Here is a 108,807-nt window from a genome sequence, read left to right as displayed (position 1 = left end):
TTCAGGTACAGCTCGACGGTGTCGACGTTGGCGTAGGCCCAGACCTCGACGGTGTCGCCCTCACGGTGGTTCCAGGTCGCCGGCAGCAGGTGGACCATCGGCTCGTCCGTCCACTGGCTGCGGAAGAGGTGGTACATGTCCTTGGGGAACCCGGCCGTGTCGACCGCGCCGAAGAACGAGGCCTTCACCGGGAAGACGTCGTACGGCGTGGGCTCCCCGAGGTAGTCGATGCCGGACCACAGGAACTGCCCGGCGAACCACTTGCGGTCGCGGTCCTTCTTGTGGCCGTACTCGCCGCTCATCGTCCAGGAGGCGAGGTTGTTGTCGTAGGAGGAGGTGGCCCGACCGCCCGGCGTGTGGTTCTCACCGGTGTTCAGGTGCTCGGGCTCCTGGTAGGTGCCGCGCGTGGAGGTCTCGGAGGACGACTCGGACTCGAAGAGGAACAGGTGCGGATAGGCCGCGTGCAGGTCGTCCACCGACTTGGCGGTGTTGTAGTTGAGGCCGAGCCCGTCCAGCCTGGCCAGCATCAGGTCGGCCGCCGAGCCCTTGGCGGGCAGCCGGCGGTACTTGTCGGAGCCGATGACCAGCGGGCGGGTGGCGTCGGCGGCGCGGACGGCGTCGATGATCCGGTCGGCCATGGCGAGTCCGGCGGTGGCGGTGGAGTCGGGGATCTCGTTGCCGATGGACCACATGACGACGGCGGGCGAGTTGCGGGCCGCGAGCACCATCTCGGTGGCGTCCTTCTCGCACCACTCGTCGAAGAACCGGCCGTAGTCGTAGCGGTTCTTGCCGGTGCGCCAGCAGTCGAAGGCCTCGACCAGCATGACGATGCCCAGTTCCTCGCAGACCTCGATCATCTCGGGCGAGGGCGGGTTGTGCGCGGTGCGAAGGGCGTTGACTCCCATCGACTTCATGAGCGTCATCTGGCGGCGGATCGCGTCGACGCTGACGGCGGCGCCGAGCGCGCCGAGGTCGTGGTGCAGGTCGACGCCCTTGATCTTGGCGTACTCGCCGTTGAGGTGGAAGCCCTCCTCCGGGTCGACGTGGAAGGTGCGGATGCCGAAGGGCGTGCGGTACGTGTCGACGGTGCGCCCGCCGACGCGCAGTTCGGTGTGCAGGGTGTAGCGGTGCGGGCTCGCGAAGTCCCACAGCCGCGGGCGCCGGACGGTGAGTTCGTGGGTCCCGGCCGCCGCGTCGGCGACGTCCACCGTGGAGGCGGCGCGGGCCACGGTGTGTCCGTCGGCGTCCTTCACGGTCGAGCGGACCTCCACCTCGCACGCGGTGCCCGAGGCGTTGACCACCGACGTCTCCACCCGGACGACGGCGCTGTCCTCGCCGACCCGGGGCGTGGTGATGTACGTGCCCCAGCGCCGTACGTGCACCGGCTCGGTGACGACGAGGCGGGCCTCGCGGTAGATGCCGCTGCCCGAGTACCAGCGGCTGCTGGGCAGTCGGTTGCGCACCTGGACCGCGAGGACGTTCTCGGTGCGGCCGTCGGTGTGCACCAGGTCGGTGAGGTCGAGGGCGAAACCGGTGTAGCCGTAGGGGTGGTGACCCACCTCCCGGCCGTTGCAGTGGACGCGGGCGTCCATGTAGACGCCGTCGAACTCCACCGATATCCGCTTCCCCGCGCACTCGCGCGGCAGCGTGAAGGCGAGGCGGTACCAGCCGAGGCCGCCCGGCAGGAAGCCGGTGCCGCTGGTGGTGCCGTGCTCGGTGGTGGGCGTCTGCTCGATGCTCCAGTCGTGCGGGACGGCGACCTCGCGCCAGGCCGAGTCGTCGTGGGCGGGATCGGCGGCGTCCGCGGCGTCCTCGGCCGCCCCGTCGGGGTCGACCAGCCGGAAGCGCCAGCCGTCGCGCAGGGCGACCGTGCCGCGGCCCGCGGAGCCGCCGGTCGCGTCGGCGGCCCACGCCGACGGGGCGGCGAACGCCATTCCGGCCGCCGGGGTGGCGGCGGAGGCGATCAGGACCGATCTACGCGTGACCGTCATGGCGGGTCTCCCTCATCTTTCCCTCACCGGGACTCATCAGGCCAGGCCTCAGCAGGACTCATCAGAACTCATCGAGGCACAGCAGAACTCAGAAGTACTCACAACTGATCGCGAACAAACAGATTCTGACGTCGAGCCCCGCGCGCCCGTCAAGGGCACGGAAAGCACTTTCTGCCCGGCGCCGCCCGGACCGCCCCGGTCGGGGGCGCGGCGGCCCGGCCCGATGCGCCCGGTGGGTTCGGGTCCGCGCGGGGCCCGGACCCACTAGGCTGGGAAGAAGGTGACGCGCTGATCACTGTGAGTGTGCGCAATGGAGTGGCGACGATGAGTCCGGTCAACCCGTTCGACGATGCCGCCACGGCCCGCGCCGTCGTCGACGGCTCCGGCACCCTGCGCGAGTGGAACGAGGGCGCCCGCCTGCTCCTCGGCCACCCGGCCGCCGACGTCGTCGGACGCCCCGCCGCCGACCTGCTCGCGCACCGCGGTGACGGCACACCTCCCCGGCACGACGACGACCGCTGGAGCGGCACCCTGGCACTGCGGCACCGCGACGGGCACACCGTGTCGGTGTGGGTGCTCGCGCACCGCCGGCCGGAGGAGGACGGCGCCTCCGCCACGTGGCTCGCCGTCACCCCGCTGGAATCCGGTCCCGAACCGGAGGACGACCCCCTGGTCAGAGCGGCTCTGACCCAGTCGCCCTGCGCCATGATGGTCTTCGACGACCGGCTCCTGCTGCGCGGGGCCAACGACGCCATGGCGCGGCTGATCGGTCTGCCGCCGGACCGGGTGCGCGGCCTGCGGGCCACCGACTTCAGCGGCCGGCCCCAGAACGCGGAGCTGGAACGGCTGATGCGGCGCGTGCTCGCCACCGGCCGCCGGCACGACATGCAGAGCCGCTTCAAGGCCGACGGCGAGAGCCGCGCCCACGCGTGGAACGCCCGGATCGCACCGCTCACCGACCCCGACGGCCGGGTGTGCGGGGTGTGTGTGAGCGTCCACGACTTCACGGAGCAGCACCGCGCCCGGGAGCGGCTGCAACTGGTCAACGAGGCCAGTGTCCGCATCGGCACCACCCTCGACGTCACCCGTACGGCGCAGGAACTGGCCGACGTGTGCGTGCCCGCGCTCGCCGACTTCGTCAGCGTCGACCTGCTGGATCCGCGGGACCACGGCGGGGAGCCCGCCGCCGTGGCCGAGCCGCCGTTCGACCTGCGCCGCACGGCACACCAGTCGGTCACGGAGGAATGCCCGCAGTCCGTGTCCGAGCTCGGCCGCCTGGACGTCTACCCCGCCGGGTCGCCCCAGGCCGAGTGCCTGCTCTCGGGGCAGGCGATCGTGGCCTCGGTGGCCTACGGCGATCTCGAACGCTGGCTGCGGTGGGACCCCGAGCGCCTGCGCCGGGTGGCGGAGTACGGCATCCACTCCACGATGTCGGTGCCCCTGCAGGCCCGCGGCACCACCCTCGGCGTCGCCGTCTTCACCCGCTTCCGGCGGCCCGACCCCTTCACCCACGACGACGTGCTGCTGGCCGAGGAGGTCAGCGCGCGCGCCGCCGTCTGCATCGACAACGCCCGCCGCTACTCGCGCGAGCGCGAGGCCACCCTGACCCTGCAGCGCAGCCTGCTGCCCCGGTGGCTGCCGCCCACGGCCGCGGTGCAGGCGGCCTCCCGCTACCTTCCGGCGGCCCGTTCGGGCGTCGGCGGCGACTGGTTCGACGTCATCCCGCTGTCCGGGATGCGCGTCGCCATGGTCGCCGGGGACGTCGTCGGGCACGGCATCCCGGCCTCGGCCACCATGGGCCGGCTGCGCACCGCCGTGCGCACCCTCGCGGACATCGACCTGACGCCGGAGGAACTGCTCACCCACCTCGACGACCTGGTGGTACGGCTGTCCGAGGAGTCCGGCGACGACCGGGCGGGCGAGGTCGGCGCGACGTGCCTGTACGTGGTCTACGACCCGGTGTCGCGGCACTGCTCCATGGCCCGCGCCGGACACCCGGCGCCCGTGCTGGTCCCGCCGGACGGACCGCCCGAGCAGGTCCGGCTCCCCTCCGGACCGCCCCTGGGCGTGGGCGGGCTGCCGTTCGAGTCGGCCGAGATGGAGCTGCGTGAGGGCAGCGTGCTGGCCCTCTACACCGACGGCCTGGTCGAGAGCCGGGAGCGGGACACCGACGCGGGCCAGGCGCTGCTGCGCGAGGCGCTCGCCGCCCCCGCCGACTCCCTGGACGCCGCCTGCGACCGGGTTCTGGCCACCCTCCTCCCCTCGGGCAACGCCGCCGACGACGTGGCCCTGCTGCTGGCGCGGACCCGGGGGCTGCCCGCCGGTCAGGTCGCCACCTGGGACATCCCCGCCGACCCGGCCCTGGTCGCGCCGGTGCGCAAGCAGGTCCTCGACCGGCTCGCCGACTGGGGCCTGATGGAGGCCACCTTCACCGCCGAGCTGGTCGTGAGCGAGCTGGTCACCAACGCCATCCGGTACGGCTCCCCGCCGATCCGGCTCCGGCTGATCCACGACACGGCCACGCTGATCTGCGAGGTCTCCGACACCAGTCACACCGCGCCGCATCTGCGCCGGGCCAGGACCTGGGACGAGGGCGGGCGCGGTCTGCTGCTGGTGGCCCAGCTCACCCAGCGCTGGGGCAGCCGGCACACGGCCGAGGGCAAGACCATCTGGGCCGAACTGGGGCTGCTCGACGACGCGGAGTGAGCGGGCGTGGGCGCCCCCGCGCGCACCTCGCTGCGGCGCCCGGCTTCACCACCCCGCTTCCGCATGCCACCTTCCGCGCCCAGTGCGCCCCCTCGTTTCCCGGGGCCCGCGGCGGGACACTCGACAGGACGGAGCACCCGGTTCCGGTCCGAAAGGGGCCGGGTGCGGGATCCTGACGGGAGTGTGGAGTAGCGATGGCTGACACGTCCCAGCCGGTGCGCCGGGCGGCCCTGTTCGCGAGCGGGGTCGCGTTGCTCGGTCTGCTGACCGCCTGCGGCAGCGAGAGCGCCACGTCGAGCGGCACGCCGGAGCTCGGCTCCGTGCCGCCGCCCGGCTCCGCCCGCAGCAGCAGCGCGGAGCCGGGCGCCGGTACCGCGGCGCCCGACGACACCACCACGGCGGCCGGTGCCGTGCCCAGCGGCACGGCGGGCTCGGCCTCCGCCTCGGCCCGTACCGACGGCCGCTGCCACACCGGTGAACTGCGGGCCTCGGTGGGCCGCGTGGACCCGGGGGCGGGCCAGCGCAACTTCCCCGTCGTGCTGACCAACACCTCCGGCCGCACCTGCACGGTGCACGGCTATCCCGGCGCCGCCTTCGTGGACGCCTCCGGCAAGCAGCTCGGCCCGGATCCCGAGCGCGCCCCCGGCTCCCCCCGGACGGTGACGCTGGCGCCGGGCAGCAGCGCGTGGGCCGGGCTGTCGTTCTCCAGCCCGCAGATCAGCGGCGCCCGTACGACCACTCCGACCACGCTGCTCGTCACCCCGCCGGACGAGCGGGAGCCCCTGAAGGTGCGGTGGACGGCCGGTGAGGTGCCGGTCGGCGGCAACGCGTCGTCGGTGTCCCTGACCGCCCTGGAGGCGGGCACCGGCCCCTGAGGCACCGGCGCCCCGCCGTACCGGTCCCCCGCTCAGTGACCGGCGATCGGGTGCGGGGCGTAGGGGCGCTCCAGTTCCTCGATCTCCTTCTCACCGAGCGTCAGTTCCACCGCCGCCACGGCGTCCTGGAGGTGCCCCGGCCTGGAGGCGCCGACGACGGGGGCCGTCACGGTGTCCTGGTGCAGCAGCCAGGCCAGGGCCACCTGGGCGCGCGGGACGCCGCGCTCGGCGGCGATGCGGGTGACGGCCTCGACCACGGCCCGGTCGCCCTCCTGGTAGAGGGTGCTGCCGAAGTCGTCGGTGGCGCTGCGCCCGGTGGCGGTGTCCCAGTCGCGGGTGAGGCGGCCGCGGGCGAGCGGGCTCCAGGGCAGCACTCCGACGCCCTGGTCCGCGCAGAGGGGGAGCATCTCGCGCTCCTCCTCGCGGTAGACGAGGTTGTAGTGGTTCTGCATGGACACGAATCTGGTCCAGCCGTGCCGCTCGGCGGTGTACTGCATCTTGGAGAACTGCCAGGCGTACATCGAACTGGCCCCGATGTAGCGGACCTTGCCCGCCTTCACCAGGTCGTGCAGCGCCTCCATCGTCTCCTCGACCGGGGTGTGCGGGTCGAAGCGGTGGATCTGGTAGAGGTCGACGTAGTCGGTGCCCAGGCGCCGCAGACTGTGATCGATCTCGGTCATGACCGCCTTGCGGGACAGTCCCCCGCCGTTGGGTCCGGGCCGCATTCGTCCGTGCACCTTGGTCGCGAGCACGATGTCGTCCCGGCGGGCGAAGTCGGCCAGCGCCCTGCCGACGATCTCCTCGCTGGTGCCGTCGGAGTAGACGTTGGCCGTGTCGAAGAAGGTGATCCCGGCCTCCAGCGCCTGACGGATCAGCGGGCGCGAGGCCTCCTCGTCGAGGGTCCACTCGTGCGTGCCGCGGTCGGGAACGCCGTAGGTCATGCAGCCCAGGCAGATCCGCGACACGTCCAGGCCCGTCGAACCGAGCTTCACATACTGCATCGTTGCCGCTCCTGTCTTCGCCGGTCATCGGTACGAGGGCGAGCGTACGTCCTCGGGCGGGCGCGGACTCCGTGCGGGTCAGCGCCGTTCGACCAGGTCCAGCGCCCGTTCCCAGCCGAACTCCGGACGCCTGCCGTCCTCCCCCGGGTCCCCGGTGTACCGGTCGCCGAAGCGCACGCCCATGCCCCGCAGCCGGGCCAGGCTCTCCCGGTAGGCGGGGTGGGAGGCCAGCGCGTCGGCGACGCACGGCAGGACGGCCAGGGGGACGCCCAGACCGGACGCCTCGCACAGGGTGGCCACGGCGAGGGTGTCGGCAAGGCCCGCGGCCCACTTGTTGATCGTGTTGAAGGTCGCGGGCGCGACCACGACGGCGTCGGGCGCCGGGAAGGGCCGCGGATCGTCCGGTGTGCGCCAGGCCGAGCGGACCGGGCGGCCGGTGCGGTCCTCGACGGCTGCCACGTCGAAGAAGCCGCCCATGGCGACCGGTGTCGCCACGACCCCGACCTCCCAGCCGCGTTCCCGCGCCGCGTCGATCAGCCCGTCCACGCCGTCGGCCACGCCCGCGGCGCAGACGACGACGTAGAGGAAGGGCCGTGCGGTCCTGTCGCTCCCCGCGTGTTCGCTCATCCCCGAGACCCTAGTGGGCGGCCTCCGGACGCGGGCGGGCGCGGGTGCGGGGCTCAGCCCACCCGTTCCGACACGGTGATCGCGCCCACGGGACAGGCACGGGCCGCCTCCCGTACCAGCGCGCTGCCGCCGCCGTCCTCCCGGCCGGGCCGGAGCGTGCCGCAGCCGTCGTCGTCCTGGGTGAAGACGTCGGGGGCGGTCAGGGCGCACTGTCCCGCGCCGATGCAGGTGTCCTTGTCGATGCCGATCCGCATGTCCGCACACTCCTACCAGGTCACGGGGAGTTCCAGCATCCCCTGGACGGTGTCGCCGGGCTTGAAGGGGATCTCGTCCGCCGGGGCGGCCAGGCGCAGCGTGGGCAGCCGCTCGAAGAGGGCGTGCAGGGCGATCTCCAGTTCGGCGCGGGCCAGGTTCTGGCCGAGGCACTGGTGGATGCCGAACCCGAAGGCGACGTGGTGGCGGGCGGGACGGTGCCAGTCGAGGGCGTCCGGGTCGGGGTAGACGGACTCGTCGCGGTTGATGACCGAGGTCGAGAAGACGACCCCCTCGCCGGCCCGGATGATCTGCCCGTCCACCTCGATGTCCTCGACGGCCATGCGCAGCAGCCCGTCCGCGATCGACAGGACCCGCATCAGCTCCTCCACGGCGTCGGGCAGCAGCCCGGGCTCCGCACGCAGTTCGGCCAGCCTGCCGGGGTTGGTCAGGAGGGTGTAGGTGCCCAGCGAGATCATGTTGGCGGTGGTCTCGTGGCCCGCGACCAGCAGGATCACCGCGAAGGCGACGAGCTGTTCGCGGTCGGTCCTCCCCTCGTTCCGCTGCCTCCGCACCAGGTCGTCCAGCAGGCCGTCGCCGGGCTCCCTCCGCTTGCGGTCGATCAGCTCCCCCAGGTACGCCTCCAGCCGGTCCCGGGCGTCGACGGTGTCGGCGGGCAGCGGGCCGCGCAGCAGCCGGCGGGACTGTTCCTCGAAGAACTCGTGGTCGGCGTAGGGCACCCCGAGCAGTGCGCAGATCACCATTGAGGGCACGGGCAGCGCGAAGGCCGACACCAGATCGGCGGGCGGGCCCCCCGCGATCATCGTGTCGAGCCGTTCGCCGACGATCCGCCGGATGTGCGGGCGCAGAGCGGCGGCGCGCCGCAAGGTGAACTCGGGGAGCACCATTCTGCGTTGGGTTCGGTGTTCGGGGTCGTCGACACCGACCAGGGCGGCCTTGCGACCGCGTACGCCCGCCAGGCGCGCCGACGTGACGGGGAAGCCGTCGCGGGAGCGGTCGCTCGACAGGCGCTGGTCGGCCAGCAGCCGGCGGGCGGCGGTGTGCCCCGTCACCAGCCAGGCCTGGCGGCCGTCGAAGAGGGTGACCCGGGTCAGCGGCCGGGTGGCGCGCAGCGGGGCGTAGGCGGCGGGCGGGTGGTAGGGACAGGTCCGGTCCTGCGGGAAGGCGACGGGGGCCGCCGGGGTCCGGTCCGCCGGGGCCGGGTCAGTCGCGGGGGTGGCCGTCGTCGTATCGGTGTCCGTCGTCTTGCCGGTGTCGGTGTCCGTCATGGAAGACCTCGCAGACGAAGAGTGCGTCCTGCCGATCTTCATTAGATGCCTCAGGCATCTATGGAGCGACGGCAAGTTCGGCCAGATCGCCGGCGGCGGCAGAGTGGCCGGGGACCACCGGCCGGGGACGGCGGGAACCCCGCCGCACCGCTCGCACCGGCGGCGCGAGTGGCGCGATCGGGACCTCCGGCGCCCCCGGGCGCGCCCGGGAACTGGCCGAGCGGCACGGTGTGCGGGACGGCGGCCGGAGCGATGCCGTCCGGATGTTCTCGCGACCACAGGGGTACGAGGGGCAGGATGCGGTAAGGATGCTCAAGCGCCGGTCGTCGGTGCCCACCCGGCCGGCCTCACGCCACGACGAATACGGACGGACACACATGCCTCTTGACGGCGAGTACGAACCCAGCCCCACGCAGTGGGTGCGCGAACAGGTCGAGCTGTACGAGAGCTCGGGCGGCACCAAGGGCACGACCCTGCGGGACACCGGCCTGCCCGTGATCGTGCTGACCACCCGGGGCGCGCGGAGCGGCAAGCTGCGCAAGACGCCGCTGATGCGCGTCGAGCACGAGGGCCGCTACGCCGCGGTCGCCTCCCTGGGCGGGGCGCCCAAGCACCCGGTCTGGTACTTCAACGTGCTCGCCGATCCCCACGTGGAGCTCCAGGACGGGCCGGTGAAGCGGGACATGACGGCCCGTGAGGTCACGGGCGCGGAGAAGGCGCAGTGGTGGGAGCGCGCCGTCGCGGCGTTCCCGTCGTACGCGGACTACCAGGAGAAGACGGACCGGGAGATCCCGGTCTTCGTCCTGGAGCCGGCCGACGCGGGCTGAACCGGGCGCGCGAAGGTTTCCCGGATCGGCGTGCATGGAGCGGCGGGTGCCGGGAAGACGTCGTTCAGGCCCCGCCGCGTTCCCCCGTCGCGGCGGGGCCTTCCGCCGTCGTCGCGGCGGGGCTTCCCGCCGCCTCCCGCGCGGGCCGGTCCGTGACGTCGAGGAAGACCTGCCGGGCCTCGGGGACGGTGCGCCTGATCGACCTCTTGATGCGCACGGCGACCTCCTCCACCTGTTCGCTGTCCAGGCCCGGCACGAGGTCGACGCGTGCGGCCACCAGGGTGGAGTCGAGGCCGGTCTTCATGGTGAACAGCGCCTCGACGCTGTCGATCTCCGGCTGGGCCGCCAGCAGCGCCCGGATCCGTCCGCTGGCCTCGGGGTCGGCCGCCTCGCCGATGAGCTGGTCGCGGGCCTCGCGGCCCAGCCGGTAGGCCACGTGGACGAGCAGTGCGCCGATGGCGAGCGAGGCGCAGGCCTCCCACACCACCTGCCCGGTGACCATGTGCAGCGCCATGCCGGCCATGGCGAGGGTGACGCCGAGCACCGCGGTGCCGTCCTCGGCGACGACCGTGCGCAGCGCCGGGTCCCGCAGCCCCTCGGCGAGCCCGCCCTGGCCGCGTACCTGGTGCAGGGCCCGCAGCAGGGAGCCGCCCTCCGCGAGCAGGGCGATGCCGAGCACGATCAGCCCGGCCACGTAGCCGCCGAGGCTCTCGTCCGCCCCGTCGCGCAGGGCCTCGGCGCCCTGGAAGAAGGAGAAGCAGCCGCCCATGACGAAGATGCCGACGGCCGCGAGCAGCGACCAGAAGAAGCGTTCCTTGCCGTAGCCGAAGGGGTGCTTGCGGTCGGCGGGGCGGCGGCTGCGGCGCAGTGCGGCGAGGAGGAAGATCTCGTTCATGCTGTCCGCGACGGAGTGTGCCGCCTCCGACAGCAGCGCGGGCGACCCCGCGACGAACCCGCCGACGGCCTTGGCCACCGCGATCACCAGGTTGGCCGCGAGGGCCACGAGCACGGTGACGCGTGTCCTGCGGTCGGCCCTGCGGCCCCGCTCCTCTTCTCCTGCTGTCCCGCTCACGAAGCCCCGACTGCCCCGGCCGGCGCGGCTCACACCCGCCTTGCGGGTGGCCGCCCGTGCCGACGGGCGAAAACGGGGAACGCCTACACAGGGGCACAGGAACGACGGGGAGCGCCCGCACACAGACACAGGACGGCGGAAGGGCAGGGCCATGAGCGGTGACGACGGCACCCCGGGCAACAGCGGCTACGGGAAGAAGGCGTTCAAACGGTCCCGCAGCCATTTCGCGGACCGGATCACGGCGGACGGCCGGGACGGCTGGCCGGTGGAGGCCGGCCGCTACCGGCTGGTGGTGAGCCGCGCCTGTCCGTGGGCGAGCCGGGCCCTGGTGTCCCGGCGGCTGCTCGGTCTGGAGGACGCCCTGTCCCTGGCGGTCGCCGACCCGGTCCAGGACGACCGGAGCTGGCGGTTCACGCTCGACCCGGACGGCCGGGACCCCGTCCTCGGCATCCGCTACCTCAGCGAGGCCTACGACCGGCGGGAGACCGGCTACCCGGGCGGGGTGAGCGTACCGGCGGTCGTGGACGTGCCCAGCGGGGCACTCGTCACCAACGACTACCAGCAGATCACCCTCGACCTCGCGACCGAGTGGACCGCCCTGCACCGGCCGGGCGCGCCCGACCTGTATCCGCAGGCCCTGCGCGACGAGATCGACGAGGTGATGGCCGGGGTCTACGAGGACGTCAACAACGGGGTGTACCGGGCGGGTTTCGCCACCGGCCAGGAGGAGTACGAGGCCGCGTGCGCCGGGGTGTTCCGGCGGCTGGAGCAACTGACGCCCCGGCTGGAGCGGCAGCGCTACCTGGTCGGCGACACGATCACGGAGGCGGACATCCGGCTGTTCACTACGCTGGTCCGCTTCGACGCGGTCTACCACGGTCACTTCAAGTGCAACCGCTGGAAGCTGACGGAGAACCCGGTGCTGTGGGGGTACGCCCGCGACCTGTTCCAGACGCCGGGATTCGGGGACACGGTCGACTTCGACCACATCAAACGCCACTACTACCAGGTGCACACCGGCATCAATCCGACGCGCATCGTCCCCCTCGGCCCGGACCTGGCCGGCTGGCTGACGCCCCACCACCGGCAGGAGCTGGGCGGCCGTCCGTTCGGCGACGGCACCCCGCCGGGGCCGGTCCCGGCCGACGAGGAGGTACCGGTGCGCGGCAGGCCCTGACCGCGACGCGCACGACCGTCCGACGCGCACGACCGATCGGCGCACACGAGGCCGCACACGAGTCCGCACACGAGTCCGCACACGAGGACAAGGAGAGATTCCCATGGCGAAGAAGGCGAAGAAGAAGCAGAAGCTGCCCCTCGCCTACAAGCCCGTCGGGTTCGCGCTCGGCTGGCTGGGCGGCACGCTGGCCGGGATGACGTTCCAGAAGACCTGGAAGCTGCTCCGGCACGAGGACGACGCACCCGACGCCCTGGACCCGGACCGCGGATGGGGCGAGATCCTGCTGGCCGCGGCGATCCAGGGCGCCATCTTCGCCGCGGTGCGCAGCGCCGTGGACCGCACGGGCGCCAAGGCCATCCAGCGCTCCACGGGGACCTGGCCGGTCGCCGGCAAGGGCGGCCGGGACTGATCCGGCGGACGGGTGCTATCCCTGCTTGGGTGCCGTGGGCGCGAGGGCGTGGCGGAGGGTGAAGGAGTGGCCGGCCGGGTCGGAGAAGCCGCGCTCCTCGTGCGGGCCGACCGGGTCCTTCGCCTCCACCGGGCGTCCGCCGAGCCCCACGATCGCGCGCTCGGCCTCGTCCAGGTCCGCCACCACGAAGTCCAGGTGGACCTGGAGGGAGTTCTCCGGGCGGGGCCAGCTCGGCGGGGTGGCGTTCACGTCCCGCCGGAAGGCCATGCGGAAGCCGCCCGGGCCCTCGATCTCGATCCGGTTGGCGCTCACGTCACTCTCCTGCGCGCCCAGCAGGCCCTTGTAGAACTCGGCGAGCCGCTCGGGTTCGGCGCAGTCGAGCACCACGACGCCCGCGTTGACCAGTGCCATGTCTCCTCCGAAGGTTCCGGGCGTGGGACGCCGTGCCCCGTGCCCCCTGCCTTGCGCATATCCCCGCCCGGCCGAATCAGTCGGCGAACGCCCCGCCCGGCCCTCACCCGTCGGGGGCACCCGGCTCACGGTGCCGGGCGGCGCGGGGAATGGCACGATCACGTCGGAGGTTGCCAACCGTGTCCCCCGTCCCCTCCCTGAGTTGCGAGGTCCCGATGAACACCATGCGCGCAGTAGGCCAGGACGTCCTCGGCGGTCCCGAGGTCCTGAAGGAGGTGCGGCTGGAGCGCCCCGAGCCGCGTCCCAACGAGGTGCTGGTACGGGTGCGTGCCGCCGGGGTGAATCCGACCGACTGGAAGCACCGGGCGAACGGCGGCTTCCTCGGCGAGCCTCCCTTCGTGCTGGGCTGGGACGTGTCGGGCGTGGTGGAGTCGGTGGGGATCGGCGTGGCGGCGTTCCGGCCCGGCGACGAGGTCTTCGGCATGCTGTCCTATCCCTTCGGCCACGGTTCCCACGCGGAGTACGTCACCGCTCCGGCGCGCGTGTTCACCCACAAGCCGGCCGGGATCGACCACGTCCAGGCGGGCGCGCTCCCGCTGGTGTCGCTGACGGCGTGGCAGGCCCTGGTGGAGCGGGCGGACGTACAGCCGGGGCAGAGGGTGCTCGTCCATGCGGCGGCCGGCGGGGTGGGCCACGCGGCGGTGCAGATCGCCAAGGCCCGGGGCGCCCACGTGATCGGTACGGCCAGCGCGGGCAAGCACGCCTTCCTGCGCTCGCTGGGTGCGGACGAGACGGTGGACTACCGGGAGACGGACTTCGCCGAGGCGGTGAAGGACGTCGACGTCGTCCTGGACACGATCGGCGGCGACACGTCCCTGCGGTCCCTGCGCGTGCTGCGGCCGGGCGGGGTGGTGGTGTCGATCCTGCCGGTCGGGTCGGACGAGTTCTTCGAGGAGGCCGGCCGGCTGGGCGTCCGGGCGGTGCGGATGCTGGTCGACGCGGACCGGGCGGACATGAAGGAGATCGCCCGTCTGGCCGAGTCGGGGAAGCTGCGGGCCGAGATCGCGGGGACGTTTCCGCTGGCGGAGGCCGCGCGGGCGCACACGCAGGGTGAGACGGGCCGTACGACGGGCAAGCTCGTCCTCGTGATCGACTGAGATTCCGACGACATATGTCAATCGAACATGCTCAAACTCGCTCGATGAGGGTAACTTTCCGCGCCAAGTGGGTAGTTGAGCCCCCGGAAGCAGGCCCTGAGCGGCCGGGACAGGCTGGAGGCAAGGTTCGTGCGGCAGGAATCGGCGTCGCCCACCCGGCACCTCCGTGTGCGCCGGCACCAGGGGCACACGGTGCTGGAGTTCCGGGGTGAGATCGACATCGCCTCGGCGGCGGAGATCGCCCCGCACCTGGACCGGGAGACACGGCGCCCCGGCGCCCGGGTGGTCCTGGACCTCGGCGGCATCGAGTTCTTCGACTGCTCCGGGCTGCGCCTGCTGTACCGGGCCCGCAGCCAGGTACTGGAACAGGGCGGGCAGCTCCACCTGGTGTGCGCCCACCCGCTGACCCTGCGCATGCTGCGGATCACCGGCCTGGGGCGGCTGCTGCCCCCGTGGCCGACCCTGGACGAGGCCGTCGGCGTCAGCCCGCCGGCCGGGCGTCGAACAGGGCGCTGACCGACTCGCCGTTGTGGATGCGGCGCACCGCCTCGGCCAGCGCCGGGGCGATGGACAGGACCCGCAGCTTGTCCGGGCGGTCGTCCACCGGCACCGGCACGGTGTTGGTGCACACGATCTCCAGCACGTCCGGCTGCTCGCCGAGCCGGCCCAGCGCACCGGCCGCGAACAGTCCGTGCGTACAGGCGAGGCGGATGGTGCGCGGGCCCGCCTCGCGCAGCCGGTCGAGCAGTTCCAGCACCGTGCTCCCCTTGGCGATCTCGTCGTCCAGCACGATGACGTCCCGCCCCGCCACCTCCCCGATCACCGAGCTGATGCTGACCCGGTCGTCGGCGTAGCGCTGCTTCGCACCGGCCGCCACCTGGGCGCCGAGCATCCGGGCGAACGCCGCGGCCTCCTTGGCGTTGCCCAGGTCCGGCGAGACGACGGTGGCGCGGGAGAGGTCGTACTGCCGGAAGTGCGCGGCGAGTTCGCGCAGGGCGTGCAGGTGGTCGACCGGGACGGAGAAGAAGCCGTGCACCTGGGGCGAGTGCAGGGTCATGGCGAGGACCCGGCTCGTGCCCGCCGCCACCAGCAGGTCGGCCACCAGGCGCCCGCCCAGGGAGATGCGCGGGGCGTCCTTCTTGTCGGAGCGGGCGTAGGAGTAGTGCGGCATGACCACGGTGATGCGTCCCGCCGACGCCCCGCGGGCCGCGTCGCACATCAGCAGCAGCTCGACGAGGTGCTCCTGGACCGGCTTGACCAGCGGCTGGACGAGGAACACGTCCCGCTGCCGGCAGTTGGCCATGAGCTGCACCTCGAGGCAGTCGTTGGCGAACCGGCTGACCCGGGTGGGGCTGAGCGGCACGCCCAGGTGGGCGCAGACCTCCTCGGCCAGCTCGGGGTGGGCACTACCGCTGAACACGGCGATGTCTCGCACGGACCGCTCCTCGCGTGATCCTGTCCGGCCGGAAGCCCCAGCTTACGGAAATCCGGTTGCACCGCGCCCGTCCACCAGGCCATCGAGGAGACGGTCCACGCCACGCTGCCGGACGGGCCCGCCGGAGTCCCGGTCACCGACTGCCGGGTGACGCTGACCCGCTCCGGCTACAGCGCGCCGCTCAGCACCGCCGCCGACTTCCGCGGGCTGACGCCCATCGTGCTGCGCCGCGCCCTCGCCCGGGCGGGGACCGTCCTGTACGAGCCGTACCTGGCCTTCGAGGCGGAGATCCCTGCGGACGCGCCGGCGGCCGTGACGGCCCTGCTGGGCTCACTGGGCGCGGGGTTCACCGGTACGACGGGCGGCGACCCGGCGTGGATCGTCACCGGCGAGCTGCCGGCCCGGCGGGCCCGGGAGGCCGAGCTGCGGCTGCCGGGGATCACGCGCGGGGAGGCGGTCTGGTCCTCGCGTCCGGCCGCCGACCGGCCGGTCGTGCCGGGACGCTGAGCCGCCGCCCGCCCCGCGCACCCCGCGCACCCCGCGCACCCCGCGCACCCCGCGCGTCCACGGTGTCCCGCTCTCCGCGTCGGGCGTCAACTCGCCTGTCTGGCCGGGGAGATGGCGGGCATCCGGGTCAGTAGGAAGGAGGGCCCTCGCCATGACGACTCCCGTCAGGAAGCCCACCCATTCCGTCGAGAGCCCCGCGCGGCGCATGCCCGGCTGGGCGAAGGCGCTGACCGCGCTGGTGCTGGTGCTCGTCGTGCTCTTCGCGGGGCTGCGGCTCAGTGTCCTGCCGGGGCTGAAGGACCTCTTCGGGTCCGAGACCCGGGACCGTTCGGGTCCCGCGCTGCTCGAGTCCGTCCAGGACCTCAGCCGTTACGAGGCCGCGTCCGGCAACTTCCAGGTCGTCGTGGACCTGGAGAAGGACGCCAAATTCCTGCCGGACGCGATCCGCGGCACCCGCACCCTGTACGTCGGGGCCGGCACCGTCGACGCCTACGTCGACCTCGGGAAGGTGGGCGAGGACGACGTGAGGGTCGACGAGGACCGGACGTCGGCCACGCTGCGGCTGCCGCACGCCGCGCTGGGCGAGCCGGCCCTCGACCCCGACCGCTCCTACGCCGTCTCCAAGCAGCGCGGTCTGCTCGACCGGCTCGGCGACCTGTTCTCCGACAACCCGAACAGCGAGCAGGCCGTGCGCAAGCTCGCCGCCCGGCACATCGGCGACGCCGCGCAGGACAGTGGGCTGAGGGCCCGCGCCGAGAGCAACACCACCGCCATGCTCCGGGGTCTGCTGACGTCCCTCGGCTTCGAGGAGGTCCGGGTGACGTACGGGACCTGAGGCCCGCGCGTGGGCACCGTCCGTCACCCGGACAGGACCGCCGGGAGCGCCAGCACCCCCAGCACGGTGGTGCCCACCAGCAGCCACGCCACGTAGTCGCCGATGTGCCCGGACTGCAGCCTGCGCAGCGGCAGTGCCCGGCCCGGCACGGCGAGCCGCCCCGGCCGGGCCACGGCGACGGCGGCCAGGGCCACGGCCAGGAGGCTGGAGAGCAGGCCGAGGCCCACGCCCAGGGGCGTCCAGTGCACGGAGGTGTGGACCAGACCGGCCGTGGTGGCCCCGCTCACGGCACGGGCCACCGCGGTGCCGAAGCCGGGGACGGCACCGGCGGCGAGGGCCCCGGCGAGCAGCAGGGCCGGGACCGCCGTCATGGTGTCGGGGACCCGGGCCATTCGCCGCCCGCTCTCGGGCTCCTCCCCCGAGCCGGTCGTCTCGTACGCGTCCTCGGCACCCTCCCCGCCCGCCTCCCGCGGAGTCGGGCCCAGGCCCAGGAAGACCCTTGCCGCGACGCGCAGTACGGCCGCCGCGGTCACGGCACTCGTCAGGACGTAGAGCACCGTGAACGGGCCGCCCGCCGCCTCCTCGGCGAACGACTTGCCGAGCGCCGTGCCGAACGGCGGCAGTCCGGCGAGGCCCAGCGCGCCGGCGACGACCATCACGGCGACGCCGCGCAGCGGGCGGGCGCGTCCGTGCAGGACGTGTTCGTCGACGCTGCCGTACCGGTCCAGGAGGATGCCCGCGCAGGCGAACAGCGCGGCCTTCACCCCGGCGTGTCCGACGACGTACAGCGCGACGCCGTCGTCGCCCTCGGGCGTGAGGGTGCCGAGACCGATCAGGAACAGGCCGGTGTGGGCGATCGTCGAGTACGCGAGGAGCCGCTTGATGTGCCGCTGGTGCCAGCACATCACCGCACCGGTCACCGCCGTCGCCGCGCCCAGCACCGTCAGGACCCGCTCCGCGTCGGCGGCGGGCAGGCCGCCGGGGCCGGAGAAGACGGTGTCGTAGACGCGCCAGACGCCGAAGACGCCCAGCTCGACCATGACGCCGGACAGCAGCATGCACACCGGGGTGGGGGCGACCGCGTGTGCGTCCGGCAGCCAGAACTGGAAGGGCACCGCCGCCGCCTTGACCAGCAGCCCGGTCAGGACGAGGACGAACCCGGCCAGCACCAGCGCGTCGGGCGGCCCGTGGGCGTCGAGCGCGTCGCCGATGCGTGCCAGGGCGAGTTCGCCGGTACGGGCGTAGAGCAGGGCGATGCCCATCAGCAGCGCGTAGGCGCCCAGCGAGTTGACCACGGCGAAGGCGAGCGCGCCCTGCACGGCCCGGGCCTCCTCGACGCGGTGTCCGGTCAGGGCGTAGGCGACGACGCTCATCAGCTCGAACCAGACGAAGGCGTTGAACAGGTCGCCGGCGATCGCGAAGCCGCACATGCCCGCCTGGAAGACCAGCACGAGCGCCGGGAAGGCCCCGGCGTGGCCGTGCGGCGGCTCGTCGAGGGAGCGCCGGGAGTAGGCGAGGGCGGCGAGGGTGAGCACGCAGACGAGCGCGGCCATGCCGAGGCCGGGGCCGTCGCCGGTCAGGAGGATGCCGACGCTGTGTCCTGCCACGGGCTCCCAGCCGCCCGCCCATTCGGTCAGCGGCGGCGAGGAGTGCGCCAGCAGGAGGAGGGCGAGCGCCGCGCTGCCGGCCGAGACCGCGCAGGCGGCGCCGTCCGCGACGGTGCGGGGCAGGTGCCGGCCCGTGGCGGCGAGCAGGGCGGCGCCGAGCAGCGGTACGGCGACGAGGAGGGGCAGCAGGTGGTGCATCAGCCGCGCAGCTCGCTCAGCTCGTCGGGGTCCACGGTGCCGTGCCGCTTGGCGACCTGCACGACCAGGGCGAGCAGGAGGGCGGTGACGGTGGCGCCGACGACGACGTCGGTCAGGGCGAGGGCCTGGACGACGGGGTCCACCACCGGCCGGGAGCCCGGCGTGACGTCGGAGAAGACCGGCGCGGTGCCCCCGTCGCGGTAGCCGACGGCCAGCAGCAGGACGTAGGTGGCGGCCTGGCACACGGACAGGCAGCCGACGGCGTGGATGAGGTCGCGGCTGGTGGCCAGGCCGTAGCAGCCGGCCAGGAAGACCCAGACGGCCACCAGGTAGGGCAGTACGTGTGTCAGGGCGGTCATGGCGCTCTCACTTCCCGCGCTTGCCGGAGTCGTCGTGGTCCCCGCCGTCCGCGGCGTTCCCGCCGGTCTTGCCGCCCCCGTCGTGCTCGGCGTGCTCGTCGTGCTCGCCCTCGTCCACGATCTCCACGGCCTGGTCCAGGAAACCCGCGAGCAGCACGACGACCGCGCAGGCCACCTCCATGCCGATCGCGGCGTTCAGCAGCGGGACGGTGCCCGCGGAGGCGAGCGTGTTGAACGTGCCGTACGGCAGCAGGGTGTTGGCGAGGAAGGCGGAGCCCGCGAGCAGGGCGGCGAGGCCGGTGACGAGGTAGGAGGAGGCGGCGAGCGCGTCGGCCGCCTCGTAGGGGGCGAGGGGCCGCAGGCGTTCGAGGGCCCGGTAGTCGGCGCCCAGGTACAGCAGGTGCAGGGCCGTGGCGGCGACGACACCGCCCTGGAAGCCGCCGCCGGGGCTGACCTGGCCGTGGGCGATGACGTACAGGCCGGTCAGCAGGGCCACGGGCAGGACGAGCAGGGCGTAGCGCCGCACGGGCCGGGAGACGGCGGCCGGTTCCGGGCGGGCCCGGTGCTCGTCGCGGGTCTGGCGCAGCAGGACCACGCTGCCGAGGACCGCCGCGAACAGGATGCTCATCTCACCGAGCGTGTCGAAGGCCCGCTGGTCGAAGGTGACGGAGGAGACGGTGTTGGCGGTGTGCCGACTCAGGGCCGCCTCGACGGCCCGGTCGCCGTAGGGGTGCCGGTCGCCGCCGAAGCCGGGCAGCCGCAGACAGGCGGCCACGAGCAGCGCGGCGAGTCCGGCGCCGCCCACGGCCACCAGCCACAGCCGCATGCGTGAGCTCACGGACCGTCTCCCCCCGCGCTCCGCCCGCGCTCGGCACGCCGGCCGCGCCGCTTCGCCTTGCGGACCGTCAGCAGCAGCAACAGCGGCGTCAGGGCGGAGCCCACCGCCAGTTGCGACAGGCCGACGTCGGGCGCCTGGAGCACGGTGAAGAGCACGGCGAGGACGACGCCGAGGACGGCCAGGACCAGGGACTGGCGCACGGGGTCGCGGACGGCCACCGCCGCCGTGGCGGCCACGGCGACCAGCAGCAGCGCGACGACGATCACGGTCTCAGTCACCGCGGCCCTCCTGCATGCCGCCGGCGAGCGCCCGGGAGGCGATCAGGTTGCCGCCGACCAGCAGCACCCCGATCACCAGCAGCTTGACCAGGGCCCTGCCCGGCCCGGTGGCCACGGCGACCGCCCCCACGACCGCGGCGCCGAGGGCCGCGGCCGTCCAGGTCGGGCCGCGGGCGTGCGGCGGGTCGTCGGCCAGTTCGTCGGCGAGCAGCCGGGCGAACACGAGCGTGCCGACCGGGCCGAGGACGGCGAGCACCAGGGCGAGGTCGACGTACGCGGGGCGGCCGTATCCCTGGGCGAGCAGGAGGAGGACCGGGCAGGCCAGGGCGGTGCAGAGGTTCTGGGCGGTGGCGCGGCGGCGCAGGGGCCCGCCCGCCACGCCCCACAGGGTGGCGCCGACTCCGGTGACGAGGACGAGGACGGCGGCGAGGATCCAGCCGTTCACCGCCCGCTCACCGCCCGCCGCGCGCCGCGCGCCACGAACGCCGTCAGCGCCGACGCCCCGGCGCCCACGGCGAGTTCCAGGGGATCGACGGTGCTGATGAGGACCAGCCAGAGCGCCGCGAGCGGGACCCACCACGCGGCCACCTCGGCCAGGGCGAGGAGTGTCCTACGGCCCTTCACACGCCACCTCCACGGCCTTTGACGGCCCCTTACCGGCAGGGCAGTCCGGCGCTTCGCATCCCGCATGCCCGGCATGCCGCTGTTGTCGCGGTTCGTTCCGGCTTCGCCGCCATCCAAGCACCGCGTGGGGGACGGCCGACGGCGGCGCGCGGTGGCACCACCGGCCGGAGTGCCCCGGCCGGGCGGGCGGAAACCGGGAGCGGGAACGCCGCACGGCGGGCCGGGACAGGAACGCGGGCCCGCCGGGCCGCGCGCCGGGCATCCTCGGCGGTTCGGCGGGTAACCGCCCTACCACGCGGGGAAGTTGACGACTGGAGGACCGACATGGCTCGTGCCGCCTCAGGGCTGCGGCTGTGGCCGCGCCCCCGCGCCGCCAAGACGCGGGAGACCGAGACGCGGCCTCACGAACGGCACGCGCTCGCCTGGCCGTTGCGGCTGCTGGCGACGGCGTGCGCGTTCGTCTTCATGGTGGCGTTCGCGGTGGTGCTGGCGCGGCTGACCCTGCACCCCTCCCCCGCCTCCGAGGCTCTCGTGCACAGCAACCTGCGCCCCGGGCGCTCCCTGAAGGCCTATCTGGACCAGCCCGCGCTGCGCGACGCCGTCAAGCAGATCGGCGGGAACATCCTGCTCGGCGTGCCGTTCGGTGTGCTGGTGCCGGTCGTCGCCCCGCGCACGCGCGGCGTGCTGCGCGTCCTGCTGCTGACGGCGGGCGTGATGCTGCTGGTGGAGCTGGCGCAGGGCGCCCTGGTCACCGGGCGGGCCTTCGACGTCGACGACGTCATCCTCAACACGGTGGGGGCGCTGGCCGGTTACCTGCTCCTCGGCCGGCGGATGAGCCGCGCGGTGCACGCGCGGCGGGCACGCACGTGAGACCGGGACATCCGGTACCGCGACGCCGGGGGTCCCCGCGCACCGCGTGCGGGGCGGCCCGGTGCCGTCCTAGTGCGCGGTCCAGGTGAACTTGTCCCCGCCCACCCAGCGGACGACTGCCGGGTCGTCCAGGTCGTGCACGGTGATGCCGTAGGCGGCGGCCGCCTCCAGCACGTCGGTGACGGTCCTGGCCTCGCCGACCACCTGGCCGTCGATCTCCACGATCCGGAACGGAGGCGGACCCGCCTGCACCCCGAAGACGAGGATCCGCGGATTACCGATGTGCGGGCTGTCGATCTCGGTCATGCATCGAGGGTAGGCCGGAACCCGGGGAAGGGAGGAACCGGGCGGGGCCCGCGGGCACCCGGTTCGTGGTGCGGGTCCCGGCGCCCTGGGGAACCCTGGACGTGCCGGTGAAGGCCGGCGGGAGGGCCGGCCGAGGTGGGACGAGGAGGCGGCGATGGACCCCGTCGAGGCGCTGGAGCGGATCGCGTTCCTCCTGGAGCGGGCCCAGGCACCGACGTACCGCGTCCGTGCGTTCCGCACCGCGGCGGGCGTGCTCGGCGGGCTCCCGGCCGCCGAGCTGCGCGAGCGGGCGGGGTCGCTGGAGTCGCTCAAGGGGGTCGGGCCCAGGACCGCGCAGGTGGCGCGCGAGGCGCTGGACGGGCAGGTGCCCGGCTACCTCGCGAAACTGGAGGACGAGGCGGACACTCCGCTCACCCGGGGCGGCGAGGGACTGCGGGCGCTGCTGCGCGGCGACTGCCATCTGCACTCGGACTGGTCCGACGGTGGCAGCCCGGTCGAGGAGATGGGCCGGACGGCCGCGGCGCTCGGACACGAGTGGGCCGCCCTGACCGACCACTCGCCGCGGCTGACGGTGGCCCGCGGGCTCTCCCCCGCGCGGCTGCGCGAGCAGCTCGACGTGGTGGCGGAGCTCAACGAGACCTGGGCCCCCTTCCGCCTGCTGACCGCCATCGAGTGCGACATCCTCGACGACGGCTCGCTCGACCAGGAGCCGGAGCTGCTGGAGCGGCTCGACGTGGTGGTCGTGTCCGTGCACTCCAAGCTGCGCATGGACGCCCGCTCGATGACCCGCCGGATGGTCACCGCCGTCCGTGACCCGCACGCCGACGTCCTCGGGCACTGCACCGGCCGGCTGCTGACCGGGCGGGGGCGGCCGGAGTCGGAGTTCGACGCCGACGAGGTGTTCGCCGCCTGTGCGGAGTCCGGTACGGCCGTGGAGATCAACAGCCGTCCGGAGCGGCTCGACCCGCCCCGGCGGCTGCTGCGCCGGGCGGTGGCGGCCGGGGTGCTGTTCTCGGTCGACACCGACGCGCACGCGCCCGGACAGCTCGACTGGCAGATCCACGGGTGCGCGCGGGCCGAGGAGTGCGGGGTGCCTCCGGAGCGCGTGGTCACCACGTGGTCCCTGGAGGAGCTGCTGGCCTGGACGCGCGAGGGCCGTACGCCGGCCGGAGTGGCGCGGCGCTGACGTGGTACCCGGTCCCCGATCCACGCTCCACGGACGGGAAAGGGACAGTGCATGCAACGGGCGGCCGTGTTCGACGTCGACGGGACCCTCGTCGACACCAATCACCTGCACGTGACCACCTGGTGGGAGGCGTTCCGGCAGGCGGGCCACCAGGTGCCGATGCACGCGGTGCACCGGGCGGTGGGGCTCGCCTCCACCGACCTGATCGCCCACCTGCTGGGCGAGGACCGGGACACCGGCCAGGACGCCGCGCTGAGCGCCGCCCACAAGGCGCTGTACGGCCAGTACTTCGACCGGCTGCCCGCGCTCCCGGGCGCCGGGGACCTGCTGCGCCGCCTCGCCGGTGACGGCTGGACGGTGGTCCTCGCCACCTCCGCGGGCGGCTCGGAGCTGGGCGCGCTGCGGCGCGCGATCGACGCGGACGACGCCATCGCCGCCACCGCCGGCGCCGACGACGTGGACGCGGGCAAGCCGGCGCCGGAGCCGGTCGAGCACGCGCTGGAACTGGCCGGGGTGCCGGCCGAGCGGGCCGTGTTCGTCGGCGACACCGTGTGGGACATGCGCGCGGGCAGCCGGGCCGGGGTGCGCTGCGTGGGCGTCCTGTGCGGCGGTCTGCCCCGCGCCGATCTGGAGGAGGCGGGCGCCCGGGAGGTGTACGCCGACCCGGCCGGCCTGCTGGCCTCCCTCGACGAGAGCCCGTTCGCATGAGCCGCAGGTCCCCGGCGCGGACGGCCGGGCCCGCATGACCGCTTTGTTCCACGATCTCCGGGAAGCACTCCGGGGCAGGCGGCCCCTGGCCGCCGTGTGGTGGGAGGCGTGTGCCGTCGGACGGGCCGTCCGGGCCGCATGGCGGGGGCCCGGACGCGAGCGCGACCTGATCGTGCAGTCGCTGAAGGCCGCGGGCGCGGCGCTGATCGCCTGGGCCGTGGCCGGACTCTGGATGGACGACCCCATGGCGCTGATGGCGCCCTGGGTGGCACTGGTGCTCGTGCAGGCCACCGTGTACAGCTCGGTGCGGCAGGCCGGGCAGCAGTTCACGGCGATCTGTGCCGGGGCGCTGGTGGCGTCGGCGGCCCAGGCGATCACCGACGACAACACGGGTGCGCTGGCGCTGTCCCTGCCGCTGCTGATGCTGGTGGCGAACTGGTCCCGGTTCGGCCGGCAGGGCATCTACGCGGCCACCACGGCGGTGTTCGTCCTGGCCTCCGGCACACCGGTGTCCGCCGTCGCGGTCGGCCACCGGGTGGGGCAGGCGGCGCTGGGCGCGGTCGTCGGCGTGGCCGTCAACGCGCTGGTGCTGCCGCCGATCCACCTGAGGGACGTGCGGGAGAACCTCGCGGCGCTGGCCCGGGAGGCGGGCGACCTGCTGTGCACCGTCGCCGGCGGCCTGCGGGAGGAGCAGTGGGACGCGCAGAGCGCGGCCGGCTGGTCCGACGGCGCCGCCCGGCTCGAACGGCGCCTGGAGGCGTTGTACTCGGCCCGGTCGTGGAGCCGGGAGAGCCTGCGCCTGACCTCGGGCCCGCTGCGGCTGCTGCGCCGCGGCCCCACGGTGGCACCGCCGGAGGACGAGGACCGGCGGTGGAGCCGCGTCACCGCGAACGTCGGCGCCCTGACCCGGACGCTGGCCGTGGCCGCCGACGAGCACCGGACACCCGCGCCGCCCCAGGGGCAGGTCCTGGACCTGTACGCGCGCCTGCTGCGGCTGATCGGCGACGCCTGCCACGCCGAGGCGCACCGGCTGGTGGGCGAGCGGGCCGACGGCGACACGGAGGCGGCCACCGAGGAGACGATGGAGGAACTGCACCGGCGGCTGCAGGAAGGGCTGCGGGAGCACGCCGGGCAGGAGGCCGCACGGACCGCCGTCCTCGGCACGCTGCTCCTGCAGGCGGAGAACCTGTGGGCCGAGCTCGTGCCGGAGGCGGACAAGACCGCCGACCCGCACGAGCAGTGACGCACATCACCCCAAACCACGACAGACGGTGGAACACCGGCAGGCGGTTCTCCGTTGAAGAGACCGTGGGTACGGATGGAACAGTGTCCCCGGGCCTCACCTATTGCCCACAGGGACGATCGTTCGGCTGAAGCCCTGTGGAGCCCCCCGCCGAGAGGCGACCGCCATCCGTATCCGCCCAAGAGCCGCCCCGGCCGTGATTCCCCCGTCGCGGTCGGGGCTTCCCCTTGCGCGCCCTCCTCTCTCCGGCGCTTCCCTTCCCGCGCGCGTGCCTTTCCCCCGGTACGGGTACCCGGTGCTCTCCGTACGGGCCGGGCGGCCGAGAGGAGCACAGGGTGAGCAGCGCAACGGGCAGCAGGATCGTCGTCACCGGCGCCACGGGCAACGTGGGCACCAGCGTGGTGCGGCTCCTTTCCGAGGACCCGGAGGTGGGGTCCGTCCTGGGGCTGGCCCGGCGGGTCCCCGCGTGGTCGCCCGCGAAGACGGAGTGGGCCGCGGTCGACCTCGCCTCGGAGCAGACCGACCTGACCGGCCATTTCACCGGCGCGGACGCCGTGATCCATCTCGCCTGGGCCTTCCAGCCGACGCACGATCCGGCGACGACCTGGCGCACGAACGTGCTCGGTTCGCTCCGGGTCTTCGAGGCGGTGGCCACGGCCGGGGTGCCGGCGGTGGTGCACGCCTCGTCGGTCGGCGCGTACTCGCCGGGGCCGAAGAACCACGCCGTGGACGAGTCGTGGCCGACGCACGGCTGGCCGGACGCCGCGTACTGCCGGGAGAAGGCCTATCTGGAACGGGCCCTGGACGTCTTCGAACGCGACCACCCGGGGATCCGGGTGGTGCGGATGCGGCCCGCCTTCCTGTTCAAGCGGGAGTCGGCGAGCGAGCAGCGCCGGATCTTCGGCGGCCGGTTCCTGCCGGGCCCGGCGGCACGTCCCGAGCTGCTGCCCTTCCTGCCGGATGTCCCCGGCCTGCGCGTGCAGGCGCTGCACACCGACGACGCGGCGCACGCCTACCGGCTGGCGGCCCGCTCCGAGGACGCCCGGGGCGCGTTCAACCTCGCGGCCGACCCGCCGGTGGACGCCGGGCTGCTGGGCGAGCTGACCGGGGCGCGTCCCGTGCGGCTGCCGCGCACCGCGGCCCGCTCGGCGATCGCCGCCGCCTGGGGGCTGCGGCTGCTGCCCGCCTCGCCGCACCTGTTCGACGCGGTCCTGCGGCTGCCGCTCATGGACTGCACGCGGGCACGGGTGGAACTGGGCTGGCACGCGACGCGTACGGCGACCGAGGTGCTGGAGGAGTTCCTGCGGGGGCTCCGGCAGGGCGCGGGGGCGGACACGGAGCCGATGCGCGGACGGAAGGTCGGCTGAGGACGGGGCCCTCCTCGGGCCCCCACCGTCCTCGGGCCCGCGCCGGCGCCGGCCGATCGGCCTGTTCGCTCGGCCGCCTGGTCAGTCGCCTCGTTCAGCCGCCTCGTTCAGAGGGGTCGTTCAGAGGCGTCGTTCAGACGGGTCGTTGAGCCGCTTGGTTCAGCCGACTCTTGCGTCAGCCGCCTCGTTCAGCCGGAGGACTCGTCGGGCACCGGGTGTTCGGGGTGGACGGCGCCCGAGTGCGGTGCGCCCCGCCGGCCCGTGCCCGCCTCGTCCGTGTCGGGCACGTCGGTGTCGGGCACGTCGGTGTCGGGCACGTCGGTCGCGGGCCCGGTCTCCGCGTCGCCGGCGGCTTCCTCGTCGTCCTCGGGCCGGTCCTTCCCCAAGCCCTGACGGTGCTCGCGCTGCTCGCGGGTGGGCGAGGCGGCCTCCCACGGGTCCTCGTGGTCCCCGGCCTGCTGGTCCGGCATGTCGCGCGGAACGGGGGCACCGTTCTCCCCCGGCCCTTCGTGGCGGTGGTCGGACACGGCGCGCTCCTTCCCGTGGTTCTCCGTTCGCCCGAGGCCGCCCGTCACGCGTCCGACGGCCGTCGGAGCGGCGTCGGGTACCTCCCCCGCGACCGGGGAAACCTCGGCGCGGCGCCCGCTCCGCGAAATTCGTTGGCGACCCGCCCCGTGGGCTATTTACGCTAGGCGTAAACCTAGAACCCCTAGGTCACACCTAGGACACCTTTCTTCGAACCAAGGAGAGGCTCCCATGAGAGCACTCGACGAGCGGACCGTCCGCGCCTCCTTCATCAACTGCTCGAAGGGCGAGGCCAAGCGCCTGACCGTGCCCCGCGACCTCGACGAGCGGCCGTGGGACGACCTCGACTTCTTCGGCTGGCGGGATCCCGGGGCGCCCGACCGCAGCTACCTGGTCGCCGAGCACGACGGCCGCCTCACCGGTGTGGCGCTGCGGTTCCAGCAGTCCCGGGGCGGCTTCTTCCAGCGCAGCATGTGCGGGCTGTGCCTGACCACCCATCCCCGGGGCGGGGTGTCGCTGATGACGGCGCGCAGGGCGGGGGCTGCCGGACGCGAGGGCAACTCGGTCGGCCTGTACATGTGCACCGATCTGGCGTGCTCCCTCTACCTGCGGGGCAAGAAGGTGCCGGAGAGCGGCGGGCGGTTCGAGGAGAGCCTCACCCTGGAGGAACAGATCGCCCGTACGCTGGGCAATCTGTCCGCGTTCGTGGCCAAGGTGACCGGCTGACCCGTCCGGCGGCGCCCGGCGCGTGAGAGGGGCCCGGCCGCCCGCCTCCGGCTACCGTCCTGATCGGACACGTTCGAGGCGCCTGCGGAAGGGAACAGCCCGAGGATGCGGGATGTGCTGGAGGCCGCGAGGACGGCTCTGCGTCGGGTGAAGTGGCTGAAGGACCCTGTGGTCGTGCAGGCCCTGCGCTCCGCCGCCGCGGCTTCGATCGCCTACGTCATCGCGGTCCGGCTGACGCCCGACAAGTCGGCGGCGCCGCTCACCGCGCCCCTGACCGCCCTGCTGGTGGTGCAGGTCACCCTGTACGCCACGCTGAAGATGAGCTTCCGCCGGGTCAACGCGGTGGTCGCCGGTGTCCTGGTCGCCATCGCCTTCAGCCAGCTGGTGGGGCTGAGCTGGTGGAGCCTGGCGCTGATCATCGTGGCGGCGCTGGGCGTCGGGCACCTGGTGCGCGCCGAGGAGTTCACCGCCGAGGTGGCGATCAGCGCGATGCTCGTGCTCGGCGTGACCTCGCACGGGAGCCTGGCGTGGGCACGGGTGGTGGAGACGCTGATCGGGGCGATCGTCGGCCTCGTCTTCAACCTGATCCTCGCGCCCCCGGTGTGGGTGGAGCAGGCCGGCGAGTCCGTCGTGGGGCTGGCCCGGCAGGTGCGCCAACTAATGCTGCGCATGGGCGAGGAGGCCGCCGGCAGCACACCGTTCCACGAGGCGGCGGCCCGGCTGCACGAGGCACGCCGGCTCGACCACGACATCGGCGAGGTGGACGAGGACCTGCGCCAGGCCGAGGACAGCCTGCGGCTCAACCCCCGGGTGCGCGAGGGGCTGCTGCACCGGGTCGTGCTGCGCACCGGCCTGGACACCCTGGAGATCTGCACGGTGGTCATGCGGGTCCTCGCGCGCAGCTTCACCGACCTGGCCAAGGAGCGGGAACCGGAGCCCCTGTTCGCGCCGGAGACGGGTGCCGCCGTCCAGCAGCTCCTGTCCGAGATCGCCGACGCCGTGGTGAGCTTCTCGGTCCTGGTCACCAGCAGCGTGAGCGAGAACGCCGAGTCAGCGGAGGAGCGGCTGACCGCCGAGCTGCGCCAGGCCGCCGCCACCCGGGACAGGCTGGCCGACCTGCTGCTGGAGGAGGTCCGGCGGGACGCGAGACAGTGGCAGCTGCGGGGCGCGGTGCTCACCGAGGTGAACCGGATCATCGACGAGATGGACACCGAGCACCGCTCCCGCCGGCTCCTGGAGGAGCTGGACCGCCACACGCGCGAGCAGCGCGAACGCATGCCGCGGCTGACCCGCCTGCGGGACCGGGCGCGGGCCGCGCTGCGCCGGCGGAACCGCGGCACCACCGCCCGGCGTTCCTCCTGAGGGACGAGGAAGAGTTCACGGCGGATGAGGGGGCGTTCGGATGACCGACACCAGTGTGCGGATCGACGGGAACCGGCTGTCGTTGCCGGGCGGTGCGACGGTGCGTTTCGTCCGCACCCTGCGGCTGCCCGAGACGGGGACGCATCCGCTGCCGCCGGGGCTCGGCGAGTTCCCGCTCCGCCGGGTCGCCGACTACGCCGACACCGTGCCCGAGCAGTGGCGTGCGCGCGGCGGAGTGATGCTGCCGGTGTACCTGCGTGAGGCCATGTGGCTGAGTTTCGCGGGCACGAGGGAGCCCGCCGCCCTCCAGGTGGGAGCGGGCAAGGTGTGCGCGGTCTCGGGCAGGCCGTGGAGCGACCGGCTGTCGCGCGATCCGCAGAACTACGTGGTCCTGCCCCGCCAGCCCTGGCTGGACGGCATCAACTCCGGGACGGGCACGGTCCGTCAGTTCGTGGCGGTGCCGCTCGGCATGGGTGCGACCGTCGAGGGCCAGGTCACCGGCGAGGAGGTCTGGGGAGGCGTCCAGTTGCAGGCGTTCACCCTGACTCCCGCCGCGTTGCTGCGCTGGCGCGAGGAGGAGCGGCGCCGCAGGGAGCCGGCACGCCGGGGAGCCCTTTCGGCCGGGGCCCTCGGAGCCCCCGCGCCCGCGTCGGCCCCCGCCGCCCCGGGGGCGGCCCCGGGCTACGGCGGGGCGGTGCGGCGCCGGTCCGCACCCGCGATGGGGCTCGGCGCCGGCGGCTCGATGCGCCAGGAGGTCTACCGCGACGAACGGCCGCTGACGGACTGGGCGGAGCAGCCGGCCGGCCGGGTCTTCGTGCACCTGGTGACGCCGCCGGAGTGGCGCCGCATCACCGGCGAGGCACCGCCGCCCTCCCCGGTGGACCGGGCCGCGTACACCCGGGCCGGGCTGCCCTGGTACGACTACTACGACCAGGACGCCCAGGACCTGGCCCCCGCCGGGCCGCTCCAGGACGTCAAGCCGGTCGGGGAGTGGATCGGCGACGACCACGAGCCGTGGCAGGCGCCCGCGCCCCACCAGGTCCAGCCCCTCAAGGACGCCCCGGGCCACCCGGTGCAGGACGGGAACTGGTAGCGGCGGACGCCGGTCCGCCGGATTCCTCCCGGACCGCAACGGCCGGACCGCCACGGCCGGACCGCCACGGTCCTCGCGTCGGGGCCGGGCGGCGGCGCGGCGGGCGGGCCGCGGAAGGCGACGGGAGAGCCGCTCGCCCTCACCCGTCGCCGTCTGCGCGCTGCCGCTGCAGGGCCCGGGGGCGCAAGGCGGATCCCGCCTGCGCGAGCAGCACGTGCACCCGCTCGGTGAGCTGCGCGATCTCGTCGGCGGGCGCGTGGAAGGGCAGGCGTACGTCGCCGTGGTCGCGGACGCGTTCGATGCGCAGGGTCAGTCCGTGCCGGTCCACGGCGAGCGGCCGCACCCGGACCGCTCCGTGCAGGCTGTCCGGGTCCACGAGCCGGGTCAGCCGCTGGACGGCGTCGTCGTGGCAGTCGGCGAGGTGGGTCAGCAGCCGCGCCTCGGCCAGGGCCAGCGGGTCGGGCGCGGCGGCGGTGAACTCGTCGACGTCGACCGCCACGGCCCCGGACGGCCGCCGCAGCACCACGCGGGTGGGACGGAAGGCCAGGTGCCCGTCCTCCACGGCCATCCATCCGGCCAGCCAGAGCCGGGCCCTGATCCGGCCCCGTACCGGGACGGGCGCCACGTCGGCGAACTCCAGCACGGCGGACGGCTCCCCGCGGGGCGCGCACACGGCCGCCGCGAGCAGGCCGCTGTCCTCTGGCACGTGCAGGAGCACCCGGCCGTCGTCGGCCACGGTGTGCGCGCCGACGAACTCCTCGCGGCCGCCCTCCGCGGTCACCGCGCAGGACCAGGCGGCGGCGAGCACGGACCGGGCCCGTTCCGCCGCGGCCGGCGCGGCCGTCCAGGCGTGGCTGTCACCCATCCCAACCTCCGTTCGGCAATTCATTAGGTAAGGCTCACCTAACTTAGCGGAGTTCGGGGAGTGCGCCAACCACGACGCGTGGTCCGGCAGCGCGCCCTCAGCGCGCGATGGCTCCCAGCAGCGCCCGTGCGCACAGGTCGCGGACCTGCTCACGGGCAAGCTCCGGGTCCCGCAGCCACTCCAGGCAGACCGCGGTGGTGAAGGCCAGCCACCCGCGCACCGCCAGCCGTACGTCGCCGCGCTCCTCGAAGGCCGGGCCGAACTCCGGGTCGGCGGCCAGGGCGGCGAGGATCTGCCGCTCCTGCGCCGCGAGCGCCTTCTGGTACACGCGGCGCACCGCCCGGTCGCCGGCCGCGTCGGCGCGGTGGAAGGCGCGGTAGCCGTGGGCGTGGGCCCGGACGTACTCCAGGTACGCGTCGAGGCCCGCGGTGAGCTGCTCGCGGACCGGGACGCCGGGCACGGCCGCCGTCATCCGCAGCATGCGCGCGCTCTCCCGCTCGACGACCGCGGCGAAGAAGTCCCGCTTGTTCGGGAAGTAGTGGTAGAGCAGCCCGCGGGAGACCCCGGCGATCTCGGCGACCTGCTCGATCCAGACCTCGTCGTAGGGACTGTCCGAGAAGAGCCGCGCGCCCACCGAGAGCAACTGCTCCCTGCGCTCGGCGGTGCCGAGCCGGCGGCGGGTGCGTGCGCCCTGGTTCGCGGCCATGCCCGCACCTTACTTGACGCCGGTTCAACAACGGGACGAGACTGGGCGCGTTATTGAATCCATGTACAACACACCCGCCCCGGCTCGTGCAACACGCCGCTGTGTCAAGGGAGATCGCGTCATGGCCCGGACTGCGAGGACAACGGCCCCGGACGGACTGCCCAAGGGCTTCCGCAGCGCCGAGCAGGGCTGGCCCGCACTGCACCGCATCCCGCACCCCCCGTACCGGCTGCCCCTGCTCGGAGACGTGGTGGGGGCGAGCAGGAGCACCCCCATGCAGGACTCCCTGCGCTACGCGCGCAGGCTGGGGCCGATATTCCGGCGGCGGGCCTTCGGCAAGGAGTTCGTGTTCGTGTGGGGCGGGTCGCTCGCCGCCGATCTGGCGGACGAGACGCGGTTCGCCAAGCACGTGGGCCTGGGCGTGGCCAACCTGCGGCCGGTCGCCGGGGACGGGCTGTTCACGGCGTACAACCACGAGCCCAACTGGCAGCTCGCCCACGACGTGCTGGCGCCCGGGTTCAGCCGCGAGGCCATGGCCGGGTACCACGTGATGATGCTGGACGTCGCCGCGCGGCTCACCGGCCACTGGGACCGGGCCGAGGCGTCGGGGCGGGCGGTGGACGTGCCCGGCGACATGACCAAGCTGACGCTGGAGACCATCGCGCGCACCGGTTTCGGGCACGACTTCGGCTCGTTCGAACGTTCCCGTCCCCACCCCTTCGTCACCGCGATGGTGGGCACGCTCGGCTACGCGCAGCGCCTGAACACGGTGCCCGCGCCGCTCGCCCCCTGGCTGCTGCGCGACGCGACCCGCCGCAACGCCGCCGACATCGCCCACCTCAACCGCACGGTCGACGACCTCGTACGGGACCGCAGGGCCGGCGGCGGGGGCGGTGACGGCGACCTGCTCGACCGGATGCTGGAGACGGCCCACCCGCAGACCGGTGAGCGGCTGTCCGCGCAGAACGTGCGCCGCCAGGTCATCACCTTCCTGGTCGCCGGGCACGAGACCACCTCGGGCGCGCTCTCCTTCGCCCTGCACTACCTCGCCCAGCATCCCGAGGTCGCGGCCCGGGCGCGCGCCGAGGTGGACCGCGTGTGGGGCGACACCGAACGGCCCGGCTACGACCAAGTGGCCAAGCTGCGTTACGTGCGCCGGGTGCTCGACGAGTCGCTGCGGCTGTGGCCGACCGCGCCCGGTTTCGCGCGGGAGGCACGGGAGGACACGGTGCTCGGCGGCACGCATCCGATGCGGCGCGGGGCCTGGGCGCTGGTGCTCACCGGCATGCTGCACCGCGATCCACAGGTCTGGGGGCCGGACGCGGAGCGCTTCGACCCGGACCGCTTCGACGCGAAGGCCGTGCGGTCGCGCGCCCCGCACACCTACAAGCCGTTCGGGACGGGGGCACGGGCGTGCATCGGGCGGCAGTTCGCGCTGCACGAGGCCACGCTGGTCCTCGGACTGCTCCTGCGCCGCTACGCACTGCGGCCGGACCCCGGCTACCGGCTGCGGGTGACCGAGCGGCTGACGCTGATGCCCCAGGGACTGCGTCTCCACCTGGACCGGCGGACCCCGCCGCCGTCGGCCCCGGGGCCGGCGGCCGACGCCGGGCAGGCGCGGGAGGAAGGCGACCGGAACGGCGTGTCAGCGCCCCGCTGTCCAGTGCACCGGGCGGGTGACTGAGTCCGGCAGCCGGGTTCCGGGGCCGCCCCGGGCCGCGTTGACCTGGAGCTGGGTCAGGAAGAGGGCGCCCGTCAGGTCCGCGTCGCTCAGGTCGGCGTCGCGCAGGTCCGCACCGATCAGGTCGGCGCCCCGCAGGTCGGCGCCGGTGAGGTCGGCGGCGATGAGGTAGGCCCCGCGCAGGTCGGCGCCCGCGAGGTCGGCGCCCTTCAGGCGGGCACCCATCAGGTCGGCGTTGCGGCGGTTCTTCTTCCGGCCGCGGGTGCCCGACCGGGCCAGCTCGCTGGTGCGCAGCAGGAGCGCGTTGACGTGCTGCCGGTGCGGCCCCACGTCGAGGGCGGCCAGTTCCTCGGGGGTGCCCCCGGCGAGGCGTTCGGTCTCGTCGAGGGCCCGGCGCAGGTCGGCGTGGACCGGGCGGGCGGCGGGCAGGGCCAGTGCCTCGGTCAGGTACCGGAGCAGCTCGTGCAGGTGGCGGACGACCGGGAACACCTCGAACATGCGGCGCCCGTGCTCCGGCGGGCGGCCGCGCCAGTCCTCGCCCGCGAAGGTGACCTGCGACACCCGCTGCCCGGCGCCGAAGCAGTCGTAGACCGTGCAGCCGGTGAAGCCGCGTTCCCGCAGCGTCGCGTGGATGCCGCACCGGTGGTCGGTGCGCAGGTTGGCGCAGGGAGTGCCGGCGTCCTTGTCGAGCGCGAAGTCCGCCGAGCGGGCGAACGGCAGGGCCACGCAGCACAGGCCGAAGCAGCTCCCGCAGTCGCCGCGCAGGTCCTCGGGGGCCGGGAGGCCCGCCCGGTCCGCCGTGTGTTCTCGCATGGCGTCGAGGATACGGGCCCCGGCGCGCGGACCCGGGGGCGGTCCCGCGCGCGGTCAGACCTCCAGCGCGGACAGGTCGAGCCGGGCCAGCCGCTCCGGGTCGGACAGGATGTACAGACCCGTGATGAGGCCGTCGGCGACGGTGACGCAGGTGACCGACCGCGGTTGCCCCCCGGAGACGGCGACGGTGCCGACCGCCCCGTTGACCAGGACGACGCGGGCGAGCCCGGCCAGATGGCGGAAGTGGAACGCCCCGGTGGCGACCGTCCGTGCTCCCCGCACCACCTTCGACGCCGCCACGCCCCGGGCGAGGGCGCCGGCGTCGGCCCGCAGCACCACGTCCGGGTGGAGGACGGCCACCAGGGCCTCGAAGTCACCGGCGCGGCTCGCGGCCAGGAACGCCTCGACCGCCTGGCGCTGGCGGCCGAGGTCCGGTTCGGCGGCGGGGGTCGCCTCGCGCACCCGGCGGCGGGCCCGACTGGCGAGCTGTCTGGTCGCGGCCGGGCTGCGCTCGACGACCGGTGCGATGTCGTCGAAGGGGACGGCGAACATGTCGTGCAGGACGAACGCCAGCCGCTCGGCCGGCTCCAGGGTCTCCAGGACGACCAGCAGGGCGATGCCCACCGAGTCGGTGTGCAGGGCCTCCTGCTCCGGGTCGGTCCGGGGCAGGGCACTCACCACGGGGTCCGGCACGAAGGTGTCGAAACCCTCGGACATGGGCTCCTCGCGGCGGGCGGTGCGCGAGCGCAGCAGGTCCAGGCAGATCCGGCCGGTCACGGTGGTCAGCCAGGCGCCGAGGTTGTCGACACCGTCCCCGCCCGCGCGGTCGAGCCGCAGCCACGCCTCCTGAACGGCGTCCTCGGCCTCGGCCAGGGAGCCGAGCATGCGGTAGGCCACCGCCTTGAGCTGTCCGCGGTGCTCCTCGAAGCGCTCCGCCAGACGCTGCTGTCCCCGCACGTCCCGTTCCCCCCGCACGTCCCGCGTCCCCCGCACGTCCCGCTCCCCCGTCGTCATGCCGCTACCGTCCGAAGAGTTCGAAGGTCACCGCCGGCTTCCCGCCGAACCGCTCCCCCGCGGCCCGCGTGAAGCCGGTGAGGAAGCCGCGCACGTACGTCTCCGGGTCCTGATCGGTCAGCACCTCGATGTACGTGCGGTGTTCCAGCAGCGAGCGCACCGCGCGCTCGAAGCCCGGGGCGGCGTCCACGGCGTGGGTGGGCGAGGAGGAGCCGGCGACCGCGACCCAGCGGACCCCGTTCCACGGTTCGAGGCCCTGCTCGGTCAGCTCCGGGAAGATCCACCGGTTGCCCGCGTCGGCCGCCGCGTCGAGCGTGGCACGGCCGACGGCGACGTGGTCCGGGGTGTTCCAGGCGACGCCGCCCCAGGTGTCCCGGTGGTTGAGGGTGACGACCAGCTCGGGCCGGTGCCGGCGGATCGCGGCGGCGATGTCACGGCGCAGCGCGCTGCCGTACTCGACGACACCGTCGCGGTGGCCGAGGAACTCCACCTCGCTCACCCCGACGACGGCGGCGCTCGCCCGCTGCTCCCGCTCCCGCAGCGGCGCGCACTCCTCGGGCGCCAGCGTGTCGATGCCCGCCTCGCCCCGGGTCGCGAGCACGTAGGCGACGTCGCGGCCCTCGTCGGTCCAGGCCGCGATCGCCGCCGAGCAGCCGTACTCCAGGTCGTCGGGGTGGGCCACGACGGCGAGGGCGCGGCGCCAGTCCCCCGGCATGGGCTCCAGTTGCGTGGGCGTCGGCTGCGTCATGCCCCGCACACTAACCCGCCCCGCCGGCGTCCCACCGGGATTTCAGACCTCGTCGCGGGCGAGCGCCAGCAGCCGGTCCAGGACCCGCGGGCCGCCGGTCCGCACGCCGTCGTGCTCGAACTCGTCGGTCACCCAGGTGCGCAGGCCCCGGACCGCGCGGGCGGTGGTCAGCGCGTGGGCGGTGTCGACGTACATGTCGTCGTGGTAGACGGCCGCGGCGGCCGGCACCTCGTTGGCGGCGAGGCGGGCGGCGTCGTACAGCGGGGTCCAGTCGGTGCGGGCGGCGAGCAGGTCCGCCGTCTCGCGCAGCGGGCGCAGGGCCGGGTCGCAGTCGAACATCCAGGGGTGGATGGTCTCACCGGTGAAGAGCAGCGGTTCGTCGCCCGCGAGGGACTTGGCCGCGTCGAAGCGCGGGAACTCGGCGCGGACCCGCTCGGCGGACCAGGCGGTGGGGCGCGCGTCCTGGCCGTAGATGGCCTCGTGGACGAGGGCGTACAGCGGGCGGCCCGCGTACGACAGCAGGCCCTGGGCCTGTTCCTGGAAGGCGTCGGACAGCTCGTGCCCGCCGGGGGTGCGGACGAAGGCGTCCTCCAGGAGGAAGTGCAGCTGGTGGCTGCCCTCGCCGCTGCCGAGCATGATGCCCAGCGACTGGAAGGCCTCCACGGTGAGGCGGTAGCCGTTGGGCAGGACCACGTCGTGGGTGAGGAGGTGGTCGGCGATGCGGCGGGCGCGCTCGACGTCCTGCGGGTAGCGGGCGTAGTGCGCGGCGACCTTGCGCTCGACGCGGGGGTAGGCGGCCCGGTAGACGTCGTCGGCGTGGGCGTCGAGGGAGGGCAGGCCGCCGGTGATCAGCGCGGTGTCCAGGCCCTCGGGGGCCAGCGAGAGGTAGGTGACGGTGCAGAAGCCGCCGAAGCTCTGGCCGAGCACGGTCCAGGGGGCGCCGCCGGTGACCTGGGGGCGGATGGCCTCGCAGTCCCGGACGATGGAGTCGGCTCGGAAGTGGGCGAGGTAGTCGGCCTGCTCGGCGGGGCCGCCGCGCAGCGGGAGGGTCTGGCGGTTGGCGGGGGTGGAGGCGCCGGTGCCGCGCTGGTCCAGGAGCAGGACGCGGTACTCCTCCAGGGCGCGGCCGAACCAGGCGGGGCGGCCGACGAAACGGTTCGCCTTGCCGCCGGGGCCGCCCTGGAGGTAGAGCAGCCACGGCAGGTTCTTGTCCGCCTTGTCGCTCGCGACGGCCTCGCGGGCGTACAGCTCGATCGTCTCCCCGGTGGGGTCGGCGTGGTCGAGGGGCACGGTGAAACGGCGGTCGGTGAGGACGACGCCTGGCTGGCGGTAGCTGACGCTCAACGGGGCTCCCGGGGCGGACGGACGCGACGGCCGATTCTTTCGGCCGTGTCCCAGTTCAGCACACGGTCCTGCGGCCGCCGACCCCCGGGATCATGAAATCGTGCCGAAGGGCCCGCTGAACGGCCGGTCAGCGGGCGGCGAGGCTGGAGCGCCGCACCACCAGTTCCGGCTGGAGCACGACCCGCCGGTGGGGGTGGGTCCCGTCCGCGCCCTCCAGCTCGGTCTCCTCCAGGAGCAGCTCGGCGGCCATGGCGCCCATGGTGACGGCGGGCTGGCGCACGGAGGTGAGCGGCACGGCCGCGGCGGCGGCGAACTCGATGTCGTCGTAGCCCACGATCGCGAGGTCGTCGGGGACGCCGACCCCGGCGGCGTACATGGCCTGCAGGACGCCGAGGGCGAGCAGGTCGTTGGCGCAGAAGACGGCGGTGGGGCGCTCGGCGAGGCCCAGGAGGCGGGCGCCGGCGTCGCGGCCGGCGGCGACGTCGAGGCGCTCGGTGGGCAGTTCCCGCAGCGCGTCGGGGCCGAGTCCGGCCTCGGCGAGCGCGGCGAGGGCGCCGGTGCGGCGGTCGCGGACCTGGTTGAGGCCGGGCGGGCCGCTGACGTAGGCGATGGAGCGGTGTCCGGCGTCCACGAGGTGGCGCACGGCCAGCGCCCCGCCGGCGACGTCGTCGACGGAGACCGAGCACTCGGTGGTGCCCTCGGCGACCCGGTCGACGAGCACGAAGGGGATGTGGTGGCGCCGGAAGCTCTCGATGGTGCGGCCGGTGGCGTCGGCGGGGGTGAGCAGGACGCCGCGGACCCGCTGCTCGGCGAAGAGCGAGAGGTACTCGGCCTCCTCGGACGGGTTCTGGGCGCTGTTGCAGACCATCACGCCGAGCCCGGCCTCGCGGGCGGCCCGCTCGGCGCCGCGTGCGACGTCGACGAAGAAGGGGTTGCCCATGTCCAGGACGAGCAGCCCCATGATCCGGCTGCGGCCCGCGCGCAGCTGGCGGGCGGACTCGCTGCGGACGTAGCCCAGCCGCTCGATCGCGGACAGCACACGCGCGCGGGTCTCGGTCGCGACGGTGTCGGGGCGGTTGATGACGTTGGAGACCGTGCCCACGGAAACTCCGGCGGCGCGGGCGACATCCTTGATACCCACGGAATGGGCCATCGGGCAGGGACCTCCGAGGTCGGGGTGGATGTGGGGGGCGGCCGCAGGACCTTCACACAGTACCCGGGCCGCCCCGGAGGGCCCCCGTCAGGCGAGGTGGAACACCTCGGTCAGCGGCTTCATCGCCTCGTCGGGGCGGGCCCCGTCCAGGGACTCGAAGAGCGGGCCCATCTCCGCCTGCCAGCGTGCGTTGACCTCGGTGGCCTCCATGCCGGCCCGGGCGGCGGCGAAGTCCTCGGTCTCCAGGTAGCCGACGAGCAGGCCGTCGTCACGCAGGAAGAGCGAGTAGTTGTGCCAGCCGGTGGCGGAGAGCGCCTCGCACATCTCCGGCCACACGGCGGCGTGGCGTTCGCGGTACTCCGCGATGCGGTCCTGGCGGACCTTGAGCAGGAAACAGACACGCTGCATGAAGTACCGCTCCCGTGCGCAGGTGGGGACTAGAAGTTGAACTGGTCGACGTTGTCGGCGGTGAAGACGGTCGGCTTGCCGAGGTTGATCACGCCGTCCTTGCCGATGGTGTACTCGCCCATGGCGCCGGCCGTGAAGGTCTCGCCCTCCTTGCCGGTGATCTGCCCGGAGGCCAGGGCGACGGCGGTGCGCGCGGCCAGCTCGCCGAGCTTGGCCGGGTCCCACAGCTCGAACGCCTCGACGGTGCCGTTCTTGACGTACTTGCGCATGTCGTTGGGGGTGCCGAGGCCGGTCAGCTTGACCTTGCCCTTGTACTTGGAGCCGGACAGGTACTGGGCGGCGGCCTTGATGCCGACGGTGGTCGGGGAGATGATCCCCTTCAGGTTCGGGTGCTCCTGGAGCAGGCCCTGGGTCTGCTGGAAGGACTTCTGGGCGTCGTCGTCGCCGTAGGCGACCTTGACCAGCTTGACGTCCTTGTACTTCGGGTCCTTCAGCTCGTCCTTCATGATCTCGATCCAGGCGTTCTGGTTCGTCGCGGTCTGCGCGGCGGACAGGATCGCGATCTCGCCCTTGTTGCCGATCTGCTCGGCCATCTGCTGCACCTGGGTGCGGCCGATGTCGTCGGCGGAGGCCTGGGAGATGAAGGCGTTGCGGCAGTCGGGGTTGGTGTCCGAGTCGTAGGTGACGATCTTGATGTCGTTCTTCATGGCCTGCTTGAGCGCGGTGCACAGCGCGCCCGGGTCCTGTGCGGAGACGGCCATGGCGTCGACCTGCTGCTGGGTGAGCGTGTTGACGTAGGAGACCTGGCCGGCGGTGTCGGTGCCGCTGGAGGTGCCGACCTCCTTGTAGCTGGAGCCCAGCTCCTTGAGGGCCTTCTCGCCGCCCTTGTCGGCGACGGTGAAGTAGGGGTTGTTGACCTGCTTGGGCAGGAAGCCGACGGTCAGCCCCTTCTTCGTCTCGGCGTTCGGGTCGGCCTTGCCCGCCGCGGCGGCCTTGCCGCCCTCGTCCTTGACGTCCTCCTTCGTGGTGCCGCCGCAGGCGGTGGCCGCCAGGGCGAGGGAGGTGACGGCGGCGAGGGCCGCGCAGGTGCGGCGGATGGACGACTTGCGCATGGTGGGTTCCTTCTGAGGGTGGACGAGCCGGTGACGGGGTTACGGGGTGGGGGCGGGCGCCTTGGACGGGGGCGCCGTGGCGGCCCTGCGTCCGGCCCTCGCGAGGGAGAGCTGCCGTGCGACCCGGGGGCCGAGCACGGACAGGACGAGCAGGACGCCGGTGACGACGATCTGGGACTGGGCGGAGACGTCCTGGAGGCTCATCACGTTCTGCAGCGCGCCGAGCAGGAACACGCCCGCGATCGCCCCGCCGAGGGTGCCCTTGCCGCCGTCGAAGTCGATGCCGCCCAGCAGGACGGCGGCGACGACGGACAGTTCCAGTCCGGTCGCGTTGTCGTAGCGGGCGCTGGCGTAGTGCAGGGCCCAGAAGACACCGGTGAGGGACGACATCAGGCCGGTCAGCGTGAACAGGACCAGCTTCTGCCGCTTGACCCGGATGCCGGCGAAGCGGGCGGCCTCCTCGCTGGCCCCGATGGCGAACAGCGCCCGGCCGAACGGCATGGCGTGCAGGGCGAGGACGGCGAGGGCCAGCAGCACGAGGAAGGGCAGGAAGGCGTACGGGACGAAGGTGCCCTCGATGTGTCCGGCAGCGAAGTCCAGGTACTGCGCGGGGAAGTCGGTCACCGCGTCGGAGCCGAGCACGATCTGCGCGATGCCGCGGTAGGCGGCCATGGTGCCGATGGTGACGGCGAGGGAGGGCAGCCCGAGCCGGGTGACCAGCAGTCCGTTGACCAGACCGCAGACCACGCCGAGCAGCAGGCAGATCGGGATGATCGTCTCGATGGTCATGCCCTGGTTCCACAGGGCGCCCATCACCGCGCCGGACAGGCCCGCGGTGGAGGCGACCGACAGGTCGATCTCGCCGGAGACGACCAGCAGGGTCATCGGCAGGGCGATGAGCGCGATCGGCAGGGTGTTGCCGATGAGGAAGGACAGGTTGAGGGAGTTGCCGAAGCCGTCGACGAAGCCGAAGGAGAGCAGCAGGACGACCACGAGGAGGGCGCCCACCACGGTGTCCCAGCGGACGGCGCGCGTCAGGGAGGTGTCAGCCATGGCGGGCGTTCCTCTTCTTCAGGGCGTCGGCCACGCGCAGGGCGACGATCCGGTCGACGGCGATGGCCAGGATGAGCAGGATGCCGTTGATGGCCAGCACCCACACGGAGCTGACGCCGAGGGCGGGCAGCACGCTGTTGATGGAGGTCAGCAGCAGCGCGCCGAGGGCCGCGCCGTAGACGCTGCCGGAGCCGCCGGTGAAGACGACGCCGCCGACCACCACGGCGCTGACGACGGTCAGTTCGTAGCCGTTGCCGGTGCCGGAGTCGACGTTGCCGAACCGGGCGAGGTAGAGGGCGCCGGCCAGTCCGGCGAGGGCGCCGCAGAAGGTGTAGGCGGCCAGGATCCGCTTGCGCACGGGGATGCCGGCCAGCCGGGCGGCCTCGGGGTTGGAGCCGAGCGCGTACAGCTCGCGTCCGCTGCCGAACTGCTTGAGATAGTACGCCGTGGCGACGAGCACCGCCAGCGCGATCAGTGCCAGCCAGGGCACGGCGGAGATGCCGCCGGAGCCGAAGTCGACGAAGCCGCCGGGCAGGTCGGCCGCGGTGATCTGCCGGGAGCCGACCCAGATGGAGTCGATGCCGCGGATGATGTAGAGGGTGCCGAGGGTGACCACCAGGGCGGGCACCTGGCCGAGGCTGACCAGCAGGCCGTTGAGGAGCCCGAAGCCGACGCCCATGAGCACGGCGAGCACGACGGCCACGACGGGGTTGCCGCCGTCCTGGAGGTAGACGCCGGCGGCGAAGGCGCTGATGCCGAGGGTGGAACCGACGGACAGGTCCACGTTGCGGGTGATGACGACCAGGGACTGCCCGGTGGCGACCAGGACCAGGATGGTCGCGTTGAGCAGCAGGTCCTTGATGCCCTGCTCGGACAGGAACTCGCTGTTGCCGGCCTGGGTGAGGGCGATCATCACCAGGAAGACGAGCAGGATGGCCAGTTCGCGCATCTTGAAGATGCGGTCCACCAGCCGGGTGGCGCCGGCCCCCGGCACGTCGGCCGCGGGGGCCTTCTCGGGTGCGGTGACCGTCATGCGGCGGCCCTCCCCGTGGCTGCGGCCATCACGGTCTCCTCGGTGGCGTCGGTGCGGGCTATCTCGGCGGTCAGGCGCCCCTCGTGCATCACCAGGACGCGGTCGGCCATGCCGAGGACCTCGGGCAGGTCGGAGGAGATCATCAGGACGGCCACGCCGTCGGCGGCAAGCCGGCTCAGCAGCCGGTGCACCTCGGCCTTGGTGCCGACGTCGATGCCGCGGGTAGGCTCGTCGACGATCAGCACCTTGGGGCCGGTGGCCAGCCACTTGGCCAGGACGACCTTCTGCTGGTTGCCGCCGGAGAGGGTCGCGACGGTGTCGGCGATGCGGGCGTACTTGACCTGGAGCTTGACCGCCCAGTCCAGGGAACGGCTGCGCTCGGCGCCGCGGTCCACGAGACCGGCCCGCACGGTCGTGCGCAGGCCGGTGAGGCCGATGTTGCGCTCGATGGACATGTCCATCACCAGACCCTGGGCGCGGCGGTCCTCCGGGACGAGGGCGAGACCGGCGGCCATCGCGGTGGAGGGGGCGCCGTTGACGAGCGGCTTCCCGTCGATCTCGACCTCCCCGGCGTCCCAGCGGTCGACGCCGAAGACGGCGCGGGCGACCTCGGTGCGTCCGGCGCCGACCAGTCCGGCCAGCGCGACGATCTCGCCGCGCCGCACCTCGAAGGAGACGTCGGTGAAGACGCCCTCGCGGGTCAGCCTGCGTACGCTGAGGGCGGTCTCGCCGGGCGCGACCTCCTGCTTGGGGTACAGCTCGTCGAGGTCGCGGCCGACCATGCGGCGCACCAGGTCGTCCTCGGTCATGCCCTCCAGGGGTTCGCTGGCGATCCAGGCGCCGTCGCGCAGGGTGGTGACCCGCGTGCAGATGCCGAAGATCTCCTCCAGGCGGTGGGAGATGAACAGCACCGCGGCGCCCTGGTCGCGCAGGGTGCGCACCACGCCGAAGAGGCGGGCCACCTCGCTGCCGGTGAGGGCGGCGGTGGGCTCGTCCATGATCAGCACGCGGGCGTCGAAGGAGAGCGCCTTGGCGATCTCGACGATCTGCTGGTCCGCGATGGACAGTCCGCGCGCGGGCCGGTCGGGGTCGAGTTCGACGCCGAGGCGCAGCATCAGGTCGGCGGTGGCGGCCCGGGTGGCCTTGTGGTCGATGCGGCCGAGGGCGCGGCGCGGCTGGCGGCCCATGAAGATGTTCTCGGCGATCGACAGGTCGGGAAAGAGGGTGGGCTCCTGGTAGATCACGGCGATGCCGGCGTCGCGGGCGTCGCCGGGGCCGTGGAAGACGACCGGTGCGCCGTCGAGCAGCACCTGGCCGGCGTCCGGCCGGTGCACTCCGGCCAGCGTCTTGATGAGGGTCGACTTTCCGGCGCCGTTCTCGCCGGCGAGGGCGTGCACCTCGCCGGGGAACAGCTCCAGGGAGACGTCCCGCAGCGCACGGACCGCGCCGAAGGACTTGGAGACGTCCCTGAGCGCCAGGACCGGGGCCGAACCCGTGTCGGACGGGTGGGTCATTTGGGGGCTCCTCGACGACGCCGGCGGGACGGCCCTCACGGCGTCGTGAAAGGTTTCAACTCGGTTGCCGGGGACGTTAGGCAGCGAGGGTATGTCACGTCAATGGTTCCGGGTCGAAAAAATTTCGATCTCCAAAGGTCACGACGGAGTCACGGAGTGCCGGAGCCGTGCGAAGGGTTGACACCCCTTCATGGGGCTCATAACTTCGCGTTCTGAATCGTTTCATCCACGGTCGTGCTCACAGCGGGCCACGACCCGATGCCACAGGAGCGCCGAAGTGACCGAGCTCGCCGCGGTGAAGGCCGCGCTCAAGACCCAGTCCGTCGAGACGCCGTCGTGGGCGTACGGCAACTCGGGCACCCGCTTCAAGGTGTTCGCCCAGGCCGGCGTTCCGCGCGACCCGTTCGAGAAGCTGGACGACGCGGCGAAGGTGCACGAGTTCACCGGCGTGGCCCCGACCGTGGCCCTGCACATCCCCTGGGACCGGGTCGAGGACTACGGCGCGCTGGCGGCGCACGCCGAGAAGCGGGGCGTGCGGATCGGCGCGATCAACTCCAACACCTTCCAGGACGACGACTACAAGCTGGGCAGCATCTGCCACCCCGACGCCGCGGTGCGCCGCAAGGCCGTCGACCACCTGCTGGAGTGCGTCGACATCATGGACGCAACCGGGTCGCGCGACCTGAAACTGTGGTTCGCCGACGGCACCAACTACCCCGGGCAGGACGACATCCGCTCCCGGCAGGACCGACTCGCCGAAGGGCTGGCCGAGGTGTACGAGCGGCTCGGCGAGGGGCAGCGGATGCTCCTGGAGTACAAGCTCTTCGAGCCGGCGTTCTACACGACCGACGTGCCGGACTGGGGCACCGCGTACGCCCACTGCCTGAAGCTGGGCGAGAAGGCGCAGGTCGTGGTCGACACCGGGCACCACGCCCCCGGCACCAACATCGAGTTCATCGTGGCGACGCTGCTGCGGGAGGGGAAGCTCGGCGGGTTCGACTTCAACTCGCGCTTCTACGCGGACGACGACCTGATGGTCGGGGCGGCCGACCCGTTCCAGCTGTTCCGCATCATGTACGAGGTGGTGCGCGGGGGCGGGTTCACGTCCGACGTGGCGTTCATGCTCGACCAGTGCCACAACATCGAGGCGAAGATCCCGGCGATCATCCGGTCCGTGATGAACGTGCAGGAGGCCACGGCCAAGGCGCTGCTGGTCGACGCTTCGGCCCTGGCCGAGGCGCAGGCCGCCGGGGACGTCCTGGAGGCGAACGCGGTGTTGATGGACGCGTACAACTCGGACGTGCGTCCGCTTCTCCGGGAGGTGCGGGAGGAGTCGGGGCTGGACCCCGAGCCCATGAAGGCGTACCGGGCGTCCGGTTGGGCCGAGAGGGTCGTGGCCGAGCGGGTGGGCGGCGAGCAGGCCGGGTGGGGGGCGTAGGCGTCTGCCGGTTTTCCGTTGTCCGCGGACCGCGGACCGCACGTGGCTGGTCGCGCCCACGCGGCGAAGCCGCACATGAGTACCGCCCCACGCCCCTCGCAGGGGCGCATCGCCGCCCTCGATCGAAAAGGCTCCGTCATGACATCCCACCCCGAGGCCTCCGCCCTCCTCGCCCGTTCCCATCGGCTCGGCGCCGATCCGCGCAACACCAACTACGCCGGCGGCAACGCGTCCGCCAAGGGCACCGCGACCGATCCCGTCACCGGGGGTGATGTGGAGCTGATGTGGGTCAAGGGGTCCGGCGGGGACCTCGGGACGCTCACCGAGGCGGGACTCGCGGTGCTGCGGCTGGACCGGATGCGGGCGCTCAAGGACGTCTACCCGGGCGTCGGGCGCGAGGACGAGATGGTCGCCGCCTTCGACTACTGCCTGCACGGCAAGGGCGGTGCCGCGCCCTCGATCGACACGGCGATGCACGGGCTGGTCGAGGCCGCCCACGTGGACCACCTGCACCCGGACTCCGGGATCGCGCTGGCCTGTGCGGCGGACGGCGAGAAGCTGACCGCCGAGTGCTTCGGGGACACCGTGGTGTGGGTGCCGTGGCGGCGGCCCGGGTTCCAGCTCGGGCTGGACATCGCGGCCGTCAAGGAGGCCAACCCGCAGGCGATCGGCTGCGTCCTCGGCGGGCACGGCATCACCGCCTGGGGCGACACCTCCGAGGAGTGCGAGCGCCATTCGCTGCACATCATCCGTACCGCCGAGGACTTCCTGGCCGAGCGCGGCAAGGCCGAGCCGTTCGGTCCGGTGATCGAGGGGTACGCGGCCCTGCCCGAGGCCGAGCGCCGGGAGCGGGCGGCGGCGCTGGCACCGTACGTCCGTGGTCTGGCGTCCCGGGACCGGGCGCAGGTCGGGCACTTCACGGACGCGGACGTCGTCCTCGACTTCCTCGCGCGCGCCGAGCACCCGCGGCTCGCCGCGCTCGGCACCTCCTGCCCGGACCACTTCCTGCGGACGAAGGTGCGCCCGCTGGTCCTGGACGTGGCGCCGACGGCGCCGCTGGACGAGGCCGTCGCCCGGCTCAAGGAGCTGCACGCGGCCTACCGCGAGGAGTACGCCGCCTACTACGAGCGGCACGCCGAGCCGGACTCCCCCGCCATGCGCGGCGCGGACCCGGCGATCGTGCTGGTGCCGGGCGTGGGCATGTTCAGCTTCGGCAAGGACAAGCAGACCGCGCGCGTGGCCGGCGAGTTCTACGTCAACGCGATCAACGTGATGCGCGGCGCGGAGGCGGTGTCGACGTACGCGCCGATCGAGGAGTCGGAGAAGTTCCGCATCGAGTACTGGGCGCTGGAGGAGGCCAAGCTCCAGCGGATGCCGAAGCCAAAGCCGCTGGCCACCCGCGTCGCGCTCGTCACCGGCGCGGGCAGCGGGATCGGCAGGGCGATCGCGCGCCGGCTGGTCGACGAGGGCGCGTGCGTCGTCGTCGCCGACCTGAACGCCGAGAACGCGGCCGAGGTCGCCGAAGAGCTGGGCGGGGACGACAAGGCCGTCGCCGTGACCGTCGACGTCACCTCCGAGGAACAGATCGCCGACGCCTTCAAGGCGGCCGTGCTCGCCTTCGGCGGGGTCGACCTGGTGGTCAACAACGCGGGCATCTCCGTCTCCAAGCCGCTCCTGGAGACCACGGCGAAGGACTGGGACCTCCAGCACGACATCATGGCCCGGGGCTCCTTCCTCGTCTCGCGCGAGGCGGCCCGGGTGATGACGGCGCAGGAGCTGGGCGGCGACATCGTCTACATCGCGTCGAAGAACGCCGTGTTCGCCGGTCCGAACAACATCGCCTACTCCGCCACCAAGGCCGACCAGGCCCACCAGGTGCGCCTGCTCGCCGCCGAGCTGGGCGAGCACGGCATCCGGGTCAACGGCGTCAACCCCGACGGCGTGGTGCGCGGTTCCGGGATCTTCGCGGGCGGCTGGGGCGCCCAGCGCGCCGCCGTGTACGGGGTGCCGGAGGAGAAGCTGGGCGAGTTCTACGCCCAGCGGACGCTGCTCAAGCGCGAGGTGCTGCCCGAGCACGTCGCGAACGCCGTGTTCGCGCTGACCGGGGGCGACCTGACCCACACCACCGGCCTGCACGTCCCGGTCGACGCCGGCGTCGCCGCCGCGTTCCTGCGATGAGGACCGGGGACTCCGGGTCGTACGCGGCGGTCGACCTCGGCGCGTCCAGCGGGCGCGTCATGGTCGGCCGCGTCGGCCCCGACCGGCTGGAGCTGACCGAGGCGCACCGCTTCCCGAACCGGCCCGTCCGCACGCCCGAGGGGCTGCGCTGGGACGTCCTCGCGCTGTACGCCGGTGTGCTGGACGGGCTGCGGGCGGCCGGGCCGGTGGACTCGGTGGGCGTGGACAGCTGGGCCGTCGACTACGGCCTCCTGGACGCGGACGGGGCGCTGCTCGGCAACCCCGTGCACTACCGGGACGCCCGCACCGAGGGCGTCCCCGAGCAGGTGTGGGCCTCGCTGCCCGCCGGGGAGCTGTACGCGGCGACCGGGCTGCAGTACGCGCCCTTCAACACCCTGTACCAGCTCGTCGCCGCCCGGGACACGGCCCAGTTCGCGGCGGCCCGGCGGCTGTTGCTCGTCCCGGACCTGCTGACGTACTGGCTGACCGGCGAGCAGGGCACGGAGCTGACCAACGCCTCCACCACCCAGCTCGTCGACCCCCGCACCCGGGACTGGTCGCGCGAGGTGGCGGACCGGCTGGGGATCGACCTCGGCCTGTTCGCGCCGCTGCGCAGGCCCGGTGACGCGGCGGGACTGTTGCGGCCCGAGGTGCTGGAGGAGACGGGGCTGACGGGTCCGGTGCCGGTGACGGCGGTCGGTTCGCACGACACCGCCTCCGCGGTGGCCGCCGTTCCGGCCGTGGACGAGCGGTTCGCCTACATCTGCACCGGCACCTGGTCGCTGGCCGGCCTGGAACTGACCGCACCGGTGCTGACGGAGGAGAGCCGGGCCGCCAACTTCACCAACGAACTCGGTCTGGACGGCACCGTCCGCTACCTGCGCAACATCATGGGTCTGTGGCTGCTCCAGGAGTGCGTACGCGCCTGGGGCGACCCGGACCTCGGCGGGCTGCTCGCTCAGGCGGCGCGGGTGCCGGCGCTGCGGTCGGTGGTCGACGCGGGGGACGCGGCCTTCCTGGCGCCCGGGCGGATGCCGGAGCGGATCGCCGCGGCCTGTCGCGACTCGGGGCAGCCGGTGCCCGGGACGCCCGCCGAGGTGACCCGGTGCATCCTCGACTCGCTGGCGCTGGCCCACCGCAGGGCCGTGGCGGACGCCCAGCGGCTGGCCGGGCACCCCGTCGACGTGGTGCACGTGGTCGGCGGCGGCACCCGCAACGCGCTGCTGTGCCAGTTGACCGCCGACGCCTGCGGGCTGCCGGTGGTGGCGGGGCCGACCGAGGCCGCCGCGCTGGGCAACGTCCTGGTGCAGGCCCGCGCCCAGGGTCTGGTCGGCGACCTCGGCGGGATGCGCCGGCTGCTGGCCCGCACCCAGTCGCCGGCCCGCTACGAACCGCGCGGCGACACGGCGCGCTGGCGGGCGGCCGAGGCCCGACTCGCCGACCGGTGAACCGGGGCTCCCCACAGTCCGATCGGCCGACTAGCCTGCACTCATCATTCATCCGACGACCGAGCCACAAGGAGCCGCGATGCGTGTCGCTCTGTTCCTGACCTGCGTCAACGACACGCTCTATCCGGACACCGGCCGCGCCGTGGTGAGGCTGCTCACCCGCCTCGGCGTCGAGGTCGACTTCCCGACGGCCCAGACGTGTTGCGGGCAGGCGCACTACAACACCGGTTACCGGCACGAGGCCGAGCCGCTGGCCCGGCGCTTCGCCGACGTCTTCGCGGGCTACGAGGCGATCGTGACGCCCTCGGGCTCCTGCGGCGCGATGGTGCGGGAGCTGTACCCGCGCATGGGCGAGCGGGCGCGGGCGGAAGGGCGTGGGGACACGCTCGCGGCCGTGCTGGCGCCGGTGGTGCCGAAGACGTACGAGCTGACGGAGTTCCTCGTGGACGTGCTCGGGGTGACCGACGTGGGGGCGTACTACCCGCACACGGTGACGTACCACCCGACCTGCCACGGGCTGCGCAGCCTCGGCCTGGGCGACCGGCCGCGGCGGCTGCTGGAGGCGGTGAAGGGGCTGGAACTGGTGGAACTGCCGGGCGCCGAGGAGTGCTGCGGCTTCGGCGGCACCTTCGCCGTGAAGAACTCCGACGTGTCGGCGGCGATGGGCGCGGACAAGGTGCGCAACGCCGAGTCCACCGGCGCGGACGTGCTGTGCGCGGCCGACAACTCCTGTCTGATGCACATCGGCGGCACCATGGCCCGGCTGCGCACGGGCATGCGGCCGGTGCACATCGCGGAGATCCTGGCGAGCACCGAGGAGGCGGTGGCCGCATGAGCGGGACCTTCGTCGGGATGCCGGCCTTTCCGCGGGCGGCGCGGGAGGCGGTGCGCGACACGACGCTGCGCGGCAACCTCCGCCACGCCACCCGCACCATCCGGGACAAGCGGGCCCGCGCGGTCGCCGAACTGGACGACTGGGCGGCGCTGCGCGAGGCCGGGAAGCAGATCAAGGACCACACACTGCGCCACCTCGACCGGTACCTGGTGCAGGTGGAGGAGGCGGTCACGGCCGCCGGCGGCACGGTGCACTGGGCCGCCGACGCGGACGAGGCGAACGAGATCGTCGCCCGGCTGGTCGAGGAGACCGGCGAGTCGGAGGTGGTCAAGGTCAAGTCGATGGCGACGCAGGAGATCGCCCTCAACGAGGCCCTGGAGGCGCGGGGCGTCCACGCCTACGAGACCGATCTCGCCGAACTCATCGTGCAGTTGGGCAAGGACCGGCCCTCGCACATCCTGGTGCCCGCCATCCACCGCAACCGGGGCGAGATCCGGGACATCTTCCGCTCCGAGATGAGCGAGTGGGGCCGTCCCGCGCCCGAGAACCTGACGGACACGCCCGCCGAACTGGCGGAGGCGGCCCGGCTGCACCTGCGGGAGAAGTTCCTGCGGGCCAAGGTCGGTATCTCCGGAGCCAACTTCGTCGTCGCCGAGACCGGCACGCTGGTGGTCGTGGAGTCGGAGGGCAACGGGCGGATGTGCCTGACCCTGCCCGAGACGCTGATCTCGGTCGTCGGCATCGAGAAGATCGTGCCGAGGTGGCAGGACCTGGAGGTCTTCCTGCAGACCCTCCCCCGCTCCTCGACGGCCGAGCGGATGAACCCGTACACGTCCATGTGGACCGGCACCACCGACGAGGACGGCCCGCGCACCTTCCACCTGGTCCTGCTGGACAACGGACGCACCGACACCCTCGCGGACGAGGTCGGCCGCCAGGCGCTGCGCTGCATCCGCTGCTCGGCCTGCCTGAACGTCTGCCCGGTGTACGAGCGGGCCGGCGGCCACGCCTACGGCTCGGTCTACCCGGGGCCGATCGGCGCCATCCTCAGTCCCCAGCTGCGGGGCACCGGCAGTGAGATCGACGCCTCGCTGCCGTACGCGTCCTCGCTGTGCGGGGCCTGCTACGAGGTGTGCCCGGTCGCCATCGACATCCCCGAGGTGCTGGTGCACCTGCGCGAGCGGGTGGTGCAGGGCGGCCCGGCCGTCCGGGGCGGCAACCGGGTGGTGCTCAAGCCCGCCAAGGGGCACGCCGCCGAGCGGGCGGCGATGCGGGCGGCGCAGTGGGCGTTCACCCGCCCGGGCGCGCTGCGGGCCGGGCAGCGCCTGGCCTCGCGCACCCGGCGCCTGCATCCGCGCACGCTGCCCGGTCCCGGGCGGGCGTGGAGCGGCAGCCGGGACCTGCCGGCGGTGCCCGCGGAGCCGTTCCGGGACTGGTGGCAGCGCACGCGCGGCGGAAAGGACGGGGCGAAGTGAGCAGCAGGGAACGCGTTCTGGGGCGGGTACGGCGGGCGCTGGCGGACGTGCCGGCCGACGCACGGCCCTACGAGGAGGCCGTCGCCCGGGACTATCTGCGCGAGCACGGGCAGCGGTCCGTCGCGGAGACGGTGGACCTGCTCGCCGAGAACCTGGCGGACTACCGGGCGATCGTGCACCGGTGCGCGGAGGAGGAGCTGCCCGGGCTGCTCGCCCGTCTCCTGTCCGCGCACGGGTCGCGGACCGTGGTGGTGCCGCCGGGGCTGCCGGCGCAGTGGACGGCGGCCGCCGACGTGACCCTGGTCCAGGACCTGGCGGCGAGCACGGCTCCGGAACTCGACGAGGTCGACAGTGTGGTCACCGGCTGCGCCGTGGCCGTCGCCGAGACCGGCACGATCGTCCTGGACGGCTCCCCCGACCAGGGCCGCCGCCGCATCACCCTGGTCCCTGACCATCACGTCTGCGTCGTGCGCGTGCCGGACCAGGTGGTCCCGTCGGTCCCCCGGGCCCTCGAACGCCTCGACCCGGCCCGCCCGTTGACGTGGATCTCCGGACCGTCGGCGACCAGCGACATCGAACTGGACCGGGTCGAGGGGGTGCACGGGCCCCGCACCCTGGAAGTGGTGCTGCTGGGCGGCTCGTAGCACCGCCGGGGTGTCGCTGAGTACACCCCGGGATACGGGCTCTGCGCCCCGTGTGGCCCAGGCCCGCGCTCCGTAGCGTCTTCCACGAGGCACCGCACCGGGCGGGCCGTACGGAAGGTGATGACGATGTTTCGTTCCGGAGCGCGGGACACGCGGCGACCGGGCCCCGCCCCCGAGGCCCTCCGGCTCGTCAAGGTGAGGCGGACCTACGGCTCGGCGGAGAACGCCGTGACCGCGCTGGACGGGGTGACCCTGAGCCTGGCGCGCGGCACGTTCACGGCGGTGATGGGGCCGTCGGGCTCGGGCAAGTCGACGCTGCTGCAGTGCGCGGCGGGCCTCGACCGGCCGGACGGCGGCATCGTGTGCGTGGACGGCAAGGAGCTGACGGGTGGCGGCGAGGCGGAACTGACGAGGTTCCGGCGCGGCCGGGTCGGGTTCGTGTTCCAGCAGTACAACCTCCTGGAGACGCTGACCGTCGCGCAGAACACGGTGCTTCCGCTGAAGCTGGCCGGGCGGCGCGTCGACCGGAATCGGGCACGGGAGATCCTGACGTCGGTCGGTCTCGGGGACCGGCTCGGCCACCGGCCCGATCAGCTCTCGGGCGGTCAGCGGCAGCGGGTGGCGATCGCGCGGGCCCTCGTCACCGAACCGCGGGTGATCTTCGCGGACGAGCCGACGGGCGCGCTGGACACCCGCAGCGCGCGGCAGGTGCTGCTCCTGCTCCAGGAGGCGGTGCGGGTGCACGGGCGGACCGTGGTGATGGTGACGCACGACCCGGTCGCCGCGTCGTACGCCGACTCGGTGGTCTTCCTCGCCGACGGCCGGCTGGCGGGGCGGATGGAGTCGCCGAGCCCGGACGCGGTCGCGGAGCGCCTCGCGCACCTGGGCGACGACATGCCGGTGGGGGTGTGAGCGATGTTCACACTGGCTCTCCGGTCGATCCGGCGACGTCCGGGACGCTTCCTCGCGACGCTGCTGTCCGCCTTTCTGGGGGCGGCGATCATCATGACGTTCAACTCGATGCACGACACGGCCGGGCAGGACGGCGTCGACCCGGTCAGTTCGCAGACGCTGGGCACGACGGCGGGGGTCGTGGGCGGCTACGGAACCCTGCTGGTGTTCTTCGCGGTGGCCTCGACGCTGACGGTCAACGTGCGTCAGCGCACCGCCGAGCTGGAGCTGCTGCGCTGCTCGGGCGCGACGCCCGCGCAGATCAAACGCATGGTGGTGGGCGAGGCGGCGGTCGTGGCCCTGGTGGGCGCGGCGTCGGCGATCGGGCCGGCCGTGCTCGGCGGGCGGGCGCTGCTGGGGATGTTCCAGGACAGCGGCCAGGTGGCACGGTCCGTGGACCACTCCTTCGGGCCCGTCGCACTGCTGAGCGGCGTGGCCGTCACCCTGCTCGCGTCGGCGGGCGCCGCGTTCCTGGCGGTGCGGCGGGTGACGCGGGGCCGCCGGGAGCGGGCCGGGGCGAAGCGGTACCTGGCGTACGCGGCGCTGGCCACCGGGGCCGCGGGGGCCTGCTCCACCTTCCTGTTCTCGGCGACGGACGAGACGCTGATGGCGGCGCCGGCCTACGGGGCGATCCTGCTGTCGGTGGGTTTCGCGCTGCTGTCGCCGCGGCTGTTGAAGGGCGTGCTGGACCGGCTGCCGCTGAGCGGTGCGAGCGGCTGGCTGGCCGTGCGCAATCTGCGGGAGCGGACGGACCAGTTGGCCGGGATCCTGGTGTCGCTGATCATGTTCACCGCCGTGTCGACGGCGACGGTCACGATGCAGGCGGTGGAGAGCGACGCGGTGAAGGCCTCGGGCCTGGTGAAGTCGGTCGACGCCAAGAACCTGGAGACACTGAACCTCACGGTGGTCGGCGTCATCGCAGTGTTCGTCTGTGTGATGCTGGTCAACTCGCTGTACGCGGCGACGACGTACCGCGCCCGTGAATTCGGTCAACAGCGGCTGGCTGGTGCGACGCCGGCGCAGGTGCTGGGCGTGGTGGCCGCCGAGGGAGTGGTCCTGACGGTGACGGGGGTGTTCTTCGGCACGGTGGCCGCGCTGGCCGGTGCGGTGCCGTTCACGGTGGTCCGCACCGACGCGGTGCTGCCCGACCAGTTCCTCGGTGTGTGGCTCGCGATGGTGGCGCTGGCGGCGGCGGTGACGCTGGGGACGAGCCTGGGCACGGCCCGGCGGGTGCTGCGGACACCGGCGGCGGAGGCGGTGACGCTGGCCGCGTGACCGGTCGGGGCGAAGGGGAGGGGGCGACCGCCGTGGCGGTCGCCCCCTCCTTTTTTCCGGCCGGTCGGCGCGTCAGTCGGCCTTGGCGTACTCCTTCGCCATGCTGCCCGCGAAGTCGTACACGACGCACGCTCCGTCGCCCACGACCCATGCGTCGTGGCCGGGCGAGCAGACGAAGACGTCGCCGGCGCCCACCTCGCTCTCGGTGCCGTCGTCCATGCGGACGTGCATGCGTCCCTCCACGACGTAGCAGTTGTGGTGGATCATGCAACTGTCGGTGCCGGCGATCGGCCCCACGGACTCCGACCAGCGCCAGCCCGGTTCGAAGGTGGCGACGGCGAAGTCGAGTCCTTCCATGTGGACGGCTTCGATGTGGCCGCGCGGGAAGTCGCGCCGCTCGTCCGGCTTGTCGAGCGTCTTTGCCTCCAGCATGACGCTTCTCCTTTCCCTGGCTCCACCACTCCATCGTCCGCCTGTCAACTCGGCGGCGCCATCCGGGGAGCGCGCGGCCTCAGCGGGGCGTGCCGCAGAGTGCGGCGAAGCGGGCCGCGTCCACGTTGCCGCCGGAGAGGATCACGCCGACGCGGCGGGGCAGGGCGTCGATCCGGCCGCTGAGGAGGGCTGCCAGCGCGGTGGCGCCGCTGGGTTCCAGGACGGTCTTCAGCCGTTCGAAGGCGAACCGCATGGCGTCCCTGATCTCGTCGTCGGAGACCAGCACGACACCGTCGAGGAGGCGCCGGTTGACGGAGAACGTCAGCTCGCCGGGAGTGGGCAGGGCCTGGCCGTCGGCGATGGTGCGCGGCACGGGCACGGTGACGCGACGCCCCGCCGCCAGGGAGCGCCGGGTGTCGTCACCGGCCTCCGGCTCGACGCCGATCACCCGGGTGCCGGGGTGCAGTCCCTTGACGGCGGTGGCGCTCCCGGCGATCAGGCCGCCGCCGCCGACGGGTGCGACCAGCGCGTCCAGTTCCCCCGTCTCCTCGACCAGTTCGAGGGCGGCGGTGCCCTGGCCGGCGATGACGTGCGGGTGCTCGTAGGGCGGGATCAGGGTCAGGCCCCGGTCGGCGGCCAGCGCCTCGGCGATCGCCACGCGGTCGCCGGTGTAGCGGTCGTAGGTGACGATCTCGGCGCCGTAGCCCGTGGTGGCGTCCCGTTTGGAGGGCGGGGCGTCCTCGGGCATGACGATCACGGCGGTGGTGCCCAGCTCGCGTGCGGCCAGGGCGACGGCCTGGGCGTGGTTGCCCGAGGAGTAGGCGGCGACGCCCCGGGCGAGCTGCTCCGGCGCGAGACGTGAGGCCGCGTTGTAGGCGCCGCGGAACTTGAAGGCGCCGACCCGCTGGAGGTTCTCGCACTTGAGGCGGACCTCGGCGCCGACGAGGGCGTCCAGGGTGCGCGAGCGCAGCACCGGGGTGCGGTGGGCGACGCCCTCGATGCGGGCGGCGGCGGAGCGGACGTCGTCGAGGGTGACCGGCGGGGTGGTGGGCGTCACGGGTGTCCTCACGGGGTGTCGGCGGCCGGGCCCTGGGCGGCGCGGGCCTGGGAGAGGTAGTGGTAGGCGGAGGCGCGGGAGATGCCGAGCCGGGCGGCGACGTGCTCGACCGAGCGGCGCACGGCGAACACGCCGCGCCCGTCGAGGTCGCGGAACAGCTCCAGGCGCCGTTCCCGGTCCAGCGCCGCCCAGCTGGTGTCCCGGCGCAGCGGGTGGTCGTCCACGATGGCCTCGACCACGGCGTCGATGTCGTCGCCGAAGGTGGTCGCCGGTACTTCGGCGGGGGTGCCGGCGGTGCCGGCGAGGGCGCCGAGGAGGGCGTGCGCGCGGTCGACGGCGGTGACGTCCAGGTTGACGCACAGGGCGCCGAAGACGGAGTCCGTGGAGTCGCGCAGCACCATGGTGGAGGACTTGAGCAGCGTGCCGTCGGGCGTGCGCGTGACGTAGTTCAGCTCGTCGCGCGCGTCGTCGCCGCGGGCCAGGACGCGCATGCCGATCTCGCTCATCGCCCCGCCCACGGTCCGCCCGGTGACCGACCCGGCGACGGCCACGACCGAGTGCTCGGGGGTCCGGTAGTCGTGGAGCACGGCCTCGCAGACCGGTCCGAACGTCGCGGCGATCCCCTCGACGACGGGGCGCAGCGCGGCGAGGACGGCGTCGCGTTCGGCGTCCAGGGCGGCGGGGTCGGTCATCGGTGCCTCCAGGCTCGGGCTCCAAGGAAGACCCAGACTACACGTCCAGAGACTGGACAGACAGTCCAATCACTACCGCGGCGGATCTCGCCGTCACGGAGCCCGCCGTCACAGATCCCGCCGTCACAGATCCCGCTGCCGCGGACCCTTGCCGTTTGACATCCGGACGCGATGTGATCATGCTTCTACTAATGAATTAATGAAAGCATGGAAGGTGACGTGGTCGAGTACCGAATCGATCGGCAGAGCGGCATCCCGGCCTACGTGCAGATCGTGCGGCAGACGGAGCAGGCGCTCCGGATGGGTGTGCTGCGGGTCGGGGACAAACTCCCGACGGCCAAGGAGGTCGTCGCCGCCACCGCCATCAACCCCAACACCGTGTTCCGGGCCTACCGCGACATGGAGCAGGCCGGCCTGGTCCGCTCCCGGCGCGGCCTCGGCACCTTCGTGACGCGGTCGCTGGCCCGTCCCGGCGCGGAGGACGACTCGCCCCTGCGGACGGAGGCCGCCGCCTGGGTCGCACGGGCCCTGGCTGCCGGGCTGGAGCGGGACGACGTACTCGCCCTGGTCACGGCGGCTCTCGACGAGCACGAGCACGAGCGGAGCGGGCGGGACGACCGGGGGCACGAGCACCACCGGCAGGACGAGAACGACCCGGGTGACCGGGGACGGAAACAGGAGGACGCATGACCGGGCCTGACGAGCCCGCCGCGCTGCACGCCACGGAACTCGGGTTCCGCTACCGGGCGCGTGGCGAGTGGGCGCTGCGGGAGTGCGGGTTCACGGTGCCCCGCGGCCGTATCACCGCGCTGGTCGGACGCAACGGCGCCGGCAAGAGCACGCTGCTGCACCTGGCCGGCGGGCTGCTGCGCCCCGCGCACGGGGAGATACGCGTCCTGGGCGCCGCACCGGGCGGTGGCGCGGCCCGCTCGCGGGTCGCCCTGCTGACCCAGGACAAGCCGCTCTACCCGCGCTTCACCGTGGCCGACACCCTGCGCATGGGCGGCAGGCTGAACGCCTCGTGGGACCAGCCGGTCGCCGAGCGCGTCGTGCGCGAGGGCGGCATCGCCCTGTCCGCCAGGGTGGGCGAGCTCTCGCCGGGGCGGCGCACCCGCGTGGCGCTCGCCCTGGCGCTCGGCAAGCGGCCGGAACTGCTCCTGCTGGACGAGCCGCTCGCCGACCTCGACCCGGTGGTGCGCGGCGAGATCATGGCGACGCTGATGGCCGAGGCGGCGGAGCGCGAGGTGAGCATCGTGCTCTCCTCGCACGTCCTGCCCGATCTGGAGCAGACCTGCGACTGGGTGGTGCTGCTGCGGGCCGGCCGGGTGGAGCTGAGCGAGGACGCCGACGCGCTGCGCGAGGGCCACGCCCTGCTCACCGGTCACGTCGAGGAGGAGCCGACGCTGCGGGAGCACACCGTGGTGCACCGCCGCACGCACGGACGGCAGCTGACCGCCCTGGTCCGGCCGCGCGGTCCGGTCGGCGGCACCTGGCACGTCGAGCGGCCGGGCCTGGAGGAGATCCTGCTCGGCCACCTCCAGGACGGTACCCGTGGCGCGAAGGGGGCGGCGGCGTGAAGGGGACGCTGTGGCTGGCCTGGCGCCAGCAACGGGCACTGGTCGCCTGCGCCGTCGTGGTCGTGCTGGCCGCCGCCGCGCTCGCCGCGTACTTCCGCGCGGGCATGCTCGACGATCTGCGCAGCGGGCTGTTCGACCACTGCGACCCGGGGCCGCTGTACTGCACACGGGCCCCGGACGGGCTGCCCCAGTTCCTGGACGTCGAGCCGCTCAGACTGCTCGGCGCGCTCAATCTCGTGCTGCCCGTCCTGGTCGGCGTGTTCTGGGGCGCCCCGCTGCTGGGCCGGGACCGGGAACTGGGCACCCACCAGATGGTCCTGTCCCAGGGCGTCGGCCGCGCCCAGTGGTTCGCCTCCCGGTTCGCCCTGGCGGCCCTGGGGACGGCGGTGCTGTCCGGGGCGCTCGCCCTGCTGTTCCGGTGGTGGTGGGAGCCTGCCGTCAACCGCAGCTACGGCGTGTTCTGGTACGAGGCCACCGCGCTGACCGGCTCGGGCCCTTCACTGGTGGCCGCCGCGCTGTTCGGGCTGGCGGTGGGCACCCTCGCCGGTCTGCTGACGCGCCGGGTGCTGTCCGCGGCGGCCTGGACGCTGCTGGTCACCGGCGCGGTGGCGGTGCTGGTGCAGTGGACGCACCGGGCCCGCCTGCTGGTCCCGCCGCACCGGTACGTCAGCGACGGCTGGCAGCCCAAGGAACCGATGGGCGACAAGTGGTCCACGGGGCACTACGGCCTGATCACCGGCTCCGGCCGCCGGGACTCCGCGGCGGAGTGCCCCTTCCCCTCCGGCCGGGAGCTGCGGGAGTGCATGACCGGTCACGGGTATGTCTCCCGCTACTACGAGGCCAATCCGGCCGGCGACTACTGGGCCTTCCAGTGGGCCGACACGGCGCTGCTCGGCGGCCTCGCCCTCGTCCTCCTCCTCGTCACCGTCCTTCTGCTGCGCCGCCGGGTCTGACCCCGCTCGCCGGGTCTGCCCCCGCCCGCCCGATCCGCCCCTGTCCGCCGTCCCACTGCCCGACGAAGCCACCTTCCGAGCCATCCGTACGGAGGTCCCCATGCCCAAGGACGCCAAGTCCCCGAAGAAGCTGCGCAGCAACCGCGCCGCGCTCACCCACAAGGTCGGGTACGCGCTACGCCACCCCGAGCGCGTCGCCCCCTACGTCCGCCGGGCCGGCCGGGACGCGTGGCTGCGGGTCAAGCACCCCGACCACGTCGGCTACTACCGGGCGGTGATGGCCTCCGACACCCGGCGCAACCCGGAGGCCGCGGTCGGCAGCCGGACCCACGACCGCTGGCTGGCGCTCGGGCAGATGCAGTTCGACTACCTGGTCGAGCACGGGCTGCGCCCCGAGCACCGCATGCTCGACATCGGCTGCGGCAACCTGCGCGGCGGCTGGCGCTTCATCGACCACCTCGACACCGGCCACTACTACGGCATCGACATCTCGCCGGACATCCTGATCGCCGCCAAGAAGACCCTGACCGAGCGCGGGCTCCAGGCGAAGCTGCCCCACCTGACCATCACCGGGGACCTGCGGCTGGAGTTCCTGCCCGACGACCACTTCGACGTCATCCACGCGCACAGCGTCTTCTCGCACTCGCCGCTGAGCGTCATCGACGAGTGCCTCGCGCACGTCGGCCGTGTCCTGACCGGCACGGGGTTCTTCGACTTCACCTTCGACCGGACGGAGGGCACCGAGCACCAGGTGCTCCGCGAGGACTTCTACTACCGCACGGACACCCTGCTCACCCTCGCCGCCCAGCACAACCTGCACGCGCGGTTCATGGACGACTGGGAGAAGCGGCCGCACGGCCAGTCCAAGATCCGGGTGAGCCGCTCGCCGCTGTCCTAAGGGGCACCCGCTCTCCCGCACCGAGGGGCCGGACCACGCGTCCGGCCCCTACGGGCGCGGGTTGACGCGCCGCCAGGCGGGCCGCGAGTCCGCGCCCCGGCGGCCGGCCGCGGCGGCGCAACGCGGGCAGACCCGGCGGACGGCGTCGGCCGCTCCGCCGGACTCGGGCAGCACGTCCGTCCAGACGACCGCCGGGAAACGGGAGAGCCCGGAGCGGTGAAGGGACAGTCCGCACACGGTCTCGTTCCTGCCCCGCTCCCAGGCGTGCACCTCGCCGGACGGCAGCCAGCGGCCGTCGTCCTCGTCCCACCAGCGGCCGGAGGCCGCCACCTCGTAGCGCCGTGTCCTGGCCATGGCTCCCGGGTGCCCCGTGGGGTCCGCGCCCACACGCGCGTACCTCCTCCTGTGTGATCACTCCGCAAGCCCTGCCCGATTGGGGCGTTTTATCTGCTTAGCATGCGGGGTCCGCGCATCGCCCCGCTGTACGAGAGGACACCAGATGGCGCCCACGGGCCGTCCCCGCGCACTGGCCGAGCACGCCTTCTCCCCGCACGACGCCGTACTGGGCGCCGCCGTCCGGCACCTCGGCCGCCGGCGTTTCCTCACCGTGACCGCTGCCGCCGCCGCGCTCGCCTTCACCACCAACCTGCCGGCCCGCGGCGCGGTCGCCGCCCCCGAACGCGCCGCCCGGATCAGCAAAGACCCCTTCACCCTCGGTGTCGCCTCCGGGGATCCGCTGCCCGACTCGGTGCTGCTGTGGACCCGGCTGGCGCCCGAGCCGTTCCTGGAGGACGGCGGGATGGGCACGGAGCGGGTCACGGTCGAGTGGGAGGTGGCCCTGGACGAGCACTTCGCGGGTGTCCTGTTCCGGGGCACCGCCGACGCCCACGCCGAGTACAACCACAGCGTCCACGTGGACGTGAAGGGCCTCACGCCCGGGACCGTCTACTACTACCGCTTCCGCGCCGGCACCTGGCTCAGCCCGGCCGGCCGTACCCGCACCGCCCCGGCGGCGGGCAGCGCCGCGGCGTCGCTGAAGCTCGCGGCGGTCGCCTGCCAGGCCTACATGGACGGCTATTACACCGTGCTCCGCCATGTCGCCCAGGACGACGTGGACGTGGTGTTCCACCTCGGCGACTACCTGTACGAGTACGCGGTGAACTCCGAGGGCGGGCAGCGCCGCTACACCGACGTCACGCTGCCCGACGTGTTCAACCGGGAGACGATGACCCTCGCGGACTACCGGCTGCGCTACTCCCTCTACAAGACCGACGGGGACCTGCGGGCCGCGCACGCCGCGCACCCCTTCGTCGTCGCCTGGGACGACCACGAGACCGAGAACAACTACGCGGGCAGCATCCCGGAGAACGACATCCCGCCGGCCGAGTTCCTGCTGCGCCGGGCCGCCGCCTACCGGGCGTACTGGGAGAACCAGCCGCTGCGCGCGGCCCAGTTGCCGCAGGGTCCCGACGCCCGCCTGTACCGCCGGCTGCACTGGGGCACGCTTGCCCAGTTCGACATCCTCGACACCCGCCAGTACCGCTCGGACCAGGCCTACGACGACCGGCCGCACGCCCCCGGCGCCGAGTCGGACGACCCGGCGCGCACCATCACCGGCGCCGCGCAGGAGCAGTGGCTGCTCGACGGCTGGAAGGGCTCGACCGCGCTGTGGAACGTGATGCCCCAGCAGGTGTGCTTCTCCCAGCGCAAGTTCGACGTGACCGCGGACGCCGCGCTCTCCATGGACGCCTGGGACGGCTACCGGGCCTCGCGCGACCGGGTGGTCGCCGGGGCGAAGGCCGCCGGGGTGGACAACTGGCTGATCCTCACCGGTGACGTGCACGTGGGCTACGCCCTCGACGTCAAGGAGGACTTCGACGACCCGGCCTCCGCCACCGTCGGCACCGAAGTCACCTGCACCTCGGTGGCCAGCGGCCGGGACGGCGTGGAGAAGCCCGCCAACTGGGACCTGTACATGAAGGCCAATCCGCACATGAAGTTCTACAACGGCAAGCGCGGTTACGTCCGGGCCGAACTCGGCCGCCAGGCCACCCACCTCGACTTCCGGACGGTCTCCGCCATCAGCACGCCCGGCGCCGCCGTCACCACCGCCGCGTCCTTCGTCACCGAGGCGGGCGAGCCGGGACTCAAGCCCGCCTGATCCCCCTTCGGCCACGCGGAGCGGGCCCGCGTACTGCACATGGCACCCGTCACGTCCCCCATAGCGCGAAACCGACCGGCGCCGGGCATCCCCGCGGGCCTTTGCGGCAAGGCCTGTGACTTCGCCGCAGGCGCACCGTGGCCCACGGTCGCCCACCGAACACCGCTGTCTCGCACAGCACTCGAAGGAGGCTCATCGCATGGTCGGCAGACATGCCGCGCGCAGCCGCCGCGCAGCCCTCACTGCGCTCGGCGCCCTGGTCCTGACCGCACTCCCCTCGGCCGCGTCGGCAGCCCCGCCACCCGCCCCGGCACCGCGGCCCGCCGCGGCCCGCACGCCCGACGCCGCCGTGGCCCCGGCGCGCATGCTGAGCGCGATGGAGCGCGACCTGAAGCTGGCGCCCGGACAGGCGGCGGCCCGGCTGGTCAACGAGGCGGAGGCGGGCACCCGCGCGGGCATGCTGCGCAACACGCTGGGCGACCGCTTCGCCGGGGCCTGGGTGAGCGGCGCGACCTCCGCCGAGCTGACCGTCGCCACCACCGACGCCGCGGACACCGCGGCCATCGAGGCACAGGGCGCCAAGGCGGCGGTCGTCGGCAGGAACCTGGCCGAGCTGCGCGCCGTGAAGGAGAAGCTCGACACCGCCGCCGTGCGGACCCGGTCCCGGCAGACCCCGGTGTGGTACGTCGACGTGATGGCCAACCGGGTCACCGTCCAGGCCACCAGCGAGTCGGCGGCGGCCTCCTTCCTGACGGCCGCCGGGGTGCCGGCCCAGGACGTGAAGGTCCAGGTCTCGCCGGACCAGCCGAGGGTCCTGGAGGACCTCGTCGGCGGCGACGCCTTCTACATCGACGACCGGGCCCGCTGCTCCATCGGGTTCTCCGTCACCAAGGACGACCAGCAGGGCTTCGCCACGGCGGGGCACTGCGGCAACCCGGGCGCCACCACCACCGGCTTCAACGAGGCCGCCCAGGGCACCTTCCAGGCCTCGACCTTCCCCGGCAAGGACATGGCCTGGGTCGGGGTCAACTCCGGCTGGACCGCGACGCCGGACGTGAAGGCGCAGAACGGCGAGAAGATCCAGCTCGCCGGTTCGGTGGAGGCGCTCGTGGGGGCCTCCGTGTGCCGTTCCGGATCCACGACGGGCTGGCACTGCGGCACGGTCCAGCAGCACGACACCAGCGTCACCTACCCGGAGGGCACGGTCGACGGGCTGACCCGGACGACGGTGTGCGCGGAGCCCGGGGACTCCGGCGGCCCCTTCGTCTCGGGCACCCAGGCGCAGGGCACCACGTCGGGCGGCTCGGGCGACTGCACGAACGGCGGGACGACCTTCTACCAGCCGGTCAACCCGCTGCTCAGCGAGTTCGGCCTCACCCTGAAGACCACGTCCTCCACGTCACAGACGCCCGCGCCGCAGGACAACGCGGCGGCGGACGCGTGGGCCGCGGGCCGGGTCTACGAGGTCGGCACCACCGTGTCCTTCGACGGCGTGCGGTACCGGTGCCTGCAGAGCCACCAGGCGCAGGGCGCCGGGTCGCCGGTGGACACTCCGGCCCTGTGGCAGCGGGTCTGACGGACGGAAGGCTTCTCCCGGCGCACCGGACACGGCACACCCGACGCGGCGCACCGGACACGGCGCACCCGACACGGCGCGGGGCCGCTCGACGCGGCCCCGCGCCCACGCGTTCCGCTATCCCTCCGCGAGGAGGGCGTAGGCGGTGGCGATGAACGGGTCCCGGGCGCGGAACCGCCGGGTGCACACCGCCGCCAGGGCGGTGTCCGTGTCGGGCCGGAAGCCGAGGAAGGCCTGCTGGCCCAGGGTGGCACCGCTGTGGAAGTACATCGGCCCGCCGTCCGTGGGGTGCCGGAACCAGCCCACGGTGTGCACGTGCCGGTGGCCCAGCCCCCTGCGCAGCACCGGCACCCGCACCGCACGCAGCGCGCCGGCGGCCGGTGAGCGGTCCGGCTCCAGGTGGGCCTCCAGGAAGGTGAGCAGGTCGCCCGGGGTGGACCGGACGGCCCCGGCCGCCTGGAAGCCGCCCGCGTCGAAGGCCGGCACCGGGGTGCGGCCGTCCTTGCGGTGGCCGACGGCGTCGGTCCCGGGCCCCTCCGCGCGCAGGGCCGTACCGCTGAGGCCGAGGGCGCGCAGCACCTGCTCGGTGATCAGGTGGTCCCAGGGGGTTCCGACGGCCGCGGCGACGGCGTGGCCGAGCACGGAGACGCCGTAGTTGGAGTAGTGCCAGCGGGTGCCGGGGCGGTGCCTGGGCGGGTGGCGCAGGAAGGTGTCGGTCAGCCGCTCGGCGGAGTAGCGGGCGTAGGGGTTGGTGCGCCAGGCGGGCAGGCCCCGGCGCACGAAGTCGGCGGGCAGGGCGGGCAGGCCCGACGTGTGGGTGATGAGGTGGGCGAGGGTGACGGGGTGGGGGCCGGTCCGCGCACCGGGGTCCAGGCAGGTGGCGGCCGGCTCGCCGCCGGTGAGCACGCCGCGCCGGACCAGGCGGGTGAACAGCAGCGCGGCGAAGGTCTTGGACGCCGACCCGGTCTCGTAGCGCAGGTTCTCGCGGGGGACGTCGGGGGGCGGGGCGGTGCCGCCGCTGTGCAGGATGCGCCGGCCGCGCCGGGAGACGGCGAAGACGACGTCGGGGGCGTCGCCGGCGTCCACGGCCGCGGCCAGGCGCTCGCGCAGTGCCGCCTCGTCGGCCGGTGCGGGTCCGTTGCGGGCGTCCGCCTCCGGGGCCCGCTCGTCGGTGGCGGGCAGGCCCGGCCAGGGCGTGCGGCGGGCCGTCACGACGCGGAGTGCGCCAGCTCGGTGAGGGCGCGTGAGGTGGCCAGCAGGGAGGCGAAGGCGGCGACCAGGGTCGGGTGGTAGACCACGTCGAACACCGCGTCGGGTTCGCCCTCGGGCATGGTACGTACGGCGGGCATGGCGCCGTCGGGCTGCTGCGCGGCGGCGAAGCCCCGCCAGGCGGCCTCGTCGAGGGTGGGCCGGGGCAGACAGGCGTCCACGACGAGGAGTTCGCCGAGCAGGTCCCAGCGTTCGAGGTCCAGCCAGTCGTCGATCCAGACCGGGAGCCAGACGGCGAGGTAGTCGGCGACGTCGGGCGGCAGCCCGCCCGGGTTCTCGCCCCAGTCGGTGAGGTGGAAGACGGTGTGCGTGATGTCGTACGCGGTGTGGCCCTCGACCGTCCACGGCTCGGGCGTGCCGGCCAGCCAGGTGGTGGCGGCCAAGCCGGCCTCGGGCGGCCGCGCGGTCAGGCCGAAGCGGCGCTGGAAGGCGGACAGGCCCAGGCGCCGGGTGGGGGTCACCGGGAGCCGCGCCCAGCTGTCCAGCCGGTGGTTGAGGACGGTGGCCCGCTCGATCTCGGGCTGGCTGTAGCCCAGCTCCTTGAACGGCAGGTAGACCTCGAAGGGGGCGGGCGAGAAGGGCTCGATGCGCTGGCCGCGCACCAGCATCCGGCCTCCGTCGAGGGTCTCGCGCCAGGTGTGGTCCAGCAGTTGGCGCGCGAGCTGGGACTGCCGGGAGCCGGCGACGCCCTCGCGGAAGAGCACCTTGCAGATGAGGGCGAGTTCGCCGATCGGCTTGAAGCGTTCCAGGAAGCCGATCTCCGGGTCCACGTCCGGTTCCAGGCGGAATCCGTCGCGGTGGGCCCACAGCCACTCCAGGGCACCGGCTCCGACGCGGTGGATCAGGCGGGTGTCCGTCATCGCGGCGCTCCTTGTCCGGCGTGCTGTCCCGTGCGGGGCGCGGCGTGCCGCACGGCGGCCGGGGGTGCCGTCGCCGCCGTGGTGAGGGCCGCCGCGAACGCGGCCATGAGGGTGGAGTGGTAGCAGTCGGTGAAGGCGTACGGGTCCGGTCCCGGGTCGGGCCCGGCGGCGTCCTGGGCGGCGCCCTCCTCGGGGATCGCGCCGGAGCCGGACCGGGCCGCCGCGACCCGCTGCCAGGCGTCCGCCAGGACGGCGGGCTCCGGCGGGCGCGGCAGGCTCGCCGCGACCGCGAGCAACTCGCAGCTCAGGTCGTACATCCGGGCGTCCAGGCAGGTGTCGAGCCAGGGCGGCAGCCAGTGCAGCAGGTAGTCGGCCAGGTCCGCCGGCACGCCCCGGGGGTCGCGTCCCCAGTCGGTGAGGTGGAAGACGACGTGGGTGAGCGCGTAACCGGCCGCGCGTTCGAAGGTCCACGGTTCCGGCAGGCCGCCCAGCCAGGTGCGGTCCAGCGCCGGGGGCACGGCGCCGTGCGGCTGGAGGCCGCTGCGCCGCTCGGCCTCCAGCACGCCGAGGCGGCGGGTGGGGTACTGCTCGGTCAGCCGCCAGCCGCGGGTGCGGGCCACCACGGCGGCGGACGCCTCGTAGCCGGGATGCCGCAGTCCGGCCGAGGCGAAGGCCGCGTACACCTCCAACGGGTAGGTGGCGAAGGGCTCCAGCGACTGCATGAGGAGGAAGAGTTCGCCTTGGCGGGTCTGCCGCCAGGCGAAGTCCAGCAGTTCCGAGACGCGGGTGTGCAGCGGATCGCCGGGCGGGGTGCACCGGGACACGGACGCGCAGACCTGGGTCAGCTCGCCCAGGGGCTTCCACGTCCGGTTGACCTGGCCGTCCGCCGCCAGCGCGTCGTCGCCGAGCGCGAAGTCGTCGCGGTGGGCCCACACCCAGTCCAGTGCGGCCTCCTCGACGGCGCGCACGCTCACCGGAGGACTACGGCCGGCATCAGCCGCGCCGCCTCCAGTTGCAGGGCCACCCGCGGGTCGGAACCGCCCATGAGGCGTACGAAGTCCAGCCCGGCTTCGAGGCCGAGGGTGTCGGGCACTCCGTCCAGGAGCGTGAGCCAGCGTCCGGCCCCGGCCGCCTGCTGCCAGTCCCGGCGGCGCACCGCCCGGACGAAGCCGCGGGCGACGTCCACGGGCCGGCCGCGCGCCACGCGGGTCACGGCGCACTCCTCGCCCGGGAGCGCCAGCGGGGCGAGAACGGCGAGCTGGTGGGTCAGGAACTGCCAGGACGCGCCGTCGAGCCAGCGGGCGTCGGGTTCGGCGCCCGGACCGCCGGCGAGCGGGCCGTCCAGGGGTGGTCCGGTCCGGCGCAGGGCCCGGGTCATGGCCCAGTGGCTCCATACGACGGTGGGTGCCGCGTCGGCGCGTGGCGGGTGGGCCGCCACCGCGTCCTTGAACACGGCGAGTTGCCCGGGCTCGGGCGGAACGCCCAGCAGCAGGCTGGGCAGCAGGGTGTCGGCGCCCAGGACGCGTACCGCCGCGCGGGCGACGCCCTCACCGGCACCGCCTCCCGTCAGGGTGCTCCCCGCTCGCACGTGGTCTCCGCTCCGAAGAGCGGAGACCACGTCGGAGGCGAGGTCAAGCACCGTTCCCTGCAGGAGGGCCGATGTGCTCGACTGCTCCATCTCGTTCTCCCGTCGGTCCGTCAGCCCTTCTTCGGGCGCGGGGTCGGGGGCGAGAGCAGGAGGTTGGTACCTCCGGACTGCAGGGCGAGCGCGGCGCACTCGCGGCTGTCGCGGAAGACTCCGTCGGGCTCGGCGGGGTCGAGTACCGCGTCGATGTCGATGTTCTCGGTGCGGGTGACTTCCTCGAGCACCTTGTCCTTGGAAGGCATTTCACCATCTCCCTCTGGTAGCCAAATGGCCTTCACACCCCAGGGTGTCCGATAAGTCTCAGAACATGCCTTTCATCACAAAATTCCCAGAAGGTCACTCATTCAACATCGGTCGGCCGCCGCCGCAGGCGCCATACGTGGTCGTCCCGGAATCCTTCGGCTCCGTCGGGCGAGACGCTGCGCCGACGGGCGGTCCGGCGGGTCTCGACGCTCCACTCCCCCTCGGGCAGGGCGAGTTCGCCGAGGAGGCCGTCCAGGGTGGGGAAGACGGCGTCGAACGGGGGCTCCGTCTGCCAGGAGGGCCAGCCGGCGTGCAGGACGACGAGCAGGGTGCCGCCGGGGGCCACGGCCCGTGCGGCGGCACGCAGGACCGTCTGTTGGTCGAGTGCGGCCGGGGACTGCAGGTAATGGGCACTCACCAGGTCGAAGGAGCCCTCGGGGAACGAGGGTCCCAGCTCGTGGCGTTCCCAGGCGACGCGGTCGCCGACCCCGGCCTCGGCCGCGTGCCCGGCCGCGCGCTCCAGGGCGGTGGCGGAGATGTCCACGCCGGTGACCCGCCAGCCGCGCGAGGCCAGCCACACGGCGTCCGCCCCTTCGCCGCAGCCGAGGTCGAGCGCGGCGCCGGGGACGAGGCCGGACGCCTCCTGGACCAGCAGGTCGTTGGGGCGCCCGCTCCAGACGCGGCCGGAGTCGCGGTAGCGGGCCTCCCAGAACTCCGCGGCGGGCGGCGGCGCGGGGGTGTCGGTCATGGTGCCTCCTGAGGCGGGCGCGAGCAGCTGCACACGGGGCGCGCGTCGCTCGCGCGCCCCGTGTGCAGGCTGCCCCGGCCGGGCGGGAGGCGCCAAAAGCGTTTGCGGTTCCGGCAAATCCGGCGCCGGCGGGCCGGTGGGTCAGCGCGTCGGCGCCGGTGGACCGGCGGGCCGGTGGGTCAGCGCGTCGGCGCCTGCGGCGCGTCCTCCGGGTCGTCGGCCCGCAGCAGGACCGTCCGCCGCGGGAAGGGGAGCTCGACGCCCGCGTCGTCCAGCGCCTCCTTGACCCGGCGGCGCAGTTCGCGGGTGACGCCCCACTGCTGGAGCGGCACGGTCCGGACGGCGAGGCGCACCTGCACGCCGTCGGCGTCCAGGGACTGCACGCCCCACACCGCGGGGTCCTCGAGCAGGACGTCCGCGAAGTCGGGGTCCTCGCGCAGCGCGCGGCCGGTGTCCTCCAGGACCCGGTAGACGGTGTCGAGGTCGGCGTCGTGGGCCACGGCGACGTCCAGGACGGCGCGGGCCCATTCCTGGCTGTCGTTGCGCACGCGCAGGATCTCGCCGTTGCGGATGTGCCACAGACCGCCGTTGAGGTCGCGCACGTGGGTGAGGCGCAGGCCGACGTGCTCGACCTCGCCGACGGCCTCGCCGAGGTCGACGGAGTCGCCGACGCCGTACTGGTCCTCGACCATGATGAGCAGTCCCGACAGGTAGTCCGCGACCAGGCTCTGGGCGCCGAAACCGATGGCCAGGCCGACCACTCCGGCGCTGGCCAGCAGCGGGCCGAGGGCGATGCCGACCTGGTCGAGCACCATGGCCACGCCCACCATGAACAGCACGATGGTCACGGCGCTGCTGAGCACCGAGCCGATGGTGCGGGCCCGCTGCTCGCGCCGCTGCCGGGCCCGGGACCGGTCGCGGTGCAGTACGGCGGCGCCGCGGGCCGGCCTGCGGGGACGGCTGCGTTCGGCCTCGCCCGCCGGCGGTTCCAGGACCCGCTGGACGACCCGGGTGATGGCCCGCTTCGCCACCGCGCGCAGCACGAGCAGGATCACGACGATGAGCGCGATGCGCAGGGGTATCCCGATCAGGGCGGCGGTGTGGTCGCCCGTCCAGTCCGACCACGAGGCCGCCAGTCGCGGGGTCGTGGCCGCTTCGGCGGGCGGGGAGATGTGCGACATCGGCGCGGGTGCTCCGTTCCTGGGGGACAGGTCTGCCGTCGGGGCCGCCTACCCGCCCGCGGCGGGAACATGATCCGGCCCGGGACACACGCCACCCATGCCGGCATATGCCCGGTATGACCGAAAGTTGCGTCATCTTCACTTCCGGCGCGCCCATCACCGGCGCCGCCCCGGGCACCCGCACGACGTCGTCCACAGTGGAGGGGGACCCGCGGCGTGGTTACCGTTGCCGTCCTGCTGCTGCCCGGGCTGGGGCTGCTGTTGTTCAGCATGACGTACCTGGAGGACCGGCTGTTCGGCGATCCCGGGCCGCCCCGCCACGCGCGGCGGCGGCATCTGCGCCTGATTCCCGGCGGCCGGAGCCACCGCTCCGCGGATCCGCGCCCCCAACCGGCGCAGGTCCACGCGACCGAACGGGACGCCGCCTGAACCGGGTTCCCCGCCGTCACCGGGACCCCGCCGAGCGGGCGTGCGGCCCGCCGGGCGATGCTGGTGCGGACGGGACGTACGCGGCGCGGGTGAGGAGAGCGGATGGACACCGGGGAACGGCACGACGCGGACGACGAGTTCGTCCGCTTCTGGCAGGAGCGCCGGATCTGCTTCCTGGCGACGCGACGGGCCGACGGAACGTCCCACCTGGTCCCCGTCGGGGTGACGTACGACCACGCCACCCGCACGGCACGGGTCATCACGAGCCGGGACACCACGAAGGCCCGCAACGTGCGGCGGGCCGCCGGAGCCGTCGTCGCCGTGGGCCAGGTGGAGGGCAGGCGCTGGTCCACCCTGGAGGGCGTCGCCACCGTACGGGACGACGCCGGGGCGGTCCGCGACGCGGAGGCCCGGTACGCCGCCCGTTACCGGCAGCCCCGGGCGAACCCGGAGCGGGTCGTCATCGAGATCGACGTACGGCGCTTCCTCGGCACGGTGCGGCCCCCGGCGGGACGCCCGGAGGCGTGAGGCGCCCGGCGGGGCGGGGGCCCGTCACACCTGCCCCGTCCCCGTCCGGCGTCCGAGCCGCCCCGGCCACCAGGCGACGGCGCCGATGTCGCGGGCGAGCGCCGGGACCAGCAGCGAGCGCACCACCAGCGTGTCCAGCAGGACGCCGAAGGCCACGATGAAGGCGATCTGCAGCAGGAAGGCCAGCGGAATCACCCCGAGCGCCGCGAAGGTGGCGGCGAGGACGACGCCGGCCGAGGTGATGACGCCGCCGGTGGCGGTCAGCCCGCGCAGGGTGCCCTCGCGCACGCCGTGGCGCAGCGCTTCCTCCCGCACCCGGGACATGAGGAAGATGTTGTAGTCCACGCCCAGGGCGACCAGGAAGACGAACCCGTACAGCGGCACGGAGGCGTCGGTGCCGCTGAAGCCGAACACATGGGTGAACACGAGCGAGGAGATGCCCAGGGTGGCCAGGAAGTTCAGCCCCACCGTGGCGACCAGCAGGAGGGGCATCAGCAGGGAGCGCAGCAGCAGGATCAGGATGACCAGGATGATGGCGAGGACCACCGGCACGATGAGGGTGCGGTCCGCGCCCGCGGTCTCCTGGGTGTCGTACTGCTGGGCGGTGTAGCCGCCGACGAGGGCGTCCGCGCCGGGGACGTCGTGGACGGCCTCCCTGAGCCGGACCACCGTGCTCTTGGCGGCGTCGCTGTCGGCGGGCGCCTGGAGCGTCGCGTCGATGCGCACGCGTCCGTCGACCACCAGGGGCGTCCCGCCGCCGGGGCGGCCCGAGGCGGTCACCGGGGCGGCCGAGGCGACACCGGGGGTGTCGCGGGCGGCCCGGAGGACCGGGTCGAGACGGCCGGCCTCGGCGATGACGACGGCGGGGTTGCCGGAGCCGCCGGGGAAGTGCTCGGCCAGGGTCTGCTGGGCGGCGACCGAGGGGGTGTCGTTCACGAAGATCTCGTCGAGCGGGACGCCCTTGGAGCTGAGGGTCGGCGCGAAGGCCGCGCAGGCGAGCAGCGCGGCCAGTGAGACGGCCCAGATGCGGCGCGGAGCGCGGTCCACGAGGGCGGCGACACGGTGCCACAGCCGGTGCCCGGCCTCCGGGTCGCCGGTGCGCACCGGTTTGGCCGGCCAGTAGGCGACGCGGCCGAGCAGGACCAGGACGGCGGGCAGGAAGGTGAGCGTGCTCAGCACCGAGCAGACGATGCCGATGGCACCGACGGGACCCAGCGCGCGGTTGTTGGTCAGGTCGCTGAGCAGCAGCGCCAGCAGGCCGAGCGCGACGGTGGCCGCGCTGGCGACGACGGCGCCCCAGGAGTCGCGCAGCGCGGCGCGCACGGCGCCGAAGCGGTCCGGGTGGCGGGCGAGTTCCTCGCGGAACCGGGCCGTGAGCAGCAGTGCGTAGTCGGTGGCGGCGCCGATGACCAGGATGGAGAGGATGCCCTGGACCTGTCCGTCGACGCGTACGACGTCGCGGTCGGCGAGCGCGTAGACGACGGCGCATGCCAGGGCCAGTGCGAAGACCGCGCTCAGGATGATGACCAGGGGCAGCAGGACGCTGCGGTAGACGAGCAGCAGGATCACCAGGACCGTGATCAGCGCGACGGCGAGCAGCAGTCCGTCGATGCCCGCGAAGGCGTCGGAGAGGTCGGCCTGGGAGGCCGCGGGGCCGGCGAGCTGGGCCCGGGTGCCGGGGACCTGCCCGGCGGCGTCGCCGATGTCCGCGAGCACGTCCGGGAGCCGTTCGCCGAGATCCGGCTCGACCTGGACGACGGCCTGGAGCGCCCGGCCGTCGTCCGAGGGCAGGGCGGGGCTCGCGGGCCCGACGATGCCGGGGTCGCCTTCGAGGCCCGCGACCGAGCGGGTGGCCGCCTGCTGGTGCGCGGTGACCGCGGCGTCGCCGTCGCCGTCGGCGGTCCAGACGACGATCACGGGGAGCGTCTCGTCCTGCTGGAAGGCCTTCTGCGCCTCGACGACCCGGGTGGACTCGGCGCTGCGGGGCAGGAAGGAGGCCTGGTCGTTGGTGGCGACCTCGCCGAGCCTGCCGGCGTAGGGGCCGAGCGCCCCGCCGACGACGAGCCAGACCAGGAGGAGCAGGACCGGGACGAGCCATCGGGCGCGCCGGGCGCTTCGGGGCGGGTGGGAGGGGGTGGACATCGGTGTCGGGTCTCCAAGTCTCGGGGGGCACGGGCACCAAATGAAGCTCGATCATAAACAATCTTAATGATCGAGTTATTTTGGGGTCGCAGGACTGCTGCGGGCTTGCTGCGGGCGTGCCGCAGGACTGCCGCGGGCCGACCACGGACCTCTCGACCGGGCGGCACGCGCCGCCGGTCGAAGGTGGCGGCCGGGTCAGCGGTCGTCCGACGCCACGTGGCTCAGCTCCTCGTTCAGCGCCGCCAGGAAGCGGGCCACGACGGCCAGTTCGCCGTCGTCGAAGTGCGTGCGGGCGGCGACGGCGGCCTCGGCCAGCGGGCGGAAGTACCGGCGGGCCGCCTCCCGGGCCTCGGGCACGTAGTGCAGGTGGACGACCCGGCGGTCGGCGCTCTCCCTGACCCGGCGCACGTGTCCCGCGCGTTCCAGCCGGTCCACGCACGCCGTCACCGCGCCCGAGGTCAGCCCCAGGTGCCGGCGCAGCCGTCCCGGCGTCATGGGTTCGGGCGCGTCCAGGATCGCCGCGAGGGCCTGGATGTCGGTGGCGTGCAGCGTGTGGGCACCGGCGAACCCGTGCACGACCCGGTTGATCTCGCCGTTCATCCGCCTCAACTGGACGGCGAGCGCGTGCAGGTCGCTCCCCTCGGGACCGGGGCCGGTCCTCCGCTCGTGCGCGTCTTGTCCGCGCTGGTTCGCTGTCGCCACGCGATCAGCGTATAGAAGGGGTCGTCCGGGGCCGGGACGTGTCCGGCCCGGCCCCCTCCGGGGAAGGGGTCACGGTGACGACTGTCCCGCGAGCGACGGAGCCCCATGAGCCAGGAAAGCGCAGAATCCGACCGGACGAGCGACGAGAGCGGCGGAGCGGGCCTGCGCTGCCTGGTCACCGGCGCGACGGGGTACATCGGGGGCCGCCTCGTGCCGGAACTGCTCGACGCCGGGCACCGGGTGCGGTGCCTGGCCCGCTCCCCGCACAAGCTGCGCGACCACCCGTGGGCCGGGAGGGCCGAGGTGGTGCGCGGCGACGTGACCGACGCCGACTCGGTGGCCGCGGCGATGGAGGGCGTCGACGTGGCCTACTACCTGGTGCACGCGCTCGGCACCGGCGACGACTTCGAGGCGACCGACCGGCGGGCGGCGCGCACCTTCGCCGAGCGCGCCGAGGCGGCCGGTGTGCGGCGCATCGTGTACCTGGGCGGCCTCACCCCGTCCGGGGTGCCGGAACGCGAGCTGTCGCCGCACCTGCGCTCGCGCGCCGAGGTCGGCCGTATCCTGCTGGCCTCCGGCGTGCCCACGACGGTGCTGCGCGCGGCGGTCGTCATCGGCTCCGGGTCGGCCTCCTTCGAGATGCTGCGCTACCTCACCGAGCGGCTGCCGGTGATGGTCACGCCGAGCTGGGTCCACACCCGCATCCAGCCGGTGGCCGTCCGCGACGTGCTGCGTGCCCTGGTCGGCGGCGCGACCATGCCGCCCGAGGTCTCCCGGACCTTCGACGTCGGCGGTCCGGACATCCTCACCTACCGCGAGATGATGGTCCGCTACGCCGAGGTCGCCGGGCTTCCCAAGCGTCTGATCCTGCCGGTGCCGATGCTGACCCCGGGCCTGTCCAGCCACTGGGTCGGACTGGTCACGCCGGTCCCGGCAAGCATCGCGCGCCCGCTCACCGAGTCGCTGCGGCACGAGGTGGTGTGCGGCGAGAACGACATCGTCCGGTACGTCCCGCCGCCCCCGGGATACCCCCTCGGCTTCGACGACGCGCTGCGGCTGGCCCTGCAACGGGTGCGCGAGGCCCGGGTCACCACGCGCTGGTCGTCCGCGTCCGTCCCGGGGGCGCCCAGCGATCCGCTGCCCACCGACCCCGACTGGGCCGGCGGCAGCCTCTACACCGACCACCGCGGGCGGCTCGTCGACGCGCCGCCCGAGGCGCTGTGGCGGGTCATCGAGGGCATCGGCGGCGACAACGGCTGGTACTCCTTCCCGCTGGCCTGGGCGGTACGGGGCTGGCTGGACCGCCTGGCCGGCGGGGTCGGCCTGCGCCGGGGCCGCCGGGACGCCGCGCACCTGCGGGCCGGCGACTCCCTGGACTTCTGGCGGGTGGAGGAGATCGTCCCCGGCCGGATGCTGCGGCTGCGTGCCGAGATGCGGCTGCCGGGGCTGGCCTGGCTGGAGATGCACGCAGAGACGGACGACGCCGGGCGGACGCGGTACCGCCAGCGGGCGCTGTTCCATCCCCACGGGCTGGCGGGCCAGGCGTACTGGTGGAGCGTGGCGCCCTTCCACGCCGTGGTCTTCGGCGGCATGGCCCGCAACATCACCCGCACCGCCGAGCAGGCCGCGCACGCCTCCGGCGGGACCCGCACCCCGCCCGCCCCGTGAGACCGGCCCACCGCACCTGCGGACCGTGCCCACCTGCCACGGCCGGCGCCGGCGCCCCAGGAAGACGCGTCGTCGTACCGCTTTCGCCCGAAGCCCCTGTCCCGCACCGGTGCGAGGCCGGGCCGGCCTCGCACCGGCCGCACGCGCCTCGTCCCCGGTCCCCCCACGTCGCTCCACCGGACGCGCTCCCGAGTCCGCCGACGACGCCCGCGGACAGCCGCGCCGACGACCACCGCCGCGGCCCCACCGCGCGCCCCGGCGCCGGGGCCGCACAGCACGCCGTGACCCACCCGGCCGTGCCCCGGCCCGGCCCGGCGAGCACACCGCACCCGGCCGGAAGCCGGCCCCCCCTCCCCCGGCGCGGCAGCGTCCCCGCGCGTCCCCGTGGCCGGCCCCCTCCGCTCCGGTAGCGTCGCCCGGACCCCCGCGAGGAGCGCCATGGTCACGTCGGTCGTCCTGTTCACCCGCGACCTGCGGCTGCACGACCATCCGCCGCTGCGCGCCGCCCTCGGCCGCTCCGCGGCCGTGGTGCCGCTGTTCGTCCGCGACCGGGCCGTGGACGCCGCCGGGTTCGCCGCGCCCAACCGGCTCGCCCTGCTCGCCGACTGCCTGCGGGACCTGGACGCGGGCCTGCGCGACCGGGGCGGGCGGCTCGTCGTCCGGTCCGGGGACCTGGTCGCGCAGGTGTGCGCGGTGGCCGGGGAGGCGGACGCCGACGAGGTGCACATGGCGGCCGACGTCAGCGCGTACGCGCACCGGCGCGAGGAGCACCTGCGGTCGGCGCTCGGGGCGCGGGGCTGCCGGCTGCACGTCCACGACGCCGTGACGACCGTGCTGGCCCCGGGGGCCGTCACCCCGGCCGCCTCGGACCACTTCGCGGTGTTCACACCGTTCTTCCGGCGGTGGAGCGAGCGCTCCGTCCGCGAGCCGCTGGCCGCCCCGCGCAGCGTCCGTGTCCCGGACGGCGTCACCTCCGGACCGCTGCCCTCCCGCGACGGCCTGACCGGTCTGTCCCCGGGGCTGCCGGCCGGCGGGGAACGGGCGGCCAGGAAGCGCCTGACGGCGTGGCTGCGCACCGGCATCGCGGGATACGCCGACCACCACGACGACCTGGCCGCCGACGCGACCTCCCGGCTCTCCCCCGACCTGCACCTCGGCGCCCTCTCCCCCGTCGAGCTGGTCCACCGGGCCCGGCGCGCGGAGGGCCCCGGCCCGCAGGCCTTCGTACGGCAACTGGCCTGGCGCGACTTCCACCACCAGGTGCTGGCCGCCCGCCCGCACGCCTCGGCCGCCGACTATCGCACCCGGCACGACCGCTGGCGCACCGGTGCCGACGCCGAGGAGGACGTCGCCGCGTGGAAGGAGGGACGCACGGGCTACCCGGTCGTGGACGCCGCGATGCGCCAGCTGCGGCACGAGGGCTGGATGCACAACCGCGGCCGCCTGCTCGTCGCGAGCTTCCTCACCAAGACGCTGTACGTGGACTGGCGCGTCGGCGCCCGGCACTTCCTGGAGCTGCTCGCCGACGGCGACGTGGCCAACAACCAGCTCAACTGGCAGTGGGCCGCGGGCACCGGCACCGACACCCGCCCCCACCGTGTCCTCAACCCCACGGCGCAGGCGCGGCGGTTCGACCCGGACGGGACGTACGTCCGGCGGTGGGTGCCCGAGCTGGCGGGGCTGGAGGGCCGCGCCGTGCACGAGCCCTGGCGGCTGCCGGGGACGCGGCGGTCCGCCTACGGCGCCTGTCCGGACCCGATCGTCGACCTCGCCGAGGGCCTGGAGCGCTTCCGGCGGGCCCGGGGACGCGACTGACCCCCGGGCGGGGCCGCGGGCGCGCGGTCAGTCGGGGTCGTCGGGGCGGGAGGTGTGGTCCGGGTGGTTCCGCGTCCGGCGGGCCTCCTTCAGCTCCGCCTCGTACAGGTGGTGGCGGCCCCCGGCGAGACGCGCCACCGCCTCCCGCTCCAGGTCCCGGAAGGCCTGGTAGTACGTCCGGTCGTACGCCTCGACGATCTGGAACGTCCAGTGGCCCGGGATGACGTTGCGGCCCAGGATCTCCGTGCGGACGCGCTCCGCCCAGTCCTCGTGACCGGCGGCCCGCAGCAGCTCGACCGCCCGGTCGAGTTCGAAGTCGGCCGAGCCGGTGAACTGGTGGAAGGCGAACAGGTGGCCCCGGGCGCACTCGGTCGTCTCCAGGGCCTTGGACAGGGACCCGAGGGCCTCGACCGTCGCGTCGCTCACGCCCTCGGGGCGCCGGTGCGCGTCGTCAGCCATGGCGCTCCAGGGGGTCGTGGCCCCAGTTCATGAGCGAGTACCGCCACCGGGTGTCCTCGACGTCGCCGGACGGGCGCTGGGCCAGGTGCCGGCGGACGTAGCCGACGACCTTGCGCATGTGCTCGTAGTCCTCGTCGGAGAGGTCGCCCTTCTTCTTCCGCAGGATCTCCACGATCCGGCGTCCGGAGGCGTGCCCGACGGACTCGCCGCCGTCCTGGTGGTGCCCGGCGTCGCGGGACTCGTCGCTGTCCAGCCACCGGTCCAGTGCGGCCGGTGTCATGTTCACCAGCCCGTGGAACGCGTCCCGGGTCTCGTCCTGCTCGTCGCCGTCCACGACTCCTCACTCCTTCGTCGGCAGCGGTCCTCGACGGTGGCCCGGGTTCCCGGCCGGGGGCACCCCACTCGGGCCGGACCCGATGCGCCGCCGAACTATCCTGGTCGCGGCCCCGGCGCCGCCCTCCCGGCCCGCCCGCGCCGCCCCGCACCGCCGTCGTTCCAGGAGCAGCCCCGTTGAACACCAGCACAGCGACCCCGGACAGCTACTACGAGCGGATCGACGAGCACCGCTACAAGCCCACCCCGCACGCGGGCGGCGCGTGGAGCGCGGACGAGCAGCACTTCAGTCCGCTCGGGGGTCTGATCGTCCACGCCGTCGACCGCCATCTCGCGGGCCGTCCCGGCGCGGCGGACATGTCACTGAGCCGGATCAGCTTCGACATCCTGGGCCGCCCGGCGCTGGACGAGTGCGAGATACGGGTGGAGACGGTACGTCCGGGACGCACCATCGAGCTGGTCGAGGCGACGGTGCTGATAGCGGACCGGTCGGTGGCGCGGGCCCGGGCCTGGCTGCTGGCGGACGGCGACACGAGCGCCGTCGCCGGCGGGGGCGCGCAACGGCTCACGGCGCCGGACACGCTCGCCCGCTGGCCGATGGAGACCGAGTGGCCCGGCGGATACATCGCTTCCCTGGACGTACGCCCGCTCGCACCGCCCTCCCCCGGCCGCACCACCGCCTGGGTCTCCACCGGACTCGGCCTGGTCGCCGGGGAGACCGCGAGCCCGCTGGCCTCCTACGTCGCCCTGGTCGACACGGCCAACGGCATCGCCGTGCGCCAGTCGCCCCGGGAGTGGATGTTCCCGAACGTCGATCTGACCCTGCACCTGCACCGCGCGCCGCGGGGCCGCTGGACCGGCCTGGACACCACCGTCGTCTTCGGACCCACCGGCCAGGGCATCACCAGCACGGTGCTGCACGACGTGGACGGCCCCGTGGGCCACGCCCAGCAGATGCTCACCGTCCGTCCCCAGCCGCGGGCGTGAGGACGAGGCGTCCCCGCACCTCCCCGGACTCCAGCCCGCGGTGCGCCTCGGCCGCCCGCGACAGCGGCAGGCGACCCGCGATGCGCGGGCGCCACGGCGTGTCCCGCAGGACGCCGACGACGCCCCGGGCCGCATCGGCGAGGTCGGCGACCGAGGCGTTGCTGATGGCGAAGCCCACGATGCTCGCGTCCCGCGTGTAGAGCCGGCCGAGCGGCAGTTCGGCGGCCTCCCGCCCGAGTCCGACCATCGCGACCAGGCGCCCGCCGTGGGCCAGCAGGTCCACCGCGTCCGCGAGGACCCCGTGCCCGGAGGTGTCCAGGTGCACGTCGTACCCACCGGGAGCGGCCCGGCGCACCTGCTCGCCGAGGTCGGGCGACCGGTGGTCGAGGACCTCGGCCGCGCCCAGCCGGCGCACCGCGGCGGCGTCCTCGGCCCGGGCCGTGGCGACGACGCGGGCGCCGGCCCGGGCGGCGAGGGCCACGGCGGCACCGCCCACGTTCCCTGCGCCGCCCCCGACGTAGACGGTCTCCCCCGCCCGCAGCCGGCCGTGCCGGAACAGCGCCAGCCAGGCCGACGCCGCCGGGTGCGCGGCGGCCACGAGTTGGTCGGCGGCGATGCCGGCGGGAACGGGGTAGAGCCGGTCGGCGGCGACCGTGGCGTATTCGGCGAAGGAGCCCTGCCGGCCCGCGTGCCCCAGGCTGTTGCACCACACCGGCTGTCCGGGGGCGAACCCGGCCGCGCCGGGGCCGGCCGCCGCCACCTCGCCCACCAGGTCCCGGCCGACGACGAAGGGCAGGGGCAGCGGGGTGGCGTACGCCCCGGACCGCACGAAGGTGTCCACGGGGTCGGCGGCGACGGCCCGGACCCGCACGAGCACGTCCGTGGGCCCCGTCGGGGGCACGGGAAGCTCGCCGTAGCGGATGGCGTCGGCCGGTCCGACGGCGTCGATGTACGCCGCGTGCATCATGTCGGGGACGGTGCCGTTCATGCCCTCATGCTAGGAACCGCCCGGTGCCGCCGCACTGGTGGACCGCCCGGCCGCCGTGCCCCGGTCGCCGTGCCCCGGTCGGAGCAGCCCCCGGACGCCCGCGCTGCGCAGGGCCCGCGCCCGCCGTAGCGTGGGCGCGTCTTCGTGTCGTCGCACGTACGTGCTTCCCCCGTGTTCCGGAAACGCCGCTAGGAGTTCCCATGCGTCTGCCCATCGAGCTCAGGCACGTCGCCCCGCGACTGGCCACCGGGGCCTTCATTCTCAACTCGGGTCTGGCCAAGCGGAGGGCCGACGAGCAGACCGCCGCCATGATGCACGGAATGGCGAAGAACACCTATCCGTTCCTCGGCCGACTGCGGCCCGCCACCTTCCTCCGCATGCTCTCCGCCGGTGAGATCGCGCTCGGCACGGCGCTGCTCCTGCCGGTCGTACCGACGGCTCTGGCGGGCGCCGGTCTGACCGCCTTCTCGGCCGGCCTGGTGGGCCTGTACCTGCGCACTCCGGGAATGCGCGAGGAGGGCAGCCTGCGCCCGACGCAGGAGGGAACGGCCCTGGCGAAGGACACGTGGATGCTCGGCATCGGCGTCGGGTTCGTCGTCGACGGAGCCACGAGCAGGTCCTGCTGACCGCGCCCGTCCGGGGCCGACGGCGCACTCCGCCCGGCGGACCAGCGCGCTACGGCATCCGCGCCCGACGCCAGTCCGGCCCGGCGAGGGCCAGCATGGCCTCGACGGCGTCCGGTCCGGGCAGGGGCCCGTGGTCCCCCACGACCTTCAGCGCGGAGGCGGCGGTGATGTGCCCCAGGCGCAGCGCACGGGAGAGGTCCGTGCCCCGCCGGAGACCGGCGAGGAATCCGGCGGCGAACGCGTCGCCCGCGCCGACCGGCTCGACGACCTCCGTGGCCAGGGCGGGCACGCCGCACACACCCTGCTCCGTGAAGGCGGTGGCGCCCCGCCCGCCGTCCTTGACGACGAGGACGCGCGGGCGGCTCAGCAGCCCGCGGACGTCCGCTTCGGTCAGTCCGGCGCCCCACAGGTCCTGTGCCTCGTCCAGGCCGACGAAGACGATGTCGGCGCGGTCGGCCAGGTCCCGGAGCACCTGGGCCGCCGCGCCCGGGGCCCAGAGTGCGGGGCGGTGGTTGACGTCGAAGCTGACGGCGTGGGCGCGCCGTGCCGGCGGGGTGTGCAGGGCCTGTTCCACCAGGGCCCGGCAGGACGGGGACAGGGCCGGGGTCACCCCGGTCAGGTGGAGGAGGGCGGCCCCTTGGAGCCGTTCGTCGTCCAGGACGTCGGGGCCGAGCGCCGAGGCCGCCGAACCCCCTCGGTAGTAGTGCACGCGGGTCCCGGCGGCGCCCGGGTCCTTCAGGAGCAGGCCGGTCGGCCGTGCCGGGTCGGTGCGCACGCCCGAGACGTCCACGCCCGCCCCGGCGACGGCCGCCCGCACCCGGCGGCCGAGTGCGTCGTCGCCGACCGCGGAGAGCCAGGAGGCGGGCACACCCAGGTCGACGAGGTACATGGCCACGTTCGACTCGGCGCCGGCCACCGACAGGCGCAGGGAGTCCGCGCCGTCCAGCGAGGCGGGCGGCGCCGGGGCCAGGGCCGCCATGGTCTCCCCGAGGCACACCACGGGCCCCCGCTCCGGCAGCCAGGGGCCGGCGGCCCGCGGGCCGGTGCCCGGGGCCTCGCCGTCGCGCCCGGGCGGGGAGCCGTCCCCCTCGCCGGTCACGGCCGGGCCTCCGCCACGGCGGCGCGGAAGGCGCGGGCGCGGACCCGGAGGGCGTCGAGGCTGCCTCCGTCGGCGGCGTCACCGATCAGCGGGGAGCCGACCCCGACGGCGGTGGCACCGGCCGCCAGGTGGGCGCGGGCCGCCGCCTCGTCGACGCCGCCGACGGGGACGAACACCTCGTGCGGGAAGGGTCCGCGCAGCGCCTTGACGTACGCGGGCCCGCCGGCCTGGGCCGCCGGGAAGATCTTCAGCGCGGCGGCACCGAGGGTGCGCGCGGTGATGACGTCGGTGGGTGTCATGACGCCGGCCAGGACGGGCATGCCCAGCTCGCGGGCGGCCACGACGCCCTCCCCCAGGCCCGGGGTGACCGCGAAGTCGGCGCCGGCGCGGTGGGCGGCCAGTGCGTCGTCGGCGGTGAGGACCGTGCCGGCGCCCAGGGGGCGGCCGGGCCCGAGGGCGGCTCTGGCCCGTTCGACGACCTGGAGCGCGTCCTTGCCGGTCAGGGACACCTCGATGAGCTCCAGACCCTCCTCGGCAAGGGTCAGTACGGTGCGCAGCGCGGCGTCGGCGTCGTCGCCGCGCACGATGGCGACGAGACGGTGGGCGGCGAGGGTGGCTCGCAGATCCACGGGCGAGGCTCCTTCTGCGGGGGTTCGGGGGGGGCGGGCGGGTCGGCCGGCTCGGGGCGGCACTCGGCGACCAGGGTAGAAGGCCGTCGTCGCTGGTCCGCAGGCCGGGGCCCGCAGACGCCGACGGCAAGGGGCGGCCGGGGGGACTGGGGGGACCGGCGACGGCGCGTCGGGCAGCCACACATGTCCAGGTTGCGCGTTTTGCGCCATTCCTCATGGTGACCCGGGTGGAGGACATCCACGTGCGACGAGGTGAGAAACATGCTGGTGCTGGGTCTCCTGCTCATGGCGGGCGCCGCCGCCTTCGCAGGCCTGCTGATCGCGTACAACCTGTCCGGCGGTCCGGACTACACCGTGACACTGCTGGGGAGTCAGCCGTTCACGATCAGTACGCTCGGGGCGTTCCTCGGCGGCATCGCCCTGACGCTGATCTTCGGCCTGGGCATGTGGATGCTCATGGCCGGGACCGTGCTGGCGCGCCACCGCGGGCGCAAGCGCCGCGGGGACCGTGAGGCCGCCAGGCAGGCCGCCGCCGAACGCGACGCGCTGGCCGGCCGACTGGAGGGCCGGGGCAGCACGAGCGACCCGCACGAGCCGGCCGCGCAACGCCGTCCGGCCTCCCACCGGCCGCAGTGGCTGCGGCCGCACGGCCACCACTGACAATGGAAGACCTCCGACCGGTCCGGCCCACCCGCCGGGCCGGTCGGCGTGCCGGCCGAGGAACAACGCGCCGGCCGGAGCCAAGAGGAGGCACCTCACATGCCGAGCGAGTTCTCCGTGGGAGACCATGTGCGCTGGAACTCCGAGGCCGGGTACGTCGAAGGCGTCGTCGTCGACAAGCACACGCACGACGTGGAGTTCAAGGGCCGTACGCGCCGCTGCTCCGAGGACGACCCGCAGTACGAGCTCAAGAGCGACAAGACCGGCCATGTCGCCATGCACAAGGGCGGAGCGCTGACGAAGACGTAGGACGCGCCCACCAACGCTCCACCAAACCCACTGCCCGCCGTGAACATGCCAGCCACAGCGGGTTGCTGCCGTCCGTTGCGTACCGATTCGTGCATGATGCTCAGCGAGGCCTCGGACCGGGGCCGTGCGAAACGGGGTGACAGTGTGGGTGCCGGGCGGGCCGCCGCGGAGCACAGGCAGCGGGACGAGCGGCATCCCTGGCCGCCGCGATGGCTTCGCTGGGTCCCGCCCGCCCTCGTCGTGGCGACCATGGTGCTCGACCAAGTGACACCGCCGCGCTACTTCTTCGGCGCGCTGCTGACGGCCTCGGTGGTGCTGGCCCTCTTCACGTACCCGCCACTCGGCGTCCTCGCCGTCGGCGCCGCCGGATGCGTGCTGCTCGCGGTCACCGAGACGCTCGAGGACTACGTCGGTCCGATGACCATCGCGGCCCTGACCGTCCTGGCCACGATCACGGTGCTCTCCACCTCGCTGTGCGTGGTGCGCCAACGGATCGAGAGCCGTTTCCGCCGCGTGCAGGCGGTCGCCGAGGCCGTGCAACTGGCCCTGCTGCGCCCGCTGCCCGCCCGGATCGGCCCGTTGCGCCTGGCCGGCTTCTACCGGGCGGCCGACGACGAGGCCCTCATCGGCGGAGACCTCTACAGCGTCCGCCCGACGCCGTTCGGCATCCGGGTGATCGTCGGGGACGTCAAGGGCAAGGGCATCAGCGCGACACAGACCGTGGCCACGGTGATCTCCTCGTTCCAGGAGGCGGCGCTGCTCCAACCGTCGCTGGACCAGGTGGCCGAGCGGATCGACGTGGCCCTCCAACTGGACCGCGACAACCCTCCGGCGGAGCCGATGGGGGGCGGCCGGCCCGCGTACGCCCCCGGGAAGGCACCGGCGCCGGCGGACGAGGTCTTCGCCACGGCCGTCCTGCTCGAATTCTCCGCGGACGCGCGCACCGTGCGCATCCTGGACCGGGGCCATCAGCCCCTGCTCACCGTCCGGCACGGCACGGCGTCCGTCGTGGAGATGGACCACAGCCTGCCGCTGGGCATGGGCGACCTGCTGACCTCTCCCCCACGCACCGTGACGCACCCCCTGGACCCCGGCGACATCCTCCTCGCCTACTCCGACGGGGTCACCGAGGCACGTGACAGCGCCGGAACGTTTTACCCGCTACGGGAACGACTCCAGGCCCACTGCGCCCACACCGACGGGGTCTCCCCCACCGAACTCGTCACCTTCCTCGAGCAGGACGTCGCCCGCTGGGCCCCCGCCCTGACCGACGATCTCGTCGCCATCGCCCTGCAGCCCGCTCCGTCCGACGACGAGTGATCCACCACCCGCCTGACGGTGCCGACGCCGGCGTGGGGCGCCCGGCCCGTCGGTGCCGCGCTGGAACGCCGGCTCCGCCCGGTCACCGACGATCTCACCGCCCACGTCATCGAGGACTGCGGCTCATCGAGGACTGCGGCCGCATCATCCCGCTGCACCGGCCGAGCACCCTGCTCAGGCCGCTGCGCCCGTTCCTGGCCGGTGGGGACGCGAACGCGGCGTGACCGGGTCCGGGGCCGGGCGAGGGCGGGGACCGGCCGGGGCCGGGCGGGGACCGGGGCCTGCCTTCGGTCCCCGCCGGCGGGCGCAGGTCAGGCGATCACGCGTCCGGCGCGGCTGGGGAAGGCGAGGAGCAGCGCCACCGCGACCAGGACACCGCTCGCCCAGAACGGCCCGAGGTTCCCGGCTTCGGTACCGAGGGTGGCCGCGGCGACGACGGGGCCGACGGCCGCGCCCACGTTGAGGGCCGCCGTCGCGTACGAACCGGCCATGGTGGGGGCTTCCGCGGCCTCGTAGAGGACCCGCGTGATCAGCGTGCCGCCCAGCGCGAACGACAGCGCGCCCTGCACGAACACGAGGACGAACAGAGCGACCGGCTCGTCGGCCAGCATCGCCAGGGCCGGCCAGCCGACGAGCAGCAACGGACCGCCGGCCGCGAGGACCGTCCCGGGACGCCGGTCGGACAGCCGGCCGGCGACGGTGACGCCGAGAAAGGAACCTGCGCCGAAGAGCACCAGAGCGCCGGAGATCCACAACTCGCCGAGCCCGGCGCGGTCGGTCACCACGGGGGCGAGGAAGGTGAGGCTCCCGAAGGTGGCCGCGTTCACGAGCGCGCCGAGCAGCATCGCGAGGACCAACCGCGGCCGTGCGAGCCGGGCCAGCTCCGCTCGCAATGCCGGCCTGCCGGTGGCGGCCCCGTCCCCTGCCCGGCCCGCCGGGATCCCCTTCAGGATGCCAAGGGCCGCGGGCAGGCAGAGGGCGGCGACGGCCCAGAAGGCGGCCCGCCAGCCGAGCCATGTGCCGAGCACCGCGCCGCCGGGGACACCCGCGACCGTGGCCACCGTCGTGCCCGACAGCAGCACGGCGAGCGCGCGTCCCTTCCTGTCGGGCGCCACCAGCGTGGCGGCGGCCGTCAGGGCGACGGCGAGGAAACCCGCGTTCGCGAGCGCGGCGACGACCCGGGTGGCGAACAGGGTGGGGAAGTTCGTGGTGACGGCTCCCACGACGTGCGCCGCCGCGAAGACGAGTACAAACACGAGAAGGGCGGCGCGCCTGGGCCAGTCGCGGGCGAGCGCGGCCACAAGAGGGGCGCCGACGACCATGCCGACCGCGAAGGCCGAGGTGAGGGCGCCCGCCGTGGCGACCGTGACGTCGAGATCCGAGGCGATGTCCGGCAAGAGGCCGGCGAGCATGAACTCCGAGGTCCCCATGGCGAAGACGGCCAGGGCAAGCAGGTACAGCGGGAGAGGCATCGAGTGGCTCCGAGGTGAGAGAAACACGTGAGGTCATCTCGTCACCGCGGCCGGCCCCGGGCACGGCACACTCGCGTCGCACCGCGGAAGCGGTGCGACGGCAGGGCTGCGGACTCAGTGGTTCAGGGGGCCGACGGCGTGACCGGAAGCCCCCACCGTGTCCGACTCAGGACTCGACATGGCCCGCACGGTACCCGACCGACGTCCGTCGGGGCACGTCGGTTTCACGGGCGTCGACCGCCTCCGTGACGTGCTCAGTGGGTGGTGTATCCGCCGTCGACGGGCAGGGCGACGCCGATGACGAAACTGGCGGCCGGGGCTGCACGGCCACAGGACGGCGGCGGCGACCTCCTCGGCCCGACCGAGGCGCCCGATGGGCCGCTCGCTCAAGATCGCGGACCGGACGACGCCGCCGCCCACGACCAGCGCACCGGGTACCGGCCGTGAGCCGTCGCCCGACGGCGCGCACCGGCCCGTGGGTCCGTCCGGTTCGACGGGCGAGGAGGGTCAGGCCGAAGGTGCGGGCCGACCGTGACTGCGGAGTTCTTCGTTGAGGCGCTGGGCCTCCTCGAGCTGATCCTCGAGGATGATGATGCGGCAGGCGGCCTCGATGGGTGTGCCGGAGTCGACGAGTTCGCGAGCCCGGCCGGCAATACGCAACTGATAACGGGAGTAGCGGCGGTGCCCGCCTTCGGACCGCAGCGGGGTGATCAGACGGTGCTCACCCAAGGCACGCAGGAAGGCCGGCGTGGCACCGATCATCTCGGCAGCCCGGCCCATGGTGTAGGCGGGATAGTCGTCGTCGTCGAACTTGTCGGTGGGGCGGGTACTGCGAGGGGGCATAGACCTCTTCTTCCGGGAACGCATCGAGGGGCCCGAGCGCCACATGGCACCCGGGCCCCGAGCTTTCAACACCATCTGCCGGCTGACTGTACCGGCCTTCTCTTGTCGCAGGGCCACCCGCGGGGGCGGTACTGCGGGGATCGCGGCTGCGTGACCGGGGACCACCTTCCAATCCGGGGTCTGCGGTACCCGGGGGGACATCGTCCCGACCCCGGGCGATCCTGATGGCGTCTGCTCCTTACCTCTTCGATCCATCCGTACGGGCCGACGACACGGTACTGCTGTGCGACCCCTTGGGCCGCCGGGCCCGGCGGCCAGCGACAGAACCCACTCTTTCCGGCTCCACCGCTCCACCGCCGGGCCGCTCCTACGTCGGCCTGCTTGCGCGGCAGTTCGTCCCTGCCGCGCCTTACTGACTTTCGGCTACACCCAAGACACTAACCTCCTCCGACCCCATTGTCTACTCCGAGCGCTACAGATTTTCTGCCACGGCAACTGCTTCGAATCTGGCTTTCCGGACTCCGGAAGAATCGTTCGCCCGATCGAGGTCCCGGACGGCCGGACAGTCCGGCACGGAGGCACGACCCACCGGTGCGCCACCCCGTCCGCGCGCAGGGGCCGCACCCGTCACCGACCGTCCTCGTCCGGCGGCGGCCCGTCCCGCGAGGTCCCGGTGAGGCGACTGGCGAGGCGGTACCTCACGGTCACGTCGCGATAGTCCCGCCCGGGCTCCACCCGGCGGGGGAGGCGGGTCCGCTCAGTCCGGGACACCGACGTGCGCGCTCCGGTCCCCGGGAAGGAGACCCGGGTCCGCGGCGACTCCTCGAAACGCAGCCGGTCGGCGCCGACGACCGCGTCGAAGGAGATGGCAGGGACGGGACCCGCGGTACGCCCGGCGGGGGCCTCGGCGGCCGGGGATCCCGACGGCCCCGTTCACGGCGGCTCTTCGCGCTTCCTGACACTCCGGCGCGCGGTGGGTCGCGCCGCCCCCGACCCGTCGTCGCGGATGCGGCGCCGACGGGCGGAGTCTCGGCCCCCGGCATCCCCCGAGGTGCGTCGAACGCTTCCCCCGGCAGCCCGTCCGGCCTCCCGCGCCGCGTCGCCCGCATCCGCGCCGGCCCGGTCCGCCACGCCCCCCACCTCGGCGACGGCTTCCCCCGCCCTCCCCCCGACGCCCTCGACAGCGTCGCCGACGCCCTGCGCGACCTCGCCCACCGCTTCACCAGCGGTGCCACCGATGCCCTCGACCGCGCCCCCGGCCCCCTCTCCCACGTCCCGCACAGCGCCCCCGGCACCCTCCCCCACGTCCCGCAGGGCGCCCCCGGCACCCCGGCCCACGTCGCGCGCGGCCGACCCGACGCCGCGGGCCAGGTCCTCCAGGATCTGCGGATTGCGGTCGAGCGTGGTGAGAACCCGGTTGATGATCAGCGCGACGTTGTCCAGGCGGACCTCGAGCCGGGCCTGTGCCTCGACCCCCGAGATGCCGAGGTGGACCTGGCCGAGCGCGACGTCGGCGCCCACGTTCAGCTTGAGCAGGTCGAGCACCTCGGCCTGGAGGGACACCCGGGCCCGCAGGTCCTCCACGTCGAGGTCGATCTCATCGACCTTCAGCCGGGGGACGTCCAGAAAGACGTCGGGGCCGCGCCCCTCCGGGCGCCCCGCCGTCGGACCGTCGCCCTGGACCGCAGTGCCCTCCTGGACTGCAGTGCCCTCCTGTGCCGCCCCGTCGTCGTACGCCCCCTCGTCGTACACCTCGCCGTCGTACGGCTCCGGCTCCTCCGCGGCGTCCGTCGTGCGGTCGCCTCCGTCCTCGGCGTGCTGCTGCATTGCTGCGCCTCCAGGAACTCGCCCTTCGCGGTTTCGCCCTATTTGCACCAGTATGACGAGTGAAGCCGGGTGCGGGTCTCGACGGTCCTGCCAGCGGGGCGCAAACGGTCGCGCGAGGTCTCGCACCGGCCGCTGCCGGCGCGTTCCGCGACGATGGTCAGCCGTCCCCGTCCCTGTCTCCGTCCCCGTCGCGCAGCAGGTCGAGCTGGCGCGCCACGGCCGCGGTGAGCCGTGCCTCGTCGTCCGTGGCGAGGAGGTCGAGCAGCGCGCCACGCAGGACGGCCAGGGCCAGCGTGCGGCGGGTGAGACCCTCCCCGCCGTCCCGTTCGGACGGTGGCTGGAAACCGGCCAGGACGCCGAGCCAGTCGTCGACCGTCGCACGGGCGAACCCGGCCCAGGCCCCTTCGGGCCGGCCGAGGGAGCGCGCGTAGGCCTCGGCCCACAGCCGTAGCAGCGGCCGGTGCTCCTTCGCGGCGAGCCACGTCCACACCCGCTCGACGGCCTCCGCCAGCCCGGCGGGACGGTCCGGCCGCCCGGCCCGTTCCAGGAGCGCCAACTGGTCGGCGCGCGCCCGTGCGAGCAGCGCCCGCAGCAGGCCGTCCTTGCTCTCGAAGAGGAACAGCAGGACGCGCGGACTGGAGCCGATGGCCCCGGCCAGGGGGCGCAGGGACAGGTCGGCCAGTCCGTGGGTGAGGGCGTACTGGTAGGCGGCCTCCAGCAGCACCTCCCGCCGGGCGGACGGGGCTGGCGCTTCCTGCGGCATACCGGCTAGCCTAACTGAAACGACCGTTTCAGTTAGGTCGACGACCGCGGGGGCCCGGAGAGCGCCACATGCCGCAGCAGGATGAGAAGAACGTCGTCGTACGCCGCGCCGACCGGCCCGGCGACCTGGGGTGGGTCGTGATGGCCCACGGCGAGACCTATGACCGGGAGTTCGGCTGGAACACCGACTTCGAGGCCCTGGTCGCCACGATCGTCGCCGACTACGCCACCCGGCACGACCCGGCCCGCGAGGCGGGCTGGATCGCCGAGGTCGACGGCCGGCGCGTGGGCTGTGTCTTCCTCGTCGCGGGCGACCGGCCGGAGGTGGCCAGGCTGCGGATCCTGCTCGTCACCCCTCGGGGCAGGGGCCTCCGCCTCGGCACGCGGCTGGTCGGCGAGTGCCTCGCCTTCGCCCGTGAGGCGGGCTACGAGCGGGTGACCCTGTGGACCAACGACGTCCTCTCCGCGGCGCGCAGGATCTACCAGGGCTTCGGCTTCACCCTCACCGACGAGGAGCACCACCACAGTTACGGCCAGGACCTCGTCGGCCAGAACTGGACCCTCGACCTGCGCTCCGGGGCGCCGGGCACGTCCGCCGACCGCGCGGAGCCGGGGAGAGCCGCCCGATGAACCGCCCGGACCTGCCGGAGAATCCGCCACCGGCCCGCCGCGACCCCGACGGCGGCTTCACCCTGCACGGCCGGCGCTTCGACGACCCGTACGTCTGGATGGAGCAGACGGACGACGCCGAGACGACCGCCTGGACGGCCGCCCAGGAGGCCGTCACCCGCGCCGTGCTCGACGGCGTCCCGGGACGGGCGGGTCTCCGCGCCGCCGTCGCCCGTGCCGCCCGCTGCACACGGCCGTCCCCGCCGGTCCCCGCGGGCCCGGACGGGCGCACCTTCCTCCAGCGGGCCGGTGCCGACGCCGAGAAGCCCGTGCTCGTCATGCGCCGCTCGGCCGATGCCCCTCTCGAAACGGTGCTCGACCCCGGCACCTGGCCGGCCAGTGACGTCCTGGTGTGCGCCGTGCCGTCGCCCGACGGCACGCTGGTGGCGTTCGGGCGGGCCCGCGGCGGCAGCCACGGCGCGGTGGTCCGCGTCCTCGACGTCGAGACCGGCGCGCTGCTCCCCGACCGGCTGCGTGGCACCGACCACGGTTCCGTCGCCTGGCGTCCCGACTCGTCGGGGTTCTTCTACACCGCCTGTCCCGAGCCGGGTGAGGCGCCCCCCGGCGAAGAGGCCTACTGGCACGCCGTCTACGAGCACCGGATCGGCTCCGGGGCCCCGGCCCGCAGGGTCTTCGGGGACGATCACGACAAGGACCGCTGGTGCACGGTGGAGACCAGCGAGTGCGGCCGCTTCGCCGTGCTGACCTCGTGGGACTTCGTGAACGCCAACGACGTCACGCTGCTCCGGCTCGCCGACGGCGCGCTGCTGCCGGTCGCCACCGGGATGCGGTCGGTCAACCAGGTGCAGGTGATCGAGGACTCGGTCCTGGTGCGAACCGACCTGGACGCGCCGCGCGGACGCCTGTGCGTCGCTCCCGTCAGCGACCCGGCCTCGTGGCGCACGCTCGTCCCGGAAGGCCCGGACACCCTGCAGACCGTGACCGGAGTCGGCGGACGCCTCTACGCCGTTCACGCGCGTGCGGCCTCGCACCGGGTGTCCGTCCACGCCTTGGACGGCACACGTCTGAGGGAGCTGGTGCTCCCGTCCCTCGGCTCGGTCAACCGGAACGAGGGAGCGGGCGTCGTCAGCGGGATCTCCGGCTCGTGGCACGGTGACGACGTGTGGGTGGCCTTCACCTCGTTCGTGCAGCCACCGTCGCTCTACCGGTACGACTACGCCCGGGACCGGCTGGAGCCGTACCACGTGCCCGACGCCGGTCTCGACCCGTCCGCGTACACGACGCGGCAGGTCTGGTACGAGTCGGCCGACGGCACGCCGGTGTCGATGTTCATCGTCCACGGCGTCGATGTGCCGCGCGACGGCCGGCGGCCGGTCCGGCTCAGCGGATACGGCGGCTTCAACATCTCCGTGGAACCCCGCTTCTCGGCGGCCGGCGCCGCCTGGCTCCAGCTCGGCGGGGTGCTGGCCCACGCCAACGTGCGCGGCGGCGGCGAGTACGGCCGCGCCTGGCACGAGGCCGCCGTGGGGACGCGCCGGCAGAACGCCTTCGACGACTACGTCGCCGCGGCCCGCCACTTGGTCGCCGACGGCTGGACGACCCCAGCCGGGATCGCCTCGCGCGGCAACAGCAACGGCGGCCTGCTGGTCACCGTCGCCGCGCTGCAGGCACCCGACGCGTACGGTGCCGTCTACTCCCGGGTGCCGCTCCTGGACATGCTGCGCTTCCCGGCCTTCGGCCACCTCGACTCGGCCACCGTCGAGTACGGCTCGCCGGACGACCCCGTCGAGGGCGCCTACCTCGCCGGCTACTCGCCCTACCACAATGTGCGGCCCGACCGGCCCTACCCGGTGATGGCGTTCGCCCCGGCACTGAACGACCGCAACGCGCCGCCCCACGACCCGCTCAAGATGGTCGCGCTCCTCCAGTCCGGCGCGCCGCGCGGCGGCCCCTACCTCCTGGTGCTGCTGCGTGACTCCGGCCACGGCGGCGGCACCACCCTGTCGGCCCTCGTCGAGCAGGACGTCGACGAACTGAGCTTCTTCTGCTGGGCGCTCGGCATCCCGGCGTCGCCCGTCTGACCGGGATGCCGCGTACGAGCGCGGCGGTCGCCGGTCCGTCGCCGCGCCCGGCCGCGGCTCCGGTGTGGGGCTGCACCCGGTGAGGCAGCGGGTCCCGGCACGACGGCGGGCCCGGTCGCTCGACCGGGCCCGCCGTTCGGGCAGCCTCGTGCGGCACGCACCTGGGCGTGCCGGCTACCAGCGGTACCAGCGGCCCCTGCGGCCTCCGCTGCCGGCGGGCCGGACCAGGAAGCCCAGCAGCCACACGACGAGCACGACGACCGCGATCCACCACAGCGCCTTCAACGCGAAGCCCGCGCCGAAGAGGATCAGGGCCAGAAGAAGTACAAGAAGCAGGGGAACCATAGTTATCAACCTCCAGACCACCGAATGCCCTTGCCTCCGCAGGGCAAGCCCCCGAAACGCACGTTAGTTCCGTGGCACGGCGGGCAGACGCGACAGTCTGCGCTGTCGCCGAAGGGCAGGGCCGCATCGCCGCGGAGGGGTTCGGACAAATGAGCCAAGGATGACGGCCGCCCGTTTCCGCCTGCCCGGGCCCTCGCCGCTGCCAGGATCCCGACAGGGAACGCGCCGGTGGGGGCGTGGGTGAGGCGGGGTGGGTGTGAACGAGCACGGTACTGCCCAACGTGCTGCTCCGTGTACGGCGGCACCGGGCACGGCGGGCCGCAGCGGCCAGTCCGCCGGAGCCGGAACGCCCGGGGGCCGGGACGGACGGAGCGAGGCAGCGGCCGAGCCGGGCCGAGGGCGGGGCGACGGTGCCGGAGCACGCGCCGTGCCCCGGCACGTTGCCTGCGTGATGGACGGGAACGGCCGGTGGGCACAACGGCGTTCACTGCCCCGTACGGCGGGTCACCGGGCCGCCGAGGCCACGGTCATCGAGATCATCGAGACGGCCCGGTCCGCGGGTGTCGAGTGGCTCACCCTGTACGCCTTCTCCACCGAGAACTGGAACCGGCCCGGGACGGAAGTCGACTATCTGATGGGCCTGGTCCGCCGGGTGGTGCGCAAGCACGCACCGCTCCTGCTCGCCCGCGGCATCCGCTGCCGTTTCCTCGGGGTCACCGACCCGCGCATCCCCCGCGAACTGGCCCAGGACTTCGACGACCTGACGACGTTGACCGACGGCAACCGGGGCATGACGCTGACCGTGGCGTTCGATCACGGCGGGCGCAGGGACATCGTCGAGGCCGCGCGGTCCCTCATCCGGAGCGGGAAGCGCGCGGACGAGGTGACCGAGCACCTCTTCGCCCAGCACCTGCCGTTCCCCGACACCCCCGACGTGGACCTGGTCATCCGGACGTCCGGCGAGCAGCGCATCTCCAACTTCATGCTCTGGAAGGTCGCCTACGCCGAGTGGACGTTCCCCGACGTGCTCTGGCCGGACTTCCGGGCCCCCGACTTCCTCGCCTGCCTGCACACCTACCGGCGCCGCGACCGTCGCTTCGGCACCGTACCGCCCCGGACGAACGGAGACCCACGATGACGACCGACACGAGCCGCACGCACACCGGGCGGGCCGACGACGAACCCCCCTTGTTCGGGGAGGGTTCACGGTTCCATTCCTTCTTCGACGACCCGCGCTGGGCCCTCGCCATCATCCGTGCGACCGTGCTGGAGGCGGCGCACCCCCAGATCGGTGCGGCGCTCATCGACAATTCCACCTTCGTCGCCCATCCCTGGCGCCGGCTCCGCAACACCTTCCTGAGCATGCGGCGCATGTACAGCGGCGACCCCGCGGTACGAGAGCGGGAGGCCGCCCGGCTCAACCGGCTGCACGCGCGCATGAGCGGCGCGGACTCCCGTGGCCGGCCCTACGACGCGATGGACCGCGCCACCCGCGCCTGGGTGGTCGCCACCCTCTTCGAGAGTGCCGTCACGATGTGCCGGCTGAGCGGCCAGCCCCTCGAACAGGACACGATGGAGCGGATGTACGACGAGTACCGCGCGTTCCTCGCCGCCCTCGACGGCGACGCCGGAGAACTCCCCGAAAGCGTCCAGGACTTCTGGACGTACTTCGACCGGGTCGTCGAAGACGAACTGGAGGACACCGAGGCGGCCCGCATCATCCTGTACCGGCTCTTCGACCACTTGCCCGCCCCGGCACTGCTCGGCGGCGCGCCGACCCTGTGGGCGGCGGGCCGGGCCGTCGCCGGACCGCTCTTCGGCGCGATCACGGTCGCCTCGCTCCCCGAGCCGTACCGGCGGCGGGCCGGCCTGCCGGAGATGCCCGGCGCCGAGACCCTCATGCGGGGCGCCTACCTCGCCGCGGGACTGGCCCGGTTCCTGCCCGAGGGCTGGCTCGACGCGGAGAAGGTCGTCGAGCTGCTGACGCTCTCCCCCACCGGCGACGACCCCCGCGCCCGGACCGTGGCCGCCCTGCGCGGCCGTATGGAGCAGGCCGCGGCCCTGCTCCGGCTGATCACTCCCCTGGGCGGCGTCCCCGGCCCGGCTCCCGCAGGCGCCCGCGGGAGCCGACGCCCCGCGGAGGAGTTCTTCCGCCAGGTCCTGGACCAGACCGGTGACGGCCACCTCGACTGGCCGGACCTCGCGGCCATGGCGCGCGAACTGTCCACCCGGCTGGACCTGGAGGAGCCCGAGGAGACCCGGCTCTACGACGCCTTCGCCGCCTGGTGGCGCGAACTGCAGGACGCCCTCGACACCGACGGCGACGGCCGAGTCAGCGCCGCCGAGTACGCCGCCGCCGTACCGTCCATGGCCGGGCCCGCGCTGATCCGCGTCGCCGAGGTGCTGTTCGACGCCACCGACAAGGACGGCAACGGCACCATCGACGCGGACGAGTACCGGGAGCTCTTCCGCACCGCCTTCCACCGCGACCTCGCGACCGGCGACTCGGCATACGGCCGGAGCGCCTTCGTGGGCGACTTCGTCTCCTTCATGTCGGGTGGCCGCACGAGCGCTCCCTACGACCCCGTCTTCACGGACTCCTAGGCGCCGGTCCCCGGGCGGGCCGGCCGTGCCGCGGGGCGGCGGTGCCAGGAGCGAAGCCGCCGGCCGCCTCGCCCCGCCCGGGGCCGCCGGGCTCGTGAACTCCGCCGAGGCACTCCACCGCTGTTGACCCTCACGTGGCGTCAGGCTGCACAGTCGGTGGCATGGAGGATCACTGGACCGTGGGACGCGTGGCCGCGTTGGCCGGCGTGAGCGTCCGCACGCTGTGGGACCCGTGGGCAGGCGGCGAGGGCGGCGAGGGCGGCGAGGGCGGCGAGGGCGGCGAGGGCGGCGACGGTGGTCCTACCGGTTGAGGTGCGTGCCGATCGACAGGAACGCCTGCACGAGGGGGACCTGGGGGACCGCCGGCGAGACCACTTGGGAGGCGTAGTGGACGACGACCAGCTCCAGGCCGGGTGAGACGAACAGCCGCTGCCCGTGGATACCGCTGGCCATGAAGGATCCGTAGGGGTCGTTCAGGATCCACCACAGGTCGTGGTAGGAGAGGGTGGCCGGCGACTCGGGCGGTGCCGCGGGGAAGCGCACACGGCGCGGGTAGCCTTCCGGGACGCCGGCGACGAGGGCGGTCACCGCTTCCGGCAGGATCTGGCGACCGCCGACGGCCCCGCCGCAGCGGACGAGTTCGCCCAGGCGGGCCACGTCGCGCGCGGTGGCCGCGAAGCCGCCGCAGGCCGCCTCGGCACCGTCCGCGTCGACGAGGTAGTAGGCGTCTTCCTCCGTTCCGATCCGGGACCAGATCATCTCCGACATCAGCGCCGAGGTGCTGACCCCGGTGATCCGGCGCAGCACCTCGGCGAGCGCCTCGACGTTGCCGTTCTCGTAGCGGAACTCCTCACCCGGCTCGCCGGTGGCCCTGGCGGTGGCGAGGTGTTCGCGGATCGTCCCGGGACCCGAGTAGCCGTAGGGGCGCAGTCGCGGGGCGAGGACGGCGAAGTAGCGCTGCGCCTCCAGGGCCTTGTCGTACGGGCGGCCGGCGTAGCTCATCCGCGTGCCCATGTGCAGCAGGTCGTCGACCCGGGCGTCTCCGAAGGCGGTGCCTGAGAGTTCGGGCACGTACCCGGCGACCCGGGCGGTGCGGTCGAGGTGTCCTTCGTGGGCGAGGGTCGCCGCCAGGAGACCGAGGTAGGACTTGGCGGCCGAGGCGTTGAAGTGCGGGACGTGGGCCTCGTAACCGTGCAGGTACTGCTCGTGGACGAGCCTGCCCCGGTGCAGGACGAGCAGGGCGTCCGTCTCGGCCTCGGCGAGCAGTTCCGGCAGCGAGAGGGTGCGTCCGTGGGAGCCGGTGACGCTCAGGCCGTCGAGCGGGCCGGGCGGCGACGCGGGCAGGTCGCCGGGGCCGCGCCGGCCGCGCCAGACGCGACGGCTGGGCATGATCTCCCGGCCCGCCGTCGTGTGCCGCCGTGCCCAGGCCGGGTCGGTGAATCCTCGTGCCCAGACGAGGTCGGCCAAGGAGTCCGTGCCGGTCACGTGTCGCTCCGCTCGTTCGGAATCAGCTCATCGTGAGTTCGATACCGTACACGTTGTTCAGGAACGGAGGAAGGGATCGACCGGCCCGGCGCGACTACCGCGGTGCCGCGCCCCGCGCCCCGGGAAGGTCGACGGCCCCGGGGGCGTCCACCGGGGTCAGCCCCGTGGCCCAGACCCTTCCGTAGACGGACAGGTCCCGCAGGTGGGCGGTGATCTGCTCGGCGGTGTACCCCGTGTCGTTCTCGACCCACCAGCTCAGCACGGAGACGAGTTCGCCGGTCCAGGCGCGGGCGACGATGCCGAGCGGGATCCTCGGTTCCACGCCGAGCTGCCCCACCCGGTCCCGGAAGGCCATCTCGGCGTGGGTGCGGATGAGTTCGGTGAACTCCCGCAGCGCCCGGCCGTCGCCCTCGCCCCGCAGGATCACCCGGTAGACGTCCCGTTCCCGGGTGGCGTGCTCGAAGATGTACTTGACCGGCAGACCGGTGAAGCCCTGGGCGTGCGCCTGGCGCACGGCCGGCAGCAGGCGCTCGCGGTCCTGCGCGAGGTCGCGGACGATGCCGACGAGCAGGTCCTCCTTGTCCCGGTAGTGCGCGTAGAAGGTGGCCCGGCCGATGTCGGCCCGCTCGGTGATCTCCTCGACGGTGACGGCCTGGAACCCCTTGTCCAGCACCAGTTCGACCAGGGCCTGGCGGAGCGCGGCGCGCGTGCGCCGGACACGGCGGTCTTCGGGCTTCATGTCCACTTCGATTCCTTCTCGTCGGACCGTTGACCCGACCCTAGCGCTGCCCGTACGTTGCCCGACAACGCGATTGGTACTGAACATGTTGTTCTGAAACTCTGGAGGCGGCGATGAACCTCGGGCGTTACGTACGCCGGACAGCCGAGCACCATCCCGATGCCGAGGCGCTGGTCTGCGGCGGGGTCCGGCTGACCTATGCGGAACTCGACGACCACAGCGACCGGCTGGCGGCCGCGCTCACCGGGACGGGCCTGGGCCGCGGGGAGCGGGTGGCCACGCTCGCGGCCAACCGGGCGGAGCTGGTCGTCACGGAAGTGGCCCTCTACAAGGCGGGCCTGACCCGGGCGCCGGTCAACGCCCGCCTGGGCGACGGCGAAGTCGCCCATCTGCTGCGGGAGTCGGACGCCCGGGTCCTGCTCACCGACGCCGCACACCTGGACACGGCGCGCCGGGCGGTGCCCGGTTCGGGCGTGAAACACGTCATCGGCTACGACGGCCCCTCCGACCTGGGCCCCGGCTATGCGCACCTCCTCGCGGACACCCCCCGCGAGGCCGTGGACGTGGAGTGCGCCGAGGACGACGTCGCCGTCCTGCACTTCACCTCGGGCTCCACCGGGAAGCTCAAGGCCGCCGTGCAGACGTACGGCAATCGGCTGGCCCTGCTGCGCAAGTCGGTGATGAACGCGGCGACCCGGGTCGGCAGGGGCGACCGGCAGATCCTCGCCGGGCCCGTCACCCATGCCTCCGGCATGCCGCTCATGGGCATCTTCTTCGCCGGCGGGTGCGCCGTGGTGCTGCCGCGCTGGGACGCCGCGGAGTTCCTCGCCACCGTGGAACGGGAACGCGCGACCCACGCGTTCCTGGTCCCGACGATGGTCAACACGGTCCTCGCCCTGGAGAACGCGGGGGACTACGACCTCTCCAGTCTCCGCCACCTGCTCTACGGCGCGGCGCCCATGTCACCGGCCCGCGTCCGGGCCGCCTGGGACCTCTTCGGCCCCGTGCTCGGCCAGGGCTACGGCTGCGGCGAGACGACCTCGGGCGTGCTCTTCCTCTCCACGGAGGACCACCGCCGCGCAGTCGAGGGCGACGACGAGGAACTGCTGCTGTCCTGCGGACGCCCGCTGGCCGAGGCCGAGGTACGCATCGTCGACGACGGCGGCGCCCCGGTGGCGGCCGGCGAGATCGGCGAGATCGCCGTCCGCGGGCCCGACGTCGTCCCCGGTTACCACAACGAGCCGGAACTGACCGCGCGCAGCTTCCGCGACGGCTGGTTCCTCACCGGCGATCTGGCACGGCGGCGCGAGGACGGATACGTCTTCATCGTCGACCGCAAGAAGGACATGATCATCTCCGGCGGATTCAACATCTACGCCGTGGAGGTCGAATCCGTCCTGCACCAGCATCCCGGCGTCTTCGAGGCCGCGGTCGTGGGTGTCCCCGACGAGCAGTGGGGCGAGGCGGTCAAGGCCGTCGTCGTCCCGCGGGCCGGCGTCACGCTCGACCCGGAGGAACTGATCGCCTTCTGCGCCGAGCGCCTGGCGCGCATGAAGAAGCCCCGCTCCGTCGACGTCGTCGCCGCGCTGCCCCACAACCCCAACGGCAAGATCGACCGCCGCGCTCTGCGCGACACCTACTGGTCCGGCGCCGAGCGCCGCGTCCACTGAACAGGGAACACCCCATGCCCTACACCCTCACCCCGCGCTACGACGACAACCCCCGCCTCCAGGAGCTGGTCGGCCGGCTGCGCGCCTACCTCACCGACGAACTGCTCCCCTACGAGCGGCACCACGGCATCACCCCGGAGAGCAGGCTGGACCGGACCACCCTGGAAGGCGTCTGGAAGCGCAGCGCCGAACTCGGCTTCTACGGCATCAGCCTGCCCCCGGAACTCGGCGGCCAGGGACTGAACTTCACCGAGCTGTGCGCCCTCAAGGAGGAACTCACCGCCTCCGGGGCCGCCTTGTCCCACTCGGTCCTCGGCGACATGGGCGGACCGCTGCGCGTCGGCGCGATCCTCAAGTACGCCACCGACGAGCAGCGGGAGCGCTACCTCCTGCCGGTGGTCCGGGGCGAGCGCGCCTGCTGCTTCTCCCTCACGGAGCAGGACGCGGGTTCGGACGTACGCCGTATGAGGACCACGGCGACACGGGACGGCGACAGCTACGTGCTCAACGGGCACAAGGTGTTCAGCTCCGCCGCCCCGTTCGCCGACTTCGCGGTCGTCGTCGCCCGGATGGCGGACAGCGAGGAGACGTACAGCGCCTTCCTGGTCGACCTGGACACCCCCGGCTGCCGTGTCCTGGAAGGCGCCGTACCCATGTCGGGCCAGCGGATGGAGGGCGACCTCGTCTTCGAGGACTGCCGCGTTCCCGTCGCGAACCTGCTCGGAGAGGCCGGACAGGGGCTGCGCATCGGCATCGGCCGCATCACCCTCAACCGGTTGCTGCACTGCCCCTCCCTGATCGGGGCCGCCCGGCGCGCCTGGGACCTGTCCGTCGCCCACGCGAAGAACCGCGTCGCGTTCGGACAGCCGCTGCTCGCCCTCCAGGCCGTCCAGCACAAGCTCGCCGACATGGCCACCGACCTCTACGCCGCCCGGTCGATGGTGCTCGCCACCGCGGCGAAGGCGGACCGCGGCGAGAACATCGCGGTGGAGGCGAACATGTGCAAGCTGTTCACCGCCGAGGCGTGCTTCCGCGCGGCGGACCAGGCCGTGCAGATCCACGGCAAGGACGGTCTGACCCGTGGCCACGAGGTGGAGCAGATCTTCCGCAGTCTGCGCATGTACCGGATCGTCACCGGCACCAGTGAGATCCACAAGAACGCCATCGTCAAGGCACTCGTCTGATCGGTACCCGAGGCGGCCGTCCGGACGGTTCAGGGCCGGACGGCGTCCCCGGGGACCGCCCGTGTGCCCGGCGCGTCCCCGCTGCGGCGCCCCGGCGCCCCCGGTCGTCCGCCCCGCCCCTGCTCGACCCGCACCCGCAGGAGTCACCCATGGCACTCCCGTCCTCCGCCGCGTCCGCCGGCCTCTCGGCCCCCGGGCCCGCCGTCCGTCCGCCGGACCGCCGCCGGGCCTGGCTGGTGACGGCCATGATCGTCACCTTCATGGTCGTCAACTTCGCCGACAAGTCGGTCCTGGGCCTCGCCGCCGTCCCGATCATGGACGAGCTGGGCCTCAGCAACGGCACCTACGGGCTGATCTCGAGCTCCTTCTACCTGCTGTTCAGCCTCTCCGGACTCGTCGTCGGCTTCTTCTCCTCCCGCGTCTCCAGCAGGACCATGCTCTTCGTGATGGCGCTGCTGTGGGCCGTCGCCCAGCTGCCCGTGCTGGCCGTGGCGGCGGTCCCGACCCTGATCGCGGGCCGCGTCCTGCTGGGAGTCGCGGAGGGCCCCGCCGCCTCGATGTCGATGCACGCGCTGTACAAGTGGTTCCCGCCCGAGCGGCGCGGGCTGCCCTCGGCCGTGCAGATCGGTGGCGCCGCGATCGGCACGCTGGTCTCCGCGCCCGTACTCACCTGGCTCATCACCGACTTCGGATGGCGGTCGGCGTACGCCGCCCTGGCGGTGGTCAGCCTGCTGTGGGCGCTGGTGTGGTGGCGGACGGGCCACGACGGACCGTACGACGAGGCACGTGCGCCACGGGCGGACGGCGCACGGCCCCCGAAGCCTCTGCCCTACCGCCGGCTGCTGCTCACCGGAACCATGGCCGGCAGCGTCGCCAGCGCCTTCGGAGCCGCCTGGGCGCTCGCGCTGGCCCACGCCTGGCTGCCGGCCTACCTCAGGACACAGCTCGGCCTGGCCCCCCAGGCGGTGGCGACCGCGATCAGCGCCGTCTCCGCCCTCAGCCTCGTCCTGCTGCTGACCGTCTCGCCGCTCATGGACGCCCTCAAGGCGCGCGGCGTGTCCAGCCGCTGGTCCAGCGGTGCCGCGCAGGGAGTCGCGGTGTGTGTCGCGGGCTGTGCCATGGCCGCCTTCCCCTTCACCGAGGGCGGCGTCGTCCGCCTGGTCCTGATCGGGGTGGCCTTCGGCACGGTGGCCGTCGCGATCCCCCTGCATTACGTGACCGCCGCCGAGGTGGTCCCCGCGGCCCAGCGCGGTGCCGTCTTCGGCATCGTCGCCGCGACCGGCACGCTCCCCGGCCTGATCGCCCCCTTCGTCACCGGCCACCTCATCGACGCGGCGGACTCCGCGTCCGCCGGGTACGCGACCGCGTTCCTCGTCGCCGCCGCGGTGATGCTGACGGCGGGTGCCTCGGCCGTCGCCGTCATCCGTCCCGAACGGGACGCGCGCCGGCTCGGCCTGCGCACGGAACGGGTTCCGTCCTCGCACTGACGGGCGAGGACGGGCTCCCGTCCCGCTTCGCGTCCCCGTGTGCGTCTCCGCCCCTGCCCGCTCCCCACGTTCCGCCTCGCCACCGATCCCGAGAAGGGTGCACACGTATGAATGCCATGGACCGGCGCGGCTTCGTCGCCGCCGCCGCGGGCGCCGCCGCGGCGACCGTCCCTCTCCACGCCCGGGCGTCCGAGGCGCGTTCGGGACCCCGGCCCGCCGCGACGCCGTCCCCGACGCACACCGGCGATCTCCCCTACGACGACCGCGCCGACTTCGCCGACGCCGACCGCGGCTTCGTCGCCGCGTACGCCGGCGGCCCGATCACCACGCCCTCGGGCGCCGTCGCCTGGGACCCGGACGCCCACCGCTTCCTCGCCGAGGCCGCCGGGAGCCCGCCCTCGACCGTCGACCCGAGCCTGTGGCGCCAGGCGACCCTGCTCTCCCGCCAGGGGCTCTACCGGGTCACGGACCGGATCTACCAGATCCGCGGCCTGGACCTGTCCAACATGACCGTCGTCGAGGGCGACACGGGCATCATCGTCATCGACCCCCTGACCTCCGCCGAAACCGCGGCCGCGGCACTCCGGCTCTACCGCGCCCACCGCGGGGACCGGCCGGTCCGCGCCATGATCTACACCCACCCCCACGTCGACCACTTCGGCGGCTGCCGGGGGGTCCTGCCCGACGACACCGACGGCACACCCGTTCTCGCGCCGCGGGGCTTCATGGAACACGCGGTCAGCGAGAACGTCTACGCCGGTCCCGCCATGTCCCGCCGCGCGGGCTACGTGTACGGCACCAACCTGCCCACCGACGCCACCGGCCAGGTCGGCTGCGGCCTCGGGCCTGCCGTCTCCACCGGCACCGTCGGGCTGATACCGCCCACCCGGTACGTCGAGGCCACCGGGGAGGAGGTCACCCTCGACGGGGTGAGGCTCCGCTTCCAGATGACGCCGGGTACGGAGTGCCAGGAGGAGATGAACTTCCTCCTCCCCGACCTGCGAGCGGTGTGCATGGCCGAGAACGCCACGCACACCATGCACAACATCCTGACCCTGCGCGGCGCCCAGGTCCGCGACGCGCACGCCTGGGCGGGATACCTGACGGAGTCGATCGGCCTGTGCACGGACACGGCCGACGTGGCGTTCGCCTCCCACCACTGGCCCACCTGGGGCAACGACGCCGTCGTCGCCCTGCTCACCCGGCAGCGGGACCTCTACGGCTACCTGCACGACCAGACCGTCCGTCTGATCAACAAGGGGCTCAACGGCACCGAGATCGCGGAAAGCCTCCGCCTCCCGCCGCAGTTGGAGCGCGTGTGGGCCAACCGCGGCTACTACGGCTCCCTCAGCCACAACGTCAAGGCCGTCTACCAGCGGTACATGGGCTGGTTCGACGCCAACCCCGCGCACCTGTGGGAACACCCGCCGGCCGAGGAGGCCCGGCGGTGGGTCGAATCCCTCGGCGGACAGGCCGCCGTGCGGGCCCGGGCCCGGTACTACAGCGACCGGGGGGACCTGCGCTTCGCGGTGACGCTCCTCAACCACGCCGTCTTCAACGATCCGTCCGACTCGCGGGCGAAGCGGCAACTCGCCGCGCTCTACGTCCGCCTCGGCCGGGCCGCCGAGAACGCCGTGTGGCGCAACTTCTACCTCACCGGCGCCCAGGAGCTCCTGCACGGAGCCGAACCGGCCCCCAAGCCCACCACGGGCCCGGACCTGCACCGGGCCCTGACGGTCGGACAGCTCATCGACGGGCTGGCCGTACGCGTCAACGGACCCGAGGCGTGGTCGCTGCGGCTGGCCATCGACTGGCACATCGGCGACGTCCACTGGCACCTTCGGCTCGCCAACGGCGTCCTCACCTGGACCAGCGACGCGAGCCCCGACCCCGACGCCGCGCTGACCATGACGATGACCAAGACGCAGCTCCTCGCGCTGCTCGCCGGCCGGGGCACCGACGGCATCACCATGACGGGCGACGCCTCCCGGCTGACCAGGCTCCTGTCGGTCCTGGACGCTCCGGACCCCGGTTTCCCCGTCGTCACTCCCTGAGGCGGCGACGGCGCCCTCGCGGCCGGCGACGGGCGGCGGGGCGCCGCGGCGGCGCGCGCCGAGTCAGTGGCGGCGCCCGCCCCGGGGCCGGAAGAGCAACAGGTACAGCAGGGCGAGCGCGGCGACGGCCTCGGCGACCACGGTGGCCTTCTTCTCGCCGTACCAGGTCGGCTCGTACATGTCCGGGATCGGTCCCAGTTCGCCGACGTTCACGTAGCGGTACACGAGCAGGAGCGCGAGCCCGCCGGCCGCCACCAGCGCGGCGAAGAGGTCCCCGGGGAGGCGGCGCCAGAAGAGGACGAGCACGGCGGCCAGCGCCGCGAGGGCCGCCTCGAGGCGGAAGAGGGTGCCCTGGCTGACACTCGACGCGATGGCGTCGTAGCGGTCGGCGAGGTACGCGTGCAGGTACGCGTCCACGGCCAGACCGGCCGCGGCGAGCACCCGCACGGCACCCCGTACGACCTGGCCGGCGCCGCCGCGGCGCGCGGGTGCAGGAGTGGGCTGGGAAGACATGGCAGGTCTCCGTTCTCACGGCCGACGGGCCACCGGCCGGGCTCACTCGACGGTGAGCGTGCCCTTCATGAACGGGTGGATCGTGCACGTGTAGGGGAAGTCGCCCGCCGTCGAGGGTGCCGTGAAGGTGGCACTCCTGCCGGGAGCGATGTCTCCGGTGTCGAAGGATCCGCCCTTGGACGCCGTCAGGGTGTGGGTGGTCGAGTCCTTGTTGACGACGGTGACCTTCGCACCGGGAGAGACGGTCAGGGAGGCGGGCTGGAACGTGAAGTCCTTGATCGTCACCTGCGTCCCGGCGCTCGCGGGCGAGCGGGAGGCCGGCTCGGTCGCGCCGTCGCCGCCCCCGCCTCCTCCGTCGGAACATCCGGGGAGCGTGGTCAGGGCGAGCGCGCAGGCGCCGGCCGCGGCGAGTCGGACGGCACCGGCGTGGAACGGGAACGGCATGGAGTCTCGGAGCGCCGGTGGGCCGGTGAGGCCCGAGGTCAGTAACCGCCGCCGCCGGTCTTGGCCTTGCTGGTGACCTTGTCGCCGTTGGGGTTGACGACGTACCACTTGGCGCCGAAGGCCTCGAGGTCCTGCCCGTTGGTGTCGCCGGGCTTCTGGTCGTTGGCGAACCGGTACAGCGGGTGCCCGTTGTACGCCACCTGCTCGGAGCCGTCGTCCCGCTTGATGGTCTTGAGCAGGTCCTTCTTCACCCCGTTGCCCGCGTTCGGGGTCGACTTGACCGTGAACGGCGGCCACGCCTTGGCACAGTCGCCGTCGCACTTCGACTTGTCCTTCGAGTCCTTCTCGAAGAGGTAGAGGGTCCGGCCCTTCTCGTCGACGAGCGTCTTGCCGTAGGTGCCGTCCTTGACGTCGACCGCGGGGGCGCTCGACGAGGTCGCGGCCGGTACGACGTCGGCGTCCGGGGCGTCCGCGGCGTTGCGGGTCTCCGTACCGGCGTTACGGGTCTCCGTGCCGCCGGCGCCCGTGCCGCCGTCGTCCGAGCAACCTGCCGCCGCGCCGGCGACCAGCAGAGCCGCGGCCAGCGCGGTGGCTGTCCTGATGCGTGTCATGAGGGTCTCCTCGACCGTCGGGCCGCCCCACGGGCAGCACGCGGCCCCGCTCTGGGGCCACCGGTCCCAGTGCACCCCAGGACCGGCGAACCGACCATCGCACCGCGTCTGTTCGGAGTGCGGCCGGCGGCGCAGGGTGCCGCAGGCCCGTCCGAGAGCGGCCGGGGAACGGCTCCGGAGCCGTTCCCCGCTCAGGCCATGTCGGGAGCGCGCAGCAGCAGGTGCGCCACCGCGATGCCGGCCACCAGGACGGCCGTACGGAAGGGCCAACGGCTGCGGGGTCCCGACCGCACGGCCGTGCCCGCCACGGCGGCGACCACGGCCGCCCCCGCGAGCACCCAGGCCGAGACCCCGGTCGCGCCGGGCGGCCCCACGACGAGCACGCCCACGGCGGCCGCCATCACGACCGGCGCCAGTCGGCGGCAGGCGGGCCGGCCCAGCCGCTGGGGCAGCCCGCGCACCCCCGTCGCGAGGTCGTCCTCGATGTCCGGAAGCACATTCGCGAGGTGGGCGCCCACGCCCAGCAGGGCCCCGGCGGTCGTGGCCCACCAGGCGGGCCAGGCCGACAGGGGAGGGCCGAGGGTCACGAAGGCCGGCAGGGAGGCGAAACCCACGGCGTACGGCAGCGGCGAGAGGACCGTCCGCTTCAGCCGCAGGTTGTACGCCCAGCCGGCGGCCACCCCCACCAGGTGGGCCGCTCCCGCGGCGAGCCCGCAGAACAGGGACAGCGGTACGCACAGGAGAAGGGCCGCGCCCGCCGCGGCGGCGGCAGCAGCACGCGGAAGCTCCCCGGTGCCCACCGGCTTGTCACCGCGTCGGCAGGCCGTGTCGCGCCGTGCGTCGACCGCGTCGTTGCACCAGCCGATCGAGAGCTGGCCGGCCAGTACGGCGAGGGCCACGGCCACCGACGGGCCCGGCCCGCGGCCGGCTCCGGCCGCCAGGACCGCCACGAAGACGGTGACGGCGGTCGCCGGTTCCGGATGGCAGGCGCGCAGCAGCGCCACGACTCTGCCGGACGAGCGCGGGAGAACCCCGGACGGGTGGAGTGACACCTACGCACGGTAGTGGGACCGGCGGCCGAGGAAGGCATGGACGACATGCGTGTCCCCGTGATCGTCGAGCATGCTCCCGCCCCGTCCGCTCCCCCTTCCGTCGCGCGGCGCCCGACGCCGCCGTCCGCGGCGGGCCCCCGTATCGCCGCCGTGCGGTGCGCGCTGCCCCCGCACCGGTACGCCCAGGACGAACTCACCGGGCCCATCGGCGACCTGTGCCTGCCCTCCGGGGCGGACCGTGCCCTGCTGCACCGTGTGCACGCGTCCGCGGGGGTGCGTACGCGTCACCTCGCCCTGCCGATCGAGCGGTACGCCCGGCTCGGTGACTTCGGACGCAGCAACGACGCGTGGATCGAGGCGGGTCTCGACCTGGGCGAGGAGGCCCTGTCGGACGCGCTGCGGGAGGCGGGGCTGACACCGGCCGACGTCGACCTGCTGGTGTTCGCCTCGATCACGGGCGTGGCCACGCCGTCGCTCGACGCCCGGCTGGCCGGACGCATGGGGCTGCGGCCCGACGTCAAGCGGCTTCCGCTGTTCGGGCTCGGCTGCGTCGCGGGCGCCGCCGGTCTCGCCCGGGTGCACGACCACCTGCGCGGGCACCCCGACGACACCGCCGTGCTGCTCACCGTCGAGCTGTGCTCGCTGACGCTCCAGCGCGGTGACGGCTCGCGTGCCAACCTCGTGGCCGGGGCGCTCTTCGGCGACGGCGCGGCCGCCCTCGTCGCCCGCGGCGGCGACGGGAGCGGCGGCAGCGGCACGGTCGAACCGGCGACCGGTCCCCGCGTGGTCGCCACCCGCAGTCACCTGTACCCGGGGACCGAGCAGCTCCTCGGTTGGGAGGTCGGTGCCACCGGCTTCCGCGTCGTGATCGACGCCGGTGTCCCGGACATCGTCCGGGGCCACTTCGGCCGGCATCTGCGCGCGTTCCTGGCCGAGCACGAGCTGACCGTCGACGACATCGGGACCTGGATCTGCCACCCCGGTGGTCCGCGGATCCTGTCGGCGGTGAGCGAGAGCCTGGGCCTGTCCGACGACGCCCTGGACTCCTCGCGGCGCTCCCTCGCGGCGGTGGGGAACATGTCGTCCGTGTCCGTGCTGCACATCCTGGAGGGCGTCCGGGCGCGTCGTGAGCCGGAGCCCGGCACCTGGGGCCTGCTCCTGGCGATGGGCCCGGGGTTCTGCTCCGAACTCGTCCTCCTGCGCTGGTGAGGTGCTCTCATGCCGTGGTACGTGATTCTGCTCCTCGCCGTCGCCGCCGAACGCGTGGCCGAACTCGTCGTCGCCCGCCGCAACGCGGCGTGGACGCTCGCCCGCGCCGGAGTCGAGCACGGCCGGGGCCACTACCCCGTGATGGTCGCCCTGCACACCGGGCTGCTCGTGTGCTGTCTGCTCGAACCGCTGCTCGCCGACCGCCCGTTCCTGCCCGCCCTGGGATGGCCCGCGCTGGCCCTCGCGCTCCTGGCGCAGGCCCTGCGCTGGTGGTGCATCGCGACGCTCGGGCCCTACTGGAACACCCGGGTGATCGTCGTTCCGGGAGCGCGTCTGGTCGGTGCCGGACCCTACCGCTTCCTGCGGCACCCCAATTACGTCGCGGTCGTGGTGGAGGTGGCCGCCCTGCCCCTGGTGCACTCGGCGTGGCTGACCGCGACCGTCTTCACCGCCGCCAACGCGATGCTGCTCACCGTCCGTCTGCGCTGTGAGAACACGGCCCTCGCCCAGGCGGCGCCCGCGTGAGTGCCCACCACGACCTGGTGATCGTCGGAGGCGGACCCGCCGGTCTCGCCACCGCCCTGCACGCCGCACGCGCCGGCCTCGACACGGTCGTCGTCGAGCCGCGTCCCGCCCCGGTCGACAAGGCCTGCGGCGAGGGGCTGATGCCCGGTGCGGTCCGCTCGCTCGCCGCGCTCGGCCTGGAGGTCCCCGGCGTCCCCGTCAGCGGCATCCGTTACGTCCAGGGTGCTCGCCGGGTCCAGGCCGCGTTCCGCCACGGCCCCGGCATGGGCGTGCGCCGCACCGACCTGCACGGCGTGCTGCACCGCGCCGTGCTCGCGGCCGGGGTGCCCGTGCTGCCGCTGCGCGTGGCAGACGTGCGGCAGGACGGTACGGGCGTGAGCGTGCCCGGCGCGGGGCTGCGCTCCCGGTGGCTGGTCGCGGCGGACGGCCTGCACTCCCCTGTGCGGCGTTCCCTCGGCCTGGAGGTGCGGACCCGTGGCGCACCCCGCTACGGGCTGCGCCGGCACTACGCGGTGACGCCCTGGTCGCCGTACGTGGAAGTGCACTGGGGCAGGGACGCGGAGGTGTACGTCACTCCGGTCGGGCCCCGGCTCGTCGGCATCGCGGTGCTGACCACCCGGCGCGCCTCCTTCGCCACCCATCTGGAGGGCTTTCCGGGTCTGGTGGCCCGCCTGTCGCGGGACCGGGCCGTCACCCCGGTCCGGGGCGCCGGGCCCCTGCGGCAGCGTGCCCGCGCCCGGGCCCACGGCAGGATCCTGTTCGTCGGCGACGCCGCCGGATACGTCGACGCCCTGACCGGTGAGGGCGTCGCCCTCGCCCTCGTCGGCGCCGAGGCCCTGGTGGCCAACCTGCGCCGGGGCACGCCGGGCCGCTACGAGACCGACTGGCGCCGGGCCACCCGCCGGCACCGGCTGCTGACCGAACTCCTGCTCCGAGCCCGCCTCCAGCCCGCACTCGCTCCCCGCATCATGCCCACGGCCGCCCGTCTGCCCCGCGTGTTCTCGGCGGCGGTCAACGCGCTGGCCTGAGCCGGGCCGCGCCGGCACCCCAGCCGCCCACGCCCACCGATGCGGCGCGGCCGCGCCGGAGCCCGCGCAGGGATCCCCCGGCCGGGTGGACGGCGGCGGTCACGGCACTGCGGCCCGCCCCGGGCTGCCGGGTCTCGGCCCAGCATCCGGGGCCGGCGCGGACGGAACCGGACCTGACCGTCTCCCGGGTGCTGACCGCGGGTCCGGGCGGCCGGATCGCCGCCGGGTCGCCCGTCCGGTCCACCGGTCCGTGCCCGGCCGTCGTGCTCGCCGAGGACGAGGCCCTGCTGCCGCGCCACCTCGTGTCGTCGCGCCGGGCCCCGCGCGGTCCTCGGGCCGGCGGTCCACGGACCGCGGGACCGGGCTCAGGGGCCGAACGGGTGGGACGCCATCCGGCCGGCGAGCCCGGACCGCACCGCGCCGGCCGCGGAGCTGCCGGGTTTGCGCGCGGCCTGGGCCTCGAAGCACGCGAGGAACTGCTCGGCGAGGTCGAGCCGGGGATGGCGCTCGAGGACCTCGTCGCGGAAGCCGGCCGGGTAGTCGTCCGCCTCCTTGCCGACGATCTCGGTCGCCGTGGCGCGGGCCAGCAGGTGTCCCTCGGGGTCCGCGGCGGCGTCCACCTCCGGCGCCATATGACGGACGATCACGTCCGCCAGGCGTTCGCGGCGCCGCGCCGGCCATCCGGCCCCCGCCGCGAAGACGCG

General features: G+C 73.9%; 110 protein-coding genes and 3 pseudogenes (2 of these 113 only partly in view). 54 read left to right on the top strand and 59 right to left on the bottom strand.

Going from position 1 to position 108,807, the window contains the following annotated elements:
* Window positions 1–1,991, bottom strand: partial view of a glycoside hydrolase family 2 TIM barrel-domain containing protein gene (locus Sdi02f_RS04340; protein ID WP_108932706.1) — the 5' portion only. The gene continues 1,096 nt to the left of window position 1, outside the view; the window shows 1,991 of its 3,087 coding nt (coding positions 1–1,991); it begins with the start codon at window positions 1,989–1,991; its stop codon lies off the left edge, out of view.
* A 324-nt stretch (window positions 1,992–2,315) separates the two neighbouring features.
* Between Sdi02f_RS04340 and Sdi02f_RS04335 the strand changes: the two genes are divergently transcribed.
* Together Sdi02f_RS04335 and Sdi02f_RS04330 are read left to right on the top strand one after the other, a co-directional pair.
* The gene (locus Sdi02f_RS04335; protein ID WP_167458112.1) at window positions 2,316–4,697 is read left to right on the top strand and encodes a SpoIIE family protein phosphatase; all 2,382 of its coding nucleotides are present in this window, start codon (window positions 2,316–2,318) and stop codon (window positions 4,695–4,697) included.
* A gap of 194 nt (window positions 4,698–4,891) precedes the next feature.
* Entirely contained in the window at window positions 4,892–5,572 is a 681-nt protein-coding gene (locus tag Sdi02f_RS04330; RefSeq protein ID WP_108932704.1) for a DUF4232 domain-containing protein, read from the top strand.
* Window positions 5,573–5,604: 32 nt separating this feature from the next.
* Here Sdi02f_RS04330 and Sdi02f_RS04325 read toward each other — a convergent pair whose 3' ends face one another.
* The 4 genes from Sdi02f_RS04325 to Sdi02f_RS04310 form a co-directional block, all read right to left on the bottom strand.
* Window positions 5,605–6,573, bottom strand: a complete 969-nt coding sequence (locus Sdi02f_RS04325; protein WP_030399626.1) for an aldo/keto reductase — start codon at window positions 6,571–6,573, stop codon at window positions 5,605–5,607.
* A gap of 78 nt (window positions 6,574–6,651) precedes the next feature.
* On the bottom strand, window positions 6,652–7,200 hold the full coding sequence (locus Sdi02f_RS04320; RefSeq protein ID WP_030399625.1) for a flavoprotein: 549 nt from the start codon (window positions 7,198–7,200) through the stop codon (window positions 6,652–6,654).
* Window positions 7,201–7,253: 53 nt separating this feature from the next.
* Window positions 7,254–7,454 (bottom strand): ferredoxin, encoded by a 201-nt coding sequence (locus Sdi02f_RS04315; RefSeq protein ID WP_030399624.1) that lies wholly within the window; start codon window positions 7,452–7,454, stop codon window positions 7,254–7,256.
* 12 nt (window positions 7,455–7,466) lie between these two features.
* The gene (locus Sdi02f_RS04310) at window positions 7,467–8,741 is read right to left on the bottom strand and encodes a cytochrome P450 (protein ID WP_031085288.1); all 1,275 of its coding nucleotides are present in this window, start codon (window positions 8,739–8,741) and stop codon (window positions 7,467–7,469) included.
* A 377-nt stretch (window positions 8,742–9,118) separates the two neighbouring features.
* Here Sdi02f_RS04310 and Sdi02f_RS04305 point away from each other — a divergent pair, with 377 nt between their 5' ends.
* A complete protein-coding gene (locus tag Sdi02f_RS04305; protein ID WP_030399622.1) occupies window positions 9,119–9,568 on the top strand; it encodes a nitroreductase family deazaflavin-dependent oxidoreductase in 450 nt (149 codons plus the stop codon).
* 64 nt (window positions 9,569–9,632) lie between these two features.
* Here Sdi02f_RS04305 and Sdi02f_RS04300 read toward each other — a convergent pair whose 3' ends face one another.
* Complete coding sequence (locus Sdi02f_RS04300; protein ID WP_053638765.1) at window positions 9,633–10,577, bottom strand: cation diffusion facilitator family transporter; 945 nt, start codon at window positions 10,575–10,577, stop codon at window positions 9,633–9,635.
* A gap of 214 nt (window positions 10,578–10,791) precedes the next feature.
* Here Sdi02f_RS04300 and Sdi02f_RS04295 point away from each other — a divergent pair, with 214 nt between their 5' ends.
* Both Sdi02f_RS04295 and Sdi02f_RS04290 read left to right on the top strand, forming a co-directional pair.
* The gene (locus Sdi02f_RS04295; RefSeq protein WP_030399620.1) at window positions 10,792–11,817 is read left to right on the top strand and encodes a glutathione S-transferase family protein; all 1,026 of its coding nucleotides are present in this window, start codon (window positions 10,792–10,794) and stop codon (window positions 11,815–11,817) included.
* Window positions 11,818–11,920: 103 nt separating this feature from the next.
* On the top strand, window positions 11,921–12,229 hold the full coding sequence (locus tag Sdi02f_RS04290; RefSeq protein WP_030399619.1) for a DUF4235 domain-containing protein: 309 nt from the start codon (window positions 11,921–11,923) through the stop codon (window positions 12,227–12,229).
* Between the two features lie 15 nt (window positions 12,230–12,244).
* Here Sdi02f_RS04290 and Sdi02f_RS04285 read toward each other — a convergent pair whose 3' ends face one another.
* A complete protein-coding gene (locus Sdi02f_RS04285; RefSeq protein WP_030399618.1) occupies window positions 12,245–12,640 on the bottom strand; it encodes a VOC family protein in 396 nt (131 codons plus the stop codon).
* 215 nt (window positions 12,641–12,855) lie between these two features.
* Between Sdi02f_RS04285 and Sdi02f_RS04280 the strand changes: the two genes are divergently transcribed.
* On the top strand, window positions 12,856–13,797 hold the full coding sequence (locus tag Sdi02f_RS04280; RefSeq protein WP_108932703.1) for an NADP-dependent oxidoreductase: 942 nt from the start codon (window positions 12,856–12,858) through the stop codon (window positions 13,795–13,797).
* Window positions 13,798–13,926: 129 nt separating this feature from the next.
* Window positions 13,927–14,313, top strand: coding sequence for an anti-sigma factor antagonist (locus Sdi02f_RS04275; RefSeq protein WP_030399616.1), 387 nt, complete (start codon window positions 13,927–13,929; stop codon window positions 14,311–14,313).
* On the opposite strand, the gene Sdi02f_RS04270 is transcribed toward Sdi02f_RS04275, so the two are convergent.
* Window positions 14,279–15,232, bottom strand: coding sequence for a ribose-phosphate diphosphokinase (locus Sdi02f_RS04270; RefSeq protein WP_030399615.1), 954 nt, complete (start codon window positions 15,230–15,232; stop codon window positions 14,279–14,281). The two genes, Sdi02f_RS04275 and Sdi02f_RS04270, sit on opposite strands and share 35 nt — an antisense overlap.
* 72 nt (window positions 15,233–15,304) lie before the next feature.
* Between Sdi02f_RS04270 and Sdi02f_RS04265 the strand changes: the two are divergent.
* Window positions 15,305–15,739: pseudogene (locus Sdi02f_RS04265) on the top strand (GTP-binding protein); the annotation flags it as partial.
* 151 nt (window positions 15,740–15,890) lie between these two features.
* Window positions 15,891–16,574 (top strand): DUF4230 domain-containing protein, encoded by a 684-nt coding sequence (locus Sdi02f_RS04260; RefSeq protein WP_108932702.1) that lies wholly within the window; start codon window positions 15,891–15,893, stop codon window positions 16,572–16,574.
* Between the two features lie 23 nt (window positions 16,575–16,597).
* Here Sdi02f_RS04260 and Sdi02f_RS04255 read toward each other — a convergent pair whose 3' ends face one another.
* Genes Sdi02f_RS04255 through Sdi02f_RS04230 form a run of 6 tightly spaced genes read right to left on the bottom strand, consistent with a single transcriptional unit; the run spans window position 16,598 to window position 20,478 of the window.
* Window positions 16,598–18,379 carry a complex I subunit 5 family protein gene (locus Sdi02f_RS04255; protein WP_108932701.1) on the bottom strand — a complete coding sequence of 594 codons (1,782 nt, stop codon included), beginning with the start codon at window positions 18,377–18,379 and terminating at the stop codon, window positions 16,598–16,600.
* Window positions 18,379–18,738: a sodium:proton antiporter gene (locus Sdi02f_RS04250; protein ID WP_030399611.1), complete on the bottom strand. Its 360-nt coding sequence runs from the start codon at window positions 18,736–18,738 to the stop codon at window positions 18,379–18,381. Before Sdi02f_RS04250 ends, Sdi02f_RS04255 begins: the two co-directional genes overlap by 1 nt.
* Before the next feature lie 7 nt (window positions 18,739–18,745).
* Window positions 18,746–19,576, bottom strand: a complete 831-nt coding sequence (locus Sdi02f_RS04245; protein ID WP_079007818.1) for an MnhB domain-containing protein — start codon at window positions 19,574–19,576, stop codon at window positions 18,746–18,748.
* The gene (locus Sdi02f_RS04240; RefSeq protein ID WP_108932700.1) at window positions 19,573–19,854 is read right to left on the bottom strand and encodes a hydrogenase subunit MbhD domain-containing protein; all 282 of its coding nucleotides are present in this window, start codon (window positions 19,852–19,854) and stop codon (window positions 19,573–19,575) included. Before Sdi02f_RS04240 ends, Sdi02f_RS04245 begins: the two co-directional genes overlap by 4 nt.
* Window positions 19,847–20,299 (bottom strand): MrpF/PhaF family protein, encoded by a 453-nt coding sequence (locus Sdi02f_RS04235; RefSeq protein WP_030399608.1) that lies wholly within the window; start codon window positions 20,297–20,299, stop codon window positions 19,847–19,849. The genes Sdi02f_RS04240 and Sdi02f_RS04235 overlap by 8 nt, the downstream gene beginning before the upstream one ends.
* Window positions 20,296–20,478, bottom strand: coding sequence for a hypothetical protein (locus Sdi02f_RS04230; RefSeq protein ID WP_030399607.1), 183 nt, complete (start codon window positions 20,476–20,478; stop codon window positions 20,296–20,298). Before Sdi02f_RS04230 ends, Sdi02f_RS04235 begins: the two co-directional genes overlap by 4 nt.
* Window positions 20,479–20,802: 324 nt before the next feature.
* Here Sdi02f_RS04230 and Sdi02f_RS04225 point away from each other — a divergent pair, with 324 nt between their 5' ends.
* Complete coding sequence (locus tag Sdi02f_RS04225) at window positions 20,803–21,348, top strand: VanZ family protein (RefSeq protein WP_030399606.1); 546 nt, start codon at window positions 20,803–20,805, stop codon at window positions 21,346–21,348.
* Between the two features lie 69 nt (window positions 21,349–21,417).
* Here Sdi02f_RS04225 and Sdi02f_RS04220 read toward each other — a convergent pair whose 3' ends face one another.
* Complete coding sequence (locus Sdi02f_RS04220; RefSeq protein WP_030399605.1) at window positions 21,418–21,654, bottom strand: hypothetical protein; 237 nt, start codon at window positions 21,652–21,654, stop codon at window positions 21,418–21,420.
* 154 nt (window positions 21,655–21,808) lie between these two features.
* On the opposite strand from Sdi02f_RS04220, the gene Sdi02f_RS04215 reads away from it, so the two are divergent.
* The 4 genes from Sdi02f_RS04215 to Sdi02f_RS04200 all read left to right on the top strand — a co-directional run bounded on the left by Sdi02f_RS04215 (window position 21,809) and on the right by Sdi02f_RS04200 (window position 26,158).
* The gene (locus Sdi02f_RS04215) at window positions 21,809–22,840 is read left to right on the top strand and encodes a PHP domain-containing protein (protein WP_108932699.1); all 1,032 of its coding nucleotides are present in this window, start codon (window positions 21,809–21,811) and stop codon (window positions 22,838–22,840) included.
* A gap of 51 nt (window positions 22,841–22,891) precedes the next feature.
* Window positions 22,892–23,548 (top strand): HAD family hydrolase, encoded by a 657-nt coding sequence (locus Sdi02f_RS04210; protein ID WP_030399603.1) that lies wholly within the window; start codon window positions 22,892–22,894, stop codon window positions 23,546–23,548.
* Window positions 23,549–23,582: 34 nt separating this feature from the next.
* Entirely contained in the window at window positions 23,583–24,791 is a 1,209-nt protein-coding gene (locus Sdi02f_RS04205) for an FUSC family protein (protein WP_174843301.1), read from the top strand.
* A gap of 335 nt (window positions 24,792–25,126) precedes the next feature.
* Complete coding sequence (locus tag Sdi02f_RS04200; RefSeq protein ID WP_108932698.1) at window positions 25,127–26,158, top strand: SDR family oxidoreductase; 1,032 nt, start codon at window positions 25,127–25,129, stop codon at window positions 26,156–26,158.
* Between the two features lie 188 nt (window positions 26,159–26,346).
* On the opposite strand, the gene Sdi02f_RS04195 is transcribed toward Sdi02f_RS04200, so the two are convergent.
* Window positions 26,347–26,685, bottom strand: coding sequence for a hypothetical protein (locus Sdi02f_RS04195; RefSeq protein ID WP_053638760.1), 339 nt, complete (start codon window positions 26,683–26,685; stop codon window positions 26,347–26,349).
* Window positions 26,686–26,914: 229 nt separating this feature from the next.
* Here Sdi02f_RS04195 and Sdi02f_RS04190 point away from each other — a divergent pair, with 229 nt between their 5' ends.
* The 3 genes from Sdi02f_RS04190 to Sdi02f_RS04180 all read left to right on the top strand — a co-directional run bounded on the left by Sdi02f_RS04190 (window position 26,915) and on the right by Sdi02f_RS04180 (window position 29,864).
* Entirely contained in the window at window positions 26,915–27,409 is a 495-nt protein-coding gene (locus Sdi02f_RS04190; protein ID WP_030399599.1) for an FBP domain-containing protein, read from the top strand.
* Between the two features lie 105 nt (window positions 27,410–27,514).
* A complete protein-coding gene (locus Sdi02f_RS04185) occupies window positions 27,515–28,771 on the top strand; it encodes an FUSC family protein (RefSeq protein ID WP_030399598.1) in 1,257 nt (418 codons plus the stop codon).
* Window positions 28,772–28,811: 40 nt separating this feature from the next.
* Window positions 28,812–29,864, top strand: a complete 1,053-nt coding sequence (locus Sdi02f_RS04180; protein ID WP_031085257.1) for a hypothetical protein — start codon at window positions 28,812–28,814, stop codon at window positions 29,862–29,864.
* Between the two features lie 139 nt (window positions 29,865–30,003).
* Here Sdi02f_RS04180 and Sdi02f_RS04175 read toward each other — a convergent pair whose 3' ends face one another.
* The gene (locus Sdi02f_RS04175; RefSeq protein ID WP_031085255.1) at window positions 30,004–30,729 is read right to left on the bottom strand and encodes a DUF2470 domain-containing protein; all 726 of its coding nucleotides are present in this window, start codon (window positions 30,727–30,729) and stop codon (window positions 30,004–30,006) included.
* A gap of 97 nt (window positions 30,730–30,826) precedes the next feature.
* Complete coding sequence (locus tag Sdi02f_RS04170; protein ID WP_108932697.1) at window positions 30,827–31,435, bottom strand: TetR/AcrR family transcriptional regulator; 609 nt, start codon at window positions 31,433–31,435, stop codon at window positions 30,827–30,829.
* A 121-nt stretch (window positions 31,436–31,556) separates the two neighbouring features.
* Here Sdi02f_RS04170 and Sdi02f_RS04165 point away from each other — a divergent pair, with 121 nt between their 5' ends.
* A complete protein-coding gene (locus Sdi02f_RS04165; RefSeq protein ID WP_030399594.1) occupies window positions 31,557–33,119 on the top strand; it encodes a cytochrome P450 in 1,563 nt (520 codons plus the stop codon).
* Here Sdi02f_RS04165 and Sdi02f_RS04160 read toward each other — a convergent pair.
* From Sdi02f_RS04160 to Sdi02f_RS04115, 10 genes are all read right to left on the bottom strand, one after another.
* Window positions 33,081–33,929 carry a pentapeptide repeat-containing protein gene (locus Sdi02f_RS04160; protein WP_031085252.1) on the bottom strand — a complete coding sequence of 283 codons (849 nt, stop codon included), beginning with the start codon at window positions 33,927–33,929 and terminating at the stop codon, window positions 33,081–33,083. The genes Sdi02f_RS04165 and Sdi02f_RS04160 overlap by 39 nt on opposite strands.
* Window positions 33,930–33,983: 54 nt before the next feature.
* Window positions 33,984–34,943 carry an RNA polymerase sigma factor SigJ gene (gene sigJ / locus Sdi02f_RS04155; protein WP_108932696.1) on the bottom strand — a complete coding sequence of 320 codons (960 nt, stop codon included), beginning with the start codon at window positions 34,941–34,943 and terminating at the stop codon, window positions 33,984–33,986.
* A 4-nt stretch (window positions 34,944–34,947) separates the two neighbouring features.
* A complete protein-coding gene (locus tag Sdi02f_RS04150; RefSeq protein ID WP_108932695.1) occupies window positions 34,948–35,691 on the bottom strand; it encodes a PIG-L deacetylase family protein in 744 nt (247 codons plus the stop codon).
* 42 nt (window positions 35,692–35,733) lie between these two features.
* Window positions 35,734–37,035 (bottom strand): alpha/beta fold hydrolase, encoded by a 1,302-nt coding sequence (locus tag Sdi02f_RS04145; protein WP_030399590.1) that lies wholly within the window; start codon window positions 37,033–37,035, stop codon window positions 35,734–35,736.
* A 127-nt stretch (window positions 37,036–37,162) separates the two neighbouring features.
* On the bottom strand, window positions 37,163–38,188 hold the full coding sequence (locus Sdi02f_RS04140; RefSeq protein ID WP_030399589.1) for a LacI family DNA-binding transcriptional regulator: 1,026 nt from the start codon (window positions 38,186–38,188) through the stop codon (window positions 37,163–37,165).
* Window positions 38,189–38,275: 87 nt separating this feature from the next.
* Window positions 38,276–38,596, bottom strand: coding sequence for an L-rhamnose mutarotase (locus Sdi02f_RS04135; protein WP_030399588.1), 321 nt, complete (start codon window positions 38,594–38,596; stop codon window positions 38,276–38,278).
* A gap of 29 nt (window positions 38,597–38,625) precedes the next feature.
* Window positions 38,626–39,708: a rhamnose ABC transporter substrate-binding protein gene (gene rhaS / locus Sdi02f_RS04130; RefSeq protein ID WP_030399587.1), complete on the bottom strand. Its 1,083-nt coding sequence runs from the start codon at window positions 39,706–39,708 to the stop codon at window positions 38,626–38,628.
* Window positions 39,709–39,747: 39 nt separating this feature from the next.
* A complete protein-coding gene (locus Sdi02f_RS04125) occupies window positions 39,748–40,761 on the bottom strand; it encodes an ABC transporter permease (protein WP_030399586.1) in 1,014 nt (337 codons plus the stop codon).
* Window positions 40,754–41,794, bottom strand: coding sequence for an ABC transporter permease (locus Sdi02f_RS04120; RefSeq protein ID WP_030399585.1), 1,041 nt, complete (start codon window positions 41,792–41,794; stop codon window positions 40,754–40,756). Before Sdi02f_RS04120 ends, Sdi02f_RS04125 begins: the two co-directional genes overlap by 8 nt.
* The gene (locus Sdi02f_RS04115; RefSeq protein WP_030399584.1) at window positions 41,791–43,308 is read right to left on the bottom strand and encodes a sugar ABC transporter ATP-binding protein; all 1,518 of its coding nucleotides are present in this window, start codon (window positions 43,306–43,308) and stop codon (window positions 41,791–41,793) included. The genes Sdi02f_RS04120 and Sdi02f_RS04115 overlap by 4 nt, the downstream gene beginning before the upstream one ends.
* A 277-nt stretch (window positions 43,309–43,585) precedes the next feature.
* Here Sdi02f_RS04115 and rhaI point away from each other — a divergent pair, with 277 nt between their 5' ends.
* The 8 genes from rhaI to Sdi02f_RS04075 all read left to right on the top strand — a co-directional run bounded on the left by rhaI (window position 43,586) and on the right by Sdi02f_RS04075 (window position 53,552).
* A complete protein-coding gene (gene rhaI / locus Sdi02f_RS04110; RefSeq protein WP_030399583.1) occupies window positions 43,586–44,746 on the top strand; it encodes an L-rhamnose isomerase in 1,161 nt (386 codons plus the stop codon).
* Between the two features lie 138 nt (window positions 44,747–44,884).
* On the top strand, window positions 44,885–46,924 hold the full coding sequence (locus tag Sdi02f_RS04105; protein WP_030399582.1) for a bifunctional rhamnulose-1-phosphate aldolase/short-chain dehydrogenase: 2,040 nt from the start codon (window positions 44,885–44,887) through the stop codon (window positions 46,922–46,924).
* Entirely contained in the window at window positions 46,921–48,372 is a 1,452-nt protein-coding gene (locus Sdi02f_RS04100) for a rhamnulokinase (RefSeq protein ID WP_030399581.1), read from the top strand. Before Sdi02f_RS04105 ends, Sdi02f_RS04100 begins: the two co-directional genes overlap by 4 nt.
* Window positions 48,373–48,451: 79 nt before the next feature.
* Window positions 48,452–49,207 (top strand): (Fe-S)-binding protein, encoded by a 756-nt coding sequence (locus Sdi02f_RS04095; protein WP_030399580.1) that lies wholly within the window; start codon window positions 48,452–48,454, stop codon window positions 49,205–49,207.
* Window positions 49,204–50,682, top strand: a complete 1,479-nt coding sequence (locus tag Sdi02f_RS04090; protein ID WP_030399579.1) for a lactate utilization protein B — start codon at window positions 49,204–49,206, stop codon at window positions 50,680–50,682. Before Sdi02f_RS04095 ends, Sdi02f_RS04090 begins: the two co-directional genes overlap by 4 nt.
* The gene (locus Sdi02f_RS04085; RefSeq protein WP_030399578.1) at window positions 50,679–51,326 is read left to right on the top strand and encodes a LutC/YkgG family protein; all 648 of its coding nucleotides are present in this window, start codon (window positions 50,679–50,681) and stop codon (window positions 51,324–51,326) included. Before Sdi02f_RS04090 ends, Sdi02f_RS04085 begins: the two co-directional genes overlap by 4 nt.
* A gap of 120 nt (window positions 51,327–51,446) precedes the next feature.
* The gene (locus Sdi02f_RS04080; protein WP_037798792.1) at window positions 51,447–52,238 is read left to right on the top strand and encodes an ABC transporter ATP-binding protein; all 792 of its coding nucleotides are present in this window, start codon (window positions 51,447–51,449) and stop codon (window positions 52,236–52,238) included.
* A gap of 3 nt (window positions 52,239–52,241) precedes the next feature.
* A complete protein-coding gene (locus tag Sdi02f_RS04075; protein WP_030399576.1) occupies window positions 52,242–53,552 on the top strand; it encodes an FtsX-like permease family protein in 1,311 nt (436 codons plus the stop codon).
* 72 nt (window positions 53,553–53,624) lie between these two features.
* Here Sdi02f_RS04075 and Sdi02f_RS04070 read toward each other — a convergent pair whose 3' ends face one another.
* From Sdi02f_RS04070 to Sdi02f_RS04060, 3 genes are all read right to left on the bottom strand, one after another.
* Window positions 53,625–53,984, bottom strand: coding sequence for a cupin domain-containing protein (locus tag Sdi02f_RS04070; RefSeq protein ID WP_030399575.1), 360 nt, complete (start codon window positions 53,982–53,984; stop codon window positions 53,625–53,627).
* A 79-nt stretch (window positions 53,985–54,063) separates the two neighbouring features.
* A complete protein-coding gene (locus Sdi02f_RS04065; protein ID WP_030399574.1) occupies window positions 54,064–55,041 on the bottom strand; it encodes a pyridoxal-phosphate dependent enzyme in 978 nt (325 codons plus the stop codon).
* An 8-nt stretch (window positions 55,042–55,049) separates the two neighbouring features.
* Window positions 55,050–55,733 (bottom strand): helix-turn-helix transcriptional regulator, encoded by a 684-nt coding sequence (locus tag Sdi02f_RS04060; RefSeq protein ID WP_030399573.1) that lies wholly within the window; start codon window positions 55,731–55,733, stop codon window positions 55,050–55,052.
* Window positions 55,734–55,940: 207 nt separating this feature from the next.
* On the opposite strand from Sdi02f_RS04060, the gene Sdi02f_RS04055 reads away from it, so the two are divergent.
* From Sdi02f_RS04055 to Sdi02f_RS04040, 4 genes are all read left to right on the top strand, one after another.
* On the top strand, window positions 55,941–56,423 hold the full coding sequence (locus Sdi02f_RS04055; RefSeq protein WP_030399572.1) for a GntR family transcriptional regulator: 483 nt from the start codon (window positions 55,941–55,943) through the stop codon (window positions 56,421–56,423).
* Window positions 56,420–57,310, top strand: coding sequence for an ATP-binding cassette domain-containing protein (locus tag Sdi02f_RS04050; RefSeq protein WP_030399571.1), 891 nt, complete (start codon window positions 56,420–56,422; stop codon window positions 57,308–57,310). Before Sdi02f_RS04055 ends, Sdi02f_RS04050 begins: the two co-directional genes overlap by 4 nt.
* A complete protein-coding gene (locus tag Sdi02f_RS04045) occupies window positions 57,307–58,263 on the top strand; it encodes an ABC transporter permease (RefSeq protein ID WP_030399570.1) in 957 nt (318 codons plus the stop codon). Before Sdi02f_RS04050 ends, Sdi02f_RS04045 begins: the two co-directional genes overlap by 4 nt.
* Window positions 58,264–58,363: 100 nt before the next feature.
* Complete coding sequence (locus Sdi02f_RS04040; protein ID WP_030399569.1) at window positions 58,364–59,161, top strand: class I SAM-dependent methyltransferase; 798 nt, start codon at window positions 58,364–58,366, stop codon at window positions 59,159–59,161.
* Window positions 59,162–59,209: 48 nt separating this feature from the next.
* On the opposite strand, the gene Sdi02f_RS04035 is transcribed toward Sdi02f_RS04040, so the two are convergent.
* Complete coding sequence (locus tag Sdi02f_RS04035) at window positions 59,210–59,515, bottom strand: hypothetical protein (protein WP_030399568.1); 306 nt, start codon at window positions 59,513–59,515, stop codon at window positions 59,210–59,212.
* A 145-nt stretch (window positions 59,516–59,660) separates the two neighbouring features.
* On the opposite strand from Sdi02f_RS04035, the gene Sdi02f_RS04030 reads away from it, so the two are divergent.
* Together Sdi02f_RS04030 and Sdi02f_RS04025 are read left to right on the top strand one after the other, a co-directional pair.
* Complete coding sequence (locus tag Sdi02f_RS04030; protein WP_030399567.1) at window positions 59,661–61,322, top strand: alkaline phosphatase D family protein; 1,662 nt, start codon at window positions 59,661–59,663, stop codon at window positions 61,320–61,322.
* 199 nt (window positions 61,323–61,521) lie between these two features.
* Window positions 61,522–62,898 (top strand): trypsin-like serine protease, encoded by a 1,377-nt coding sequence (locus Sdi02f_RS04025; protein ID WP_030399566.1) that lies wholly within the window; start codon window positions 61,522–61,524, stop codon window positions 62,896–62,898.
* 117 nt (window positions 62,899–63,015) lie between these two features.
* Here the strand turns inward: Sdi02f_RS04025 and Sdi02f_RS04020 are convergent, their stop codons facing one another.
* From Sdi02f_RS04020 to Sdi02f_RS03990, 7 genes are all read right to left on the bottom strand, one after another.
* A complete protein-coding gene (locus tag Sdi02f_RS04020; protein WP_030399565.1) occupies window positions 63,016–64,110 on the bottom strand; it encodes a serine hydrolase domain-containing protein in 1,095 nt (364 codons plus the stop codon).
* On the bottom strand, window positions 64,107–65,027 hold the full coding sequence (locus tag Sdi02f_RS04015; protein WP_030399564.1) for a DUF6895 family protein: 921 nt from the start codon (window positions 65,025–65,027) through the stop codon (window positions 64,107–64,109). Before Sdi02f_RS04015 ends, Sdi02f_RS04020 begins: the two co-directional genes overlap by 4 nt.
* Entirely contained in the window at window positions 65,024–66,001 is a 978-nt protein-coding gene (locus Sdi02f_RS04010; RefSeq protein WP_030399563.1) for a DUF6895 family protein, read from the bottom strand. Before Sdi02f_RS04010 ends, Sdi02f_RS04015 begins: the two co-directional genes overlap by 4 nt.
* Window positions 65,998–66,705, bottom strand: a complete 708-nt coding sequence (locus Sdi02f_RS04005) for a hypothetical protein (RefSeq protein WP_031085228.1) — start codon at window positions 66,703–66,705, stop codon at window positions 65,998–66,000. Before Sdi02f_RS04005 ends, Sdi02f_RS04010 begins: the two co-directional genes overlap by 4 nt.
* 20 nt (window positions 66,706–66,725) lie before the next feature.
* Window positions 66,726–66,914 carry a hypothetical protein gene (locus Sdi02f_RS04000; RefSeq protein WP_030399561.1) on the bottom strand — a complete coding sequence of 63 codons (189 nt, stop codon included), beginning with the start codon at window positions 66,912–66,914 and terminating at the stop codon, window positions 66,726–66,728.
* Window positions 66,915–67,012: 98 nt separating this feature from the next.
* Window positions 67,013–67,663, bottom strand: coding sequence for a class I SAM-dependent methyltransferase (locus tag Sdi02f_RS03995; protein WP_030399560.1), 651 nt, complete (start codon window positions 67,661–67,663; stop codon window positions 67,013–67,015).
* A gap of 179 nt (window positions 67,664–67,842) precedes the next feature.
* Window positions 67,843–68,844, bottom strand: a complete 1,002-nt coding sequence (locus Sdi02f_RS03990; RefSeq protein ID WP_030399559.1) for a mechanosensitive ion channel family protein — start codon at window positions 68,842–68,844, stop codon at window positions 67,843–67,845.
* Window positions 68,845–69,060: 216 nt separating this feature from the next.
* Here Sdi02f_RS03990 and Sdi02f_RS03985 point away from each other — a divergent pair, with 216 nt between their 5' ends.
* Together Sdi02f_RS03985 and Sdi02f_RS03980 are read left to right on the top strand one after the other, a co-directional pair.
* Window positions 69,061–69,273: a hypothetical protein gene (locus tag Sdi02f_RS03985; RefSeq protein WP_037798790.1), complete on the top strand. Its 213-nt coding sequence runs from the start codon at window positions 69,061–69,063 to the stop codon at window positions 69,271–69,273.
* A 102-nt stretch (window positions 69,274–69,375) separates the two neighbouring features.
* Window positions 69,376–69,801 carry a TIGR03618 family F420-dependent PPOX class oxidoreductase gene (locus Sdi02f_RS03980; protein WP_030399558.1) on the top strand — a complete coding sequence of 142 codons (426 nt, stop codon included), beginning with the start codon at window positions 69,376–69,378 and terminating at the stop codon, window positions 69,799–69,801.
* Between the two features lie 24 nt (window positions 69,802–69,825).
* Here Sdi02f_RS03980 and Sdi02f_RS03975 read toward each other — a convergent pair whose 3' ends face one another.
* Together Sdi02f_RS03975 and Sdi02f_RS03970 are read right to left on the bottom strand one after the other, a co-directional pair.
* A complete protein-coding gene (locus Sdi02f_RS03975; protein WP_108932694.1) occupies window positions 69,826–71,943 on the bottom strand; it encodes an MMPL family transporter in 2,118 nt (705 codons plus the stop codon).
* Between the two features lie 195 nt (window positions 71,944–72,138).
* Window positions 72,139–72,645 (bottom strand): MarR family winged helix-turn-helix transcriptional regulator, encoded by a 507-nt coding sequence (locus tag Sdi02f_RS03970; protein WP_030399556.1) that lies wholly within the window; start codon window positions 72,643–72,645, stop codon window positions 72,139–72,141.
* 105 nt (window positions 72,646–72,750) lie between these two features.
* Here Sdi02f_RS03970 and Sdi02f_RS03965 point away from each other — a divergent pair, with 105 nt between their 5' ends.
* Both Sdi02f_RS03965 and Sdi02f_RS03960 read left to right on the top strand, forming a co-directional pair.
* On the top strand, window positions 72,751–74,313 hold the full coding sequence (locus tag Sdi02f_RS03965) for an SDR family oxidoreductase (protein ID WP_108932693.1): 1,563 nt from the start codon (window positions 72,751–72,753) through the stop codon (window positions 74,311–74,313).
* Window positions 74,314–74,751: 438 nt separating this feature from the next.
* Window positions 74,752–76,128 (top strand): cryptochrome/photolyase family protein, encoded by a 1,377-nt coding sequence (locus Sdi02f_RS03960; protein WP_108932692.1) that lies wholly within the window; start codon window positions 74,752–74,754, stop codon window positions 76,126–76,128.
* A 27-nt stretch (window positions 76,129–76,155) separates the two neighbouring features.
* Here Sdi02f_RS03960 and Sdi02f_RS03955 read toward each other — a convergent pair whose 3' ends face one another.
* Entirely contained in the window at window positions 76,156–76,587 is a 432-nt protein-coding gene (locus Sdi02f_RS03955; RefSeq protein WP_030399553.1) for a hypothetical protein, read from the bottom strand.
* Window positions 76,580–76,921 carry a DUF3140 domain-containing protein gene (locus Sdi02f_RS03950; RefSeq protein WP_108932691.1) on the bottom strand — a complete coding sequence of 114 codons (342 nt, stop codon included), beginning with the start codon at window positions 76,919–76,921 and terminating at the stop codon, window positions 76,580–76,582. The genes Sdi02f_RS03955 and Sdi02f_RS03950 overlap by 8 nt, the downstream gene beginning before the upstream one ends.
* A gap of 176 nt (window positions 76,922–77,097) precedes the next feature.
* Here Sdi02f_RS03950 and Sdi02f_RS03945 point away from each other — a divergent pair, with 176 nt between their 5' ends.
* Window positions 77,098–77,907, top strand: coding sequence for a thioesterase family protein (locus Sdi02f_RS03945; RefSeq protein ID WP_030399551.1), 810 nt, complete (start codon window positions 77,098–77,100; stop codon window positions 77,905–77,907).
* Here the strand turns inward: Sdi02f_RS03945 and Sdi02f_RS03940 are convergent.
* Window positions 77,879–78,895, bottom strand: a complete 1,017-nt coding sequence (locus tag Sdi02f_RS03940; RefSeq protein ID WP_108932690.1) for a zinc-binding dehydrogenase — start codon at window positions 78,893–78,895, stop codon at window positions 77,879–77,881. The genes Sdi02f_RS03945 and Sdi02f_RS03940 overlap by 29 nt on opposite strands.
* Before the next feature lie 200 nt (window positions 78,896–79,095).
* Between Sdi02f_RS03940 and Sdi02f_RS03935 the strand changes: the two genes are divergently transcribed.
* A complete protein-coding gene (locus Sdi02f_RS03935) occupies window positions 79,096–79,521 on the top strand; it encodes a hypothetical protein (protein WP_030399549.1) in 426 nt (141 codons plus the stop codon).
* A 49-nt stretch (window positions 79,522–79,570) separates the two neighbouring features.
* Here the strand turns inward: Sdi02f_RS03935 and Sdi02f_RS03930 are convergent, their stop codons facing one another.
* Entirely contained in the window at window positions 79,571–80,539 is a 969-nt protein-coding gene (locus Sdi02f_RS03930) for a sugar kinase (protein WP_281262859.1), read from the bottom strand.
* Window positions 80,540–80,616: 77 nt separating this feature from the next.
* Complete coding sequence (locus Sdi02f_RS03925; RefSeq protein ID WP_030399547.1) at window positions 80,617–81,249, bottom strand: bifunctional 4-hydroxy-2-oxoglutarate aldolase/2-dehydro-3-deoxy-phosphogluconate aldolase; 633 nt, start codon at window positions 81,247–81,249, stop codon at window positions 80,617–80,619.
* 261 nt (window positions 81,250–81,510) lie between these two features.
* Here Sdi02f_RS03925 and Sdi02f_RS03920 point away from each other — a divergent pair, with 261 nt between their 5' ends.
* The 4 genes and pseudogenes from Sdi02f_RS03920 to Sdi02f_RS36240 all read left to right on the top strand — a co-directional run.
* The gene (locus Sdi02f_RS03920) at window positions 81,511–81,909 is read left to right on the top strand and encodes a hypothetical protein (protein WP_030399546.1); all 399 of its coding nucleotides are present in this window, start codon (window positions 81,511–81,513) and stop codon (window positions 81,907–81,909) included.
* Between the two features lie 99 nt (window positions 81,910–82,008).
* Window positions 82,009–82,218: a hypervirulence associated TUDOR domain-containing protein gene (locus Sdi02f_RS03915; protein ID WP_108932688.1), complete on the top strand. Its 210-nt coding sequence runs from the start codon at window positions 82,009–82,011 to the stop codon at window positions 82,216–82,218.
* 93 nt (window positions 82,219–82,311) lie between these two features.
* Window positions 82,312–83,538 carry a PP2C family protein-serine/threonine phosphatase gene (locus tag Sdi02f_RS03910; protein WP_245962133.1) on the top strand — a complete coding sequence of 409 codons (1,227 nt, stop codon included), beginning with the start codon at window positions 82,312–82,314 and terminating at the stop codon, window positions 83,536–83,538.
* Window positions 83,539–83,762 (top strand): annotated as a pseudogene (locus Sdi02f_RS36240) (alpha/beta hydrolase); the annotation flags it as partial.
* Between the two features lie 87 nt (window positions 83,763–83,849).
* Here Sdi02f_RS36240 and Sdi02f_RS03900 read toward each other — a convergent pair.
* The 5 genes and pseudogenes from Sdi02f_RS03900 to Sdi02f_RS03880 form a co-directional block, all read right to left on the bottom strand.
* On the bottom strand, window positions 83,850–85,010 hold the full coding sequence (locus tag Sdi02f_RS03900) for a Cmx/CmrA family chloramphenicol efflux MFS transporter (RefSeq protein WP_053666292.1): 1,161 nt from the start codon (window positions 85,008–85,010) through the stop codon (window positions 83,850–83,852).
* Between the two features lie 254 nt (window positions 85,011–85,264).
* Window positions 85,265–85,391, bottom strand: a pseudogene (locus Sdi02f_RS36235) (SDR family oxidoreductase); the annotation flags it as partial.
* A 126-nt stretch (window positions 85,392–85,517) separates the two neighbouring features.
* Window positions 85,518–85,853 carry a MerR family transcriptional regulator gene (locus Sdi02f_RS03895; RefSeq protein WP_053666294.1) on the bottom strand — a complete coding sequence of 112 codons (336 nt, stop codon included), beginning with the start codon at window positions 85,851–85,853 and terminating at the stop codon, window positions 85,518–85,520.
* A 933-nt stretch (window positions 85,854–86,786) separates the two neighbouring features.
* Window positions 86,787–87,680: a hypothetical protein gene (locus Sdi02f_RS36035; RefSeq protein ID WP_174843300.1), complete on the bottom strand. Its 894-nt coding sequence runs from the start codon at window positions 87,678–87,680 to the stop codon at window positions 86,787–86,789.
* Window positions 87,681–87,837: 157 nt separating this feature from the next.
* Window positions 87,838–88,443, bottom strand: a complete 606-nt coding sequence (locus Sdi02f_RS03880) for a TetR family transcriptional regulator (protein ID WP_055468533.1) — start codon at window positions 88,441–88,443, stop codon at window positions 87,838–87,840.
* Between the two features lie 68 nt (window positions 88,444–88,511).
* Here Sdi02f_RS03880 and Sdi02f_RS03875 point away from each other — a divergent pair, with 68 nt between their 5' ends.
* Together Sdi02f_RS03875 and Sdi02f_RS03870 are read left to right on the top strand one after the other, a co-directional pair.
* Entirely contained in the window at window positions 88,512–89,072 is a 561-nt protein-coding gene (locus tag Sdi02f_RS03875; protein WP_031085827.1) for a GNAT family N-acetyltransferase, read from the top strand.
* Window positions 89,069–91,153, top strand: coding sequence for a prolyl oligopeptidase family serine peptidase (locus Sdi02f_RS03870; protein ID WP_108932687.1), 2,085 nt, complete (start codon window positions 89,069–89,071; stop codon window positions 91,151–91,153). The genes Sdi02f_RS03875 and Sdi02f_RS03870 overlap by 4 nt, the downstream gene beginning before the upstream one ends.
* Window positions 91,154–91,327: 174 nt before the next feature.
* On the opposite strand, the gene Sdi02f_RS03865 is transcribed toward Sdi02f_RS03870, so the two are convergent.
* On the bottom strand, window positions 91,328–91,498 hold the full coding sequence (locus Sdi02f_RS03865; protein ID WP_030399537.1) for a hypothetical protein: 171 nt from the start codon (window positions 91,496–91,498) through the stop codon (window positions 91,328–91,330).
* A 451-nt stretch (window positions 91,499–91,949) separates the two neighbouring features.
* Here Sdi02f_RS03865 and uppS point away from each other — a divergent pair, with 451 nt between their 5' ends.
* From uppS to Sdi02f_RS35800, 3 genes are all read left to right on the top strand, one after another.
* Window positions 91,950–92,636: a polyprenyl diphosphate synthase gene (uppS, locus tag Sdi02f_RS03860; RefSeq protein WP_030399536.1), complete on the top strand. Its 687-nt coding sequence runs from the start codon at window positions 91,950–91,952 to the stop codon at window positions 92,634–92,636.
* Window positions 92,633–94,102, top strand: a complete 1,470-nt coding sequence (locus tag Sdi02f_RS03855; protein ID WP_108932686.1) for an oxygenase MpaB family protein — start codon at window positions 92,633–92,635, stop codon at window positions 94,100–94,102. Before uppS ends, Sdi02f_RS03855 begins: the two co-directional genes overlap by 4 nt.
* A gap of 161 nt (window positions 94,103–94,263) precedes the next feature.
* Entirely contained in the window at window positions 94,264–94,413 is a 150-nt protein-coding gene (locus Sdi02f_RS35800; RefSeq protein WP_167458111.1) for a hypothetical protein, read from the top strand.
* On the opposite strand, the gene Sdi02f_RS03850 is transcribed toward Sdi02f_RS35800, so the two are convergent.
* The gene (locus tag Sdi02f_RS03850) at window positions 94,403–95,587 is read right to left on the bottom strand and encodes a serine hydrolase domain-containing protein (RefSeq protein WP_030399534.1); all 1,185 of its coding nucleotides are present in this window, start codon (window positions 95,585–95,587) and stop codon (window positions 94,403–94,405) included. The two genes, Sdi02f_RS35800 and Sdi02f_RS03850, sit on opposite strands and share 11 nt — an antisense overlap.
* A gap of 94 nt (window positions 95,588–95,681) precedes the next feature.
* On the bottom strand, window positions 95,682–96,326 hold the full coding sequence (locus Sdi02f_RS03845) for a TetR/AcrR family transcriptional regulator (RefSeq protein WP_037798815.1): 645 nt from the start codon (window positions 96,324–96,326) through the stop codon (window positions 95,682–95,684).
* Between the two features lie 113 nt (window positions 96,327–96,439).
* On the opposite strand from Sdi02f_RS03845, the gene Sdi02f_RS03840 reads away from it, so the two are divergent.
* The 4 genes from Sdi02f_RS03840 to Sdi02f_RS03825 all read left to right on the top strand — a co-directional run bounded on the left by Sdi02f_RS03840 (window position 96,440) and on the right by Sdi02f_RS03825 (window position 102,721).
* Window positions 96,440–97,996: an acyl-CoA synthetase gene (locus Sdi02f_RS03840; protein WP_108932685.1), complete on the top strand. Its 1,557-nt coding sequence runs from the start codon at window positions 96,440–96,442 to the stop codon at window positions 97,994–97,996.
* A 14-nt stretch (window positions 97,997–98,010) separates the two neighbouring features.
* Complete coding sequence (locus Sdi02f_RS03835; protein ID WP_030399531.1) at window positions 98,011–99,180, top strand: acyl-CoA dehydrogenase family protein; 1,170 nt, start codon at window positions 98,011–98,013, stop codon at window positions 99,178–99,180.
* A 149-nt stretch (window positions 99,181–99,329) separates the two neighbouring features.
* A complete protein-coding gene (locus tag Sdi02f_RS03830) occupies window positions 99,330–100,667 on the top strand; it encodes an MFS transporter (protein WP_108932684.1) in 1,338 nt (445 codons plus the stop codon).
* Window positions 100,668–100,774: 107 nt separating this feature from the next.
* Window positions 100,775–102,721 (top strand): alkyl/aryl-sulfatase, encoded by a 1,947-nt coding sequence (locus Sdi02f_RS03825; protein WP_108932683.1) that lies wholly within the window; start codon window positions 100,775–100,777, stop codon window positions 102,719–102,721.
* Window positions 102,722–102,784: 63 nt separating this feature from the next.
* Here Sdi02f_RS03825 and Sdi02f_RS03820 read toward each other — a convergent pair whose 3' ends face one another.
* The 4 genes from Sdi02f_RS03820 to Sdi02f_RS03805 all read right to left on the bottom strand — a co-directional run bounded on the left by Sdi02f_RS03820 (window position 102,785) and on the right by Sdi02f_RS03805 (window position 105,341).
* A complete protein-coding gene (locus tag Sdi02f_RS03820; protein WP_031085843.1) occupies window positions 102,785–103,234 on the bottom strand; it encodes a hypothetical protein in 450 nt (149 codons plus the stop codon).
* A 42-nt stretch (window positions 103,235–103,276) separates the two neighbouring features.
* Complete coding sequence (locus Sdi02f_RS03815; RefSeq protein ID WP_108932682.1) at window positions 103,277–103,678, bottom strand: cupredoxin domain-containing protein; 402 nt, start codon at window positions 103,676–103,678, stop codon at window positions 103,277–103,279.
* A gap of 38 nt (window positions 103,679–103,716) precedes the next feature.
* Complete coding sequence (locus Sdi02f_RS03810; protein ID WP_030399526.1) at window positions 103,717–104,289, bottom strand: COG4315 family predicted lipoprotein; 573 nt, start codon at window positions 104,287–104,289, stop codon at window positions 103,717–103,719.
* Between the two features lie 191 nt (window positions 104,290–104,480).
* Window positions 104,481–105,341 carry a UbiA family prenyltransferase gene (locus tag Sdi02f_RS03805; RefSeq protein WP_108932681.1) on the bottom strand — a complete coding sequence of 287 codons (861 nt, stop codon included), beginning with the start codon at window positions 105,339–105,341 and terminating at the stop codon, window positions 104,481–104,483.
* Window positions 105,342–105,377: 36 nt separating this feature from the next.
* Here Sdi02f_RS03805 and Sdi02f_RS03800 point away from each other — a divergent pair, with 36 nt between their 5' ends.
* From Sdi02f_RS03800 to Sdi02f_RS03790, 3 genes are read left to right on the top strand one after another with little or no spacing between them, the layout of a single operon-like run.
* Window positions 105,378–106,550 (top strand): type III polyketide synthase, encoded by a 1,173-nt coding sequence (locus Sdi02f_RS03800; protein ID WP_108932680.1) that lies wholly within the window; start codon window positions 105,378–105,380, stop codon window positions 106,548–106,550.
* 9 nt (window positions 106,551–106,559) lie between these two features.
* Complete coding sequence (locus Sdi02f_RS03795) at window positions 106,560–107,075, top strand: isoprenylcysteine carboxyl methyltransferase family protein (protein ID WP_031184918.1); 516 nt, start codon at window positions 106,560–106,562, stop codon at window positions 107,073–107,075.
* Window positions 107,072–108,103, top strand: a complete 1,032-nt coding sequence (locus Sdi02f_RS03790; protein ID WP_031085853.1) for an NAD(P)/FAD-dependent oxidoreductase — start codon at window positions 107,072–107,074, stop codon at window positions 108,101–108,103. The genes Sdi02f_RS03795 and Sdi02f_RS03790 overlap by 4 nt, the downstream gene beginning before the upstream one ends.
* Before the next feature lie 365 nt (window positions 108,104–108,468).
* On the opposite strand, the gene Sdi02f_RS03780 is transcribed toward Sdi02f_RS03790, so the two are convergent.
* A protein-coding gene (locus Sdi02f_RS03780; protein ID WP_234436664.1) for an HD domain-containing protein crosses the window boundary here: on the bottom strand, window positions 108,469–108,807 show its 3' portion. It continues 267 nt past the right edge of the window; the window shows 339 of its 606 coding nt (coding positions 268–606); the start codon falls outside the window, past its right edge; the stop codon is at window positions 108,469–108,471.

Source organism: Streptomyces ardesiacus (assembly GCF_003112575.1).
Lineage (GTDB): Bacteria > Actinomycetota > Actinomycetes > Streptomycetales > Streptomycetaceae > Streptomyces > Streptomyces ardesiacus.
Note: the sequence above shows the minus strand (reverse complement) of the source record. Positions and strands in the feature narration are given on the sequence as shown.

Bases quoted from the DNA above. Each gene is read 5' to 3' on its own strand.
- Sdi02f_RS03830 (WP_108932684.1), top strand. From the start codon at position 99,330: ATGGCACTCCCGTCCTCCGCCGCGTCCGCCGGCCTCTCGGCCCCCGGG.
- uppS (WP_030399536.1), top strand. From the start codon at position 91,950: ATGGACGGGAACGGCCGGTGGGCACAACGGCGTTCACTGCCCCGTACG.
- Sdi02f_RS04140 (WP_030399589.1), bottom strand. From the start codon at position 38,188: ATGGCCCATTCCGTGGGTATCAAGGATGTCGCCCGCGCCGCCGGAGTT.
- Sdi02f_RS04180 (WP_031085257.1), top strand. From the start codon at position 28,812: ATGACCGACACCAGTGTGCGGATCGACGGGAACCGGCTGTCGTTGCCG.
- Sdi02f_RS04040 (WP_030399569.1), top strand. From the start codon at position 58,364: ATGCCCAAGGACGCCAAGTCCCCGAAGAAGCTGCGCAGCAACCGCGCC.
- Sdi02f_RS04015 (WP_030399564.1), bottom strand. From the start codon at position 65,027: ATGACGGACACCCGCCTGATCCACCGCGTCGGAGCCGGTGCCCTGGAG.
- Sdi02f_RS04005 (WP_031085228.1), bottom strand. From the start codon at position 66,705: ATGGAGCAGTCGAGCACATCGGCCCTCCTGCAGGGAACGGTGCTTGAC.
- Sdi02f_RS04095 (WP_030399580.1), top strand. From the start codon at position 48,452: ATGCGTGTCGCTCTGTTCCTGACCTGCGTCAACGACACGCTCTATCCG.
- Sdi02f_RS04170 (WP_108932697.1), bottom strand. From the start codon at position 31,435: ATGGCCGCGAACCAGGGCGCACGCACCCGCCGCCGGCTCGGCACCGCC.
- Sdi02f_RS03820 (WP_031085843.1), bottom strand. From the start codon at position 103,234: ATGTCTTCCCAGCCCACTCCTGCACCCGCGCGCCGCGGCGGCGCCGGC.
- Sdi02f_RS03990 (WP_030399559.1), bottom strand. From the start codon at position 68,844: ATGTCGCACATCTCCCCGCCCGCCGAAGCGGCCACGACCCCGCGACTG.
- Sdi02f_RS04050 (WP_030399571.1), top strand. From the start codon at position 56,420: ATGACCGGGCCTGACGAGCCCGCCGCGCTGCACGCCACGGAACTCGGG.
- Sdi02f_RS04285 (WP_030399618.1), bottom strand. From the start codon at position 12,640: ATGGCACTGGTCAACGCGGGCGTCGTGGTGCTCGACTGCGCCGAACCC.
- Sdi02f_RS03955 (WP_030399553.1), bottom strand. From the start codon at position 76,587: ATGGCTGACGACGCGCACCGGCGCCCCGAGGGCGTGAGCGACGCGACG.
- Sdi02f_RS03920 (WP_030399546.1), top strand. From the start codon at position 81,511: ATGCTGGTGCTGGGTCTCCTGCTCATGGCGGGCGCCGCCGCCTTCGCA.
- Sdi02f_RS35800 (WP_167458111.1), top strand. From the start codon at position 94,264: ATGGAGGATCACTGGACCGTGGGACGCGTGGCCGCGTTGGCCGGCGTG.
- Sdi02f_RS04320 (WP_030399625.1), bottom strand. From the start codon at position 7,200: ATGAGCGAACACGCGGGGAGCGACAGGACCGCACGGCCCTTCCTCTAC.
- Sdi02f_RS04160 (WP_031085252.1), bottom strand. From the start codon at position 33,929: ATGCGAGAACACACGGCGGACCGGGCGGGCCTCCCGGCCCCCGAGGAC.
- Sdi02f_RS03845 (WP_037798815.1), bottom strand. From the start codon at position 96,326: ATGAAGCCCGAAGACCGCCGTGTCCGGCGCACGCGCGCCGCGCTCCGC.
- Sdi02f_RS04055 (WP_030399572.1), top strand. From the start codon at position 55,941: ATGGAAGGTGACGTGGTCGAGTACCGAATCGATCGGCAGAGCGGCATC.
- Sdi02f_RS04070 (WP_030399575.1), bottom strand. From the start codon at position 53,984: ATGCTGGAGGCAAAGACGCTCGACAAGCCGGACGAGCGGCGCGACTTC.
- Sdi02f_RS36035 (WP_174843300.1), bottom strand. From the start codon at position 87,680: ATGCAGCAGCACGCCGAGGACGGAGGCGACCGCACGACGGACGCCGCG.
- Sdi02f_RS04030 (WP_030399567.1), top strand. From the start codon at position 59,661: ATGGCGCCCACGGGCCGTCCCCGCGCACTGGCCGAGCACGCCTTCTCC.
- Sdi02f_RS03875 (WP_031085827.1), top strand. From the start codon at position 88,512: ATGCCGCAGCAGGATGAGAAGAACGTCGTCGTACGCCGCGCCGACCGG.
- Sdi02f_RS04135 (WP_030399588.1), bottom strand. From the start codon at position 38,596: ATGCAGCGTGTCTGTTTCCTGCTCAAGGTCCGCCAGGACCGCATCGCG.
- Sdi02f_RS04310 (WP_031085288.1), bottom strand. From the start codon at position 8,741: ATGACGGACACCGACACCGGCAAGACGACGGACACCGATACGACGACG.
- Sdi02f_RS04250 (WP_030399611.1), bottom strand. From the start codon at position 18,738: ATGACCGCCCTGACACACGTACTGCCCTACCTGGTGGCCGTCTGGGTC.
- Sdi02f_RS03880 (WP_055468533.1), bottom strand. From the start codon at position 88,443: ATGCCGCAGGAAGCGCCAGCCCCGTCCGCCCGGCGGGAGGTGCTGCTG.
- Sdi02f_RS03865 (WP_030399537.1), bottom strand. From the start codon at position 91,498: ATGGTTCCCCTGCTTCTTGTACTTCTTCTGGCCCTGATCCTCTTCGGC.
- Sdi02f_RS03815 (WP_108932682.1), bottom strand. From the start codon at position 103,678: ATGCCGTTCCCGTTCCACGCCGGTGCCGTCCGACTCGCCGCGGCCGGC.
- Sdi02f_RS03915 (WP_108932688.1), top strand. From the start codon at position 82,009: ATGCCGAGCGAGTTCTCCGTGGGAGACCATGTGCGCTGGAACTCCGAG.
- Sdi02f_RS04000 (WP_030399561.1), bottom strand. From the start codon at position 66,914: ATGCCTTCCAAGGACAAGGTGCTCGAGGAAGTCACCCGCACCGAGAAC.
- Sdi02f_RS04330 (WP_108932704.1), top strand. From the start codon at position 4,892: ATGGCTGACACGTCCCAGCCGGTGCGCCGGGCGGCCCTGTTCGCGAGC.
- Sdi02f_RS04335 (WP_167458112.1), top strand. From the start codon at position 2,316: ATGAGTCCGGTCAACCCGTTCGACGATGCCGCCACGGCCCGCGCCGTC.
- Sdi02f_RS03965 (WP_108932693.1), top strand. From the start codon at position 72,751: ATGAGCCAGGAAAGCGCAGAATCCGACCGGACGAGCGACGAGAGCGGC.
- Sdi02f_RS04325 (WP_030399626.1), bottom strand. From the start codon at position 6,573: ATGCAGTATGTGAAGCTCGGTTCGACGGGCCTGGACGTGTCGCGGATC.
- Sdi02f_RS04060 (WP_030399573.1), bottom strand. From the start codon at position 55,733: ATGACCGACCCCGCCGCCCTGGACGCCGAACGCGACGCCGTCCTCGCC.
- sigJ (WP_108932696.1), bottom strand. From the start codon at position 34,943: ATGACGACGGGGGAGCGGGACGTGCGGGGGACGCGGGACGTGCGGGGG.
- Sdi02f_RS04175 (WP_031085255.1), bottom strand. From the start codon at position 30,729: ATGGGTGACAGCCACGCCTGGACGGCCGCGCCGGCCGCGGCGGAACGG.
- Sdi02f_RS03795 (WP_031184918.1), top strand. From the start codon at position 106,560: ATGCCGTGGTACGTGATTCTGCTCCTCGCCGTCGCCGCCGAACGCGTG.
- Sdi02f_RS03835 (WP_030399531.1), top strand. From the start codon at position 98,011: ATGCCCTACACCCTCACCCCGCGCTACGACGACAACCCCCGCCTCCAG.
- Sdi02f_RS04165 (WP_030399594.1), top strand. From the start codon at position 31,557: ATGGCCCGGACTGCGAGGACAACGGCCCCGGACGGACTGCCCAAGGGC.
- Sdi02f_RS03810 (WP_030399526.1), bottom strand. From the start codon at position 104,289: ATGACACGCATCAGGACAGCCACCGCGCTGGCCGCGGCTCTGCTGGTC.
- Sdi02f_RS03935 (WP_030399549.1), top strand. From the start codon at position 79,096: ATGCGTCTGCCCATCGAGCTCAGGCACGTCGCCCCGCGACTGGCCACC.
- Sdi02f_RS04215 (WP_108932699.1), top strand. From the start codon at position 21,809: ATGGACCCCGTCGAGGCGCTGGAGCGGATCGCGTTCCTCCTGGAGCGG.
- Sdi02f_RS04120 (WP_030399585.1), bottom strand. From the start codon at position 41,794: ATGACGGTCACCGCACCCGAGAAGGCCCCCGCGGCCGACGTGCCGGGG.
- Sdi02f_RS03900 (WP_053666292.1), bottom strand. From the start codon at position 85,010: ATGCCTCTCCCGCTGTACCTGCTTGCCCTGGCCGTCTTCGCCATGGGG.
- Sdi02f_RS03995 (WP_030399560.1), bottom strand. From the start codon at position 67,663: ATGACCGACACCCCCGCGCCGCCGCCCGCCGCGGAGTTCTGGGAGGCC.
- Sdi02f_RS03870 (WP_108932687.1), top strand. From the start codon at position 89,069: ATGAACCGCCCGGACCTGCCGGAGAATCCGCCACCGGCCCGCCGCGAC.
- Sdi02f_RS04125 (WP_030399586.1), bottom strand. From the start codon at position 40,761: ATGGCTGACACCTCCCTGACGCGCGCCGTCCGCTGGGACACCGTGGTG.
- Sdi02f_RS04210 (WP_030399603.1), top strand. From the start codon at position 22,892: ATGCAACGGGCGGCCGTGTTCGACGTCGACGGGACCCTCGTCGACACC.
- Sdi02f_RS04260 (WP_108932702.1), top strand. From the start codon at position 15,891: ATGACGACTCCCGTCAGGAAGCCCACCCATTCCGTCGAGAGCCCCGCG.
- Sdi02f_RS04315 (WP_030399624.1), bottom strand. From the start codon at position 7,454: ATGCGGATCGGCATCGACAAGGACACCTGCATCGGCGCGGGACAGTGC.
- Sdi02f_RS04255 (WP_108932701.1), bottom strand. From the start codon at position 18,379: ATGCACCACCTGCTGCCCCTCCTCGTCGCCGTACCGCTGCTCGGCGCC.
- Sdi02f_RS03825 (WP_108932683.1), top strand. From the start codon at position 100,775: ATGAATGCCATGGACCGGCGCGGCTTCGTCGCCGCCGCCGCGGGCGCC.
- Sdi02f_RS04190 (WP_030399599.1), top strand. From the start codon at position 26,915: ATGAGAGCACTCGACGAGCGGACCGTCCGCGCCTCCTTCATCAACTGC.
- Sdi02f_RS04115 (WP_030399584.1), bottom strand. From the start codon at position 43,308: ATGACCCACCCGTCCGACACGGGTTCGGCCCCGGTCCTGGCGCTCAGG.
- Sdi02f_RS04295 (WP_030399620.1), top strand. From the start codon at position 10,792: ATGAGCGGTGACGACGGCACCCCGGGCAACAGCGGCTACGGGAAGAAG.
- Sdi02f_RS04090 (WP_030399579.1), top strand. From the start codon at position 49,204: ATGAGCGGGACCTTCGTCGGGATGCCGGCCTTTCCGCGGGCGGCGCGG.
- Sdi02f_RS04205 (WP_174843301.1), top strand. From the start codon at position 23,583: ATGACCGCTTTGTTCCACGATCTCCGGGAAGCACTCCGGGGCAGGCGG.
- Sdi02f_RS03960 (WP_108932692.1), top strand. From the start codon at position 74,752: ATGGTCACGTCGGTCGTCCTGTTCACCCGCGACCTGCGGCTGCACGAC.
- Sdi02f_RS04080 (WP_037798792.1), top strand. From the start codon at position 51,447: ATGACGATGTTTCGTTCCGGAGCGCGGGACACGCGGCGACCGGGCCCC.
- Sdi02f_RS04305 (WP_030399622.1), top strand. From the start codon at position 9,119: ATGCCTCTTGACGGCGAGTACGAACCCAGCCCCACGCAGTGGGTGCGC.
- Sdi02f_RS04025 (WP_030399566.1), top strand. From the start codon at position 61,522: ATGGTCGGCAGACATGCCGCGCGCAGCCGCCGCGCAGCCCTCACTGCG.
- Sdi02f_RS04100 (WP_030399581.1), top strand. From the start codon at position 46,921: ATGAGGACCGGGGACTCCGGGTCGTACGCGGCGGTCGACCTCGGCGCG.
- Sdi02f_RS04185 (WP_030399598.1), top strand. From the start codon at position 27,515: ATGCGGGATGTGCTGGAGGCCGCGAGGACGGCTCTGCGTCGGGTGAAG.
- Sdi02f_RS04035 (WP_030399568.1), bottom strand. From the start codon at position 59,515: ATGGCCAGGACACGGCGCTACGAGGTGGCGGCCTCCGGCCGCTGGTGG.
- Sdi02f_RS03980 (WP_030399558.1), top strand. From the start codon at position 69,376: ATGGACACCGGGGAACGGCACGACGCGGACGACGAGTTCGTCCGCTTC.
- Sdi02f_RS03895 (WP_053666294.1), bottom strand. From the start codon at position 85,853: ATGCCCCCTCGCAGTACCCGCCCCACCGACAAGTTCGACGACGACGAC.
- Sdi02f_RS03940 (WP_108932690.1), bottom strand. From the start codon at position 78,895: ATGAACGGCACCGTCCCCGACATGATGCACGCGGCGTACATCGACGCC.
- Sdi02f_RS03840 (WP_108932685.1), top strand. From the start codon at position 96,440: ATGAACCTCGGGCGTTACGTACGCCGGACAGCCGAGCACCATCCCGAT.
- Sdi02f_RS03800 (WP_108932680.1), top strand. From the start codon at position 105,378: ATGGACGACATGCGTGTCCCCGTGATCGTCGAGCATGCTCCCGCCCCG.
- Sdi02f_RS04280 (WP_108932703.1), top strand. From the start codon at position 12,856: ATGAACACCATGCGCGCAGTAGGCCAGGACGTCCTCGGCGGTCCCGAG.
- Sdi02f_RS04150 (WP_108932695.1), bottom strand. From the start codon at position 35,691: ATGACGCAGCCGACGCCCACGCAACTGGAGCCCATGCCGGGGGACTGG.
- Sdi02f_RS04075 (WP_030399576.1), top strand. From the start codon at position 52,242: ATGTTCACACTGGCTCTCCGGTCGATCCGGCGACGTCCGGGACGCTTC.
- Sdi02f_RS03855 (WP_108932686.1), top strand. From the start codon at position 92,633: ATGACGACCGACACGAGCCGCACGCACACCGGGCGGGCCGACGACGAA.
- Sdi02f_RS04105 (WP_030399582.1), top strand. From the start codon at position 44,885: ATGACATCCCACCCCGAGGCCTCCGCCCTCCTCGCCCGTTCCCATCGG.
- Sdi02f_RS03975 (WP_108932694.1), bottom strand. From the start codon at position 71,943: ATGTCCACCCCCTCCCACCCGCCCCGAAGCGCCCGGCGCGCCCGATGG.
- rhaS (WP_030399587.1), bottom strand. From the start codon at position 39,708: ATGCGCAAGTCGTCCATCCGCCGCACCTGCGCGGCCCTCGCCGCCGTC.
- Sdi02f_RS03910 (WP_245962133.1), top strand. From the start codon at position 82,312: ATGATGCTCAGCGAGGCCTCGGACCGGGGCCGTGCGAAACGGGGTGAC.
- Sdi02f_RS04225 (WP_030399606.1), top strand. From the start codon at position 20,803: ATGGCTCGTGCCGCCTCAGGGCTGCGGCTGTGGCCGCGCCCCCGCGCC.
- Sdi02f_RS04220 (WP_030399605.1), bottom strand. From the start codon at position 21,654: ATGACCGAGATCGACAGCCCGCACATCGGTAATCCGCGGATCCTCGTC.
- Sdi02f_RS04290 (WP_030399619.1), top strand. From the start codon at position 11,921: ATGGCGAAGAAGGCGAAGAAGAAGCAGAAGCTGCCCCTCGCCTACAAG.